Annotated in this window: 113 protein-coding genes and 2 tRNA genes (1 of these 115 running past the window's edge); 63 read left to right on the top strand and 52 right to left on the bottom strand. The window is 65.7% G+C overall.

Translation table 11 applies throughout. From position 1 onward, the window contains the following. The first annotated feature begins 217 nt into the window (after window positions 1–217). Together V6N07_RS07210 and V6N07_RS07205 are read left to right on the top strand one after the other, a co-directional pair. Complete coding sequence (locus V6N07_RS07210) at window positions 218–352, top strand: hypothetical protein (protein WP_371155148.1); 135 nt, start codon at window positions 218–220, stop codon at window positions 350–352. Window positions 353–395: 43 nt separating this feature from the next. Beyond that, entirely contained in the window at window positions 396–2,060 is a 1,665-nt protein-coding gene (locus V6N07_RS07205) for a BCCT family transporter (RefSeq protein WP_371155146.1), read from the top strand. Between the two features lie 211 nt (window positions 2,061–2,271). On the opposite strand, the gene V6N07_RS07200 is transcribed toward V6N07_RS07205, so the two are convergent. Continuing rightward, window positions 2,272–2,348: transfer RNA gene (locus tag V6N07_RS07200), tRNA-Met, on the bottom strand. Window positions 2,349–2,582: 234 nt separating this feature from the next. On the opposite strand from V6N07_RS07200, the gene V6N07_RS07195 reads away from it, so the two are divergent. The 6 genes from V6N07_RS07195 to V6N07_RS07170 all read left to right on the top strand — a co-directional run bounded on the left by V6N07_RS07195 (window position 2,583) and on the right by V6N07_RS07170 (window position 8,351). Beyond that, window positions 2,583–3,581, top strand: coding sequence for an Ldh family oxidoreductase (locus V6N07_RS07195; RefSeq protein WP_371155145.1), 999 nt, complete (start codon window positions 2,583–2,585; stop codon window positions 3,579–3,581). 34 nt (window positions 3,582–3,615) lie between these two features. Then, on the top strand, window positions 3,616–4,608 hold the full coding sequence (locus tag V6N07_RS07190) for a membrane dipeptidase (protein WP_371155143.1): 993 nt from the start codon (window positions 3,616–3,618) through the stop codon (window positions 4,606–4,608). Next, window positions 4,605–6,287 carry a hypothetical protein gene (locus V6N07_RS07185; protein ID WP_371155141.1) on the top strand — a complete coding sequence of 561 codons (1,683 nt, stop codon included), beginning with the start codon at window positions 4,605–4,607 and terminating at the stop codon, window positions 6,285–6,287. Before V6N07_RS07190 ends, V6N07_RS07185 begins: the two co-directional genes overlap by 4 nt. Continuing rightward, a complete protein-coding gene (locus tag V6N07_RS07180) occupies window positions 6,284–6,943 on the top strand; it encodes a DUF3726 domain-containing protein (RefSeq protein WP_371155139.1) in 660 nt (219 codons plus the stop codon). The genes V6N07_RS07185 and V6N07_RS07180 overlap by 4 nt, the downstream gene beginning before the upstream one ends. Window positions 6,944–7,026: 83 nt before the next feature. Continuing rightward, on the top strand, window positions 7,027–7,584 hold the full coding sequence (locus V6N07_RS07175) for a hypothetical protein (protein ID WP_371155138.1): 558 nt from the start codon (window positions 7,027–7,029) through the stop codon (window positions 7,582–7,584). Then, window positions 7,581–8,351, top strand: coding sequence for an SDR family NAD(P)-dependent oxidoreductase (locus V6N07_RS07170; protein WP_371155137.1), 771 nt, complete (start codon window positions 7,581–7,583; stop codon window positions 8,349–8,351). Before V6N07_RS07175 ends, V6N07_RS07170 begins: the two co-directional genes overlap by 4 nt. A 2-nt stretch (window positions 8,352–8,353) precedes the next feature. Here the strand turns inward: V6N07_RS07170 and V6N07_RS07165 are convergent, their stop codons facing one another. Next, a complete protein-coding gene (locus V6N07_RS07165) occupies window positions 8,354–8,779 on the bottom strand; it encodes an NUDIX hydrolase (protein WP_371155136.1) in 426 nt (141 codons plus the stop codon). Window positions 8,780–8,857: 78 nt separating this feature from the next. Between V6N07_RS07165 and ribB the strand changes: the two genes are divergently transcribed. From ribB to nusB, 3 genes are all read left to right on the top strand, one after another. Then, window positions 8,858–9,982, top strand: a complete 1,125-nt coding sequence (gene ribB / locus V6N07_RS07160) for a 3,4-dihydroxy-2-butanone-4-phosphate synthase (RefSeq protein ID WP_371155134.1) — start codon at window positions 8,858–8,860, stop codon at window positions 9,980–9,982. A 3-nt stretch (window positions 9,983–9,985) separates the two neighbouring features. Next, window positions 9,986–10,528: a 6,7-dimethyl-8-ribityllumazine synthase gene (locus V6N07_RS07155; protein ID WP_371155133.1), complete on the top strand. Its 543-nt coding sequence runs from the start codon at window positions 9,986–9,988 to the stop codon at window positions 10,526–10,528. A gap of 126 nt (window positions 10,529–10,654) precedes the next feature. Then, complete coding sequence (nusB, locus tag V6N07_RS07150; RefSeq protein ID WP_371155132.1) at window positions 10,655–11,137, top strand: transcription antitermination factor NusB; 483 nt, start codon at window positions 10,655–10,657, stop codon at window positions 11,135–11,137. A 64-nt stretch (window positions 11,138–11,201) separates the two neighbouring features. Here nusB and V6N07_RS07145 read toward each other — a convergent pair whose 3' ends face one another. From V6N07_RS07145 to V6N07_RS07125, 5 genes are all read right to left on the bottom strand, one after another. Next, window positions 11,202–14,579: an efflux RND transporter permease subunit gene (locus V6N07_RS07145; RefSeq protein ID WP_371155130.1), complete on the bottom strand. Its 3,378-nt coding sequence runs from the start codon at window positions 14,577–14,579 to the stop codon at window positions 11,202–11,204. 4 nt (window positions 14,580–14,583) lie between these two features. After that, window positions 14,584–16,044: an efflux RND transporter periplasmic adaptor subunit gene (locus V6N07_RS07140; protein WP_371155129.1), complete on the bottom strand. Its 1,461-nt coding sequence runs from the start codon at window positions 16,042–16,044 to the stop codon at window positions 14,584–14,586. A gap of 78 nt (window positions 16,045–16,122) precedes the next feature. Then, window positions 16,123–16,653, bottom strand: a complete 531-nt coding sequence (gene moaB, locus V6N07_RS07135) for a molybdenum cofactor biosynthesis protein B (protein ID WP_371155128.1) — start codon at window positions 16,651–16,653, stop codon at window positions 16,123–16,125. A 77-nt stretch (window positions 16,654–16,730) separates the two neighbouring features. After that, window positions 16,731–17,549 carry a glutathione-dependent disulfide-bond oxidoreductase gene (gene yghU / locus V6N07_RS07130; RefSeq protein WP_371155127.1) on the bottom strand — a complete coding sequence of 273 codons (819 nt, stop codon included), beginning with the start codon at window positions 17,547–17,549 and terminating at the stop codon, window positions 16,731–16,733. Window positions 17,550–17,643: 94 nt separating this feature from the next. After that, window positions 17,644–18,468 (bottom strand): uracil-DNA glycosylase family protein, encoded by an 825-nt coding sequence (locus tag V6N07_RS07125; protein ID WP_371155126.1) that lies wholly within the window; start codon window positions 18,466–18,468, stop codon window positions 17,644–17,646. A gap of 145 nt (window positions 18,469–18,613) precedes the next feature. Between V6N07_RS07125 and V6N07_RS07120 the strand changes: the two genes are divergently transcribed. From V6N07_RS07120 to V6N07_RS07095, 6 genes are all read left to right on the top strand, one after another. Then, window positions 18,614–19,543, top strand: a complete 930-nt coding sequence (locus V6N07_RS07120; protein ID WP_371155124.1) for an aspartate carbamoyltransferase catalytic subunit — start codon at window positions 18,614–18,616, stop codon at window positions 19,541–19,543. 200 nt (window positions 19,544–19,743) lie between these two features. Next, entirely contained in the window at window positions 19,744–20,286 is a 543-nt protein-coding gene (locus V6N07_RS07115; RefSeq protein WP_371155123.1) for a hypothetical protein, read from the top strand. Between the two features lie 55 nt (window positions 20,287–20,341). Further along, window positions 20,342–21,613, top strand: a complete 1,272-nt coding sequence (pyrC, locus tag V6N07_RS07110) for a dihydroorotase (protein WP_371155122.1) — start codon at window positions 20,342–20,344, stop codon at window positions 21,611–21,613. Further along, complete coding sequence (gene plsY, locus V6N07_RS07105; protein WP_371155120.1) at window positions 21,606–22,214, top strand: glycerol-3-phosphate 1-O-acyltransferase PlsY; 609 nt, start codon at window positions 21,606–21,608, stop codon at window positions 22,212–22,214. Before pyrC ends, plsY begins: the two co-directional genes overlap by 8 nt. Continuing rightward, on the top strand, window positions 22,211–22,462 hold the full coding sequence (locus tag V6N07_RS07100; protein WP_371155118.1) for a hypothetical protein: 252 nt from the start codon (window positions 22,211–22,213) through the stop codon (window positions 22,460–22,462). Before plsY ends, V6N07_RS07100 begins: the two co-directional genes overlap by 4 nt. Beyond that, entirely contained in the window at window positions 22,459–22,731 is a 273-nt protein-coding gene (locus V6N07_RS07095; RefSeq protein ID WP_371155116.1) for a hypothetical protein, read from the top strand. The genes V6N07_RS07100 and V6N07_RS07095 overlap by 4 nt, the downstream gene beginning before the upstream one ends. Here V6N07_RS07095 and V6N07_RS07090 read toward each other — a convergent pair. From V6N07_RS07090 to V6N07_RS07075, 4 genes are all read right to left on the bottom strand, one after another. Beyond that, complete coding sequence (locus V6N07_RS07090) at window positions 22,715–22,999, bottom strand: hypothetical protein (RefSeq protein WP_371155114.1); 285 nt, start codon at window positions 22,997–22,999, stop codon at window positions 22,715–22,717. The two genes, V6N07_RS07095 and V6N07_RS07090, sit on opposite strands and share 17 nt — an antisense overlap. Before the next feature lie 62 nt (window positions 23,000–23,061). Next, entirely contained in the window at window positions 23,062–24,432 is a 1,371-nt protein-coding gene (locus V6N07_RS07085) for a glutamate--cysteine ligase (protein ID WP_371155113.1), read from the bottom strand. Between the two features lie 50 nt (window positions 24,433–24,482). Then, on the bottom strand, window positions 24,483–24,995 hold the full coding sequence (locus V6N07_RS07080; protein WP_371155111.1) for a hypothetical protein: 513 nt from the start codon (window positions 24,993–24,995) through the stop codon (window positions 24,483–24,485). Further along, complete coding sequence (locus tag V6N07_RS07075) at window positions 24,992–25,720, bottom strand: 16S rRNA (uracil(1498)-N(3))-methyltransferase (protein ID WP_371155109.1); 729 nt, start codon at window positions 25,718–25,720, stop codon at window positions 24,992–24,994. Before V6N07_RS07075 ends, V6N07_RS07080 begins: the two co-directional genes overlap by 4 nt. A gap of 11 nt (window positions 25,721–25,731) precedes the next feature. Here V6N07_RS07075 and ubiA point away from each other — a divergent pair, with 11 nt between their 5' ends. The 3 genes from ubiA to V6N07_RS07060 are packed head-to-tail and all read left to right on the top strand — an operon-like array spanning window position 25,732 to window position 29,033. Next, complete coding sequence (gene ubiA, locus V6N07_RS07070) at window positions 25,732–26,676, top strand: 4-hydroxybenzoate octaprenyltransferase (RefSeq protein WP_371155108.1); 945 nt, start codon at window positions 25,732–25,734, stop codon at window positions 26,674–26,676. A 57-nt stretch (window positions 26,677–26,733) separates the two neighbouring features. Continuing rightward, window positions 26,734–28,713 carry an OmpA family protein gene (locus V6N07_RS07065; protein WP_371155106.1) on the top strand — a complete coding sequence of 660 codons (1,980 nt, stop codon included), beginning with the start codon at window positions 26,734–26,736 and terminating at the stop codon, window positions 28,711–28,713. Then, window positions 28,710–29,033, top strand: a complete 324-nt coding sequence (locus V6N07_RS07060; protein ID WP_371155104.1) for a hypothetical protein — start codon at window positions 28,710–28,712, stop codon at window positions 29,031–29,033. Before V6N07_RS07065 ends, V6N07_RS07060 begins: the two co-directional genes overlap by 4 nt. A 121-nt stretch (window positions 29,034–29,154) precedes the next feature. Here the strand turns inward: V6N07_RS07060 and V6N07_RS07055 are convergent, their stop codons facing one another. After that, window positions 29,155–29,916 carry a DUF1013 domain-containing protein gene (locus tag V6N07_RS07055; RefSeq protein ID WP_371155102.1) on the bottom strand — a complete coding sequence of 254 codons (762 nt, stop codon included), beginning with the start codon at window positions 29,914–29,916 and terminating at the stop codon, window positions 29,155–29,157. A gap of 205 nt (window positions 29,917–30,121) precedes the next feature. Between V6N07_RS07055 and V6N07_RS07050 the strand changes: the two genes are divergently transcribed. Beyond that, on the top strand, window positions 30,122–30,754 hold the full coding sequence (locus V6N07_RS07050) for a ribonuclease T (protein ID WP_371155100.1): 633 nt from the start codon (window positions 30,122–30,124) through the stop codon (window positions 30,752–30,754). On the opposite strand, the gene V6N07_RS07045 is transcribed toward V6N07_RS07050, so the two are convergent. The 5 genes from V6N07_RS07045 to V6N07_RS07025 all read right to left on the bottom strand — a co-directional run bounded on the left by V6N07_RS07045 (window position 30,705) and on the right by V6N07_RS07025 (window position 35,758). Then, entirely contained in the window at window positions 30,705–32,081 is a 1,377-nt protein-coding gene (locus V6N07_RS07045; RefSeq protein ID WP_371155098.1) for a GGDEF domain-containing phosphodiesterase, read from the bottom strand. The two genes, V6N07_RS07050 and V6N07_RS07045, sit on opposite strands and share 50 nt — an antisense overlap. A gap of 134 nt (window positions 32,082–32,215) precedes the next feature. Continuing rightward, window positions 32,216–32,812: a recombination mediator RecR gene (recR, locus tag V6N07_RS07040; protein ID WP_371155096.1), complete on the bottom strand. Its 597-nt coding sequence runs from the start codon at window positions 32,810–32,812 to the stop codon at window positions 32,216–32,218. A gap of 22 nt (window positions 32,813–32,834) precedes the next feature. Then, window positions 32,835–33,179, bottom strand: a complete 345-nt coding sequence (locus V6N07_RS07035; RefSeq protein ID WP_371155094.1) for a YbaB/EbfC family nucleoid-associated protein — start codon at window positions 33,177–33,179, stop codon at window positions 32,835–32,837. A 226-nt stretch (window positions 33,180–33,405) separates the two neighbouring features. Then, window positions 33,406–33,885: a DNA starvation/stationary phase protection protein Dps gene (gene dps, locus V6N07_RS07030; RefSeq protein ID WP_371155092.1), complete on the bottom strand. Its 480-nt coding sequence runs from the start codon at window positions 33,883–33,885 to the stop codon at window positions 33,406–33,408. Window positions 33,886–34,018: 133 nt separating this feature from the next. Beyond that, the gene (locus tag V6N07_RS07025) at window positions 34,019–35,758 is read right to left on the bottom strand and encodes a DNA polymerase III subunit gamma/tau (protein ID WP_371155091.1); all 1,740 of its coding nucleotides are present in this window, start codon (window positions 35,756–35,758) and stop codon (window positions 34,019–34,021) included. A 135-nt stretch (window positions 35,759–35,893) separates the two neighbouring features. Between V6N07_RS07025 and V6N07_RS07020 the strand changes: the two genes are divergently transcribed. Then, window positions 35,894–36,709, top strand: a complete 816-nt coding sequence (locus V6N07_RS07020; protein WP_371155089.1) for a bifunctional allantoicase/(S)-ureidoglycine aminohydrolase — start codon at window positions 35,894–35,896, stop codon at window positions 36,707–36,709. Beyond that, a complete protein-coding gene (locus V6N07_RS07015; protein WP_371155402.1) occupies window positions 36,709–37,872 on the top strand; it encodes a DSD1 family PLP-dependent enzyme in 1,164 nt (387 codons plus the stop codon). Before V6N07_RS07020 ends, V6N07_RS07015 begins: the two co-directional genes overlap by 1 nt. 5 nt (window positions 37,873–37,877) lie before the next feature. On the opposite strand, the gene V6N07_RS07010 is transcribed toward V6N07_RS07015, so the two are convergent. Further along, window positions 37,878–38,366: an ureidoglycolate lyase gene (locus tag V6N07_RS07010; RefSeq protein WP_371155088.1), complete on the bottom strand. Its 489-nt coding sequence runs from the start codon at window positions 38,364–38,366 to the stop codon at window positions 37,878–37,880. Between the two features lie 151 nt (window positions 38,367–38,517). Between V6N07_RS07010 and uraH the strand changes: the two genes are divergently transcribed. Together uraH and V6N07_RS07000 are read left to right on the top strand one after the other, a co-directional pair. Continuing rightward, window positions 38,518–38,868, top strand: a complete 351-nt coding sequence (uraH, locus tag V6N07_RS07005) for a hydroxyisourate hydrolase (RefSeq protein WP_371155086.1) — start codon at window positions 38,518–38,520, stop codon at window positions 38,866–38,868. A 139-nt stretch (window positions 38,869–39,007) separates the two neighbouring features. Next, a complete protein-coding gene (locus tag V6N07_RS07000; protein ID WP_371155084.1) occupies window positions 39,008–40,261 on the top strand; it encodes a urate hydroxylase PuuD in 1,254 nt (417 codons plus the stop codon). Window positions 40,262–40,390: 129 nt separating this feature from the next. Here V6N07_RS07000 and V6N07_RS06995 read toward each other — a convergent pair whose 3' ends face one another. Continuing rightward, complete coding sequence (locus V6N07_RS06995) at window positions 40,391–41,419, bottom strand: LacI family DNA-binding transcriptional regulator (protein WP_371155082.1); 1,029 nt, start codon at window positions 41,417–41,419, stop codon at window positions 40,391–40,393. Between the two features lie 83 nt (window positions 41,420–41,502). On the opposite strand from V6N07_RS06995, the gene hisD reads away from it, so the two are divergent. Genes hisD through comE form a run of 3 tightly spaced genes read left to right on the top strand, consistent with a single transcriptional unit; the run spans window position 41,503 to window position 43,917 of the window. Next, window positions 41,503–42,810 (top strand): histidinol dehydrogenase, encoded by a 1,308-nt coding sequence (gene hisD / locus V6N07_RS06990; protein ID WP_371155400.1) that lies wholly within the window; start codon window positions 41,503–41,505, stop codon window positions 42,808–42,810. Window positions 42,811–42,859: 49 nt separating this feature from the next. Next, window positions 42,860–43,366: a sulfopyruvate decarboxylase subunit alpha gene (locus V6N07_RS06985; RefSeq protein WP_371155080.1), complete on the top strand. Its 507-nt coding sequence runs from the start codon at window positions 42,860–42,862 to the stop codon at window positions 43,364–43,366. After that, the gene (gene comE / locus V6N07_RS06980; protein WP_371155078.1) at window positions 43,363–43,917 is read left to right on the top strand and encodes a sulfopyruvate decarboxylase subunit beta; all 555 of its coding nucleotides are present in this window, start codon (window positions 43,363–43,365) and stop codon (window positions 43,915–43,917) included. The genes V6N07_RS06985 and comE overlap by 4 nt, the downstream gene beginning before the upstream one ends. Window positions 43,918–43,921: 4 nt before the next feature. On the opposite strand, the gene V6N07_RS06975 is transcribed toward comE, so the two are convergent. Both V6N07_RS06975 and V6N07_RS06970 read right to left on the bottom strand, forming a co-directional pair. Next, window positions 43,922–44,521: an AAA family ATPase gene (locus V6N07_RS06975; RefSeq protein ID WP_371155076.1), complete on the bottom strand. Its 600-nt coding sequence runs from the start codon at window positions 44,519–44,521 to the stop codon at window positions 43,922–43,924. Beyond that, on the bottom strand, window positions 44,511–45,380 hold the full coding sequence (locus V6N07_RS06970) for an amidohydrolase (protein ID WP_371155074.1): 870 nt from the start codon (window positions 45,378–45,380) through the stop codon (window positions 44,511–44,513). Before V6N07_RS06970 ends, V6N07_RS06975 begins: the two co-directional genes overlap by 11 nt. A 120-nt stretch (window positions 45,381–45,500) precedes the next feature. Here V6N07_RS06970 and V6N07_RS06965 point away from each other — a divergent pair, with 120 nt between their 5' ends. After that, window positions 45,501–46,259 (top strand): HpcH/HpaI aldolase/citrate lyase family protein, encoded by a 759-nt coding sequence (locus V6N07_RS06965; protein WP_371155072.1) that lies wholly within the window; start codon window positions 45,501–45,503, stop codon window positions 46,257–46,259. 91 nt (window positions 46,260–46,350) lie between these two features. Here the strand turns inward: V6N07_RS06965 and V6N07_RS06960 are convergent, their stop codons facing one another. Further along, the gene (locus V6N07_RS06960) at window positions 46,351–48,021 is read right to left on the bottom strand and encodes a chloride channel protein (RefSeq protein WP_371155070.1); all 1,671 of its coding nucleotides are present in this window, start codon (window positions 48,019–48,021) and stop codon (window positions 46,351–46,353) included. 102 nt (window positions 48,022–48,123) lie between these two features. Between V6N07_RS06960 and V6N07_RS06955 the strand changes: the two genes are divergently transcribed. Next, on the top strand, window positions 48,124–49,497 hold the full coding sequence (locus V6N07_RS06955; RefSeq protein ID WP_371155068.1) for an FAD-binding oxidoreductase: 1,374 nt from the start codon (window positions 48,124–48,126) through the stop codon (window positions 49,495–49,497). Between the two features lie 32 nt (window positions 49,498–49,529). On the opposite strand, the gene V6N07_RS06950 is transcribed toward V6N07_RS06955, so the two are convergent. From V6N07_RS06950 to cobS, 4 genes are all read right to left on the bottom strand, one after another. Then, window positions 49,530–49,871, bottom strand: coding sequence for a DUF427 domain-containing protein (locus V6N07_RS06950; protein WP_371155066.1), 342 nt, complete (start codon window positions 49,869–49,871; stop codon window positions 49,530–49,532). Window positions 49,872–49,937: 66 nt separating this feature from the next. Continuing rightward, complete coding sequence (locus tag V6N07_RS06945) at window positions 49,938–51,716, bottom strand: aminopeptidase P family protein (protein ID WP_371155064.1); 1,779 nt, start codon at window positions 51,714–51,716, stop codon at window positions 49,938–49,940. A 129-nt stretch (window positions 51,717–51,845) separates the two neighbouring features. Continuing rightward, window positions 51,846–53,717 carry a cobaltochelatase subunit CobT gene (gene cobT, locus V6N07_RS06940; protein ID WP_371155062.1) on the bottom strand — a complete coding sequence of 624 codons (1,872 nt, stop codon included), beginning with the start codon at window positions 53,715–53,717 and terminating at the stop codon, window positions 51,846–51,848. Between the two features lie 78 nt (window positions 53,718–53,795). Continuing rightward, on the bottom strand, window positions 53,796–54,782 hold the full coding sequence (cobS, locus tag V6N07_RS06935; RefSeq protein WP_371155060.1) for a cobaltochelatase subunit CobS: 987 nt from the start codon (window positions 54,780–54,782) through the stop codon (window positions 53,796–53,798). Between the two features lie 155 nt (window positions 54,783–54,937). On the opposite strand from cobS, the gene V6N07_RS06930 reads away from it, so the two are divergent. Then, window positions 54,938–56,110 (top strand): DUF2235 domain-containing protein, encoded by a 1,173-nt coding sequence (locus V6N07_RS06930; protein WP_371155058.1) that lies wholly within the window; start codon window positions 54,938–54,940, stop codon window positions 56,108–56,110. Between the two features lie 29 nt (window positions 56,111–56,139). On the opposite strand, the gene V6N07_RS06925 is transcribed toward V6N07_RS06930, so the two are convergent. Then, window positions 56,140–56,751 carry a DnaJ domain-containing protein gene (locus V6N07_RS06925; RefSeq protein ID WP_371155056.1) on the bottom strand — a complete coding sequence of 204 codons (612 nt, stop codon included), beginning with the start codon at window positions 56,749–56,751 and terminating at the stop codon, window positions 56,140–56,142. Between the two features lie 86 nt (window positions 56,752–56,837). Here V6N07_RS06925 and V6N07_RS06920 point away from each other — a divergent pair, with 86 nt between their 5' ends. Beyond that, window positions 56,838–57,092, top strand: coding sequence for a BolA family protein (locus tag V6N07_RS06920; RefSeq protein WP_371155054.1), 255 nt, complete (start codon window positions 56,838–56,840; stop codon window positions 57,090–57,092). A 43-nt stretch (window positions 57,093–57,135) separates the two neighbouring features. Here the strand turns inward: V6N07_RS06920 and V6N07_RS06915 are convergent, their stop codons facing one another. The 3 genes from V6N07_RS06915 to gatB form a co-directional block, all read right to left on the bottom strand. Further along, window positions 57,136–57,558: a hypothetical protein gene (locus V6N07_RS06915; RefSeq protein ID WP_371155052.1), complete on the bottom strand. Its 423-nt coding sequence runs from the start codon at window positions 57,556–57,558 to the stop codon at window positions 57,136–57,138. Window positions 57,559–57,719: 161 nt separating this feature from the next. Continuing rightward, complete coding sequence (locus tag V6N07_RS06910; protein WP_371155050.1) at window positions 57,720–58,007, bottom strand: DUF4177 domain-containing protein; 288 nt, start codon at window positions 58,005–58,007, stop codon at window positions 57,720–57,722. Window positions 58,008–58,240: 233 nt separating this feature from the next. Next, window positions 58,241–59,767, bottom strand: coding sequence for an Asp-tRNA(Asn)/Glu-tRNA(Gln) amidotransferase subunit GatB (gene gatB / locus V6N07_RS06905; RefSeq protein ID WP_371155048.1), 1,527 nt, complete (start codon window positions 59,765–59,767; stop codon window positions 58,241–58,243). A gap of 266 nt (window positions 59,768–60,033) precedes the next feature. On the opposite strand from gatB, the gene V6N07_RS06900 reads away from it, so the two are divergent. After that, a complete protein-coding gene (locus tag V6N07_RS06900; RefSeq protein WP_371155046.1) occupies window positions 60,034–60,948 on the top strand; it encodes a transglycosylase SLT domain-containing protein in 915 nt (304 codons plus the stop codon). Window positions 60,949–60,981: 33 nt separating this feature from the next. On the opposite strand, the gene V6N07_RS06895 is transcribed toward V6N07_RS06900, so the two are convergent. Both V6N07_RS06895 and V6N07_RS06890 read right to left on the bottom strand, forming a co-directional pair. Then, window positions 60,982–61,911: an AEC family transporter gene (locus tag V6N07_RS06895; RefSeq protein ID WP_371155044.1), complete on the bottom strand. Its 930-nt coding sequence runs from the start codon at window positions 61,909–61,911 to the stop codon at window positions 60,982–60,984. A 66-nt stretch (window positions 61,912–61,977) separates the two neighbouring features. Beyond that, window positions 61,978–62,778 carry an MBL fold metallo-hydrolase gene (locus tag V6N07_RS06890; RefSeq protein WP_371155042.1) on the bottom strand — a complete coding sequence of 267 codons (801 nt, stop codon included), beginning with the start codon at window positions 62,776–62,778 and terminating at the stop codon, window positions 61,978–61,980. 104 nt (window positions 62,779–62,882) lie between these two features. Between V6N07_RS06890 and V6N07_RS06885 the strand changes: the two genes are divergently transcribed. Beyond that, window positions 62,883–64,049: a benzoate/H(+) symporter BenE family transporter gene (locus V6N07_RS06885; protein ID WP_371155040.1), complete on the top strand. Its 1,167-nt coding sequence runs from the start codon at window positions 62,883–62,885 to the stop codon at window positions 64,047–64,049. Here V6N07_RS06885 and V6N07_RS06880 read toward each other — a convergent pair. Beyond that, window positions 64,046–65,827, bottom strand: coding sequence for an SLC13 family permease (locus tag V6N07_RS06880; RefSeq protein WP_371155038.1), 1,782 nt, complete (start codon window positions 65,825–65,827; stop codon window positions 64,046–64,048). The genes V6N07_RS06885 and V6N07_RS06880 overlap by 4 nt on opposite strands. A gap of 259 nt (window positions 65,828–66,086) precedes the next feature. On the opposite strand from V6N07_RS06880, the gene V6N07_RS06875 reads away from it, so the two are divergent. The 5 genes from V6N07_RS06875 (at window position 66,087) to V6N07_RS06855 (ending at window position 69,921) form a co-directional block, all read left to right on the top strand. Beyond that, window positions 66,087–66,827: a YebC/PmpR family DNA-binding transcriptional regulator gene (locus tag V6N07_RS06875; RefSeq protein WP_371155036.1), complete on the top strand. Its 741-nt coding sequence runs from the start codon at window positions 66,087–66,089 to the stop codon at window positions 66,825–66,827. Between the two features lie 93 nt (window positions 66,828–66,920). Further along, window positions 66,921–67,601: a DUF998 domain-containing protein gene (locus tag V6N07_RS06870; protein ID WP_371155034.1), complete on the top strand. Its 681-nt coding sequence runs from the start codon at window positions 66,921–66,923 to the stop codon at window positions 67,599–67,601. Between the two features lie 31 nt (window positions 67,602–67,632). Continuing rightward, window positions 67,633–68,226 carry a LysE/ArgO family amino acid transporter gene (locus V6N07_RS06865; RefSeq protein ID WP_371155033.1) on the top strand — a complete coding sequence of 198 codons (594 nt, stop codon included), beginning with the start codon at window positions 67,633–67,635 and terminating at the stop codon, window positions 68,224–68,226. Window positions 68,227–68,285: 59 nt separating this feature from the next. Then, window positions 68,286–69,188 carry a DMT family transporter gene (locus tag V6N07_RS06860; RefSeq protein ID WP_371155032.1) on the top strand — a complete coding sequence of 301 codons (903 nt, stop codon included), beginning with the start codon at window positions 68,286–68,288 and terminating at the stop codon, window positions 69,186–69,188. Window positions 69,189–69,255: 67 nt separating this feature from the next. Continuing rightward, window positions 69,256–69,921, top strand: coding sequence for a thermonuclease family protein (locus V6N07_RS06855; protein WP_371155030.1), 666 nt, complete (start codon window positions 69,256–69,258; stop codon window positions 69,919–69,921). Between the two features lie 6 nt (window positions 69,922–69,927). On the opposite strand, the gene V6N07_RS06850 is transcribed toward V6N07_RS06855, so the two are convergent. Together V6N07_RS06850 and V6N07_RS06845 are read right to left on the bottom strand one after the other, a co-directional pair. Beyond that, window positions 69,928–71,304 carry a short-chain fatty acyl-CoA regulator family protein gene (locus V6N07_RS06850; RefSeq protein WP_371155028.1) on the bottom strand — a complete coding sequence of 459 codons (1,377 nt, stop codon included), beginning with the start codon at window positions 71,302–71,304 and terminating at the stop codon, window positions 69,928–69,930. A gap of 48 nt (window positions 71,305–71,352) precedes the next feature. Continuing rightward, window positions 71,353–72,567: a multidrug effflux MFS transporter gene (locus V6N07_RS06845; protein ID WP_371155027.1), complete on the bottom strand. Its 1,215-nt coding sequence runs from the start codon at window positions 72,565–72,567 to the stop codon at window positions 71,353–71,355. Window positions 72,568–72,763: 196 nt separating this feature from the next. Between V6N07_RS06845 and V6N07_RS06840 the strand changes: the two genes are divergently transcribed. From V6N07_RS06840 to V6N07_RS06800, 9 genes are all read left to right on the top strand, one after another. Then, the gene (locus tag V6N07_RS06840) at window positions 72,764–74,296 is read left to right on the top strand and encodes an acyl-CoA carboxylase subunit beta (protein WP_371155026.1); all 1,533 of its coding nucleotides are present in this window, start codon (window positions 72,764–72,766) and stop codon (window positions 74,294–74,296) included. After that, window positions 74,293–74,679: a hypothetical protein gene (locus V6N07_RS06835; protein WP_371155024.1), complete on the top strand. Its 387-nt coding sequence runs from the start codon at window positions 74,293–74,295 to the stop codon at window positions 74,677–74,679. The genes V6N07_RS06840 and V6N07_RS06835 overlap by 4 nt, the downstream gene beginning before the upstream one ends. A gap of 48 nt (window positions 74,680–74,727) precedes the next feature. Beyond that, window positions 74,728–74,991 (top strand): Rho termination factor N-terminal domain-containing protein, encoded by a 264-nt coding sequence (locus V6N07_RS06830; RefSeq protein WP_371155022.1) that lies wholly within the window; start codon window positions 74,728–74,730, stop codon window positions 74,989–74,991. Window positions 74,992–75,118: 127 nt separating this feature from the next. Next, window positions 75,119–75,502 carry a DUF6497 family protein gene (locus V6N07_RS06825; protein WP_371155020.1) on the top strand — a complete coding sequence of 128 codons (384 nt, stop codon included), beginning with the start codon at window positions 75,119–75,121 and terminating at the stop codon, window positions 75,500–75,502. 118 nt (window positions 75,503–75,620) lie between these two features. Beyond that, window positions 75,621–75,749 carry a hypothetical protein gene (locus tag V6N07_RS06820; RefSeq protein WP_371155019.1) on the top strand — a complete coding sequence of 43 codons (129 nt, stop codon included), beginning with the start codon at window positions 75,621–75,623 and terminating at the stop codon, window positions 75,747–75,749. Window positions 75,750–75,992: 243 nt separating this feature from the next. Next, window positions 75,993–76,139, top strand: coding sequence for a hypothetical protein (locus V6N07_RS06815; protein WP_371155018.1), 147 nt, complete (start codon window positions 75,993–75,995; stop codon window positions 76,137–76,139). A gap of 177 nt (window positions 76,140–76,316) precedes the next feature. Further along, entirely contained in the window at window positions 76,317–76,703 is a 387-nt protein-coding gene (locus V6N07_RS06810; RefSeq protein WP_371155017.1) for a hypothetical protein, read from the top strand. Between the two features lie 394 nt (window positions 76,704–77,097). Next, on the top strand, window positions 77,098–77,292 hold the full coding sequence (locus V6N07_RS06805) for a hypothetical protein (protein ID WP_371155015.1): 195 nt from the start codon (window positions 77,098–77,100) through the stop codon (window positions 77,290–77,292). A gap of 120 nt (window positions 77,293–77,412) precedes the next feature. After that, entirely contained in the window at window positions 77,413–79,431 is a 2,019-nt protein-coding gene (locus tag V6N07_RS06800; RefSeq protein WP_371155013.1) for an acetyl-CoA carboxylase biotin carboxylase subunit, read from the top strand. A 99-nt stretch (window positions 79,432–79,530) separates the two neighbouring features. Here the strand turns inward: V6N07_RS06800 and V6N07_RS06795 are convergent, their stop codons facing one another. Continuing rightward, complete coding sequence (locus V6N07_RS06795; RefSeq protein WP_371155012.1) at window positions 79,531–80,019, bottom strand: DUF4174 domain-containing protein; 489 nt, start codon at window positions 80,017–80,019, stop codon at window positions 79,531–79,533. Window positions 80,020–80,187: 168 nt separating this feature from the next. On the opposite strand from V6N07_RS06795, the gene V6N07_RS06790 reads away from it, so the two are divergent. From V6N07_RS06790 to V6N07_RS06780, 3 genes are all read left to right on the top strand, one after another. Continuing rightward, window positions 80,188–81,135, top strand: a complete 948-nt coding sequence (locus tag V6N07_RS06790) for a hypothetical protein (protein ID WP_371155011.1) — start codon at window positions 80,188–80,190, stop codon at window positions 81,133–81,135. After that, on the top strand, window positions 81,089–83,233 hold the full coding sequence (gene scpA, locus V6N07_RS06785; protein WP_371155010.1) for a methylmalonyl-CoA mutase: 2,145 nt from the start codon (window positions 81,089–81,091) through the stop codon (window positions 83,231–83,233). Before V6N07_RS06790 ends, scpA begins: the two co-directional genes overlap by 47 nt. A gap of 70 nt (window positions 83,234–83,303) precedes the next feature. Then, a tRNA-Gln gene (locus V6N07_RS06780) sits at window positions 83,304–83,378 on the top strand. 160 nt (window positions 83,379–83,538) lie between these two features. Here V6N07_RS06780 and V6N07_RS06775 read toward each other — a convergent pair. From V6N07_RS06775 to V6N07_RS06760, 4 genes are read right to left on the bottom strand one after another with little or no spacing between them, the layout of a single operon-like run. Continuing rightward, window positions 83,539–84,360 (bottom strand): amidohydrolase, encoded by an 822-nt coding sequence (locus tag V6N07_RS06775; RefSeq protein ID WP_371155009.1) that lies wholly within the window; start codon window positions 84,358–84,360, stop codon window positions 83,539–83,541. Beyond that, on the bottom strand, window positions 84,357–84,788 hold the full coding sequence (locus V6N07_RS06770) for an RbsD/FucU family protein (protein ID WP_371155008.1): 432 nt from the start codon (window positions 84,786–84,788) through the stop codon (window positions 84,357–84,359). The genes V6N07_RS06775 and V6N07_RS06770 overlap by 4 nt, the downstream gene beginning before the upstream one ends. Then, complete coding sequence (locus tag V6N07_RS06765) at window positions 84,778–85,827, bottom strand: aldo/keto reductase (RefSeq protein WP_371155007.1); 1,050 nt, start codon at window positions 85,825–85,827, stop codon at window positions 84,778–84,780. The genes V6N07_RS06770 and V6N07_RS06765 overlap by 11 nt, the downstream gene beginning before the upstream one ends. Before the next feature lie 12 nt (window positions 85,828–85,839). Beyond that, window positions 85,840–86,532, bottom strand: a complete 693-nt coding sequence (locus V6N07_RS06760; RefSeq protein WP_371155005.1) for a GntR family transcriptional regulator — start codon at window positions 86,530–86,532, stop codon at window positions 85,840–85,842. Between the two features lie 108 nt (window positions 86,533–86,640). Between V6N07_RS06760 and V6N07_RS06755 the strand changes: the two genes are divergently transcribed. From V6N07_RS06755 to arsB, 8 genes are all read left to right on the top strand, one after another. Beyond that, complete coding sequence (locus V6N07_RS06755; protein ID WP_371155004.1) at window positions 86,641–88,164, top strand: UxaA family hydrolase; 1,524 nt, start codon at window positions 86,641–86,643, stop codon at window positions 88,162–88,164. Between the two features lie 10 nt (window positions 88,165–88,174). Further along, window positions 88,175–88,933 carry an SDR family oxidoreductase gene (locus V6N07_RS06750; RefSeq protein WP_371155003.1) on the top strand — a complete coding sequence of 253 codons (759 nt, stop codon included), beginning with the start codon at window positions 88,175–88,177 and terminating at the stop codon, window positions 88,931–88,933. 31 nt (window positions 88,934–88,964) lie between these two features. Then, on the top strand, window positions 88,965–90,491 hold the full coding sequence (locus V6N07_RS06745; RefSeq protein ID WP_371155001.1) for a sugar ABC transporter ATP-binding protein: 1,527 nt from the start codon (window positions 88,965–88,967) through the stop codon (window positions 90,489–90,491). Then, window positions 90,488–91,495, top strand: coding sequence for an ABC transporter permease (locus tag V6N07_RS06740; protein ID WP_371155000.1), 1,008 nt, complete (start codon window positions 90,488–90,490; stop codon window positions 91,493–91,495). The genes V6N07_RS06745 and V6N07_RS06740 overlap by 4 nt, the downstream gene beginning before the upstream one ends. Before the next feature lie 55 nt (window positions 91,496–91,550). Next, on the top strand, window positions 91,551–92,498 hold the full coding sequence (locus tag V6N07_RS06735; protein WP_371154998.1) for an ABC transporter substrate-binding protein: 948 nt from the start codon (window positions 91,551–91,553) through the stop codon (window positions 92,496–92,498). Window positions 92,499–92,567: 69 nt separating this feature from the next. Further along, window positions 92,568–93,431 carry a fumarylacetoacetate hydrolase family protein gene (locus V6N07_RS06730; RefSeq protein WP_371154996.1) on the top strand — a complete coding sequence of 288 codons (864 nt, stop codon included), beginning with the start codon at window positions 92,568–92,570 and terminating at the stop codon, window positions 93,429–93,431. A 205-nt stretch (window positions 93,432–93,636) separates the two neighbouring features. Then, window positions 93,637–93,969, top strand: coding sequence for an ArsR/SmtB family transcription factor (locus V6N07_RS06725; protein ID WP_371154994.1), 333 nt, complete (start codon window positions 93,637–93,639; stop codon window positions 93,967–93,969). 40 nt (window positions 93,970–94,009) lie between these two features. Next, the gene (gene arsB / locus V6N07_RS06720) at window positions 94,010–95,056 is read left to right on the top strand and encodes an ACR3 family arsenite efflux transporter (protein WP_371154993.1); all 1,047 of its coding nucleotides are present in this window, start codon (window positions 94,010–94,012) and stop codon (window positions 95,054–95,056) included. A gap of 37 nt (window positions 95,057–95,093) precedes the next feature. Here the strand turns inward: arsB and V6N07_RS06715 are convergent, their stop codons facing one another. Continuing rightward, window positions 95,094–95,495, bottom strand: coding sequence for a rhodanese-like domain-containing protein (locus V6N07_RS06715; protein WP_371154991.1), 402 nt, complete (start codon window positions 95,493–95,495; stop codon window positions 95,094–95,096). Between the two features lie 219 nt (window positions 95,496–95,714). Between V6N07_RS06715 and V6N07_RS06710 the strand changes: the two genes are divergently transcribed. Continuing rightward, entirely contained in the window at window positions 95,715–95,891 is a 177-nt protein-coding gene (locus tag V6N07_RS06710; protein WP_371154990.1) for a DUF2892 domain-containing protein, read from the top strand. An 87-nt stretch (window positions 95,892–95,978) separates the two neighbouring features. Here the strand turns inward: V6N07_RS06710 and V6N07_RS06705 are convergent, their stop codons facing one another. The 5 genes from V6N07_RS06705 to V6N07_RS06685 all read right to left on the bottom strand — a co-directional run bounded on the left by V6N07_RS06705 (window position 95,979) and on the right by V6N07_RS06685 (window position 101,263). Then, entirely contained in the window at window positions 95,979–96,407 is a 429-nt protein-coding gene (locus V6N07_RS06705; RefSeq protein ID WP_371154989.1) for a DUF6691 family protein, read from the bottom strand. Beyond that, window positions 96,407–96,847 carry a YeeE/YedE family protein gene (locus tag V6N07_RS06700; protein ID WP_371154988.1) on the bottom strand — a complete coding sequence of 147 codons (441 nt, stop codon included), beginning with the start codon at window positions 96,845–96,847 and terminating at the stop codon, window positions 96,407–96,409. The genes V6N07_RS06705 and V6N07_RS06700 overlap by 1 nt, the downstream gene beginning before the upstream one ends. Before the next feature lie 13 nt (window positions 96,848–96,860). Beyond that, window positions 96,861–98,588, bottom strand: a complete 1,728-nt coding sequence (locus V6N07_RS06695) for a SulP family inorganic anion transporter (protein WP_371154987.1) — start codon at window positions 98,586–98,588, stop codon at window positions 96,861–96,863. 97 nt (window positions 98,589–98,685) lie between these two features. Then, window positions 98,686–100,362 (bottom strand): TIGR01244 family sulfur transferase, encoded by a 1,677-nt coding sequence (locus tag V6N07_RS06690; protein ID WP_371155399.1) that lies wholly within the window; start codon window positions 100,360–100,362, stop codon window positions 98,686–98,688. Between the two features lie 19 nt (window positions 100,363–100,381). Then, the gene (locus V6N07_RS06685; protein WP_371154986.1) at window positions 100,382–101,263 is read right to left on the bottom strand and encodes an MBL fold metallo-hydrolase; all 882 of its coding nucleotides are present in this window, start codon (window positions 101,261–101,263) and stop codon (window positions 100,382–100,384) included. Here V6N07_RS06685 and V6N07_RS06680 point away from each other — a divergent pair. Next, window positions 101,262–101,396, top strand: a complete 135-nt coding sequence (locus tag V6N07_RS06680; RefSeq protein WP_371154985.1) for a hypothetical protein — start codon at window positions 101,262–101,264, stop codon at window positions 101,394–101,396. The two genes, V6N07_RS06685 and V6N07_RS06680, sit on opposite strands and share 2 nt — an antisense overlap. 149 nt (window positions 101,397–101,545) lie before the next feature. Here the strand turns inward: V6N07_RS06680 and V6N07_RS06675 are convergent, their stop codons facing one another. From V6N07_RS06675 to V6N07_RS06660, 4 genes are read right to left on the bottom strand one after another with little or no spacing between them, the layout of a single operon-like run. Then, window positions 101,546–102,355, bottom strand: coding sequence for an SDR family NAD(P)-dependent oxidoreductase (locus tag V6N07_RS06675; protein ID WP_371154983.1), 810 nt, complete (start codon window positions 102,353–102,355; stop codon window positions 101,546–101,548). Next, window positions 102,352–103,347 (bottom strand): LLM class oxidoreductase, encoded by a 996-nt coding sequence (locus V6N07_RS06670; RefSeq protein ID WP_371154982.1) that lies wholly within the window; start codon window positions 103,345–103,347, stop codon window positions 102,352–102,354. Before V6N07_RS06670 ends, V6N07_RS06675 begins: the two co-directional genes overlap by 4 nt. After that, window positions 103,328–103,750, bottom strand: coding sequence for a DUF1330 domain-containing protein (locus tag V6N07_RS06665; protein WP_371154980.1), 423 nt, complete (start codon window positions 103,748–103,750; stop codon window positions 103,328–103,330). Before V6N07_RS06665 ends, V6N07_RS06670 begins: the two co-directional genes overlap by 20 nt. Before the next feature lie 30 nt (window positions 103,751–103,780). Further along, entirely contained in the window at window positions 103,781–104,785 is a 1,005-nt protein-coding gene (locus tag V6N07_RS06660) for a zinc-binding alcohol dehydrogenase family protein (RefSeq protein WP_371154979.1), read from the bottom strand. Between the two features lie 104 nt (window positions 104,786–104,889). Here V6N07_RS06660 and V6N07_RS06655 point away from each other — a divergent pair, with 104 nt between their 5' ends. Then, a complete protein-coding gene (locus tag V6N07_RS06655) occupies window positions 104,890–105,798 on the top strand; it encodes a LysR substrate-binding domain-containing protein (RefSeq protein ID WP_371154977.1) in 909 nt (302 codons plus the stop codon). Window positions 105,799–105,834: 36 nt separating this feature from the next. Here the strand turns inward: V6N07_RS06655 and V6N07_RS06650 are convergent, their stop codons facing one another. Next, on the bottom strand, window positions 105,835–106,764 hold the full coding sequence (locus V6N07_RS06650; protein WP_371154976.1) for an AraC family transcriptional regulator N-terminal domain-containing protein: 930 nt from the start codon (window positions 106,762–106,764) through the stop codon (window positions 105,835–105,837). 132 nt (window positions 106,765–106,896) lie between these two features. Between V6N07_RS06650 and V6N07_RS06645 the strand changes: the two genes are divergently transcribed. Then, window positions 106,897–107,844 (top strand): SDR family oxidoreductase, encoded by a 948-nt coding sequence (locus V6N07_RS06645; protein WP_371154974.1) that lies wholly within the window; start codon window positions 106,897–106,899, stop codon window positions 107,842–107,844. Between the two features lie 280 nt (window positions 107,845–108,124). Here V6N07_RS06645 and V6N07_RS06640 read toward each other — a convergent pair whose 3' ends face one another. Beyond that, window positions 108,125–110,589: the 3' portion of a beta strand repeat-containing protein gene (locus V6N07_RS06640; RefSeq protein ID WP_371154972.1), read on the bottom strand. The gene runs 1,405 nt beyond the window's last position; 2,465 of the gene's 3,870 nt are visible here — the last part of the coding sequence; its start codon lies beyond the right edge, outside the window; its stop codon occupies window positions 108,125–108,127.

Below are 110,589 nucleotides of genomic sequence, written 5' to 3'. Positions count from 1 at the left end.
AGAGTTCGCCGGTCGAACCGAACGCCGTTTTGCGGCCGCCAATGATCTTCGGGCCGGGAGGGGCATTCACGATTTTCCCCGCCTGTTTGCGTTCTGCAGGCGCAAACGCGTAAGAGGGCGCCGATGGCCCGGCCTCTGCTGGCCGCGCGGAAAGCGAAATGTTCGTTGCTGACGGGGTAATGCCTCCGCCCGCTGACGCACACGTGGGAAGGTAGCAATGTTCAAGCGAATCATGGTGCCAGCCGATGGAATGGCGAGCCATGGGCCGAATGTCACGGAGCACATTCGCGCCACTGACGGCGGCAGGCTGGCCGAAGATGCGAAATGGTTGGTCATGCTCCCACGCGCCTGACCCCGCGATCCCATGCAATGACAAAGACAGGAAAAACCGACACATGGCAGATAGACCAGACATAGACGAAACGACGGGGATCCCCGCGCCGGACGGCGCATCCGATATCATCGATACCGATTACGAGATCGGTCAGGACAATATCGAAACGCAGATCGGCCCCTTTGGCCTGGACATTCACAACCCCGTATTCCTGATTTCGGCGCTGAGCGTCGTGGCCTTCGTGCTCTATGCATTGCTTGCGCCGCAGCAGGCGGCCGACTTCTTTGGCTGGCTGCGTCCGACCCTGACATCCACGTTTGACGGGTTCTTCCTGTCGGCGGCCAACATATTCGTCCTGTTCTGTCTCGCGCTTATCGTTCTGCCCATAGGCTCGGTCCGTCTGGGTGGGGCCGATGCGACGCCTGACTATGGCTATGCGGGTTGGTTCTCGATGCTCTTTGCCGCCGGCATGGGGATCGGATTGATGTTCTTCGGTGTTCTGGAGCCGGCCTACTACTTCGCCACGCCGTGGGGGGATGAGCCGTTGGGGGCCGTCCGCCCATTCACCGAAGACGGTGTGCTGATCGCCGAAAACGTCGAAGCCGCAAAGCGCATGGCATTGGCCGCGACGTCCTTCCATTGGGCGCTGCATCCCTGGGCCATCTACGCGGTCGTCGCGCTCGCACTGGCATTGTTCAGCTACAACAAGGGCCTGCCGCTTTCGATCCGGTCTGCGTTCTATCCGATCCTCGGCGAACGTGTCTGGGGCTGGTGGGGCCATGTCATCGACATCATAGCCGTGTTTGCCACGCTCTTCGGCCTTGCGACGTCCTTGGGTCTGGGCGCGCAGCAGGCGAATGCCGGGCTGGAGTTCGTCTATGGCATTCCGAACACCGTCTTCGTTCAGGTCATCCTGATTGCCGGAATCACGGCCGTCGCGCTGATCTCGGTGCTGCGGGGGCTCGATGGCGGGGTCAAGGTCCTGTCCGAGATCAACATGGTCGTGGCGATCGCGCTCCTTCTCTTCGTGCTGTTCACCGCGGGCGCCGTCGGCATCTTTACCGATTTCGGAACGACGCTGATCGCCTACGCGCAGGAAGTCGTGCCCCTGTCCAATCCCTTCGGTCGCGACGACGATGGCTACCGCGAAGGATGGACGGCGTTCTACTGGGCCTGGTGGATTTCCTGGTCACCCTTCGTCGGCATGTTCATCGCCCGCGTATCGCGCGGTCGTACGGTCCGCGAATTCGTCACCTGCGTGCTGATCATCCCGTCGCTGGTCTGCATCTTCTGGATGGCCGTCTTCGGCGGCACGGCGATCAACGACATGATCGCGAACCTTGGTGACAGCGCGGTGAAGGCCACCGTGATCGATGCCTACGTTCCGGAACTTTCGCTGTTCGCGATGCTGCAGGGTCTGCCCCTGACGGCGATCACCTCGACGGTCGCAATTGTTCTGGTCATCGTGTTCTTCGTGACATCGTCCGACTCGGGCTCGCTTGTGATCGACACCATCACCGCCGGCGGCAAGATCGACGCCCCGGTCCCGCAGCGTGTATTCTGGTGCACCTTCGAAGGTCTGGTCGCCGTCGTGCTCCTGATCGGCGGGGGGCTCGGATCGTTGCAGGCGATGGTCATCTCCACCGGATTGCCCTTCACGGTCGTCCTTTTGCTCATGTGCTGGTGTATCTTCAAAGGCCTGATGCAGGAGCATAAGCACCTCTGAGTAACGACATCGGAACGGGCGCTTCGGCGCCCGTTTCTTTCTCGATTGACCATCGACATTCGGGCGATGGCACAGACCATGATCTGCAAACATCCATCAGTGCCAATTTGCAGAAACGCCATTCGCGGATTTCGGGGTGTGGGCACAAGCCCGGAACGAAAAAACCGCCCCGAAGGGCGGCTATTTTCCAGCTGCAATCGCAGCGTTTAGTTGGTTGCGGGAGTAGGATTTGAACCTACGACCTTCAGGTTATGAGCCTGACGAGCTACCGAGCTGCTCCATCCCGCGCCAACTGGGGACTGACTATACTCAGGGCTGGGGGTCCGCAACCCCGTCGGGCGTGATTTTTGACAGTTCGATGACGGTTTTTGAATCTCCTTATATCGCAACGGCTTGTGGTGGGTGAATGCACCATCTGACGCAAGGTTGCGGCGACAGGATGCCGGCTAGGGTATCCTTTGGCACAAGATTTTCTTTGCGTCGCAGGGGCAATGCGGTTTTCAATCGCCGGCAGGGGGACGCATGGCATCACATCTGACGCTGACCGAAGTTGAAACCATCGCACGCGACAGATTGCTGGCCGCCGGTGCGACACCTGCGGTGGCCGCATCGGTCGCGCGGTCCACGCGCCTGGCAGAGCGCGACGGCTTGCGCAGCCACGGCTTGCTCTACGTGCCGATCTACGCCGAACATCTCGAATGCGGAAAGGTCATGGCTAACGCGGTGCCCGAAGTCGTCATGCCCCGCCCGGCGGCGGTGTGCGTCGATGCCTCGAACGGTTTTGCGCATCCCGCGATCGATGCCGGCTGGTCCGCATTCGTCGACGCAACGGGGACCTGTGGGATCGCCGCCATGGGAATTCGCCGTTCCTACAATTGCGGCATCCTTGGCCATCACGCCGAACGCCTCGCCGAGGATGGTCTGGTGGGTCTGTGTTTTACCCATGCCCCCGCTTCCATCGCGCCCACGGGGGGACGGCGGCCGGTGATCGGAACGAACCCTTTCGCGCTGGCCGTCCCGGACGGGCAGGGCGGTGCCCGCCTTGTCATCGACCAGTCCGCAAGTGCTATCGCGAAGTCGGAGATCCTGTTGCGCAGTCGCGAAGGGCGACAGATCGAACCCGGATGGGCGCTTGATGCCGAAGGGGAGCCCACCACGGATGCCGATGCCGCCCTCGCCGGGTCGATGGTGCCTGCGGGCGGGCAGAAGGGCTTTGGCACGGGCCTGATGGTGGAGATTTTCGCGGCGGCCCTGACCGGCGCGAACCTGAGTGTCGAGGCAAGTCCCTTCTCGGGCAAGAAGGGCGGCCCGCCGGGAACGGGGCAGTTCTTTATCGGTGTGGATCCGTCCACATTCGGGGGCGCGACCTTCGGTGGCGCCATCGACCGCCTTGTGGAGGCCATCGAAGGGCAGGAGGGCGCGCGCCTGCCGGGGCAGAGACGCAAGGACAATCGCGCACGGATCGAGGCAGAGGGCGTCGAGGTCGACGATGCCCTGATGGCGCGGATCACCGGCGTATGAGGGGCGTGACCATCATGCGGGTGGGGGCGCTGCGATGACGCCCCGGATCGATGGGCTGCAATATGCCAATTGGTCCGAAGACATCTTCCGCGAGATGCGCGCAGGTGCCGTGGACGCCGTCCATGTGACGATCACCTACCACGAGACGTTTCGCGAAACGGTCCTGAACATCGAGGCATGGAACCGCTGGTTCGAGCGGTTTCCCGACCTGATCTTCCAGGGGTTCACCGCGGACGACATCGATCTGGCGCGCCGCACGGGTCGCACGGCCATCTTCTTCGGCGCGCAGAACCCGTCCTGTATCGAGGACGATATCGGGCTGGTCGAGGTGCTGCATCGCCTTGGCCTGCGGTTCATGCAGCTGACCTACAACAACCAGTCCCTGCTTGCGACAGGGTGTTACGAGGCACATGACACGGGGCTGACGCGGATGGGGCGGGCCGTGGTGGCCGAGATGAACCGGGTCGGCCTTGTCGTCGACATGAGCCATTCGGGCGATCGGTCCACGTTGGCGGCAATCGAACATTCGACCCGCCCCATCGCCATCACCCACGCAAATCCCGCCGTCTGGCATCCGGCCCTGCGCAACAAGTCCGAAGACGTTCTGAGCGCCTTGACGCAATCGGGCGGGATGCTGGGCTTTTCACTCTACCCGCACCACCTTGCCGGGGGCACGGAATGTAGCTTGCAATCGTTCTGCGAGATGATCGCACGCAGTGCCGAGGCCTACGGGATCGATGCGCTGGGCATCGGGTCGGACCTTTGTCAGGGACAGCCCGACAGCGTCGTCGACTGGATGCGCACGGGGCGTTGGACAAAGGGCACGGACTACGGCGAGGGGAGCGCGGCTGCGCCCGGCTTTCCCGAAATGCCGGCGTGGTTTGGCAGCAACGCGGATTTCACCAATATCGCCAGTGGTCTGCGAAAGGTCGGTTTCTCGGACGCGGACGTCGGCGCCTTGATGGGCGGAAACTGGGCCCGATTCTTCGCTGACAGCTTTGGGCCACTGCCGGAGGCCGCGAAATGACACGCGCGCCGGATCTGTTCGCCCCCGATCTGGCGCGTTTCCGGCGCAGTCCGAAAACCGTGATGCGTCTGTCGCGTCTGGGGGCGGCGCATCCCACGCGCCTGTCGTTCCTGCGTATTCTTCTGCGGCGAATGCGCACCGAAGGCTGGCAGGTGGATCGACGGCTGTTCGACATTGACGAACGCGGTGTGGGTCGGGCCGTCTACTGCGTCCGCGGGCCGGTTCGGACCTATTCGCTGGTGGCGTTTGGTCATGACCTGCCGGCCGACGAACGGTCGGACCGCGTGATCGCAACAGCGTGGGATGCGACGTTTGCCTTGTTCGACGGGGTGCCCGATGCGGACGATCTTGCCCGTTTGCAGGCCAACGTGCCCCTGCAGGAAGCGGGCCGGATATCGCAGCGAGAGCTGACGCTCAGCCGCGCCAACAGATCTGTGCGCCTGTTCGACCATGTGGTCGCCACCCTTGCCGAAGGCAGGCAACCGGACGCCAATGTATTGGCCGAGACCGGCTACCTGATGCGCACGACAGCCGTCTATGGCTCCGGCAAGTTCGGCGCGGCCTGTCACGGCGATATCGTTGACCGGCCCGAGATGAGCGCGCCGTTTCAGGCAGAGATGCTGACCGTCTGGCTGATCCGCGCATTTACCGTTGATCTGGTGGATCATCTGGCGCGGTTGCGCGGTGGTCCGAATGCCGCGCGGCTTGATGATGACCTGCGGCGGGGGCTGGGTGTCGGGAACTCCACGGGTCTGGGGATGGCGCCGTTCCTCGTCCGTCATCCCGCCTTGCTGCACAACTGGATCTTCGCGCGGGAGGAGGCGCTGGCCCGCGTCCGTGCCCAGCCCGTGATGGCGCCGGGCACACGGGCCGCATTCGCACGGGCCATTTCGGCGGCGCGGGAGTGTGCAAGGCAATGGCGCAGTGCGCACCCGCTTCAGATGCCACGCCTTGCCGGTTTGCGGTCCGATCTCGACCGGATCGAACGCCATAGCCGCGACATGTTGCAGGCACCGGACCCCCAGCCATGGGACAGGCTGTGGCGGTGGGGCGAGGCAAGCCTGACGCTTGAAGGGCAGGAGGCCCTGCTGGCAGCGATGTTGGAACCGCACGGGCCGCTGATCGACGATCTGGGCGATGCGCTCTGTGCCGATGAGGCGGCCTGCTTCGACATCGACGGCGCCATGAGCGTCGGCACATTGCGCGCGATCATGGCGAACACCTATGATTGGGCCGATGCCGGGGCCTACGGGGCGACAGAAGGCTGCGCCCGGTTCTGGTACGTCTCGGAAGACAAGCTGGAACCCAGACTGGGCGAACGCCACACCGAACCGGGGGCAGAGCGTGAACTGCCCCTCGATATCGGACGGCGGGCCGCCGCCCTGTCGGCAGAGCTTGAAACGGCGGACCCGGAGGAGGCGATCGCCCACCTGTTGCTGCGGATGCCGCAGCATCGCTACATGGTGCGCCGGGTCCAGATTGCCGCCACGCGCCCTTATGCGGAGATACGCGACAATCTCATTTCGGCGGATGTCATGCCGATCGACATGTTGCGCTGCAAGCTGGCATGCTTCGGCGCGCGGCAGTTCGACCCCCGATCCGATAGATGGGTCCGGATCAACCTGTTTCAGGACGCGCCCTTTCCCGGCGATCTGAACGGCCCGGACATTGCGCGATGACAGGGACGCAGGGCGCGACCGGCGAGATCTGCCTGTCGTTGTCCGAAGTCGCGGCGCTGTGCCGGGGAGCTGCACGGGGGGCAGGGTGCCGCTGGGGCCTTGCCGAGGAATATGGCACCGCCGCTGTCTGGCTGGCCCGGCATCAGCTGGACTGGGGTGAGGCGATCCTGGGCAATCTGGCCTCCGGGTCGAACACCGGGTTCCACCCGGCGCCCGGCGTCTGGAGGTCGGAGGGCAATCTTTGCCCGATCCGCGCCGGGACGGCCCTCTGCGATTTCGCGGCCCTACCGGAGGGGCCGATCCGTGGCGTGGATCTGGGGTGCGTCGAACAGCCGATCCTTCTACTGCCGTTCGTGCACCGGGTGTCGCAGAAACTGCGGCTGCCCCTCCGTGTAATCGCCGGCGGCACGGAGCTTGGTGTCCTCGGCCCGGATGGCTGCGATCTGCATAACCCACGTCGGGAACCGATGCCTGTCGGCATTCATCCGGCCCGAAACGTCTCGCCCAAAGCGCAGGGCCTCTGCCGCACGACATCGGTCCCGGCAAGGGTGGTGGCGCGACTGACCGATCTGGTGATGGCCACGGCCGTCCCGTCCAGCGAGGTGTCTGCAAGGCGGGCAGGCGGCGACGTGCCCGAGAGGGATGGGGACATCTGAAACACGCGCGCAGCCCTGTGGTCATTGTCGCCGAAGACGATCAGGATGCCCGCGTCATCAACCCGCACGACGGAGGAAACCGGATGACTGCACCCCATGGGATCGGGCACAATTCGAGGCAGGATTTCGACGGCTATTCCGGCCGTTTGCATCAATGGCGCAAGGCCCGGCGCGATTTGCTGGGTGCGAAACTGCCACTGGAGGTGGTGCGCCTGCGTGTGCGCCGGGCGGCGGCGCTTGGCCTCGACTATGGCACATATGCAAGCGTGCGCGCGGGAACCGGGCGTGACATCGTCGCGCTGCTGTTTTCCTCCAATGCGTTGCGCATGATCCGCACTGCGCAGATGACACGGGATCGTGCGGCGAAACTGGCCGCCGTTGCGGCGGAACGTGGTGTTCTGGTGCACGCCCCCGGTTCACTGGTGGCGAAGCCGCCGCTGGACTGGGCGGATCGTGCGCCCGGCTTTGCCGACAGCTGGCGCCAGACACGCGCGCGCCTTGTGCAGACGCTGCGCGATCACCACCTTCCACCCGATGCGGTGCTCATGATCGGCGATACCGCATTCGAGGCCAGCTGGTGTCCGACGGCACGGGCCGCCGGATACGTCAGCGCCGATCGCTACTTCGGAGACGCCCCGTGACCTCTCTTGCACTCATCACCGGTGCCTCTGGCGGAATTGGCCGTGCAATGGCAGCGTATCATGCGGCCAAGGGCGGCGACCTGATCATCGCCGCGCGTCGACAGCCGGAGCTCGACAGCCTCAAGACCGAGTTGGAGGCGAGGCACGACGTCTCCGTCACGACCGTTGCCTGCGACCTTGGCACATCAGAGGGGGTCACGACCCTGATCGCGGCGGTTGCGGATGCGCCGATCGACATCCTTGTGAACAACGCGGGTTTCGGCGGGCATGGCGCCTTCCTCGATCGCGCGTTGGGCGATGATTTCGCGATGGTCGATCTGAACGTGAAGGCGGTGATGGCCCTGTGCCACGCCGTCGCGCCCGGCATGGTTTCGCGAGGTGGGGGACGTATCCTCAATGTCGGGTCGACGGCCGGCATGATGCCGGGCCCGTTGCAGGCGACGTATTTCGCCACGAAAGCCTTCGTGCAGAGTTTCAGTCAGGCCCTGGACGAGGAGCTGCGCGCAAAGGGGGTGACCGTGACGGTGCTGGCCCCCGGCTATGTCGAGACAGGGTTCTCTGGTCGCGCCGATCTGGACGATACACCGCTGACCAAGTCGGGAAAGACGCCCGAGTCGGTGGCAAAGGTCGGCTATGATGCGATGATGGACGGCAAGCTCGTCGTCGTGAACGAGCCTTTGCTATCCGTGCTGACAGGCTGGGTCGTCCCGCTGTTGCCGCGGCGCAGCGTCCTCAGGCTGGTCCGCGGAATGCAGACCAAGGGTTGATATCAGTCGCGCCCGGCCAGCCAGCCCAGGACCCGGTCGACATTGGGTGACATCGGCAGGTCGCGCATCTGATCGGGGGTCAGCCAGGCGGCGTCGGTGGCATCATCCGCCGGGACGGGGCTGCCCTCCTGCCAGTCGCACAGCACGGCAACCAGAAGGTAGTGATGGGCAATCCGCTCATCGATCCGTTCGATCAGGTCGATGTTGCCAAGGTAACGTCGTGGCGTCGCGATGACACCGGTTTCCTCGCGCAATTCCCGTGCGGCGGCCTCCAGCCCCGTTTCGCCCAGTTCCACGTGTCCGCCGGGAAACCCCCAGAGGCCACGGTTGGGTTCATTCGCGCGCGCGACCATCAGGACCGCATCACCCCGTGTCACAACCGCAAGGGCGCCCAATTTCGGCCGTTCGACCATATGCCTGTGCGTCATGCCATGCCTCCCCGTTCGCTCCTGCACTGGCACACGGTCGCCTCCGGGGCTACATCCCTTTCGAAACGGAGGAGTCCCATGGCCGAACCCATCCCATTCGAAGAACCCGGTCCGGTAGAGCGGGCAAATGCCGACGTCATATCCTCCATCGAGGAGATACTGGAGGATGCGCGCAACGGGCGCATGTTCATCCTTGTGGATCATGAGGACAGGGAGAACGAGGGCGACCTCGTGATCCCCGCGCAGATGGCGACGCCGGATGCGATCAACTTCATGGCGGCCCACGGTCGGGGCCTCATCTGTCTGACGTTGCCGGGCGAGCGGATCGACGCGCTGGGCCTTCCCCTGATGGCGTCGCAGAATTCGTCGCGTCACGAGACGGCGTTTACCGTGTCGATCGAGGCACGCGAGGGCGTCTCCACCGGGATCAGCGCCCATGATCGCGCCCGTACGGTATCGGTTGCCATCGATGCGTCGAAGGGACCGGCGGACATCGCAACGCCGGGTCACGTCTTTCCGCTGCGCGCGCGCGACGGCGGTGTTCTGGTGCGTGCCGGACATACCGAAGCCGCCTGCGACATCTCCCGCCTCGCGGGGCTGAATCCGTCGGGCGTGATCTGCGAGATCATGAATGACGACGGCAGCATGGCGCGCCTTCCCGACCTCGTCGCCTTCGCGCAGCTGCATGGCCTCAAGATCGGCACGATCAGCGATCTGATCAGCTATCGTCGCCGGCACGACAACCTCGTCAATCAGACGGCTTCGCGCCCGGTCACGGCCTCGGTCGGCGGCGAATGGTTGATGCGCATCTTCACCGACGAGACACAGGGCGCGGAACATATCGTGCTGACCAAGGGTGATATCGCCGAGGGCCCCGTCCTCGTGCGCATGCATGCGCTCAACCCGCTCGAAGATGCGCTTGGCATCGGGGACAGCGACCTGCGCGGCGCGATGCAGGTCATCGCGGACGAGGGGCGCGGTGTCGTCGTCCTGTTGCGTGACACGGAAATGAAGCTCGACCCAGGCGGGGTGTCGCCGCAAAAGCTCCGGCAATACGGGCTGGGGGCGCAGATCCTGGCCGCATTGAACATTCACGAGATGGAACTGGTTACCAATTCCGGTACGCCGCGCGTCGTGGGGTTGGAGGCTTATGGCCTGACCATCACCGGAACGCGCGCAATCCCCACACAGGCAGAGGACTGACAGATGGCCGGACATTCCGACAACGTTCTGACATTGCCGACCTTCACGGATTCGACGCGCATCCTGATCGTCATCGCTCCGTACTATGGCGCGATTTCCGCCGCGCAGCTGGCATCCGCGCGTGCCGTCATCGAAGCTTCGGGCGCAACCCATGAGACGATCGAGATGCCCGGATCGCTGGAGATCCCGACGGCCATCGGTATTGCCCACAGGCAGGCCGAATTCGACGGCTATGTCGCGCTTGGTTGCGTCATACGGGGGCGGACGTCGCATTACGACGTCGTCGTCAACGAAAGCGCGCGCGCCATCGCGACGCTGGGGCTTGGGGGCCTGTGCATCGGCAATGGCATCATCACGGTCGAGAACATGGAACAGGCCGAGGAACGCGCCGACGCGGCACGGTTGGACACCGCTGGTGGTGCGGCGGCGGCGGCCCTGCATCTGGTGGCGTTGCAGCGCAGCCTGAAGAAGGCCGATACCGGCGTCGGTTTCAAACCGGGGTCGTTCCAGCATGATGCCGCGACCAAGGGGCCTACGGTCGCCTGAGATTGCAGACCGCCGCGATCGGACCGCCCCGCATTCGTCCCGAGAACGAGTGCGGCCCCGCCGTGCGGGGTGGCCGATGCATGATCCCCGTTGCAGGCGCCCGCGTCCTGTCCTAGGTGCCGCCCTATGGCTGATATGACCTCAGATGAAAAACGGCTGCTCAAGCGGCGCATGAAATCCGCTGCCCGGCTCTATGCCGTGCAGGCGCTGTTCCAGATGGAAGCGATGGGGCAGGGCGTCGACCGCGTGCGCGCGGAGTTCGAGGACCATCGCTTTGGCATGGAAATCGAAGAAGGCACCCTGTCCGAAGGCGACACCGGCACCTTCCGCAAGGTGCTGGACGGTGCCGTGGATCATCAGGCCAAGATCGACCAGATGACGGACCGCGCCCTTGTCGCGCGGTGGCCTCTGGGGCGGATCGACCCGACATTACGCGCCGTCTTCCGCGCCGCCGGTGCGGAACTGGTCGCCGCGGAAACACCCCCCAAGGTGGTGATCACCGAATACGTCGAAGTGGCCCGCGCATTCTTTCCCGAGGGCAAGGAAGCCGGCTTCGTGAACGGTGTCCTCGACCACATGGCACACGAAGCGCGCCCGGACGGTTTCTGAGCCGCAGGCGCGCCGACCCCCTGGCATCAGCAGGATCGCGGTAACACGGCAAGGCCCGGGGGGATCAGACCCCCGGCGCCGCCCGCTTGCGTCGCCCGATCCAGACGGCCGCCGTGATCCATGTGACCAGCAGCAGGGCCGCGGTGCCCGCCGCGAAGATGGCAAAGGCCTGCGCGGCCCCCGAGATGGGGATCATCGCCGCAAGCGGTGGCCACCCTGCACCGGTGATCAGGACGTATCCCAGCGTCGCAAACCCCCACGCCACGATGGCCGATCCAAGGCCGAGCCCGAGAATGCCGATACCGCGCCCGCGCCTTTGCCCCGGCAATCGCAGCATGCGACGAAGCGCATCCGTGGCGCGTCCGATGTCATGGCCCATCGCAAGGATCGCCGGAACAAGGATCAGAACCAGCACCATACCGAAGCCAAGACCATAGCTGAGCGTGATGACCGTCGGACGCAGGAACTGGGCCTGACTGGAGGATTCGTAAAGCAGCGGCGTCAGGCCGAGCACCGTCGTCAGCGTGGTCAGAAGGATGGGGCGCAACCGGTCGCAGACGGCATCGATGATCGCCGGCATCAATGCACGGTCCCGCGAATATTCGTCCACCGTCGTGATCAGGACGATCGAGTCGTTGATGATGATGCCAGTCATGCCGATCAGACCCACGACCGAGAACATCGACAGCGGCACCTCCCACCACCAGTGGCCCCAGATCGCGCCGATCAGGCCGAAGGGAATGACGACCATGATCACGCCCGGCCGTGTCCATGACGAGAAGATCCAGGCCAGCACGAGGTAGATGCCCAGCAGACAGGAGACGAGGCCGACGGTCGCATCCGTCAGAAACTCCCGCTCCTGCTCGGCAAGGCCGCCGAGGGTATAGGCGACCTGATGCACCGCCGCGATTTCCGGCAGGATCCGATCGGCCAATTGCGCGCGGATCTCATTTGCGCGCGCTGCATCGTCCTGCGTGATATCCCCCGATACGGTGACGACCTGCACCCCGTTTTCGCGCCGGATGGTCGCAAAGCCGGATTGCACGCGCACGGTGACGATATCGGACAGGGCGACATCCCCGCCCGTCGGCGCCTTCAGCCGCAGCCCTTCGAGGAAATCGGCACGGATCTCGCCCTGCGGCAGTTCCACACGGATCGATCCGGTGCGCGGTCCGACCGGGAAGGTCGCCGCCTCGATCCCGCCCAGACGGTCGCGAAGGGTAGCGCCCAAGGCATCGATATCGAAGCCGAGCGCCTCACCCTGAGGGGTCAGTTCGAGGATCAGTTCGTCCTTGTCATAAGGCAGGCTGTCCTCGACGCCCGACACTTCCGCAATGCCGGAGACGGCCGTTTTCAGAGCCTCGGCGGCGGCTTTGAGGGTGGCCGAGTCCGCGCCGTAGAATTCGACGGACAGGGCATCGCCACCGGGGCCGGACCGCCAGCCGCGAAAGCTGATCTCCTCGGTCAGGGGCAGTTGGCGCGCGGCCTCCTGTAACTCGCCGACAAACTGGAACGACGAATAGGGGCGCAGGTCCGCATCGATCAATTCGATCGAAATGGCCCCCAGCTGATCGCCGTCCTTGTCGTCCGCCGAGGGCAGGGCGCGTCCCGAATTGCCCCCGATCTCTGCAAGGACATAGGCCAGCGGGTTCTGGCCGTACCGTTCCTCGTAATCTTCGCCCAAGGCATAGGTCGCGCGCTGCAATTCGCGCATCTGTTCCAGCGAATCCTCGCGCGTGGCCCCATCGAGCATGGCGAAATTGCCGGTCACGGAGCCTCGCTCCGGCGCGTTGAAGAACCGCCATTGAACGTCGCCCGTCATGAACAGCGCGGCCTGCGAGGACAACAGCACGATCGCCCCGGCGGCCACGGGATAGCGCGCCCAGATCGCAAGGCGGATCAGGGGCCGGAACAGCGTATCTTTGACCCAGTCGAAGCCCCGGTTGACCGTGCGCGATGGCCAATCCAGCCAGCTGTCGGCGGAGCTGTTCTTCAGCGCCCCCGCCATGTGATGCGGCAGGATCAGGAAACATTCGACCAGCGAGGCGATCAGGACGACGATCACGGTAAAGGGGATGTCCGCGATCAGATCGCCGAACCGTCCCCCGATGGCGACCAACCCGAAAAAGGCGATCACCGTCGTCAGGGTGGCCGAAAACACCGGCAGGAACATGCGGCGGGCGGCATTTTCGGCGGCGTCATAGGGCGTTTCCCCCAGCCGTCGCGCCCGGAAATCGGCGTGTTCCCCAACCACGATCGCGTCGTCCACGACGATGCCCAGCGTGATGATCAGGGCGAACAGCGAGATCATGTTGATGGTCAGCCCCGCCGCCCACATCAATGCGATTGCCGACAGCAGGGCGACGGGAATGCCCGCCGCGACCCAGAAGGCGGTGCGCCAGTTGAGGAACAAAAACAGCAGGCCGATCACCAGCACGAGGCCCATCAGGGCATTGTCGATCAACAGGTTGATCCGCCCGGCGATCGCCTCGGTCCGGGTGCGGATCAATTCGACGGTCACCCCATCGGGCGCGTCCTGCATGACGGCTTCCGCGACCTCCTCCACCTGTCTTTGCAGGGCAATGGCATCCCCCTCGGCCGTGCGGTCCACCCGTACGGACATGGCGGGGTTTTCCTCGACGAAATAGGCGCGGTCGCGGTCGACACCTTCGGAAATCACGCGGCCCACATCCACGACGGTCAGGGCGGAGCCGTCGGCGTTGCGGCGGATCACGATATCCTGGATGTCGGCTACATCGCGGCGGGCCGATCCGGTGCGCACACGGGCGTTCGCGCCCGTCACGTCGCCCGCAGGGTCCGCCTGTGTCTGGCCCGCGATGGCCGAGGCGATCTGCGCCATCGTCACGTCATGGCGCAGCAGGTTCGCCGTCGGGACCTCGACCACGATTTCCGGTGCGGCCACGCCGCGGATGGTCGTGCGGGTGACCCCCGCCGCGAACAATCTGGTGACGAATTCATCGGTGATACGGGCAAGCTGATCGACGCCGACGGGGCCTGTGACGATGACATCCGTGACCCTGTCACGCCACGCGCCCTGACGCACCTCGGGGTCGTCGATGCCGTCGGGCAGGCCCGTCACGGCATCGACGGCGGCCTGAACGTCATCTGCGGCCGAGGCCATGTCGCGCCCGGGTTCGAACTCCAGAGTGATCGAGGCGCTGCCCTCCCGGGCGTTGGCGACGCTGTCCGTGACGCCGTCGACCGCCAGCAGCGCCGGTTCGAGCAACTGAACGATACCGCGGTCCACGTCCTCGGCGCCGGCCCCGTCCCAGGAGACGGAGACCGAAACCTCGTCGACCACCACGTCCGGAAAGAACTGTGCCCGCATGTTCGGAAGGGCCATCGCCCCCGCGGCCAGCATGAGGACCAGCAGAAGGTTCGCAATCGTGTGGTGGCGGGTGAAATAGCCGAGGATGCCCATGGGCTCAGCCCCCCATGCGGGATTCGAGGCGGTCGACCATCTCGGCCGGCACGGCCTCCGATTCCAGCTGTGTCAGCATGCGTTGTTTCACGTCGCCGGGGATGCGTGTGTTCCCCTCGAGGTAGGCGACGATCCGGGCGCGGCGATCGGGGTCCAGAACGACCATCTCCGGCGCGGTGTCCTGCGGGGTATCGGCGCTGACGGGGCGTTGGGGGCGGACCTTGATGCCCGCGCCGAGGACCGGCGTGCGTTCCGCGACGACCTCGCGTCCCGCGATATCCCCACGCACGACGATATCGTCACCTTGCCTGCGCAAAAGGGTGACGTCCATTTCCTCCAGCCGGTCTTCATCCCCGAGGACGAGGACCGTGTTCTGCGCCGACAACGACGTGGCGGGCAGACGGATGGCGCGGTCCATCGGCGGTTCCTGCACGACGACGCGCACGAAGTCTCCGGGGCGGAAACCGCGTGCGCCTTCAAGTCCGGCAAAGACGAGGCGGCCTGTCTGACCTTCGCCCACGGCCGGTGCCTCGCGGGTGATCCGACCGACCGCCTCGACATCGAGGCCGAGCACGTCGAGAACCGCCGTCACCTGTGCCCCCACAAGGTTGCCCGTCCCGTCCAGCAGGCGGGCGTGTTCGCTGGCCGACAAGCGAAAGGCCACTTCCAGAGCGGATGGGTCGATCAGTGTCGCGATCTGTTCGTTGGCACTTACCAATCCGCCCCGCAGGACGGACACATCCGACAATTGACCGTCGAATTCCGCACGCAGGGTCCGGTCGGCGACGTCCCGTTCCGCCTGTGCAAGGGCAATGCGCGCACGGTCGATGGCAAGGGCGGCGCTGTCGACGCGGGTCTCGGCAATGGCGATCGCGCCACGACGGGTCAGGATGGTCTGGTCCGCATTGGCGAGCGACAATTCTGCCGCTTCGAGATTGGCGGCCGTGCCGACGCCCCGGTCGCCAAGATCGATCTGTCGTTGCACGGCACGCGCCTGAAGGTCGCGCTGCGCCTCGGCGCCGGCAAGTTCCGCGCGCGACAACTCCAGATTGCGGGCGGCGTCCCGCGCCTCGGCCTCGGCGCCCGCCAGATCGGCCCGCGCCACGGCAAGGGCGGATTCCGCATTGGCGGGATCGATGCGCAGCAGGACCTGACCTTCGGTGACGGTTCCGCCTTCCTCGAAGCCATCGGCCAGTTCGACGACACGACCGGCGACCGGCGCGCGCAGTTCGAGGACACGGCGCGCCTGCACCTCGCCGAAGGCGGTCAGGACGGGCACGATCCGTTCTGCCCGTGCCACGACCACATTGGCCGCCAAAACCCGTTCGCGTGCCTGCGACCGCCTGCCTTCGTCGGCGTCGCGGGCCTGCATCGCGGAGTAGGTGATCTGCCCGGCCCAGCCCAGAAGGCCGAGCGTCAGGGCGGCAAGAAACAGGGCGACGAGGCTGCGACCGAGAAAGCGCATGGAGACTCCGATCCATGAAACGATGCGTGTAAGATAAGCCGATAACCGACCAGTCCAAAGACTACACGCAGACGTGCGCTACTTCCGTCGCAGATGTTCGTCCAGTCTTGGCATTATTTCCACGAAATTGCAGGGCTTGTGCCTGTAATCCAGCTGATGGACCAGAATTTCATCCCAGGCATCACGACAGGCCGAGGGCGAACCGGGCAGGGCGAACAGATACGTGCCGCCCGCGACACCGGCGCAGGCCCGCGACTGGACGGCGGACGTGCCGATCTTCTGCATGGATACGATCGTGAACATGGTCCCGAAGGCATCGATTTCCTTTTCATAGACGTCCCGGTGCGCCTCGACCGTCACGTCCCGACCGGTCAGACCGGTGCCGCCGGTGGTCAGGATGACGTCGATGGCGTCCTCGCCGATCCAGCGCGTCAGATGCTCTGCGATGCCAACCCGGTCGTCCGGCGTGATCGCGCGGTCGGCAAGGATATGGCCGGCGGCCTGCAATCGGGCGACGAGGGTATCGCCGGAACGGTCGTCGTCCGGGCCGCGCGTGTCGGAGACGGTCAGGACGGCAATGCGGCAGGGCAGGAATTCTCGGTCAGCCATGTTTGCCTTCATGTCCTTTTGGATGTCGTCGTTTTCCGGGGGACGAGCGCCCCCCGGAAACCTGTCGCGGCGCGAACCTACTTGAAATCGTCGGGCGAATGCCGTTCGCGCAGCTTGAGGCTTTCGTCATCGCCGAAGGTGCGGTTGACCATCCGGCCGCGCCGAACGGCCGGGCGGGCATCGATCCGCTTGGCCCATGCCATCACATGCTCATAGCTTGCCACGTCGAGGAAGGTCGCCGCATCGTACAGCCGCCCGAGCACGAGCTGCCCATACCATGACCAGATCGCCATGTCGGCAATCGTGTATTCGTCACCGGCAACGAAGGGGCAATCTTCCAGCCGCTGATCCAGAACGCTCAGCTGTCGCTTCGATTCCATCGCGTAGCGGTTGATCGGGTATTCGTACTTTTCTGGCGCATAGGCGTAGAAATGGCCGAACCCGCCGCCAAGGAAGGGGGCAGAGCCCATCTGCCAGAACAGCCATGACAGCATTTCGGGCCGGTTGTCGCCGAGGAAGGCGTCATACCGTTCGGCAAGATGCAGCATGATCGCGGCGCTTTCGAATACGCGGGCGTTCAGGCCATCGGTGCGGTCGAACAGGGCGGGGATCTTGGAGTTCGGGTTGACGTCGACGAAGCCGGACCCGAATTGATCGCCCTCACCGATGTCGATCAGCCATGCGTCGTATTCGACCGGGTACCCGGCCTCGATCAACTCCTCGAACAGGACCGTGACCTTCACGCCGTTGGGCGTCGCGAGGGAATAGAGCTGATAGGGGTGCTTGCCGACAGGCAGATCCTTGTCATGCGTCGGTCCCGCTTCGGGTCGATTGATCGACGCGAACTTGCCCCCGGATTGGGTGTTCTGCCAGACTTTGGGCGGCTCATATGTCATTGACGGTCGGTCCTTTCAGTCTCGAAGGTCGGCACGGGCACGGTCCGCTGCCGAAGGCTCTGGATGCGACACTTAGACCCATATCCCGGAAGGTCTAGTCCGCAAGCCGGGCGCTCAGCGCCAGCAGGTCCGCCCAGGCGTCCCGCTTGGCCGCGCCCTGTCGCAGAAGATAGGCGGGATGCAGCATCGGCAGGACCGGCAGGCCAAAGCCTTCGGACCATTTGCCGCGCAGCCGCGTGATGCCGCGCCGGTTCAGGACGGCGCCGCAGGCATGGTTGCCCATGCAGACCAGGATCTCCGGATCGACGAGGGCGACATGACGGCGCAGGAACGGCAGCATCATCGCGATTTCCGCAGGCTCCGGGTCCCTGTTCGAGGGGGGGCGCCAGGGCAGGACGTTGGTGATGTAGACGCCCCGCGCGGCCTCATCCGCATCGCGGGCCAATCCGATCGCGGCCAGCATGCGGTCCAGCAATTGTCCCGCCTGTCCGACGAACGGCAGGCCGGCGCGGTCTTCCTCCCGGCCCGGTGCCTCGCCGATGATCATCACCCGCGCATCCGGCCGCCCGTCTGAGAACACGAGGGATTTCGCGCCAAGTCGCAGATCGCACCACGGAAAGGCGTCCAGCGCCGCCTTCAGGTCATCCAAGGTTTCGGCGGCGCCTGCCATCCGCTCGGCCTCCGTGACCGGGTCGGGCCCTGTCGTGCCGGTCGAGCCGGGCACGCCGACGGGGGCCGTCGGGGCGCTGCCCTGTATCGCGGACGCAGGTTCGGACGTGGGGGGGCGTGCCGGTGCCGGCATGCGTTCGGGCAAGGCGTAGCGATCCAGTGGATGAGTGGCGATCGCCTCGTCACAGCCCAACTCCAGCTGCCATTCGAGGGCAGCACGCAAAGCGGCGGGGGAAAGCTCATCCAGCATGGCGGGACGGTAGCGGGCATTGCACCGAAGAGGAAGATGCGCCGATGCGCAAAATCGGATCGCCCGACCTTCGTCGGGGGGCTTGTACGTGGCCGCACCAAAACGGGGCTTGATCGCCCGCCCGTCGCACCGCATCACACGGGCCATGACATTCACACAGCGTCACCTTCTGGGGATCGAACCCCTGCACCCGGTCGAGATCACGACATTGCTGGACCGCGCCGACCATTATGCCGAGGCCACGCGCGCAGGGCGGACACATGGCGATGCATTGGCCGGTCTGACCCAGATCAACATGTTCTTCGAGAATTCCACACGCACACAGGCCAGTTTCGAGATCGCCGGTAAACGGCTCGGGGCCGACGTCATGAACATGGCGATGCAGGCGTCATCCCTAAAAAAGGGCGAAACGCTGATCGACACGGCCCTGACGCTGAACGCGATGCGGCCCGACCTGATCGTCGTGCGCCATCCCCATTCGGGGGCCGTGAATCTGCTGGCCGAAAAGGTGAACTGCGCGGTTCTCAACGCGGGTGACGGGCGGCACGAACATCCGACGCAGGCCTTGCTGGATGCCTTGACCATCCGCCGGGCCAAGGGGCGTCTGCACCGGTTGACCGTGGCGATCTGTGGCGACATCGCGCACAGCCGCGTGGCGCGCTCCAACCTGATCCTGCTGGGCAAGATGGAAAACCGGGTCCGGCTGGTGGGCCCGCCAACCCTGATGCCGTCCGAGGTCGATGCTTTGGGCGTCGAAGTCACCGACAACATGGAAGAGGGTCTGAAGGGGGCGGACGTCGTCATGATGCTGCGCCTCCAGAAGGAGCGTATGGACGGCGGTTTCATCCCGTCCGAGCGTGAATATTACCACCGCTTCGGTCTTGATGCGGCCAAGCTGGCCCATGCCAACCCGGACGCGATCGTGATGCATCCGGGGCCGATGAACCGTGGGGTCGAGATCGACGGCCTTCTGGCGGATGACATCAATCGGTCGGTCATTCAGGAACAGGTCGAAATGGGCGTGGCCGTCCGGATGGCCGCGATGGATCTGCTGGCGCGAAACCTGCGCGGATGACCGGCCCCGGCCGTGCGTCCGGCCCGGCATCCGGCTGTATCGCGTGGCGGTCGGGCGGCATGAGCCATGGCCCGCGCGGGGCGGCGATTGCATCCATGCCGAAGCAGGATTGAGCGCGGGGCCCTCGTCCTGCGCCGCGCGATCGCCTATATGACCGACAGAATTCCTTTGGAGTTTCATCCAGAAAGGAGCTTTTGCTCATGTCCTTCGCCCTCGAACCTCGTGACCGGCGCGTGCATGTCTTTTCGGTCAGCGACGGCGCATTGAACCTTGCACATCAGACCTATCTTTCGCGTCTGAGCGATCCGGTCGCCAATACGGTGCCGCTGGCGCAGGCCTTCGATGCCGCCATCGATCCGACCTACGCCGAGGTGTTTGCCATCGGTGACATCGCCCCCATGCGATTGCGCGACTACCTTGCGCAGGCGCATGACATCCGCGCCGACGTGCTGTCGCGGGATGCGGCCCGGTTGGACGGTCTGTCGGGTGATGTCGTGGTCCTGGCACCTCAGGCCGTGGAAGGGGTGACGATGCTGACGCCACGTCCCGAACTGACCCATATCGGCAGCTATGCGCCGGCGGAGGTCGACAACCGTCCGCGCGACCTGCCCCCGGCGGCCAAGACCTCACAATTGGCCGATGCGCCCGAGGTGCCCGCCGGGCCGGGGCTGAACCGCCGGGTGATCGGTCTGATCGTTGCGGTTGCCATCGTTCTGGCCGCGATCGGCCTGCTTTTGATCTGAGGCGGCGGGGCCATGGCGATTGCCTTGGTCCCTTGGCGGGGCTAGTCCATCTGACATGACTTCTATCCTGTTTACCGATGCCCGCCTGATCGATCCCGTCAGCGGCGCCGAAAGGCGCGGCGACCTGCGGATCGAGAACGGGCGGATCACGCCCGATGGCCCCGCGGCCCACGTCGTCGATTGCCGTGGCAAATGCCTGGCCCCCGGCATCGTCGACGTCGGCGTCAAGGTCGGTGAGCCGGGGGAACGTCACAAGGAAAGTTTCCGGACCGCCGGTCGCGCGGCGGCGGCGGGCGGTGTCACGACGATCGTCTGTCGGCCCGATACCCTGCCTGTCATCGACAGCCCCGAAATGCTGGAACAGGCCCGCGCACGCGCTACGGTCGCCCCCGTGCGGGTCCGGCATATGGCATCCCTGACGCGCGCGCGCGCCGGGGCGGAAATGTCGGAAATCGGGTTCCTGCTCGACGCCGGCGCGGTGGCGTTCACGGATGGGGTCCACGTGACGCAGGATACCAAGATCCTGTCGCGGTGCCTGACCTACGCGCGCAGCCTCGGGGCCCTCGTGATCGGACACCCGCAGGATCCCGGCCTGTCCGCCGGGGCCTGCATCACCTCTGGCAAGTTCGCGTCGCTGCGCGGGTTGCCCGGTGTCTCACCACTGGCCGAGCGCATGGGGCTGGAACGGGATCTGGCACTGGTCGAGGCGACGGGCGTTCGCTACCACGCGGATCAGATCACCACGGCTGCTGCCCTGCTGGCGCTTGCCCGTGCGCGGGCAGCCGGGTTGGACGTCACGGCCGGCACGTCGATCCATCACCTGACGTTGAACGTGCTGGACGTTGCCGACTATCGCACCTTCTTCAAGCTGACGCCGCCGCTGCGCACCGAAGAGGATCGGCTTGCCATCGTCGAGGCGCTGGCCGCCGGTGAGATCGACATCATCAGCTCCATGCACACCCCGCAGGACGAGGAATCCAAGCGCCTGCCATTCGAGGAGGCCGCGCCGGGCGCGGTGGGCCTTCAGACCCTTCTGCCCGCGGCCATGCGGCTGGTACATGCGGGCCATATCGACCTGCCGACCCTGTGGCGCGCCCTGTCGATGAACCCCGCGCGCAGGCTGGGGCTGGAGGGCGGCACGCTGGAGGTCGGCGCACCGGCGGACCTCGTGCTGTTCGATCCGGATGCGCCCTTCGTGCTGGATCGCTTCAAGCTCCACTCGAAATCCAAGAACACGCCCTTCGACGGTGCCCGGATGGAGGGGCGCGTGATCGGAACATGGGTGGGCGGGATACAGGTATTCGACCGGGAGGGGGCGGATGCCTGACTTCGTGACGGCACCGCTGATCCTGCTCATCGTGGGGGGGCTTGCCTACCTTCTCGGATCCGTCCCGTTCGGCATCGTCATGGCGCGGCTGTTCGGTCTGGGTGATCTGCGCGCGATCGGGTCGGGCAACATCGGGGCGACGAACGTCCTGCGCACCGGGTCGAAACCGGCGGCGTTCCTGACGCTGATCGGGGATGCGGGCAAGGGGGCGGCGGCAGTGCTGCTTGCAAGATGGCTGGTGGGACCGGACGCGGCACAGGTCGCCGGGTTCGCGGCATTCCTCGGGCACTGCTTTCCCATCTACCTTGCCTTCAAGGGCGGCAAGGGGGTCGCGACATTCCTCGGGACGCTGCTGGCACTGTCGTTTCCGCTGGGCCTCGCGGCCTGCGCGACCTGGGCGGTGACAGCGGCGGTCGGGCGCATCTCATCGCTCGCCGCCCTTGTCGCAGCGGCCCTGGCCCCTGTCTGGGCGATCTGGATCAGTCCGAGCGCGGTCGCCGTGTCCGCCATTCTCGCTGTTCTGATTTTCATCCGCCACGGCGCGAATATCCGCCGCATCGTCGCGGGTGAGGAGCCGAGGATCGGAGAATCCAAGTCGTGACGACCGATGCCGCCGTCGCGTCACGTTTGCGCGGTCATGCCTGGTTCGCCCTGCGTGCCGGGCGGACGGAACACTGGTGGTTTCGGTATCTTTCGCAGCTGATGGTCCGGCCCGGCAAGGCGAACGCCAATCGCTTCGGCCCTTCGGCCAAGGACATGCGCGCGCCTTTCGTTCCCTTCGACGAGACGGGCGGCGGTTTCTCCGAACCTCGCGTTCCAGGCGTGATACCGCGTCGCGATGTTCCGTGACCCGAGCGGAAACCGTTGCCGAGACGCTGCTGACGCTGCCGCTCGGCTCGTTTCGCGGGCACAGTCTTGGCGGCGACTGGCTGGTCGTCCGGTCGCTGTTCGCGGGCGGGGCGTCGGAAAAGCTGGTCGCGCGGCGGCTTGATGGCACCGACTACGTCAGCCTGAACCTCTACCGGCTGACCTCCGGTCCGCGCCTGAAACCGTGTGAAATGCCCGCAGCCAAGGTCGCGGCCTTCGTTGCTGACCTGACGGTCATCGACGCAGGGTGATCAGCAATTCCAGCGCATCCGCCGTGCGCTGCGTGTTGTGATAGATGCCGAGGCCCAGATACAGCGCGCCCCCGATCACCAGGACCGCAAGCCAGCCGCCCAGCAGGATCGCCGCCGCGGCGTATGGCCCCTGCAACGGCGCGACCTCCGCGCCTAGCGAGATAGGCCCGATCATCGCCCCGATCGCCGCCACCGCGACCCCCACGGCAGCCGCCACGATCACGAGGGTCAGGACGATTTCGTAGCCCCGAATGAAAAAATCGCGCATCTTGCCCTCCGCCGGGATTGCCCCGGCCCAAGCAAATCGGCGCGGGCCGGTGGCCGCAAGGGTCAGTAGCTGTATTCGCCGTAGATGCGCGTCAGATCGCCGTTCCAGTCGCCATGGTACTTGGCCAGCAGTTCATCCGCGGGGGCCTGACCGGTTTCGACGCTTTCGCGCAAAGCGTTCAGGAAATGCGTCTCGTCGGGGATCATGCCGCCCGCACCGGGCATCGCCCGCGATTTCAATCCCGCATGGGCGATATCGACCAGTTCGCGTGCCAGATCATGCATCCGGATGTCCCCGACCCGCGCCTGAAGACCATCGACGGAGGCCGCGACCCGCAATTCCTCGCGCGTTTCCTGATCCCATCCGCGGGCCAGATCCCAGGCCGCGTCCAGCGCGGTGTCGTCATACAGCAACCCGACCCAGAAGGCGGGCAGGGCGCACAAGCGCCGCCATGGTCCACCGTCTGCGCCGCGCATCTCCATGTATTTCTTGATGCGGGCTTCGGGGAAAAGGGTCGTCAGGTGATCGGCCCAATCCGACAGCGTCGGCACTTCGCCCGGAAGGGCCGGCAGTTCGCCACGCATGAAATCGCGGAACGACTGGCCGAGGGCATCGACGTATTTGCCGTCGCGGTAGACGAAGTACATCGGCACATCGAGGGCGTAATCCGCCCATTGCTGGAATCCGAACCCTTCGTCGAACACGAAGGCGGGGATGCCCGTGCGCGCATCGTCCAGATGCCGCCATGTCCGCGCGCGCCAGGATTTGTGGTCGTTCGGCTTGCCCTCGAAGAAGGGCGAATTGGCGAACAGGGCCGTCGCCACCGATTGCAGGGCCAGCGCCACGCGCAGCTTCTTGACCATGTCCGCCTCGGACGCGAAATCGAGGTTGACCTGCACCGTGCAGGTGCGCCGCATCATCGTCTTGCCGGCGGTGCCGACGGTATCCATGTAGGCATCCATCAGCTTGTATCGCCCCTTGGGCATCAGCGGCATCTGGTCGTGCGTCCAGATCGGCGCGGCACCAAGGCCGATGAACCGCACGCCGAGGTGGTCGGAGACGGACTTCACCTCGCGCAGGTGTTCGTTCACCTCGTCGCAGGTCTGATGGATCGACTCGACGGCGGCGCCGGACAGTTCCAGCGCGCCGCCCGGTTCCAGCGAGACGTTGGCACCGTTCTTCTCCAACCCGATCAGCTTGCCGCCTTCTTCGACCGGGGCCCAGTCATAGGTGTCGCGCAATCCTGAAAGCACCGCGTGGATCGACCGTTCGCCGTCATAGGGCAGGGGGGCGAGGCTGTCGGTACAGAAGCCGAACTTCTCGTGCTCCGTCCCGATGCGCCAATCGGCGCGCGGCTTGCAGCCCGATTCCATGTATTCGGACAATTGCTTGGGGTCGGTGATCGGGCCGCCGCCGGACTGGGGAATGGACATGGGGGCGCACCTCGCTGGCTTGGAAGGTCACGGTTGAAACGGGCGGTGCGTCAAGTCAAGGCCGCGCGGCCCTGTCGGCTCCATACGATGATCGTGGTCGGTGTGCGCGTCTGCACGGCCCGCACCATTGCCCCCCCGTCAAAGCCGGGCAGGGGTGCCAATGCATCCAGCAGGATCTCGGATCCATGTGCCCCCTCGGGAATGTAGAGCGGCTGGCCGCTATCCTGCGACAGGCGCCAGAAGGCCTCGCCGGTCGAGGATCGCCGGAACACCACCTGTGTCAGGTCGTCCAGCGCGGCGGAGCCCCCCATCACGGGGCCGAGATAGGTGATGCGGCCCTCGTCCACCTCTACCACGCCGGGGGCCTCCGTCTCGGCGCGAAAACGGGCGTGACGCACCCCGCTGAACCCGAGGAACCCACCAAGAAGCACGAGGGCAAGACCGAACAGATACCCCAATCCGCCAGAGGTCAGCAAAAGCCATGCGCCGCCGAGTGCCAGTGCCAGCCCGATGATCGCCTCGCGCCAACGCATCAGGACAGCGGCGGCCTCGGGCCGGATCACGACCAATCCCCACGGGCGGATTGCCAGAGGGACAGGGCTGCGACCGCCGCGGTGTCGGCGCGCAGGATGCGCGGTCCGAGGGCGATGGGATGCGCGAACGGCAGGGCGCGCAACCGCGCGCGTTCCTCGGGGGAAAACCCGCCCTCCGGCCCGATCAGGATCGCCGCCGGTGCGGGGGGCCATGCGCCGCCTTCTGTCCACGTCGGATCGTCGGACAGGGTTTCGTCGCAGAAGATCAACGCGCGGCCCTCGGGCCAATCGTGCAGCATGCGGTCGAGGCTTACCAGATCGGCAACCTCGGGGACGTAGGTGCCGCCGCATTGCTCGGACGCCTCGACCGCATGCGCCTGCAGCCTGTCGCGGCGGATCCGTTCGGAATTGGTGAAACGCGTGGTGACGGGCTGAATGCGGGCGACGCCCAGTTCGGTCGCCTTTTCCACGATGAAGTCGGTGCGGGCCTTCTTGATCGGGGCGAAGCACAGCCAGATGTCCGGCGGGTTCCTCTGCGGCGCGACCTGATCCTCGCAGATCAGAGCCCCGCCGCGTTTCGACGCCGATGCGATCCGGGCGCGCCATGCGCCGTTTGCGCCGTCGAACACCGTCAGGGTATCCCCCGGCGACAGCCGCATTACCCCCGACAGGTAGTGGGCCTGTTCGCGCGACACCTCGACGGATTGCCCCTCGTGGGTCGCTTGCGCTACGTGGAGCCTGACTTTGCTGTCCATGGAACCTTCCAATGAGCGATACCTCCTCTGATCAAGGACAGGTGGCCGACGCCGTCAAGGGCAACTGGGTCGATACATTGGCCCCGGCGGCGACGCGTCCCTATCTGCGTCTGTCACGCGCGGATCGACCGATCGGAACGTGGCTATTGCTGCTGCCGTGCTGGTGGGGGCTGGCTCTGGCGGTTGCCTCCGTCGGCTTTTCGCCGGTGGCGATCTGGATCGCGATCGGCTGCGGCATTGGGGCCTTCCTGATGCGGGGGGCGGGCTGCACGTGGAACGACCTAGCCGACCGCGATATCGACGCTGCCGTGGCGCGCACGCGGTCGCGCCCGATCCCGTCGGGGCAGGTATCGCCGCGCGCAGCACTCATCTGGATGGGGGCGCAGGCGATGGTGTCACTTGCGATCCTGCTGACGTTCCACCCGCTGGCCATCGCCCTCGGGGTGCTGTCGCTGCTGCCGGTGGCGGTCTATCCCTTTGCCAAGCGGTTCACCTGGTGGCCGCAGGTGTTCCTCGGGCTTGCCTTCAACTGGGGTGCCTTGCTGGCATGGGCGGCGCAGACCGGATCGCTGAGCCTTGCGCCGGTGCTTCTCTATCTGGGGGGCATCGCCTGGACGCTGTTCTACGACACGATCTATGCCTATCAGGACGTGGAGGACGACGCCCTGATCGGGGTGAAATCGACGGCGCGCCGGTTCGGCGATATGCCCCGGCCATGGATGCGCGGGTTTCTGGCGGCCACCGTGATCCTGATATCCGCTGCCGTTCTGGTAGCGCTCGACCCCGTGCCGGCCCTTGTTGGCCTTGTAGGGGTCTGGGCGATGGGCTGGCACCTTGCATGGCAGATGACGCGCCTCGACATCGCCGATCCGCAACGCTGCCTGCATTTGTTTCGCGCCAATCGCACGACCGGCATGATCCCGCTGCCGTTCTTTCTTCTTGCTGCCGCACTCTGATTGCCCCCCGCGTGCGGGGGCGATAAGCATCACGGGCAACAACCGACTTGGGTGTTCATGAGCCGCAAAAGAAAAGTCGCGACCGCATTGGCCTTTGCCAGCGCGCTGGCAGGGGGGACCGGGATCGCCTGGTTCGCTGCACAATACGTGGAAACCTCATCGCGCGCGCAGGTCGCGGACGCGATGCAGGCTGTGGGCTTCGATTGGGTCGAGGTGCAGACCGATGGCCTGCAACTGATCCTGACCGGGTTCGCCCCTGACGAACGCGCCCGCTTTCGGGCCGTCACGGAGGCAGGCCGCATCGTCGATCCCGGACGTGTCGTCGACGGCATGGATGTGATCGCACGGCAGGCCCAGACCGCGCCGAACTTCTCTCTCGAAATCCTGCGGAACGTCGACGAGGTGTCCCTGATCGGACTGGTGCCGCCACGCGCCGAGGATGGGCCATTGGCCGGTCTGGTGGCCCGGTCCGGCATGTCGGTCACCGATATGGTGGACCAGGCCGACTACGAGACACCGGACGGCTGGATCCCGGCGGTGCGTTTCGCGATCACTGGCCTCGACATGTTGCCGCGCGCAAAGATCTCGGTGCAACCGGGACATGTGCAGATCACGGCCGTCGCAGACAGTGAGACGGCAAAACGGCGCTTGGAAAGCGATCTGACGCGCGCCAAGCCCGAGGGCGTGCGCCTGTCGATGAATATCGCGGCCCCACGTCCGGTCATCACACCCTTTACCCTGCGGTTCGTGATGCCCGAGGGCGGCACCCCCCGGTTCGAGGCCTGCGCCGTCGACACCGAAGCGGCGCGCGCGCGGATCCTGCGGGCCGCCTCCGCCGCCGGGTTCGAGGGCAAGGCGGATTGCGTCATCGGGCTTGGCGTGCCTTCCGGCACATGGGGCGAGGCTGCCGAGGTCTCGATCGCGGCCCTTGCGGCGCTGGGTGGCGGGTCGGTCACCCTGTCGGATGCGGATGTGACGCTGGTCGCCGCAGAGGGCACCGCGCAGCCGGCCTTCGACCGCAGCGTCGCCGAGCTGGAGACCGCCCTGCCGGATATCTTCGGCCTCTCTGCTGTCCTGCCGGAGGTCGAGGATGCCGACGGCGCCGGGGCAAATGCAACCACGCCGGAGTTCGTCGCCACCCGGTCGCCCGAGGGACAGGTGCAATTGCGCGGTCGTCTCTTCGACGAGGCGCAGGAGGCGGCCGTGCTCAGCTATGGGCGCGCGCTGTTCGGGGTGCAGAACACCTATATCGCCACCAACGAGGATCAGTCCCTGCCGGAGGGTTGGCCCGCCCGGGTCCTTGCATCGCTGGATGCGCTCGGGCTTCTGGAAAACGGATCGATCGTCGTGAAACCCGACCTCGTGTCCGTGCGCGGGGTCACCGGGGACCCGCGCGCGGAGGCGAATGTCTCGCGCATCCTGTCCTCGAAGCTGGGCGCAGAGGCCGATTTCCGTATCGAGATCGAGTATCTGGAGGAGCTTGATCCGCTTCTCAACATCCCCACGCCCGAGGAATGCGAAGTCGAGTTGAACGAAATCCTCGTGGAGCAGAAGCTGACGTTCGCGCCGGGCGCAGCCGTGATCGAGGCGGCGGGCGATGGCACGTTGGGCCGCCTAACGGCCAAGCTGGAAGACTGCGATCGGTCGGTATTCGAAATCGGTGGCCACACGGACAGCCAGGGTCGCGAGGAGATGAACCTGTCGTTGTCGCAATCGCGCGCCGACGCCGTGCGCGCCGCCTTGATCGAGCGTGGCACGTCCCCGTCGCAGCTGCTGTCCCGCGGCTATGGCGAAGCGGAACCCGTTGCCGATAACGGAACCGAGGACGGCCGCGAGGCGAACCGCCGCATCACCTTCACCCTCGTTGGCCGCAACGGGGCAGAGGACGAGGCGCCGGACGAGGACGTGCCGGCCCCCGAAGAGGCACCCGCTTCGGACAGCGCGCCCGAGGAAGGCGACGCCGCCATATCGGACGCGACGCCTGACGATGCGGCCGCGACGGATGACAGTACCGATACCCAAGAGGACGCGGAATGAACCGGATCGAATTTGTCGTGGCGATTGCCGTCATTCTCTTCCTTGCCTTCGCGCTGGGGTGGTTCGCATCCTGGCTGGTCAATCGGTTCAGCCGCGTGACCCATTCCGATATGGCCGAGCTGGAGGACATGGCGAAATCCCTCCACGACGCGGAGGAGCAGCGGGACGAGGCGATCACCTATCTGCAATACCGCGAGCAGGAGCTGTCCACGCAGTTGCAGCAGACGGACGCCGAATTGCAGGCCGCGATGGATGGCCTGCGCGAAGCACGCCAGGAAGCCGCGGAATTGCGCGGCTACATCGAATCCCTGAACGCCTGAGAGCCTGACCGGCGGACGGCGCGCTGCGCAGCCGGATCGGTCGATCGTTCTACAAGAAAAGGGCCGTCACGCATGACGGCCCTTCTTGCTGTTCAAATGGAATGCGCGCTGGCGGCTGCACTCACCTGTCGTCGTCGTCCTCGTCATCCGTATCGGGCAGGTTGAAGAAGCTGTCGGCATCGCGCACGTCGCGGGTATCCGGCTTTTCGTCTTCGTCCTCGGTGTTGCCCGACAGGCTGAAGGTCTCCAACCCCGAAATGGAGGTCGGGATGGGCGGCTCGGACGTATCGGCATTCAGGCTCTGTTCGGTCGAGACGAGCTTGCGGCGCTCCTCATCGGTCATGACCACACCTTCGGCGGCCTTCTTCGCGGCGGCCTTCTGAACGGCGGCGTCCAGTTCCGACTGCTTGCAAAGCCCCAGGGCGACGGGATCGATCGGCTGAATGTTCTGGATGTTCCAGTGCGTCCGCTCCCGGATGTTCTGGATCGTCGGTTTGGTCGTGCCGATCAGCTTCGCGATCTGCGCGTCCGTCAGCTCCGGGTGGAACTTGACCAGCCACAGGATCGAAGCGGGGCGATCCTGACGCTTGGACAGGGGGGTATAGCGCGGGCCACGGCGCTTTTCCTCGCCTTCGGCGGCGGCGTTGAACTTCAGCTTCAGCTTGCGAACCGGGTTCTTCTCGCAGGCCTCGATTTCCTCGGCGGTCAGCTGGTTGTTGGTGATCGGATCGAACCCTTTGACACCGGCGGCGACATCGCCGTCTGCGATGCCCTGAACCTCGAGTTCATGCAATTCGCAGAAGTCGCCAATCTGCTTGAAGGACAGGGTCGTGTTGTCCACCAGCCAGACGGCAGTGGCTTTGGCCATGATCGGTTTGTTCATCTCAAATCTCCTTGGCAGACATGGCTGTGGCGTCGCCCGGATCAGGGGCTGCGGCCGGAGCCGTCTGGTTCACGCTGTTTGGGAACTTGGACAGGTCTATAGTCATCCTGACACCTCAGGGGAAGTCAAAAACGGCGGGCGGTGCGGGGTGGACCGGTGGAACAGACCGGATATACCCGAAACGGTCTGCTACCGGAGCCTGTCGATGAAACGCCTGTTCGCTGCCCTTCTTCTGCTTGCCACGCCTTGTTTTGCGGATGGCGAGGCCGCGGGCGAATTCGACTATTATGTCCTGTCCCTGAGTTGGTCACCGACATGGTGCGCGTTGGAAGGCGATGACCGGCAATCGCCGCAATGCGACGAGGGCAGGGAACTCGGCTTCGTTCTGCACGGGCTCTGGCCGCAGTATGAACGTGGTTGGCCAAGCTATTGTCAGTCGTCCCGCCGCGAGGCGACGCGCGGGGAAACCCGTGCCATGGCCGATATCATGGGGACATCCGGGTCCGCATGGCATCAGTGGAAGAAGCATGGCCGATGCTCGGGGCTTGCTGCGGATGACTACTTCGATCTGGCGCGTCTGGCCTATGATCAGGTCACCCGACCGGCGGTGCTGCGGGATCTGGGGCGCGAGGTCACGTTGCCGGCCGCCGTGGTCGAGGAGGCGTTCCTTGAAGTGAACGAGGGGCTGGACGCCGACGGGATCACCGTGACCTGCCGGGCCGGGCGCGTCCAGGAGGTGCGGATCTGCCTGACACGGGCGTTGGAGCCGCGCCGCTGCGGCGCCGACGTCATCCGCGACTGCACCCTGGGCGATGCGCTTCTGTCCCCTGTCCGCTAAGGCCCGGAAGCGGTCGGTGTAACGCGTCTTGTAAGCGGGGTGACCACTCGTCGACCGGACCCGGGCGTCCGTAGAAGAACCCCTGCGCATAGCGCACGCCAAGATCGGAAATCGCCTGGGCCTGTTCGGCCGTCTCCACGCCTTCGCTGATGATCTCCATGCCGAGGTCGGCAGCCAGACGCGCGATGTTGCGAAGGATCGTATCCTCTCGGGAGCCGTGGCTCAGCCCCTGGATGAAGGCGCGGTCGACCTTCAGGAAGTCGACCGGCATCTGACGCAACCGGTCGAGGTTCGACAGGCCGGTGCCAAAATCATCAAGGGCAACCCGAACCCCTTTCGCCCGCAAACGTGCGACCAGATCTGCCGCACGCTCCGGTTGCGCGATGATCGCCGTTTCGACGATTTCGGTCACGATGCGTTCGGGGGGCAGGCGCCGCAGGACTTCCCATAGCCAGGCGCAATCGGAATGCCCCGCCCCGTCAAGGACGGTGGCCGTGATGTTGATCGTGAAGAACATGTCCTCGGACAATGCGAGGATGGGGGTGGCCGCGGCTTCCACCAGATCGGCCAGAACCCGTCCGTCCAGATCCGTCATGCGTTCCAGCCGGTCGATGAAGGACGCCGGTCCCACCACCTTTCCGTCCGGCAGGTTCCACCGCAACAAAGCCTCGACCCCGGCCGTTTTGCCGGTCGTCAGATCGATGATGGGTTGGACGTAGAAGGACAGGGCGCCCGTGAGGATCGCCTCCCTGACTTCGGCCGCCGACGGTCCTGCGGGCGCCGAGATCGACCCACGCACCAATTCCAGCCGGTTGCCGCCATTGGCCTTGGCCCGCGCTGCCGCCGCGTCGGCATGCAGAACCGCCCGCCCGCGCGCTTGTTCCACATCCGTGGTCACCAGCCCTGCCGATAGTGTGCGGCAGGCGATTCCGGAATTTCCGGTGACATAGGCGGTCGAGGCGGTCGCCCGCAGGCGTTCGACCGTCTCTGCCGCCTTGTCGAGATTGGCCTCCGGCAACCAGACGACGAACCGCCCGTTTTCCAGCCGTTCCAGATCCAGTGTCCCGGGCAGGGCGCGCCGCAGGGCATCTTCGATCCGGTCGAGCAGGCGGTCGCCGGTGTCGAACCCATCGGCGGAGTTCAGTCCCGCAAGGTCATCGATGTTCAGAACGGCAACCGAACCGGGTTTCGACTCATCGAGGGGGGGCAGGTCGGCAACGCGCGACACAGGGGTGACCTGACGATCCGATTTCAGGAACAGCCTCGTCAGGAATGCACCCGCCACCCCCGAGCCGATCATCAAGCCGATCACGACCACAGTTTGCATTCCGGTGTCTCCTTGCACCGGTTCCCCCGATTCTGGGTCCGGTATCTTTGTGCAACCTTGCACCTATCTCAAAAATGCAAACGTTTTAATATATAAAATATGACTATACGTGCCGTTTCGTGACCCGGCACAGATCAATACGGTTTTCGCGATGCGAGAGCCGCACGCAAAGTCCCGTCGTCCATGTAATCCAATTCGCCGCCGACGGGCATGCCTTGTGCCAGTCCGCTGATTTCGACGCCCAGCGGTTCCAACTCCTGCGCCACATAATGCGCTGTGGTCTGCCCGTCCACCGTCGCGTTCAAGGCAAGGATGACCTCGCTTATGCCTTCGACCGATATGCGATCGCGCAGCTTCGGAATGCGCAGGTCATCGGGGCCGATGTCGTCCAGCGGCGACAATGTGCCGCCCAGCACGTGATACCGGCCGCCAAAGACCTGCGCCCGTTCCATCGCCCAGAGATCGGCCACGTCTTCGACGACGCAGATCTGCCCGTTTGCGCGTTTTTCCGATGCGCAGATCTGGCAGATGTCGTCGGTGGTCAGGTTTCCGCAGTTCAGGCAGGGCTGCACCGATCGGGCGACCCTGTCCATCAATTGCGCAAGTGGGAGCAGGTGGCTGTCACGCCGCTTGATCAATTGCAGCACGGCACGCCGGGCCGATCGCGGCCCAAGCCCCGGCAACCGCGCCATCAGCGCGATCAGGTCCTCGATGTCGCGCTGACCGTCCATGCCTGCCCCCAAGCCCCGCCGTTCAGAACGGCAGTTTCATACCGGCCGGCAGGCCCATGCTTTCGGCCATCCTGGTCATTTCTTCGCGCGACCGTTCGCTGGCGCGGGTTTGCGCGTCCTTGATCGCGGCGAGGATCAGATCCTCGACCATCTCCTTCTCGTCCGGCTGGAAGATCGATGGATCGATGTCCAGTGCAACGAGGTCACCCTTGGCGGTTGCGGTTGCCTTCACGAGGCCCGCGCCGGATTCCCCGGTCACTTGGATGTTGGCAAGACCATCCTGCATCTCGCCCATCTTGGCCTGCATCTCCTGGGCCTTCTTCATCATGCCGGCCATATCGCCGAGCCCACCCAAACCCTTAAGCATCTGCTTGATCCTTTCATGCCGCTTTGCATCAACGACCTAAGGCCGTGTCGGGTCGCAGACAAGGCGCGGCGGGGTCGCGCCGCAGGCAAGTTCGACCCGGGCCCCATCCGAAGTGGGGGCAACGTCGGACCTTTGCGGGTGTCATCCCGGTGCGCGGCCGGGATGCTGGATATGAAAAAGGACGCCCCATCGGGGCGCCCTTTCATCCTGCGGATGCGTTCGTGGCTCAGATGGCTGCGTTTGCGCCGATGAACCACGTGTCCTTCTCGACGGCCCGGCTGACTTCGGTCAGCAGGTCGGCGGTATCCTCGTCGCCGGCCTCATCGGCTGCGTCCATGCCTTCGCGGATGGATTTGCCGAACGCCTCGAAGCGGGACACCAGTTCGGAGATATGCTCCTCGATGTCGGTCAGTTCGACGGGATATGCGGGCAGCGGCGACTTGTCGGCTACGACCTGTGTCGTCCCGCGGGCGAAGCCGCCCATCATGGCCACACGTTCCGCCATCATGTCCACACCATCGCCGAGACGGGCGGATACATCGTCAAGCAGTTCGTGCACGCCGATGAACCCACGGCCGCGCAGGTTCCAATGTGCCTGCTTCACGGCAAGCCGCAGGTCGATACCCATTGCGAGGTTGGCATTCAGCACCTCGCACATCTGTTCCTGCGTCTGTTGGTCGAGTCCGGTTACAAAGCTCTTGGGCATGGATGCCTCCATCGGTTGTGCGTTTCGCATTTCCAACGGTCCGAGCGCGGATTCGGTTTCATTGACGGCACAAATTTTCGGCAGGGCGGGGTCATGCCCCCTGCTTCGCATTCGCGAAACTGCGAGGATCGCGTCAATCCTCGTCGAAGGGATCCCACTCGTCCTCGACCTCCTCCAACGCGCTTTCTGCCGCCTCGGCGGCGATATCGGCCCGGGTCCGGACCTCCAGCAGTTGCGCGCCGGGAAAGGCCTGCAGCACGGCCTGTGTCATCGGGTGGGCAAGGGCGTCGGCCTGGGCCTTCTTGGCCTCCGCATCCTGAACCTCGCTGATCGTGGGCGCGCCGCCTTCGGCGATGGACACGACCCACCGGACACCCGTCCAGCCTTGCAGCCGTCCGGCAAGCCGGGGCGCCAGATCCGTCGCGGCACCATCGGCTGGTTCGAACTCGATCCGGCCGGGCGCATAGCGGACGAGGCGTAGGCCGGTCTCGACCTCCACCAACAGCTTCACGTCGCGATTGGCACGGATCAGGTCGACGACCTGCGGGAATGTCTGAAACCGCGCCAGCGCGGGATCGGTTTCCGTGGCAAGCGCCGTCGCGGCACCCGAGCGGGAAATGGCGCCGCGGCCGCCCCCACCGCCACCGGCGGGCGGCGCGGGGCGCGGGGCAGGGGCCTGTCCCGTCGGGGCGGGGCTGTCGCGCAGCTTGCGCACCAGTTCCTCGGGCGAGGGCAGGTCGGCGACATGCGTCAGCCGGATGATCGCCATCTCGGCGGCCATCATGGCGTTGGGGGCCATCGCGACCTCTTCCAGTGCCTTCAGAAGCATCTGCCACATCCGCGTCAGGCTGCGCATGGGCAGACCGGCGGCAAAGGCCTGACCGCGCGCACGCTCGTCCGGGCTGACCGTCGGGTCCTCGGCGGCGTCGGGGGTGATCTGGATCACGCTGATCCAATGCGTCACCTCGGCAAGATCACGCAGCACGGCCATCGGATCGGCCCCGTCGGAATACTGTGCGCCCAGCTCCATCAGGGCGGCGGCCGCCTCGCCCTTCATGATCATGTCGAACAGGTCCATCACGCGGCCCCGGTCGGCAAGGCCCAGCATGGCGCGCACCTGATCGGCGGTGGTCTCACCGGCGCCATGGCTGATCGCCTGGTCCAGCAGGGACATCGCATCGCGGACCGACCCTTCTGCGGCGCGGGCAATCAGGCCCAGCGCGTCGGTCGTGATCTCCGCGCCTTCCTGCGTGGCGACGCCGGCGAGGTGTTCGACCATGACCTCCGGTTCGATCCTGCGCAGGTCGAAACGCTGACACCGCGACAGAACCGTAACCGGCACCTTGCGTATCTCGGTGGTGGCGAAGATGAACTTCACATGGGCCGGGGGCTCTTCCAACGTCTTGAGAAGGGCGTTGAAGGCCGACGTCGACAGCATGTGAACTTCGTCGATGATATAGATCTTATAGCGGGCCGACGCGGCGCGATAATGCACCGAATCGATGATCTCCCGCATGTCGCCCACCCCGGTGTTGGAGGCGGCGTCCATCTCGAGCACATCGACGTGGCGTCCGGCGGCGATGGCCCGGCAGGGTTCGCATTGGCCGCAGGGGTCGGTGGTCGGGCCGCCGGTGCCATCCGGCCCGATGCAGTTCAGGCCTTTGGCCACGATCCGCGCCGTCGTTGTCTTTCCCGTGCCCCGAATGCCGGTCAGGATGAAGGCCTGGGCAATGCGATCGGCGGCAAAGGCGTTGCGCAGGGTGCGCACCATTGCATCCTGTCCGATCAGGTCGGCAAAGGTCGCGGGGCGGTACTTGCGGGCCAGAACCTGATAGGCGGTGCCCTCGGGGGTGGGGTGGTCGGTGTCCTGCATGGGTCTCCCTCTCGGCCCTGACGGGTGTAGGCCCGCCAAGGCCAAGCGTCCAGCACAACGGCCCTCGCACCGCGCGAAGGCTTGGGGCAATATCGGGCGAAGCGGCCAGTCCCTTGGCCACACTCCGGAGAGACGATGACACATCCCTATCACGCCCCGACAGGGGGGCATCCGCCACAGACGCAGCTTCTGACCGACCGCGCGGTCTTCAAAACCGCCTACGCCGTGATCCCCAAGGGGGTGATGCGCGATATCGTGACCAGTTTCCTGCCCCATTGGTCCGAGACCCGGCTCTGGGTTCTGGCGCGTCCCCTCAGCGGCTTTGCCGAGACCTTCAGCCAATACATCATGGAAGTCGGGCCTGGCGGCGGGTCGGACCGGCCCGAAAGCGATCCGGGCGCGCAGGCCGCCCTGTTCGTGGTCGAGGGGACCATTTCGGTGACGCTGGATGGTGTGGTCCATGACCTGACCGCCGGCGGCTATGCGTGGTTGCCGCCCGGTGCGGATTGGTCCCTGCGCAACGGCGGCGATGCCGTCGCGCGGTTCCACTGGATCCGCAAACGGTATCAGCCGGTCGATGGCGTGCCCGTGCCGGATGCGATCTTCACCTCGGACGCCGACGTCGCGCCCAGCGTGATGCCGGACACGAACGGGGCCTGGGCGACGACCCGGTTCCACGACCCCGCCGACATGGGGCATGACATGCATGTCACCGTCGTCACCTTTCAGCCCGGCGGCGTCATTCCGTTTCTGGAAACGCATGTCATGGAGCACGGCCTCTACGTGTTGGAGGGAAAGGCCGTCTATCGCCTGAACGATGATTGGGTCGAGGTGGAGGCAGGCGATTTCATGTGGCTGCGGGCGTTCTGCCCCCAGGCGTGCTATGCCGGGGGGCCGGGGCCGTTCCGATACCTGCTCTACAAGGACGTCAATCGGCACGCGGTCCTGTGATGGGGGCAGGTGACGATCTGGCGGGGCTGGAGGTCGGATATGACATTCCGGCCCTGCCGGGGATGACCTTCGACCAGGTGCAGACGCCATGCCTGATCCTCGATCTGGATGCGTTGGAGCGGAATGTGCGCCGCATGGGCGACATCCTGCACGCCCACGGTGTCCGTCACCGAAGCCACGGCAAGATGCACAAATCCGTCGATGTTCAACGCTTGCAGCAGGATCTTGGCGGGGCCTGCGGCGTCTGCTGTCAAAAGGTGTCGGAGGCCGAAGCTTTTGCCCGTGGTGGCATCACCGACATCCTTGTCAGCAATCAGGTGACGCAGCCCGCCAAGATCGCGCGGCTGGCCGCGCTGCCGCATCTTGGGGCGCGCATCATCTGTTGCGTGGACGATGCGGGGAATATCGCGGCCTTGTCGGCGGCGGCCGTCGCGGCGGGCACGACCATCGAATGCCTTGTGGAGGTCGAATGCGGCGCGCGGCGTTGTGGTGTCGTATCCCCGGCGCAGGCCGTCGACCTTGCCCGCCTGATCGCCGAGGCGGCAGGTCTGCGGTTTGCGGGGGTGCAGGTCTATCAGGGGGCGATGCAGCATCTGCCAACCCACGAGGCCCGGCGTGAAGCCGCCGCAGCCACCGCGGGGATTGCCCGCCGGACCGTCACCGCGCTGACGCAAGCGGGCCTGTCCTGCGACATCATCGGCGGCGGCGGCACCGGCAGCTTTCCGTTCGACGTGGCCTCCGGCGTCTTCAACGAAGTGCAATGCGGTAGCTATGCCTTCATGGACGCCGATTATGGCCGCCTGACCGACAGCGCGGGCGAACGGCTGGATGCGGACAGCTGGCACAACGCGTTGTTCGTTCTGACGTCGGTGATGTCGGTCGCCCAACCGGGGCTGGCGATCGTGGATGCGGGGCACAAGGCCCATGCCGTCGACTCGGGGCTGCCTACGGTTTTCGGGCGTCCGGACCTGATCTATGCCGATTGCTCGGATGAGCATGGCAACATACGGGATCCGGACGGCACGCTGTCCCTGAACGACCTGCTGCGGCTTGTCCCCGGACATTGCGATCCGACCTGCAACCTGCACGACTGGTACGTCGGTATGCGCGGCGACCGTGTCGAGGTGCTGTGGCCCGTGACCGCGCGCGGCAAGGGGTTCTGACCGGTCTAGCCGCGGTCCACGACGTAGGGGGGATCGATCGGCACCTCCTCCAGATTTGCGCCCTCACCGATACGGTCGATCACGGCGAACAGGCCGGGCGCATGCAGGGGTGTCAGAACCCCGTGCCAGGTGCCGCGATGCAGGTTCACGGCCTGCCCCGGCGCGACGATGAACGAGACCGGCGTGCCCGGTCGCCCGCCGTCATCGGGCGCGACGGTGATCAGCCATTCGTTCTGATGCATCGGCACGAAACACTGGCTGCCCTCCGGGTGCCGTTCCAGCAGGTCCAGAACATAGGGCAGGGTGCGGGGCGTCGCGTCGAACAGGCTGATGCCCGCGCGCCCGTCCGACATGTCCAGTCGCGCGCGGTCGTGATGACGGCCACACATGCCTGCGTTGATCATCTTGTCGGGCGGGTCAGCCACGTCCAGCACGTCGCCAAAGGGGGCGAAGGCCTGTTTCGTCAGCGGCTGCGCGTGAATGGTGCGGGTCATGTCGCGGTCCCCTCCGAAGGGTCATTGCAGGGCCTTCCTGCTGCCATGGCAGCAACGGCCTGTCATCCCCAATGCCGGTCCGATGCAGGATTGCCCCTGTCCCCCGCGCGCGGCTGCGGTAGGCTGCGGCAAAACTGATCGGAGCGTTCCAATGGCCGGATACCTGACAACCCATGTCCTCGATACCGCGCGGGGCTGTCCCGCGGACGGGATTGCCATCTCTCTCTACCGGGTGTCGGGCAATTCGCACCGCAAGATCGCGGAGGCCGTGACCAATTCCGACGGTCGCACCGATGCACCCATCCTGCCCGAGGCGGAGTTCGGCACCGGGACCTATGAGCTGATCTTCCATGCGGGCGATTATCTGCGGCGACAGGGGGCCGGGGGCGATGTCCTGTTCCTCGACGAGGTGCCGATCCGGTTCGGCATGACAGAGGACGCGCATTACCACGTGCCCCTTTTGCTGTCGCCCTTCGGCTATTCGACCTATCGCGGGTCATGACGCCGGGCGGCGCGGCATCCGCGCCACGGGGAAGCCCGACGCCGGTTTTCATTCCCGACGGATCTGCCTAACCTGATCCGGTGCCCCGTCGGTCCTGTCCCGGCGGCGGCGCGGTTTCCGACTGACCGAAGGTGCCTCAATGTACGACCTCGCTATCCTGTGGGACTGGATCGCTTTTGCCGTTCGGTGGCTGCACGTCATCACCGGTATCGCATGGATCGGGGCCAGCTTCTATTTCATCGCGCTGGATCTCGGCCTGCGCAAGGCACCCGACATGCCCGCCGGTGCCTACGGCGAGGAGTGGGAAGTCCACGGCGGTGGTTTCTATCACACGACCAAGTACCTCGTGGCACCCGATCGCCTGCCCGAACATCTGACCTGGCACAAGTGGCAGGCCTATTCGACGTGGCTGTCCGGGGCGGCCCTGTTGGCGATCGTCTACTGGGCGGGGGCCGAATTGTTCCTGATCGATCCGGCAAAGGCGGATCTGGCCACATGGCAGGCCATCGCCCTGTCCGCCGCGTTCATCGGTGTTGGCTGGGTCGGCTATGATGCCTTGTGCAAATCCCCCCTGAAGTCGCAGCCGACGGCGGTGATGCTGGTCCTGTTCGCGGGAATCTGTCTGGCCAGCTGGGCCTTGAATCAGGTGTTCACGGGACGGGCCGCATTGCTGCATCTGGGGGCGATGACGGCGACGATCATGTCCGCGAACGTGTTCTTCATCATCATGCCGAACCAGCGCATCGTGATCGCCGACCTGAAAGCAGGGCGCAGGCCGGATGCCAAGTATGGACAGATCGCCAAGCTGCGCTCGACGCACAACAACTACCTGACCCTACCCGTGCTGTTCCTGATGCTGTCGAACCACTATCCGCTGGCTTTCGGGACGCAGTATGCGTGGATCATCGCGTGCCTCGTGTTCCTGACGGGGGTGACGATCCGGCATTATTTCAACACGCTGCATGCAACCGGCGAGGGGCCGGTCTGGACCTGGGGCGCGACGGCCGTCCTGTTCGTTCTGATGGCCTGGCTCTCGACGGTGTCGTCTTGGGATGGGGATTACGACGCCATCGAAGGCGCAGCCCTGCCGCCGGCAGCGCAGCGTTTTGCCGATGCCGATGGCTTCGATGCCGCGGCGGATGTCGTGCTTGGCCGCTGCTCCATGTGTCATGCGCGCGAACCGGTGTGGGACGGAATGCATTGGGCCCCCAAGGGCGTGCACCTTGAGACGGAGGGCGATGTTGCCTTGCACGCGCGCCAGATTTACCTTCAGGCGGGTGTCAGCCACGCCATGCCGCCTGCGAACATCACCGACATGACGGCGGACGAACGTGCCTTGATCCGTGACTGGGTGCGCGGTGTGGGCGGTACGTCGCTGGCGGCGCTGCGCTAGCTTTCCGCCGGATTGCACCCGCAGGGGCGATATCGACCCCGTTTCACGATCAGCGCATGGTTCGGACCAGCCGCGGGCGTAACCGCGCCGTTCCGCCTCAAGGCATCGGTTGTCTGAGGGGAATAGAGCTTAGCCCGGAACGGGGCCCAGCGAGGCGCGCAGGCACAAGTCACACGGCAGGGCCACGCTTTCGGGCCGCGCGCCGCCACGCACCATCTGCGTCAGCATGCCAGCCGCCTGCGTCCCCATTTCGGCGTGGGGAATGCGCACCGTGGCCAAGGGCGGATCCGCAATCGATGACAGTTCCATATCGTCGAAGCCCGTGACCGAGACGTCGCCCGGCACCGACAGGCCAAGGCGGCGAGCCTGTCGCATGGCGCCCAATGCGAGGAGGTCGTTGCCGCAGATCACGGCGGTCGGGGGCTGTTCGTTGCCCATCACCTGCGAAAAGGCGCGGGCACCGGTTTCGATGCCGTAGTGCGTCTCGACCACCTGCAAGGTCCCCGGGTTGAGGCCCCGATCGACCATTGCGTCGCGTATGCCCGCAACACGGTCGCGCGTCCTGTCATTGGCCTGCGTATATCCCGAAATCGTCGCCAACCGTCGGTGCCCCCGGTCGATCACGGCATGGGCCATCGCGGTCATCGCGGCGCGATTGTCGAACCCGACCGAGGCACGTGGCTGTTCCGGGGCATGCACCCAGGACACGAGGACCGGCACGCCCTGACGTTCCAGAAAGTCATAGAGCGCCGGATCGCGTTCATGACCGATCAGCATCAGCCCATCCGCCCCGCGTGCGACAAGGGTACGGATCTGCGCCGCTTCCAGATCCGGACGGAAGGAGGATGAGGCCAGCAGCAGCGTCATGCCATGATCCACCAGCGCGGATTGAAACGCCTGTAGTCCGCGCGCAAAGATCGAATTGTCCAGCGTCGGGATGATCGCACCGATCGTGTCGGTGCGTTTGGCGGCCAGCGCCCGCGCGCCGAAGTTCGGGGAATAGCCAAGCGCGGTCACGGCCTCGGTGATCTTCTGGCGGGTCGCCTTCTGCACGCGTGCGGGATCGTTGAGGCATCGGGACACGGTCGCCGTCGACACGCCCGCGCGCGCGGCAACATCCGCAAGTGTGGGCAGGCGATCGGGGGCAGGGGTATCCATGGTGGAAATGTAAGCGCTTGCATTGCGCAATGCAAGCGCTTACACGCGTATCGAACGCTTCCGACTCGATGAAAGGGACAGCAATGGCGCGCAGCTATCTCAAGAAGGCGGCCCTGACCGCACGTTCTGACGCCGCCGACGTTTCGCAGACGGTAAGAAGGATCCTCGACGATATCGAGGCAGGGGGCGACGAGGCGGCGCTGGCTTATGCGGCCAAGTTCGATGGCTACGACGGCGCCGTCGTGATGAGTGAGGCAGAGATCGAGGCCGCCTGTGCACAGGTGCCCGAAAGGCTGAAGGCCGATATCCGCTTCGCCCATGACAACGTGCGCCGCTTTGCCGAGATGCAGAAGACCACGATGCAGGACGTGGAAGTCGAGATCGTGCCCGGCCTGATCGCGGGGCAGAAGGTCATCCCCGTCGAGGCGGCGGGGTGCTACGTGCCCGGCGGACGCTACAGCCATATCGCCTCGGCGATCATGACGGTCACGACGGCATCTGTCGCGGGATGCGCGCATATCACGGCCTGTTCCCCGCCGCGCCCCGGCGTCGGCGTCGCACCCGCGATCGTCTACGCAGCCAGGATCTGCGGTGCGCACAGGATCCTCGCGATGGGCGGGGTGCAGGGGATCGCGGCGATGACCTTCGGGTTGTTTGGCCTGCCGAAGGCCAACATTCTGGTGGGCCCGGGCAACCAATTCGTGGCCGAGGCCAAGCGCATCCTGTTCGGTCGCGTGGGCATCGACATGGTCGCGGGGCCGACGGATTCCCTGATCCTTGCCGACAGCAGTGCCGACAGGGAAATCGTGGCCGCCGACCTCGTGGGACAGGCGGAGCATGGGTACAACTCGCCTGTCTGGCTGGTTACCGACAGCCGCGATCTGGCGGAAACCGTGATGGCCCGCGTGCCGGAGTTGATTGCGCAATTGCCCGATCTGAACCGCCAGAGCGCCGAGGCCGCGTGGCGCGATTACGCCGAGGTCATCCTGTGCGACGACCATGAGGACATGGCCGCCACGTCCGATGAATACGCGCCCGAACATCTGCATGTGCAGGCCGGGGATCTGGATTGGTGGCTGGACCGGCTGACCTGCTACGGGTCGCTGTTCCTGGGCGAAGAGACGACGGTGGCCTTCGGGGACAAGGCCTCGGGGACGAACCACGTCCTGCCGACCAGCCGGGCGGCGACCTATACGGGCGGGTTGTCGGTGCACAAATACATGAAGATCGTGACATGGCAGCGGGCCACCCGCGAAGGGTCGCGCGACGTGGCGCTGGCCACCGCCCGGATTTCGCGGCTGGAGGGGATGGAAGGCCACGCCCGCACCGCCGACATCCGTCTGGCCAAGTATTTCCCCGGCGAGACCTTCGACCTGAGCGCGGCCGAATGACGTCGCCCGACACCACAGTGAACCCGTCAGCCCAAGAAGGACCGAACCCTTGAACATCGACAAGAAGATATGTGACGACCTCGTCGCGAACGACATCTCGTTCGTCACGACGGTGCCGTGCAAGCAACTCGCCGGCGTGATCGAGGAGGTGGAGAGCCGCGAGGAGATCTTCCACATCCCGTCCAACAAGGAAGACGAGGGCATGGGCCTGTGCGCGGGCGCGTGGATGGGCGGCAAGCGGCCCATGATCATCATGCAGAACACCGCGTTGGGCGTGACGCTGAACACGCTGGCCACGCTGACGCAGTTCTACCGGATGCCGCTGCCGATGCTGATCTCCTACCGTGGAGAGCTGCGCGAGCCGGTCGCCTGCCAGGTCGAGATGGCGGTGCATACCAAGGCCCTGCTGGCGCAGTTCCACATCCCCACCTACCACTTCCACTGGCAGAAGGATGTCGAGGAGCTCGACAACATCCTGAAGTACACCTTCATGTGCAACAAGCCGGTCGCCATCCTGACCGACGCCAACTTCTGGGGAGGCTACGGCGACCAATGATCCGTTCCGAAATCCTGCGCGACATCGCGCCCATCCTTCGCGATCAACTGGTCGTCTGCAACATCGGCATCCCGAGCCAGGAATTGCACGCCATCGACGATCAGCCGACCAACTTCTACATGCTGGGCACCATGGGTCTGGCCTCCTCCATCGGTCTGGGTCTCGCCCTGTCGCAGCCCAAGACGGTGATCGTGATCGACGGCGACGGCTCCATCCTGACGAACATGGGAACCCTGCCGACCATCGCGAACAATGTGGCCGACAACTACATCCTGATGATCATCGACAACGGCTCCTACGGGTCCACCGGCGATCAGCCGACCTATACCGGCAAGAAGACCTCGCTGGCGGGCGTGGCCAAGGCCTGTGGCTGCGAGAACGTGATAGAATGTCAGGACGTGGACACCGGCGAGGTGCTGCAAAAGGCCATCGACAGCAAGCAGATGCACGTGATCGTCGTGAAATGCGACAGCGGCAACGCCAAGATGCCGGTCATCACGATGGACCCGGTCGTCATCCGCCATCGCTTCATGGAGGCGGTCAAGGCCTGACGCCTCACGCCCCGCCGATCACCATGTCGGCGGGGCATGATCCCTGCGCCACCAGCCGCGCATTCGGCAGGTCGTTGCCATCGATCTTGGCGGCGCGCACCTCGGGCGTCATCCCGGCCCAGCGTTCCTCCAGCCGCGCGCGCAACTCCGCCTCCGGCACTTCCAGCCGGATGGTCAGGTCCCAGGGGCCGACGTCGCGCCAGCCGGGCGCATCCAGCAGCAGCCAGTTCCCCTCGACGATGACCACGCGCGTCTCGGCCGGGATGACGCCCGCGCCCGCGATCGCGATCTCCCGGCTGCGGTCGAAGACGGGGTGAATGACTTCTGCGCCGTCGCGCAGGGCGGCGATGACACGTGCGAAGCCGCCTATATCGAACGTTTCCGGCGCGCCCTTGCGGGGCCGCAGGCCGCGCGGCGTCAGCACCCGATCATCAAGGTGAAACCCGTCCATCGGCAGGACCGCGCCGCCCGTGCGCGCGGCCAGGGTTTCCGCCAAGGTGGATTTGCCCGACGCGGGTGGCCCGGCAAGGGCGACCACGACGCGCGCACCGGGCAGGGCGTCGATCCGGGCGACGGCCTCGGTGACCTGCGCGTCAAAATCCATAGAGCCGCTCCGGCACATCGGTCAGGATCGTCTTGCGATCCGCCTCCGACGTCACGACGTCGAGAAAGGCGTTCAGCATCACGCCCGTATCGGGGTTCTGCGCCGTGCCCAGCATGATGTGCGGCCAATCGGACGCCCAGACGCAGGCCTGCGGATTTGCCCGCGCCAATGCCTCCACATGCCCCGCGACCGCGTCGAAGGGTGCGTCGCAGACCCGGTTGAGCCCGGACAGCTTCACATGCGCCGCCCCGTCGGCGACCAGCTGGCGCAGCACCTCGAAGCCCGGCTCCGCCACGCCCGCCGCCACATCGGGCCAGCCGTTGTGATCGAACACGATGGGCAGGGGCAGGGCGCGCACGTCGGGCGCCAGATCGACCATGTGCAGATGCGTGTTCATCAGCATCTGGATGTGCATCCCCCGTTCGGCCAGACGCGGGGCCATCGCCTTGGCCCCCTCCCACGTCAGGATGCCGCCGTGGATGAAGTTCAGCCGCACGCCCCGCACCCCGGCGGCATGAAGCGCGTCCAGCTGCGCATCGCTGACGTCGTCGCGGACGAGGGCGATGCCCCGCGCCCGGTCGCCCATCCGCTTGATGGCGGCAAGGGTGACGGCATTGTCCGCACCATAAAGGATGGTGTGCACGATGACGACACGGTCGAGGCCGTGCACCTCCAGATGCCGTTCCAGCCGCTGCGCCCACTCCTCCAGCGTGCCCTCGGCGGGTTCCTCGGCCCGGGTGGGCGACAGGGCGAACTCGCTGCCCAGCATGTGCACATGGGTGTCGCAGGCGCCGGGTGGCAGGATCGCCTTGGGTGGCGTGGGCGTGGCGGTCGGCGCGGCGGCTTGTGGCAGGGACATCGGGGCTCCTCCGGTGGGTTGGGCGGAACACTATCCGCGACGTGCCCACATGCAACCGCCCTTGACCGCACCGCGCCGCCGGGGTCTCGTGCGCGGGACAGTCACGGGGAGGGACAGGGGATGGCCGACGCGAGCCTCAAGACACGCATGCTGGGCGGAGAGATCCTTGCCGGGACATTCTTCAAGACCCCGGCGCATGAACTGGTGGAGGTGCTGCACAAGTCCGGCCTCGATTTCCTGTGCCTCGACGCCGAACACGCGCCTTTCGATCACGGGCGGATGGACGTCTGCCTCGCGCTCACCCGCGCGCTGCGCTGGCCCGCCCTCGTGCGGGTGCCGACGGGATCGCCGATGGAGATTCTCAAGGCGCTGGACGGGGGCGCCAATGGCGTCGTCGTTCCGCACGTGGACAGTGTCGAAAAAGCCCGCGCCGTGGCGAAGGCCGCCCATTTCGGACAGGGCGGGCGCGGTTACGCGGGCTCCACCCGTTGGGCCGGCTTCGCCACGCGCCCCATGCCCGACGTGCTGGCGCAGGACGCCGAAACCATCGTGATCGCCCAGATCGAGGAGCCGGAGGGCGTGGAGGCCGCCGAGGAGATCGCCGGCACCCCCGGTATCGACGGCCTGTTCGTCGGCCCCGCCGATCTGGCCGTCTGCTACGGCGTCACCGATCAGACGGTCGGCCCGGTCCGCGACGCGATGGAACATGTGGGCAAGGCCTGTGCCAAACATGGCAAGGCCTTCATGACCTTCGCGCCTGATGCCGCCTCGGGCCCGCGCCTGCGCGCGCTTGGGGTCACGATGTTCTTTGTCGCCTCCGAACAGGCCTTCATGCTGCAAGTCGCGCGTCAGACCGCGAAAGACCTCCACGATATGTAAGCACGCGCCCTTCCTCTGGCCATAAATACCTCGGGGGTCCGGGGGCGGAGCCCCCGGCGGATCGGCCCGCGTCAGTGGGTCGAAGCAAATCTCAGGAATGCTCCTCCGCCGCGGTCGCCGCCAGCGCGCGATTGTAGACGCGCAACGCATCGACATGCAGCAGCACGCCCAGGATCTCGGGCGGAGCGGCCGCATCCGACAGGCGGACGACGGCCAGAAAATCGCTGTTCGACCGTTCGAACAGGGGCATGGCAGCTTCCAGCGTGTCGGACGGGGCCACGAAAAGGGCTTCGTTCACGGCACGGCGGACGCGGTCCTCTGACGGGGCGCGCGGATGATCGGGCGATTTCATCACCGAGGATACCTTGAACATCGCCAGCAGATAGGCCTGCGGTCCGGCCGCAAGATGGATCCCACGGCGTTCCAGTTGCGTCAGAAAGAAGCTGCGGTCGACAAGCCGCGATGACAGGGCCGTCGACATGCTGACCGCAACCAGCACGGCAAGCCCCGTCTGCCAGTCACCGGTCAGTTCGAACACGATCAGCGTTGTGGAAATGGGTGCGCCCAGGACCGCCGCCGCGACCGCGCCCATCCCCGCCAGGGCATAAAGCGTCTCGGACCCGGATACGTCGGGCAGGATGGCGGTCGCCACGATCCCGAAGGCCAGGCCCGTCAGCGCGCCCACCATCAGCGCGGGGGAAAAGACGCCGCCGCCCATGCGCCCGCCCATGGTGATGGACACCGCGGCAACCTTTAGCATCGCGAAGACCACGGCTTCGTGAAACACGAGCGTTCCCGAAAGCGCGCGGGACGTCGTCTCGTAGCCGACACCGATGATATGCGGAAACCATATCGCAAGCGCCCCCAGCATCAGGCCCGCGACCCCCGGCCGCAGGATCGCGGGCAGACGCAGCCGACCCTGCAGCGCCGTGCCCAGATCCTCGGCCCAGAAGATCGAGCGCATGAGGACGAAGGCGACCAGCCCGCAGGTCAGCCCGAGGATCAGGAACGCGGGCAATTCGACATAGAAGGCCAATGCGCCCGCCTGTGGAAGGGCGAATTCGGTGACGTCGCCGAAATGCACCCTGCTGATGACCGACCCGGATACGGCGGCGATCGTGATGGGGGCGAAGGCGTGGACGGCAAAGTGGCGCAGCACCACCTCCAACGCGAACAGCGCCCCGGCAATCGGCGCATTGAAAGATGCCGCCACCCCGGCGGCCACCGCGCAGCCCAGCAGGTCGCGCCCCGTGATGCCGTCGGCGTTGATGCGGTTCGACACCCAGCCCGCGATCATGCCCACCATGTGCACGACCGGCCCCTCGCGCCCCGATGAGCCACCGGACGACAGGGTGATGAACGACGCCGCGACCGAGGCGAGGCCCGCACGCCGTTCGACCCGGCCCTCCTTCATCGCGGCGCCTTGAATGACCTCGGCCACACCGCGCACGCGGGCGTCCGCCGTGAACCGCGTCAGCAGGAACCCGACGACCAGTCCCCCGACCGCGGGCAGGATCAGCACCCACCACCACGGCAGGGTCGCGGCAAAGCTGTGCAGGTGGAACCTGTCATCCGTGCCATAGAGGAACCCCTGCAAGGCGCGGATACCCGTCATGAAGCCGACGGCCGCATAGCCGGAGGCAATGCCGACAACCAGGGCAATGAACCAGAATTGCACCTGCGACGGGCCGCGCGTGCGCACGATTCCCCAGGCATGGCGCAACCGTGCGCTGGGTCGTCTGGCCTGGGCGCTGTCGCTCACGTCGCGTCGTCTCCCCGCTGCTGGTCGCGCCCCGTCCGGACCTGCTTGTCCTATCCGCGCGGTCACGGCAGATACGCCGGTGATCAGGGGAGGGGACTGGCAATGATCCCGAACGACGCGCTACATGACCTGCGGACTTTTCTAGGCGAACGGCTGAGCACGGGGAAGAGCGATCTGTCCCTGCACGGGCGATCCGAAACCTGGCACGCCGAGATGCCGCCCGACGCCGTGGCCTACCCGAAGGACACCGCGGAAGTGGCGCGCATCGTTCAGATCTGTGCGGCACATGGTGTTCCGGTGATCGGATGGGGTGTCGGCTCCTCTCTCGAAGGACATGCCTCGGCACCGCGCGGCGGTGTCACGGTCGATTTCCGGCACATGGACGCGGTGCTGGAGGTACGGCCCGAGGATATGCTGGTCCGGGTGCAACCCGGCCTGACACGCGAGGGCCTGAATACCGCGCTGCGGGCCACGGGCCTGATGTTTCCGGTCGATCCGGGCGCCAACGCCACGCTTGGCGGCATGGCGGCGACACGGGCGTCCGGCACGACGGCGGTGCGATACGGAACGATGCGCGATCAGGTGCGCGGGCTGGAGGTGGTGCTGCCCGACGGCCGCATCATCCGCACCGGATCGCTGGCCGCGAAGTCGAGCGCGGGCTACGATCTGACAGGCCTGTTCGTCGGTTCCGAAGGGACGCTGGGCTTGATCACGGAGCTGACCCTGCGCCTTCATGGTCAGCCGGAGGCGGTGTCGGCCGCGATCTGTGCCTTTCCCGACACCGCCGCCGCCATCGACACTGTGATCCTGGCGACGCAGATGGGCCTGCGCCCCGCGCGGATCGAGTTCGTCGATGCCGCAACGGCCGCCATCCTGAACGCCCACGACGGCGGCGACTTCACCGAGGCGCCGCATCTGCTAATGGAATTCCACGGCTCCGACACGGGCGTGGCCGAAGAGGCGGCGCGCTTCGGCGAGGTCGCGGCGGAGGCGGGGGGCAGCGGCTATGCCTGGGCCACCCGGCCAGAGGACCGCAATCGCCTGTGGTCGATGCGGCACCGCGCCTATCATACCATACTGGCGTCACGCCCCGGATCGACCGCCGTGGTCACGGATGTCTGCGTGCCGATCAGCCGCATGGGAGAGGCCATCGACCACGCCGCCGCCGATATCGCGGACAGCGGCCTGCCGGGGCCGATCCTTGGTCACGTGGGCGATGGCAACTACCACGCCATCCTTCTTGTCGACCGGGCGTCGCCCGAGGAACTGTCCGCGGCCAAGGGCCTGTCCGACCGCATGGTCGCCCATGCCCTCGACCTTGGTGGCACGGCCACGGGGGAGCACGGCGTGGGCCTTGGCAAGCTGCATTTCATGGAGCGGGAGCATGGCGCGGGTTGGGACGTGATGGGCGCCATCAAGCGCGCCATCGACCCGGACGGGATCATGAACCCCGGCAAACTGATCCGTCAGAACTGACCCCGGCGAGGGGCCGTGCCCTTCGCCGGAAATCAGATCTGTTCGACCGTCAACTGCGAGCTGTTGAACGCAAGGTGGCCTTCGATGGCCTTGGCGTCGTCGTTGATGACATGCTCATAGGTCCAGGCGACATCGGGGATCGATGCGGATTGGCCGACGTAGGAGTAGTAGTTCGCCGTGCCCTTGTGCGGACAGCGCGTCGTGCTTTCTGACCGTTCCAGCAACGCCATGGCGACGTCCGCCCGCGGGAAATAGATCACGGGCGCCATGTCGCCTTCGGCGAGGGCCAGGGCATCGCGCGATTCGACCAGAACGCCGTCGTTGCTGCGAACGGTCCAGACGCCTTTGGCAGGCGTGACTTTGATATGGGCCATGGGCACTCCTGCGGGATTGGCTGGTTTCGCGCGGAGCCTAGCCGTCCCGGCGCGCGGTGGAAAGTGTCAGAGCGGTGCGGTCATTCGCATCAGCCAGTCGCGGTCCGCACCATCCAGACGCGGGGCCAGACGTTCGGCCACGCCGGCATGATAGGCATCGATCCACCGCCGCTCATCCGGCGACAGAAGATCGCCGCGGATCAGGCGGCGGTCGATGGGCACCCACGTCAGCGTCTCGAAGGCCAGCATGTCACGATCGTCGCCGCCCTCGGGTCGCTGCGCCTCGACCACGACGATCAGGTTTTCGATCCGGATGCCAAAGCCGCCTTCGCGGTAATAGCCCGGTTCGTTGGACAGGATCATGCCCGGACGCAACGCGACATTGCTGGCCCGGCTCAGCCGTTGGGGCCCTTCGTGCACCCCCAGATAGACACCGACCCCGTGACCGGTGCCATGGTCGTAGTCGCGATGCTCGGCCCACAAAGGCGCGCGTGCAAGGGCATCCAGATGCGCGCCCGTCACGCCGCGCGGGAACATCGTGCGCGACACGGCGATCATCCCCTGCAACACGCGCGTGAAGGCGTGCGAAACCTCCTCTGGCGGGTCCATCAAAGGGATGGTCCGGGTGATGTCGGTCGTCCCGTCGATGTATTGCCCCCCCGAATCCACCAGGATCACCGGATCACCCGCCAGCGGACGGTCCGTATCCTCGTTCACGCGGTAGTGGACGATCGCACCGTTCGGACCCGATCCCGCGATCGTCTCGAAGCTGATATCCTGCAGATGGTTGGTGTCCCGCCGAAAACCCTCCAGCGCACGGGCAACGCCGATCTCGGTCAGATCATCGGGCCGGTCCTCGTCCAGCCAGCGCAGGAACCGCACCATCGCCGCGCCGTCGCGCAGGTGCGCCTCGGTCGTGGCGGCGATCTCGGCATCGGACTTGACGGCTTTCGGAAGGGCGGTGGGGTCCGCACCATGAATGACGGTGGCCTGCGACAAGGCATCGGCCACGGCAATCGGGGCGGTCTTGGGGTCCAGAAGGACGGGGCAGGTCAATGCCTCGATGGCCGGAACGAAATCGTCCCAATGCCGCAGGGTGATGGCCGGGTCGGGCCCGAGGTCCGCGAACTTCTCGGGGTCCGAGAACAGGTCGAGGCGTCCGTCCGCGTGCAGGACTGCGAAGGCAAGGACCAGAGGGCTGCGCGCCAGATCGCTGCCCCTGATGTTGAGCAGCCAGCAGATCGCCTCCGGCTGCGTCAATACCGCAGCCTCCGCTCCGGCGGCGGTGATATCGGCGGCAATCTCGGCGCGCTTCGTCTCGTCTCCCTTGCCGGCCAACGCTTTGGGCCATGCCGTGACGCGACCCTGCGGGCGGGGTGGGCGGTCGTCCCAGATGGCGTCGACACCATTGTCGCACGGAACCATCGTGATCCCCGGCAACCCGGACAGTTTCTGCATCTCGTCCGGCGTGTGAAGCCACGGGTCGAAACCGATGCGCCCGCCGTTCGGAACCGCTTCGGGCAACCAGTTGGCCAGACCCGTCGCTGGCCAATCGACCGTCTCGAACGTATCGCGGTCGGTCTGCACGCGGACCTGCACCTTGTATCGGCCATCGGCGAACACCGCCGCGCGGTCCGCCAGAATGACCGCGAAACCGGCGGACCCGGTAAAACCGCTGATCCATGCAAGGCGCGCGTCACAGGGGGCCACGTATTCCCCCTGGAAGGCATCGGCACGGGGCACGATGAATCCGTCCAGACCGGTCTTTGCCATCCATGCGCGCAGGCGGGCGACACGTGGCACCGCATCCTGCGGGCGTGCAGTCACGTCGAAGGTCTGGAACATCGTCGATCCCTTTCTTTCGGCCAGGCCTCAAGCGCCTTGCAGCCAAAGATGTTGTGATGGCGCGGGCATGTCCCATGCCACCGGGTTCCGGTCGCCCCGTCAGACGCGGATCGGACCGCGTCCCGTGGGTCAACCGGCCTTGCGCATCCCCATCGCGCGGGCCCGCTTGCGGGGGTCGGCGTCGAACAGGGCGGCCAATTGCTCGGTCATGGCACCGGCCAACTGCTCCACGTCCGTGATCGTCACGGCGCGGTCGTAATAACGTGTCACGTCGTGGCCGATGCCGATGGCCAGCAATTCGACCGCACGGCGTTTTTCGACCATGGCGATGACGTCGCGCAGATGTTTCTCGAGGTAATTGGCCGGGTTCACGGACAGGGTGCTGTCGTCGACCGGCGCACCATCCGAAATGACCATCAGGATCTTGCGTGCCTCTGTCCGGGCCAGCATCCGGCGGTGCGCCCATTCCAGCGCCTCGCCGTCGATGTTTTCCTTGAGCAGGCCTTCCTTCATCATCAACCCCAGATTGGGCCGCACCCGGCGCCATGGCGCATCGGCGGATTTGTAGATGATGTGGCGCAGATCGTTCAGGCGCCCCGGGGCCTGCGGTCGACCATCCTTGAGCCAGGTTTCGCGCGACATCCCGCCCTTCCACGCACGCGTGGTAAATCCGAGGATCTCGACCTTGACGCCGCACCGCTCCAGCGTGCGGGCCAAGACATCGGCACAGATCGCGGCGATGGAGATCGGCCGCCCCCGCATGGAGCCGGAGTTGTCGAGCAGCAGCGTCACGCAGGTGTCGCGGAATTCGGTGTCATGCTCCATCTTGAACGACAGCGGCGTCGTGGGGTTGGCGACGACGCGCGCAAGGCGACCGGCGTCCAGCATGCCTTCCTCGAGGTCGAATTCCCACGACCGGTTCTGCTGCGCCTGCAGGCGGCGCTGCAACTTGTTGGCAAGCCGCGAGACGGCACCCTTCAGCGGTTCCAGCTGCTGATCGAGATAGGCGCGCAGGCGTTCCAACTCCTGCGGTTCGGCCAACTCCTCGGCGCCGACGACTTCATCATGGTCGGTGACGTAGACGGTATAATTGGGATCGGCGTCCGAGATCGGCTGCGGGGGCGGCGGCTCCATCGTGTCGTCGGCCTCGGGCATCTCTGCCTCTTCGCCGGCTTCCTGATCGGCCATGTCGTCCATCGACACCTGCGCCTGAGAGGGATCGTCCTGCTGTTCCTGGCTCTGCTCCGGCGAGGCTTCGGCGTCTTCCTCGTCCTCATCGTCGGAGCCGGTGGATTCGGGTTCCTCCTCCTCTTCCTCGGTCTGGCCCTCGTCGTCCTGATCGTCGTCCATGTCCGGGTCATCGCCCAGTTGGTCGCCGTATCCGAGGTCGTCGATCAATTGCCGCGCAAGGCGTGCGAAAGCTGCCTGATCGGCCAGCACGTCGTTGACGTTGTCCAACCGGTCGCCGGTCGCGCCTTCGATGAAATCCCGCCACAGGTTCAGGACGTTGTCGGCCCCTTTCGGCAGGGGCCGCCCGGTCGCCATTTCGCGGATGTAGTACCCGGCGGCGGCGGCCAGCGGGGCCTGCGCCTTGTCGGTAATCTCGCCGTAGCCCTTGCGCGCGGTCTCGGTCGCGATCTTGGCGTCGATGTTGCCTGCCGTGCCCGGCATGTCGCGCGCGCCCACCGCTTCGCAGCGCGCGGTTTCCATCGCCTCGTACAACTCCCGCGCCATGTTGCCCTGCGGCAGATAGCGGGCGTTGGTGGCGGCGTCGTGGTGACGGTGGCGCAGGGCGAAGGCGTCGGCCGTCCCACGGGCCAGCAGCACCTCGTCGCGGGTCATACGGCGGCTGACCTGTGGCAGGCGGACGGCGTCGTTCGTCTTGCCCGGTGGATCGACGGAATAGGTGACCGCCAGTTCGGGATCGTCGGCCATCGTCTTGGTGGCTTCGGCCAGCGCCTTCTTGAACGGATCGGCGGGGTTGTCGGTGGGTTTGTTCATGTCCCGCCCTTTCCGGCGCTGTTCTCGTGACGTCTCCATCAGGTGCACCGGCGCGGAAGGCCGATGCACGTTCGCAGCTTAGCCGAGCGACATGCTCGCCGCACTCTCCGGCAGTTCCTCGTCGAAGCAGCGCTGGTAGAACTCGGCGACCGTCTGCCGCTCCAGCTCGTCGCACTTGTTGAGGAACGACAGGCGGAAAGCGTAGCCGACGTCGCGGAAGATCTCGGCGTTCTGGGCCCAGGCGATGACCGTCCGCGGCGACATGACGGTCGACAGGTCGCCGTTCATGAAGGCCGTGCGGGTCAGGTCGGCCACGGTCACCATGCGCGAGATCGTCTTGCGCCCCTCGGCGGTGTTGTAATGCGGCTGCTTGGAGATGACGATCGCCGTCTCCGCATCGTGGGACAGGTAGTTCAACGTCGCCACGAGGGACCAGCGGTCCATCTGCGCCTGGTTGATCTGCTGCGTGCCGTGATACAGGCCCGTGGTGTCGCCCAGGCCCACCGTGTTGGCGGTGGCGAACAGGCGGAACGACGGGTGCGGCGTGATGATCTTGTTCTGATCCATCAGCGTCAGCTTGCCATCATGCTCCAGCACGCGCTGGATCACGAACATCACGTCGGCGCGGCCCGCGTCGTATTCGTCGAACACGATGGCAACGGGGTTCCGCAGGGCCCAGGGCAGGATGCCTTCGTGGAACTCCGTGACCTGAACGCCGTCGCGCAGCTTGATCGCGTCCTTGCCGATCAGGTCGATGCGGCTGATGTGACTGTCGAGGTTGACGCGCACGGCGGGCCAGTTGAGTCGCGCGGCGACCTGTTCGATATGCGTCGACTTGCCGGTGCCGTGATAGCCCTGAACCATCACGCGGCGGTTCCAGCCAAATCCCGCAAGGATGGCCAGCGTGGTGTCGGGGTCGAATTTGTAGGTCGGGTCGATCTCGGGCACGCGCTCGGACGGTTCCGAAAAGCCCTTGATCGTCATGTTGCTGTCGATGCCGAACACGTCGCGTACGGACAGGTCGGTGTCTGGTTTTGCCTGTGGTTCCATGGTGCCGTCCGCCATCGGTGTTCTCCTTCGTGTCCGCCTGTCCGTTTGGTACATATCCCGGGGCGTCGCAAGGGGAAGGGGGGCATCCGCGCGCAGGCGCCATGCCCCGCGACGGCGGGTAAGGAAAGCCGGACTGCGATGTCCCGCGAAACCCTGATAGGGTCGGCCCCATGAAACGGATCGTGATCCTTTGCGACGGGACGTGGAACAGGGTCGACGCGCCCCATCCCACCAATGTCGTCCGTCTGGGGCAGGCGTTGTCGCCGGTGGGCGCCGACGGGCGGGTGCAGGTGCCGCTCTATATCGAAGGGGTGGGCACCGGGCGGCGCGGTGTGACGCGGACCACCCGCGCGCTGGACCGCGCGCTGGGCGGGGCGATGGGGCTGGGCCTGATGGACAACGTGGTCGAGGCCTATCGGCACCTCGTGTTCCTCTATGAACCGGGTGACGAGGTTCAGGTCTTCGGCTTTTCGCGCGGGGCCTTCACGGCGCGCTCGCTGGTCGGGTTCATCCGTTTCACCGGCCTGCTGGCGCGCGCCGATCTGCATCACCTGCCCGAAGCGGTCGCCCGGTATTCGGAGCGGCGGCTGGAATCGTCCGAACGGCGGCAGGCCCGCAATGCCGAATGGCGGGCGCTGCATTCGCCCTGGATCATGACCGACCCGCAGGATGCGCCGATCTACGCCGAATTCGGCGCGACGCAGGCGGTGCCCTTCGAAGTCTCCTACCTCGGTGTCTGGGATACGGTGGGCGCATTGGGCGTGCCCGGTATCGTGTCAGCGGCCCCGTTTCTGAACCGCAAGCATGCCTTTCACGACACGGACCTGACCGGCATGGTGCTGTCCGCCCGCCATGCGGTCGCGATCGATGAACGCCGCCGCGCCTTTCGGCCAACCCTGTGGACAAACCTCGACCGTCTGAATGCCGCCGCGCCGGGCCGGTATCGTCAGGCGTATTTCGCCGGCGATCACGGGTCCGTTGGTGGCGGCGGCGACATCACGGGGCTCAGCGCGCTTGCCCTTCTGTGGATGATGGAGGGGGCAGAGGAGGCAGGCGTGACCTTCGATCCGCTCGTGTCCGCGGCTATTCTGGCCGAGGGGGATCCGATGGCGCCGCTGGCCAACAACACCGTGCCGAAGGGTGGGCTGTTCACGGCGCTGATGCGGCGGTTCGGCGCCCCGCGCGATGCGCTGTCTGATTTGTCCGAGGTCAGCGGCCCTGCGCGTCTGCGTTGGGGGTACGAGGGCAAGGGCGACGCCTTCCGCCCCTATCGCCCCGAACCGTTGGCCCCCCTGCATACGGCCTTGCGTGACTGGCATGACCGCGGCGGCACCGATGACTGATCCTGTCGCGTCCCGGTGCCGCCACGCGGTCACTTGAAGTTGCGGCTGTCCTTCAACTGATCCCATGCCCAGACCACCTCCGAGAGCTGCTCCTCCTGAGAGCGGTCGCCGCCGTTGATGTCCGGGTGCAGGACCTTGATCAGCGACTTGTAGGCCTTGCGGATCATCGCCTTGTCCCAATCATCCTTGCCTTCGAGGATCTCGAGGGCCTTGCGCTCCGTCGGCGGAAGCTTGCGCCCGACAACGCCGCGTCCCGGGTTGCGGGTGGCGTTTCCGCCCAGCACGGAATGCGGGTCCTCGATGCCCAGACGGGCCCATGCCCGTTCCTCCACCGTCTTGCGAAACGGCTTCGTCTTGTGGTCCTTGGCGTCCTGCGCGGCGATTTCCGCCTCGGTCGCGCCGTCGAAGAAGGACCACTTGGCGTTGTATTCGCGCACGTGCTCCTTGCAGAACCAGTAGTAGTCATCGGTCGTATCGCGGCTTTTCGGCGCGCGGTACTGGCCCGCCTCGGTGCAGCCTTCGTGGTCGCATTCCCGCGTCGATGTTTCCACCGCGCCCGACATGCCCCGCCGCCCACGCGGGTTGCGCTTTTTCGCGCTGGAGACCCGCATGTCGAAATTGAATGGATCGCTCTTCGTCATGGCTTTAGCCCCCTTCCGGTCAGAGGTTTGGCAGTCTAGTGATTGTGGCGTCAGAGGGAAGAGGCAGGGACAGGTTTTTGATGACAATGGAAGCGACAATTCGCGCACGCCTCGATGCGGCCCTCAAGCCGAGCCATCTGGAGGTGCACAACGAAAGCGCGCAGCACGCGGGCCATTCGGGCGACGACGGCAGTGGGGAAAGTCATTGGCACGTCGTCATCTGGGCAAAGGCCTTTGACGGCAAGTCACGCATCGAACGTCATCGTATGGTTCACGCGGCCTTGGGCGACGCCATGGACCGCATTCACGCGCTATCGATGGACCTGTCCAACAGCGCCTGACGCGACGGCGGCGTATGGCCGGTTGCGGGGGCGACGCCCCGGGTCATTCCGCGGCGACGGGACGGGCGCGGGCAGACAGAAGGTTGATCACCTCGGCCTCCTGCACTTCCTGCTCCTCGAAGCCTTCCCACTCGGACAGCGGGGCCGTCAGGAGGAGAGCAGGCCGCGCGGCTTCGATCACGGGTTGTGGCGCCGGTGGCGTCATCTGCACAGGCTGGGTCGAGCGGCGAAAGACCAGAAGGGCGTGATAGCGCACTTCGGACCCGGTCAGGCCGACGCGTTCCTCGGCCGGAAGGGTATCGGCGCGCACGTATTCCCACCCCATCTCGCCCATGCGGTTGAACAGCCGCGACATGGCAAGCGCAAAGCGGGCCTCGCCGGACCGGACGCCCTTGGCCTTTTCACCACGCCGGGGTGCCGGGACGACCCGATATTCGAACGTCTGGTATGGTGCGTCATCTGACATGTTAAGCGCAGGTTAACCTCTGGGTCAGGCAGAGTCGCCGGGTATGGTGCGAACAGGGTGTTTCTTTAATGGGAACGACGGTTTGGGGGTCCGACGGCCCGTCGGCCGATCGGGGATCGCGACGGCAAACGCCCGGTCCGTGCGCGCCAGTCCGCCCATGATCAGGCGGGCCTGCGCGGGGCGGGCAGGGGCAGGTCGGTTTCAAGAACCGTCAGGACGCGACGAAAGACAAGCAGTGTCATGGTCGGCGGGGCCGTTCCGGACAGGTCACCGGACATGTCATTCGGCAAGGTATCGGCGCGGACATAATCCCATCCGTCCAGGGCCATGTCGTTGAGCAACTCCGTCAGCGTATTCGCCATGCGGGCGGCATCCGTGCGCAACCCCTCGACCCGTTCGCCCTTGCGCGGCGCGGGGACGACCTGAAATTCGTAGATTGGTTCCATCATCCGGGGGTCGTGTCGCATCCCCCCGCGCTAGGGGGGCATTGCGGCGACGCAAAGGCGGACGGACGACCCGCGCAGGGCAATCCGCCTGTCGTTGCGTCAATGTCGCCGTATCCGGAACAACCGGACAATTTGATGAAAACCGCATTTTTGCTGCGCCGGGGGCACCCTCCGCGGCATTTATTCCTGATCACGCGGGGCCGCGCCATGCGGCCCCTATGCCTTGGCGGTCCGGGTCAAAGCCCCAGTTTCGTCGCCACGATCTGGTTCACGGCCTTGGGGTTCGCCTTGCCGCCCATCGCCTTCATCGTCTGGCCCACGAACCAGCCCGCAAGCTTGGGGTTGGCCTGTGCCTTTTCGACCTGCGCGGGGTTCGCGGCGATGATCTCGTCCACCGCGACCTCGATGGCACCGGTGTCGGTGACCTGCTTCATGCCGCGGTCTTCGACGATCTGCGCGGGGTCTCCGCCCTCGGTATAGACGATCTCGAACAGATCCTTGGCGATCTTGCCCGAGATGGCGTCGGACCGGATCAGCTGAATGATGCCGCCCAGTTGCGCGGGGCTGATGGGCGAGGTGGCGATGTCCTTCTCGTCGATCTTGAGCCGCCCGAAGAGGTCGTTGATGACCCAGTTCGCGGCCAGCTTGCCACCCTTGTCATCGGCGCCGGACGCGGCCGCGACCGCCTCGAAGAAGGCCGCGTCGCCGGTATCGGCGGTCAGCACGCTGGCGTCGTAGTCGGACAGGCCGAAATCGGCGATGAAGCGCGCCTTCTTGGCGTCGGGCAGTTCGGGCAGGCTGGCGGCGATGTCGTCGACCCAGGCCTGTTCGATCTCCAACGGCAACAGGTCGGGGTCGGGGAAATAGCGGTAGTCATGCGCCTCTTCCTTCGACCGCATCGACCGCGTCTCGTTCTTGTCGGGATCGTAGAGGCGGGTCTCCTGCGTCACCTCGCCGCCGGCCTCGATGATTGCGATCTGGCGCTTGGCCTCCACGTCGATGGCAGCCTGGATGAAGCGCATGGAGTTCATGTTCTTGATCTCGCAGCGGGTGCCGAGATGGCCGAAATCCTGCGTTTCCTGGTATTTCTCATACTGGCCGGGGCGGCAGACGGAGACGTTGACGTCTGCGCGCAGGTTGCCGTTCTGCATGTTGCCGTCGCAGGTGCCCAGATAGCGCAGGATCTGACGCAGCTTGACGACATAGGCCGCCGCCTCCTCGGGGCCGCGGATGTCGGGGCGCGACACGATCTCCATCAGGGCGACGCCGGTGCGGTTGAGGTCGACGAAAGACATGGTCGGATCCATGTCGTGGATCGACTTGCCCGCGTCCTGTTCGAGGTGGATGCGCTCGATGCGCACGACGCGCGCGGTGCCGTCGCCCAGTTCGACCAGCACCTCGCCCTCGCCCACGATGGGGTGATACAGCTGGCTGATCTGATAGCCCTGCGGCAGGTCGGGGTAGAAGTAGTTCTTGCGGTCGAAGGCGGATTTCAGGTGGATTTCCGCGTTCAGGCCAAGGCCCGTGCGCACCGCCTGTTCGACGCAGAATTCGTTGATGACGGGCAGCATGCCGGGCATGCCCGCGTCGACGAAGGCCACGTTGGAGTTCGGCTCCGCACCGAATTTCGTCGAGGCACCGGAAAACAGCTTGGCGTTCGAGGACACCTGCGCGTGCACCTCCATCCCGATGACGAGTTCCCAGTCGTGCTTTTCGCCCGCGATGACGCGGGGTTTCGGGGTGGGTGCGGTCACGTCGAGCATGGTGTGGTCTCCGGGAGGGGCGTGGGGCAGCCTGTTGGTGGCATCTCCGGCAGCGGTTTAAGACGCTCTCTGGCGGGGGGCAAGCGGTGGTGCGGACGCCGGAGTCTGCGGGCTTTGCCGAATCTCCTCCTTGGTGTTAAGGAAGCGCCGGCCGTGAGCCGGGCACGTTACCCGGCCTGATTCCTGCGGCCTGCCGATGTGGTCAGTCAGGGGAGGCGACCCCACATGAGGCGGGCGTCGTCGGGTGACACGACTTTGGGGGGTGCATGACTGCATCAAATCGATCTGCGGGATTGGTCCGCGCGGCGGCCGTCGCGCTGGCGACATTGACGGGCGGGGTGCCCGCGTTTGCCGACCAACGCCCGGTGTCCCGTGCCGACGTGCTGACCACCACCGGCAGTTCCATGTCCCTGAGCCCGAGGGTCGCATCCCGCGTTGCCGCGTCGCCGGCCATCAGCCCGCTGGCCCCCATTGCGTCGGACCGTCCGAAACTGCGCCCCCGCACCCTGGTCGAGGAAATGCCGGACCTGCGCTGGGACCATATCCGGGGATCGTCCCGCTGGACACGCGCCGCGATGCGCGCGCTCGACAGTCACGGGCAGCGGCTGGTCGACACCGTGCCACGCGACATCGAACAATGGTGTCCCGCCTATGCCGACGGCGGCGAGTGGGAGCGCAAGGCCTTCTGGGCGGGTCTTCTGTCGACCCTGTCCAAGCACGAAAGCACCTATCGGCCCACGGCGGTCGGTGGCGGGGGGCTGTGGTACGGCCTCGTGCAGATCCTGCCCGCGACGGCGCGCGGCTACGGCTGTCAGGCGCGGACGGGGGATGCCTTGAAGGATGGCGCGCTGAACATGTCCTGTGCCGTGCGCATCCTGAACGTGACCGTGCCGCGCGACGGTGTGGTGTCGCGCGGGTATCGCGGGGTTGCCGCCGACTGGGGGCCGTTCCATTCGTCGCGCAAGCGCGAGGACATGCGCCGCTGGCTGGTGCGGCAGCCGTTCTGCAACGGGCTGCATACCTCGATGCGCCCCGTTGCGCGGCCGGACTGGCTGGGCACGCCGCCGAGCGAGGCCGAGATCGTCCCCCTGTTCGTCAGCTGGGAACTGGACAAGCAATTCGCCACCCGCACGCCGACATGGCCATTCGAGGTGGCCGCGAACGACAACGGCGCCGATTGACACGGGGTCGGCCTGCGCCGACCTGACCTGCGCCTAGCCCAACAGCAACAGCCACCCGGACACGGTGAACACGGACACGGCCGTCCCGATCAGGACGGATGACGCGCTGATGCGCACTGCGCGTCCGTGCATCGCGGCAAACAGGTAGGAATTGACGCCGGGCGCCATCGCCGCGGTCAGGACGGCCGCGCGAAACGGCCCTTCGTCCAACCCGAGGATGCGCCCCATGCCCCATGTCCAGGCCGGGTGCAGCAACAGGGCGATTCCACAGCACAGGAAAATGCCGCGCGCGTCGCCTTCGGGCTTGTATTGCACGAGAACCCCGCCCAGTCCGAACAGGGCGGCCGGCAGGGCCGCGCGGGCGATCAGGGTCACGGCCTCCTCGATTGGAGAGGGGACGGTCACACCCGTCAGGTTCACCACCAATCCGGCGGCGACGCCCATCATCAGGGGATTGTGCGACATCGAATAGGCCACGGTGCGCAGGCCGCCGGCAAAGCCGCTGCCCCCGGCGCGCACGGCCTCCATCGTCGCGATCCCGGTGAAGTAGCAGAACGCCGCGTGCACGGCGATGATCGCATAGTTCGGTGTCAGGCTTTCGAGGCCGAAGGCCCGTTCGGCAATCGGCAGGCCCAGAAGGACGGTATTGGCGAACATCGCGGCAAAGCCGACCGCCACGGCGTCCTCGGCCCCGCGCTTCAGCCAGAACAGCGTGCCGAGGATCCCGGCCGCGAAACACGCCAATGACCCCGAGTAATAGGACACCAGCAGGCGCCAGTCGAACCCGGCCGCAAGGTCCAGCGTCGAGACGGCGAGGAACAGCAGGCAGGGGATGGCGAAGCGTTGGGTGAACACCATCAGGCCGTCGACCTGGCCTTGGGTGAACAACCCGCGCCAGACGGACAGGTATCCCGCACCGATGATCAGGAAGACGGGGATGGTTACGGCCAGCACATTCAACATGCCGTGGCTCCTTTGTCGCGGCTTTCGTGGTCCGGGCGACCGCAGGCGGGGCTCCGGTCCGAGGGATCAGGCATCCGGCAGCTCGATCACCATGCCATCCCATGCGGGTGTGACATGATCCGGGGTTTCGGCCTCGACCGTCGCCCAGTCCAGATCCACGTGCAGGTTCGTCAGGACCCCACGCGCAGGCGCCATCCGGTCGATCCACGCCAAAGCTTCGGACAGGGACAGGTGCGAGGGGTGTGGACTGCGGCGCAGCGCGTCCAGTACCCAGACCTGCAACCCGGACAACAGCCATTCCGCGCCCTCGGGGATGGTGTTGACGTCCGGCATGTAGACAAGATCCCCGATGCGGAACCCGAGCGCGTCGATATCCCCGTGACCGACAAGGATCGGGGACAGGGTGACCGGGCCGCCCGCGCCGTCGATCGTGGTCGATCCATCAAGGCGGTGTCGCGTCAGGATCGGCGGATAGGAGGAGCCGGGCGGCGTATGGAACGCATAACCGAAGCGCTGTTCCAACGCCGCGTAGGTGACGTCGTCGGCCCAGACGTTCAGCATGCGGCGCTGGTTGAAGACGATCATGCGCAGATCGTCGATACCGTGCGTGTGGTCGGCATGCGCATGGGTCCAGACGACCCCGTCCAGCGCACCGATATCGGCATCCAGAAGCTGTGCGCGCATGTCGGGCGATGTGTCGATCAGGACGCGCGTGATGCCCGCCTCGGTGATCCGTTCGACCAGCATCGAACAGCGGCGGCGGCGATTGCGCGGGTCATTCGGATCGCAATCACCCCAGTGTCCGCCCAACCGGGGCACCCCGCCGGAGGATCCGCAACCGAGAATTGTAAAGCGCAGCATGGCCATGCCCGGTTCATGCGCCGCGCGCGCGGCGGGGGCAAGGCATCTGGTGGACTTATCGGGCGCCCGGTGAAAGATCGGGCAGACCGTTCTCTGCCGGATGATGCCTGATGCTGCGTGATTTGACCCTGCCTGCCATCACCATGGGCCTGCTGGCCGCATTCGTCGGTTATGCCGCCTCGTTCGCAATCGTCCTGGCGGGCCTTGGCGCGATGGGGGCAAGCCCGGGGCAGGCGGCAACCGGGTTGTTTTTCGCCACGCTCGGCATGGGGATGGGCAGTATGCTCCTGCCCGCGATGACGCGGATCCCGGCAGCGGTGGCATGGTCGACCCCGGGTGCGGCCATGCTGGCGGCCAGTGCAGCGCCGGACGGAGGTTTTGCGGTGGCTGTCGGGGCGATGCTGATCTGTGCCGCAATGATCGTGATCACGGGCTTCGTTCCCGCCCTCGGGCGGCTTGTCGCCGCGATCCCCAAACCTGTCGCCAATGCCCTGCTGGCGGGGGTGTTGCTCAAGCTGTGTTTCGCGCCTGCGGTGGCGCTGGGGTCGGTGCCGCTGTTGGTGCTGCCGGTCCTGATGGCGTGGCTGGCGGGGCTCTGCTGGCATCGTCTGGCGGCGATGCCCTGCGCGGTTGCGGCGTTTGCCGCCGTCATGGCCTTCGGCGTCGATCTGGGGGGCGGCGCGATGACCTGGCAGTTGCCGGCCCTCGTGTCGGTCATGCCGGTTTTCGATCCGGCGGCGATGGTGTCGCTGGCCCTGCCGCTGTTCCTCGTGACGATGGCGGGACAGAACGTTCCCGGTTTCGCGGTGCTGGACCTGAACGGCTATACCGTCCCGCGCGCGGCGCTTCTGCGCGGAACCGGTGGGCTGAGCCTGCTGATCGCACCCTTCGGGGCGGTGCCGGTCAACATGTCCGCGATCACGGCGGCCATAATGGCCGGCGAGGATGCGGGCCGTGACCCGTCCCGCCGATATTGGGCGGCAATCGTTTCGGGGCTGGCCTACGTGGCCCTTGCCCTCGCGGCCGGATCGGTTGCGGCCATCGCGGCGCGCGCGCCCGCCGACCTGATCACCGCCGTTGCGGGGCTTGCCCTGATCCCGGCGCTGGTTGGATCGCTGTCGGGGGCCTTTGCCGACCGTGCGCAACCCGAGGCGCCCGCCCTGACCTTTCTGATCGCGGCCAGCGGCATGGGCCTCTGGGGCGTCAGCGGTGCCTTCTGGGCCGTGGTCGCGGGCGTCACCGTCTGGGTCGCGCGGGCGGCGGTTCGGCGCGGCTAGAGCGGCCAGAAGAACAGGATCGACGGCACCGACACGGCGATCACCAGCAGTTCCAGCGGCAGGCCCATGCGCCAGTAGTCGCCGAACTTGTAGCCGCCGGGGCCGAGGATCAGGGTGTTGTTCTTGTGCCCGATGGGCGTCAGGAACGCGCAGGAGGCGGCGACGGCGACGGCCATCAGGAACGGATCGGGGCTGACGTCCAGCGTGCGGGCCATCTGGATGCCCACCGGTGCCGCCACGATGGCCGTCGCGGTGTTGTTGAGGACATCCGACAGCGTCATCGTCACCACCATCAGAACCAGCAGCGCGACCCAAGCCGGCTGGCCCGCCGTCAGGGTGGTCAGCCATCCCGCGATCAGCTGCGTGCCGCCCGAGGTTTCCAGCGCGGCCCCCAGCGGGATCATCGAGCCGAGCAGGACGACCACCGGCCATTCGATATGGTCATACAGTTCCTGCAAGGGCACGATGCGCGACAGGACGTAGGCCACGACCACCACGCCAAGTGCTACGGTCAGATCGATCAGGCCGAAGCTTGCGAACAGGACCGCGCCCGCGAAGATGCCCACGGCGGGCCAGATCTTTCGGTTCTCGGTCACGGCCAGCCCGCGATCGGCCAGCGGCAGGGCGCCCAGCCAGGCGACCACGTCCTCCGTCGTCTCGGACGGGGCGAGCAGCAGAAGGATATCGCCCGGTCGCACTTGCGTACGGCGCAGCTTGTCGCTGATCCGCTTGCCCTTGCGCGAAATCCCCATCAGGACGGTCCTCTGACGCCAGGCAAGCCCGATGGATTGCGCCGACTTTCCGTTGATGCGGCTGGTCTCGGTCACCACCACCTCGATCAGGGACAGGCCCTGACCCTCTGCCTCAAGCAGGGTCATGCGCCTGTCGTCGGCGGGGGTCAGATCCTCGCCCGCGCGGAATTCGTCCAATGCGTCCGGCTCGGCCTCCAGCACGATGGCATCGCCCGGTTTCAGAACGACATCGCGGGACGATCCGAACATGCGTCGCCCGTCGCGGACAAGGCCGATGATCTGCACGCCCGCCTCGTCCGCCACGTCGGTCAGGGTGCGCAGGGGGTGGCCCGCGTGCTTGTTGCCATCGGGCACCGTCAGTTCGGCAACGTAGCGCGCGGTATCCTTGCCGGTCACGCCACCCTGCGCGCCGTCCGCCACGCCGGGGATCAGGCGCCAGCCGATCAGGGCCACGAACACCAGACCCGCCAGCGCGGTCACCAAGCCCACGGGCGCAAAGTCGAACATGCCGAAGCTTTCGCCAAGTTGGTCGCGACGGATGCCCGCGATGATGATGTTGGGCGGCGTTCCGATCAGGGTGATCATCCCGCCAAGGATGGTGCAGAACGACAGGGGCATCAGTGTCGCGGCCGGCGGGCGGCCCGATTTGCGCGCTGTCGCCATGTCGACGGGCATCAGCAGGGCAAGGGCCGCGACGTTGTTCATGAAGGCCGACAGGACGGCGCCGACCCCGCCCATGATCGCGATATGCGCGCCTGCCTTGCGGGAGCTGTCGATCAGGGTCCGGGTGATCAGCAGCACGGCACCCGACCGCACGAGGCCCGCGGACACCACCAGCACCAGCGCCACCACCAGCGTGGCGGGGTGGCCGAAGCCGCTGAACGCATCCTCCTTTGGCACGACGCCAAGGATGACGCCCAGCAACAGCGCCGAAAACGCGACGATGTCATATCGGAACCGCCCCCAGAGCAGCATGGCAAAGACGCCTCCGAACAGGGCGAAGAGGATGATCTGATCGGTGGTCATGTCTGATGTGTCCCGCTGGGGCCGTGTCGCGCCCGTCTAGCGGGATCGCGTGCCAACGCGCAACGAAAGGCTTGGGTTGCCTGACCCGTGCGTTTTCGGCGGGCGGGCGGCATTGGCGCGCGTGGCCGACGACGGACCGCGCGGGGGGGCGGCCCCGGTCGAATGGCGCTGACCTGCCCCGATCCGTGCGGGATTGCGGATGGCCCGCCGGGGCGGGTATAGACCGCGCCAACGTCAGACATCATACCGGAGCGGACCCATGGCAGGACACTCGAAGTGGGCGAACATTCAGCACCGCAAGGGGCGGCAGGACAAGCTGCGCGCCAAGCTGTTCTCGAAGATGGCCAAGGAAATCACCGTGGCCGCCAAGATGGGCGACCCCGATCCCGACAAGAACCCGCGCCTGCGTCTGGCCGTGAAGGAGGCCAAGTCGGCCTCCGTCCCCAAGGACGTGATCCAGCGCGCCATCGCCAAGGCATCGGGCGGCGAAGGCGAGAACTACGACGAGATCCGTTATGAGGGCTACGGCCCCGGTGGCGTCGCCGTCATCGTCGAGGCGATGACCGACAACCGCAACCGCACGGCGTCCTCGGTCCGGTCCACCTTCTCGAAGAACGGTGGCAATCTGGGCGAGACGGGGTCCGTCGGCTTCATGTTCGATCGCAAGGGTCAGGTGGTCTATCCCGCCTCTGCCGGGTCTGCAGACGACCTGATGATGGCGGCCATCGAGGCGGGCGCCGAGGATGTCGAAAGCGACGAGGAAAGCCACGTCGTCTGGTGTGCCGATACCGACCTGAGCGCCGTGTCGACCGCGCTGGAGGAGCAACTGGGCGAGAGCGACAGCACCAAGCTGGTCTGGCGCCCGACCACCACGACCGAGCTGGACCTGGAAGGGATGCAGTCGCTGATGAAGCTGCTGGATGCGCTTGAAGATGACGACGACGTTCAGACAGTGACCGCCAACTTCGAGGCCAGCGACGAGGTCATGTCGCAGCTGTAATCGGCTGCCACGTGACGGCGGTTCGGGACCGCCCTGCACGACACCGACGGACGATGGCGGGGAACCAATCCCGTCATCGTCCGTTTTTCCTTCATGCAACAGCCCGATCTTCCCGCCACGCCCGATGCCCCTCTGGCGGAACACCCCCACCTGCTTTGGGGGCTGGCGATGATCGGCTTTGCGGGCCCCGTCATCTTTTCCCTGTCGATCCTGATTGCCGATTTCGTCGTGCCGCATCACGATTGGATCGCGGACACGATCAGCGACCTTGGCGCGGGCAAGTACGAATTCATCGTGGATATCGGTATCTACGCCTACTCCGCGTCGCTGATCGCCCTGGCGGTCGGCGCGGCCCATGCGCATCTGGGGGGACGCGGCTGGACCACGGGCATCTATGGCCTGATCCTGACCGGGCTGATCGTGTTTCTGGTGGGCGCGCGCAACGAATACGGGGATTCCGATCAGGATGGCGTGGTGATCCACGTCTACCTCGTCTGGGCCCTTGGTGCCGCGTTTGCGATCATCCCATGGGCCATGTCGGCGGGGGCGGGGGCCATCGCGCCGATCCTTGGCAGGATATGCAAGGGCGTCACCATCCTCTGGGTTCCGTTGGCACCGGTGTTCTTCTTCATGCCCGACGGCATCGACGGCATATACGAGCGGTTTCTCGGCCTGCTGACCTTCGCCTTCGTCGTTGCGATCGCCTACGCCCTGCGCGGCCGATCAAGGGCGCTTGCCGCTCGACTGCGGGCAGAAAGCGCCGATCCATCTTGACGCCTCGCAGGGGGGCGGGCATCGCCGGACCATGATTTCCGTCCTCTCCGGCTTCACCCTCGGCCTTTCCCTGATCCTCGCCATCGGGGCGCAGAATGCCTTCGTGCTGCGACAGGGTCTGCGGGGACAGTTCGTCCTACCCGTGGTGCTGACCTGCGCATTGTCCGATGCCGTGCTGATCGTTGCCGGTGTCGCCGGGTTCGGGGCCCTTGTTGAACAGGCGCCCTGGATCGTATCCCTCTTCCGCTGGGGCGGGGCGGCGTTCCTTCTGGTCTATGGCGCGCGGGCCTTCCTGTCGGCGTGGCGCGGTGGTGGGGCCTTGCAAGCGGGGCAGGAGGCCGGGGGCATGCGGCGCGCTGTCCTGACCTGCCTTGCGCTGACGTGGCTCAACCCGCACGTCTACCTCGATACGCTGGTCCTGCTCGGGTCCATTTCGACCCAGGCAGCGTCACCCGTGATGTTCGGCACCGGGGCGGTCATCGCCTCCTTCACGTTCTTCTTCTCGCTCGGATATGGCGCGGCGCTGCTGCGTCCCGTCTTTGCAAGGCCGCAGGCGTGGCGCGTGCTGGATGTCGGCATCGGCGTGGTGATGTGGACCATCGCGATCAGCCTGATCCTCGGCTGATCTGCAATGACCGCGACAGGCCCCTTGCGGCGGCGGCCTTCGGGGCGCAAGACGGCGCCATGACACCCTTCGGTCGCCCCCTCCAAGGCATCCTGTGGATGATCGCGACGGGGCTGTGCTTCATCGCGGTCACGGCGGTCGTCAAACACGCGGGTCAGGACCTGCCTGCCGCGCAGGCCGCGTTCCTGCGCTATCTTCTCGGCCTTGTCTTCCTGATCCCGGTGGCGCGCGTGCTGCTTGCGACGCGGATTGCCCCGCGGGACCTTGCGCTGTTCGGGGCGCGCGGCTTCGTGCATTCGCTTGGCGTGATCCTGTGGTTCTACGCCATGACGCAGATTCCCATCGCGGAGGTGACCGCGATGAACTACCTCAACCCGATCTATGTCACCCTCGGCGCGGCGCTGTTCCTTGGCGAACGTCTGGCCATGCGCCGCATCCTTGCGGTCATCGCCGCATTGCTGGGCGTGGTGATCATCCTGCGACCCGGCTTTCGGGAGGTCGAGACAGGCCATCTTGCCATGCTGTTCACGGCCATCCTGTTCGGCGCGTCCTATCTTTGCGCCAAACCGCTGTCGGGCCGATATTCTGCATCGATGGTGGTTGCGATGCTGTCGATCACCGTGACCGTGGGCCTGGCCCCTTTCGCGCTGGCCGTCTGGGTCACGCCGACGCTGGCCGATCTGGGGTGGATGTTCGTCGTCGCCATCTTTGCGACCGCCGGGCATTATTCCATGACGCGGGCATTCGCGGCGGCCCCCGTGTCCGTGACGCAGCCCGTGACGTTCCTGCAGATGGTCTGGGCCGTCCTGCTGGGCTGGACCGTTTTCGACGAGCCGCCGGATGCCTGGGTCATCCTCGGGGCAGGCGTGATCATCGCCGCCGTCAGCTTCATCGCCTGGCGGGAATCGCGCCTTGCCCAGACCGAGGCCAGGGTCGCGGCACGGGGCGTGTTGCGGCAATGATCCACGCGTTAACCAATTCTTAACATTTCCCGTTGCTTCTGCCGATTCCCTGCCGCAGGACGGGGACATGTTCAGACTTTGTTCGCTCCTGCTCCTGTCACTCCTTGCCCTGCCGGTCGCGGCGCAGACGCTCTCCGGTCCGGTGCGGATCATCGATGCCGATACGATCGATATCGGGGCCGATGCCAACGTCCGCCTGTTGGGCATCGACGCCGCCGAGGGGGCGCAGACCTGTCGTGCGCGGAACGGATCGGTCGTGCCCTGCGGACGCATGGCCACCGACGCCGCCCGTGATCTGTATCAGGACAGGATGGCGACCTGCCTCGTGTCCTCGCGGGACCGCTACGGCCGCTATCTGGCGACCTGTTCCGTGGCCGGTCGCAACCTGAACGCCGACCTCGTCGACAGGGGACTGGCCCGCACCTATCGCGACGATCCGACCTATGCCGAACAGCAGAAGGCCGCGATCCTGTTCGAACGGGGGCTTTGGGCCTATGACATGCAGGACCCGGCGGCATGGCGCGCCGAACGGCGTGCCGAGCGCGCGTCGGACCGACCCGTCGCCCCCGGCGCGTGCCGGATCAAGGGCAACATCTCGGCATCCGGGCGGATCTATCACCTGCCGGGCAGTCGCCACTACGACGATACCAGCATCAATTCGGCGCGGGGCGAACGCTGGTTCTGCTCCGAAGGCGAGGCCCGCGCCGCCGGGTGGCGCGCGCCACGGGGCTGACTGCGGCTACAGGTCGTAAGGCAGGACGCCACGGTCGTCGGGGTCGATGCGCAAGGCGCGCTCCAGCGGGGGGACGGCGCGTTGGTGGCATTGCAGACGTTCGCAGATCCGGCACGATACGCCGATCGGATCGAACCCGCCACCCATGTCCAGCCCGTCGGCATAGACGATACGCTCCGCATGCCGGACCTCGCACCCGAGGGCGATCGCGTGGCGACGCGCCGGGGCCCGCCATGCCCCGCCCGAGCGCGAGACATCGCGTGCCAGACAGAAATAGCGCACACCGTCCGGCGTTTCGGCCAGTTGGCGCAGAAAGCGGCCCGGCGTCTCGAAGGCGGCGTGCACGTTCCACAGGGGACAGGCCCCGCCAAACCGCGCGAACTGCAGGCGTGTGGCCGAATGGCGCTTGGTGATCTGTCCCGCCGGATCGACCCGCACGAAAAAGAACGGCACGCCCTTTGCGCCCGGTCGCTGCAACGTAGACAGGCGATGTCCCACCTGCTCCAAGGATGCGCCGAAGCGGCGGGACAGGGCCTCCAGATCGTGGCGCGTAGCCTCGGCCGCGGCGCGGAAGGCGTCATAGGGCATCAGCGCCGCGCCCGCGAAGTAGTTCGCAAGACCCGTGCGCGCGATGGCGCGGGCGTCCGGGCTGGCAAAGCGGGCCAGATCCAGCGTCGCATCCAGCAGGTCGCCCCGCGACACCAGGGCGACCTGATGCAGCTGCTGAAAGCGGCGCGTCTCCGGGTCCGCACGTGATGACAGGGTCAGGGTGCCGGCCCGCCCGTCGAACCGGCGCAGACGGTCCGTATCCTCGAGGATGACGCGCACGTTCCGGCGGTCCCAGAACTGTGCAAGGCCGGTATCGAGGTCGGGCCACTTGGCCGCCACGCCTTCGGCGGCACGGTCCACGGCGTCGATGTAATTGTCGCAGTAGTGGAAGAAATCGCGCACTTCCTCCCACGGGCTGGGGGCGGCCATGCCGGACGATCCAAGCGCCGCATCCAGCGAGGCCAGCCGTTCGTGCCCGTCGCGGTAGGCGCGGTGCAACGTCAGGAAGGCGCGGGCCAGCGCGGGCGCATTGCCCGCCGCCAGCCGCAGATCGGCAAGGGGCACCGCGTCACCGAACACCGGATCGGCCAGCGCCTCGCGCATGTCCGACGTCAGGCGTGCCTCGTCCCCGCCGCCCAGTTCGGTCACGTCGAAGCCGAATTCCCGCGCCAGCGCCAGAACGACCGTCGTGCTGACCGGCCTGTTGTTGTTCTCCATCTGGTTCAGATAGGGCAGGGATACGCCCAGACGGGCCGCGAATTCCGTCTGCGTCAGGCCGATACGGGTGCGCACTTCGCGCAGCTTGGCCCCGGCATAGAGTTTCTGCGTCGCCATGCTGCCCTCCCTTTGCAAACCCGTTTAGCAGGGTTCGCACGGGTTTGGTCAGGCGGCAAGCATCCGGTTGCGCCGGATCGTCAGGGCGATGGCCACGACGCTTGCGATGCCCGTGGTGACCATCAGCAACTCCAACGGCAGGGCCGATGTCGCGCCGACCAGAACCCAGCCGGCAACGGCGGACAGGGCCGCGCCACCGCCGATCATCATCGCGCCGCCCAGACCGCTGGCCGTGCCGGCAAGTTCGGGGCGGACGGACAGCATGCCGGCGGTGGCGTTCGGAATGACCATGCCGTTGCCAAGGCCCACGAAGGTCATGAACCCGAAGAACACGTAGTGCGAGGTCATGCCCAGCGACGTCAGAACGACGAGCAGGGCCAGGCCGGACACCTGGCCCACGGCGCCGAACAGGATCATGCGGTCGACGCCGAGGCGTTGCGAAAAGCGGCCCGACAGAAAGTTGCCGATGAAATAGCCAAGCGCAGGCGCCCCGAAGAACAGGCCCAGCGTCGTGGGCGCCATCCCGAAGATCTGCGTCCCGACATAGGGCGCCCCTCCGAGGTACGCGAAGAAGGTGCCCGACGCGAAGGCCGAGGCGGCGCAGTATCCCCAGAACCTGCGGGAGGTCAGCAGCTTGGGGTAATCGCGCACTTGGTCCCGAAAGCTGCCGCCGGTCCGCGGGGCCGTCTCGCCAAGGTCGACCCATGTCAGGACGAACAGGAAAACGCCCGCCCCCAGCATCAGCCAGAAGTTCGCGTGCCAGCCATACATGGTTTCCAGCCATCCGCCGATGGCGGGGCCGATCATCGGAACCACGGACATGCCCATCGTGACGTAGCCCAGCATCGAGGCGGCCTTGTCCTGCGGGTAAAGGTCGCGGACGATGGCACGCGACAGGACCATGGCCACCACGACGGCGGCCTGCGCCATGCGGAAGGCCAGAAAGACCTCGACCGTCGTGGCGAAGATGCAGCCGATCGTGGCCAGCATGTAGAGGACAAGACCCGTCAGGATGACCGGCCGCCGTCCATAGCGGTCGGAGATGGGCCCGACGAACAGTTGCAGGACCGCGTTGACCAGCAGATAAAGCCCGACCGACAGCTGGATAAGGCCGTAATCGGCCGAGAAGAACTCGGCCATCGCGGGCAGGGAGGGCAGGAACACGTTCATCGACAGGGTCGATACGCCGACAAGTGCCACCAGGGTCAGGATATGCGGCGGCGCGCGACGGGACGGTGGCGGGGTGTCGGTGAGGGTGCTCATCCGCACCCGGTATATCGCTGCGGGTGATCTGTCCATTTGGTGGCGTGCACAGGCGCCTGTGCGTCAGTCGGCATGCTTAGCAGATTTGCTGATAGCCGTGTCGGAATATTCCAGGATTTGCAAATATTCCAAACAATCCTTTCCCCCTGACCCATCGCGGCGTAACCCGAGAGTGAGGACATAACCGGAGGCCGCCATGACCGATATCCTTGCCGAACTCGAAGAGCGGCGCGCCCTTGCGCGGGCCGGTGGCGGAGAACGCAGGGTCAAGGCGCAGCATGCCAAGGGCAAGCTGACCGCGCGGGAGCGGATCGACCTGTTGCTCGACGAAGGGTCGTTCGAGGAATTCGACATGTTCGTCGCGCATCGCTGCACCGATTTCGGGATGGAGCAGGATCGCCCGGCGGGCGACGGTGTGGTCACCGGCTGGGGCACCGTCAACGGGCGCCTCGTATACGTTTTCAGCCAGGATTTCACGGTGTTCGGCGGCTCCCTGTCGGAAACCCACGCGCAGAAGATCTGCAAGATTCAGGACATGGCGTTGCAGAACGGCGCGCCCGTGATCGGCCTCAACGATTCCGGCGGCGCGCGCATTCAGGAAGGCGTCGCCTCCCTCGCGGGCTATGCCGAAGTGTTCCAGCGCAATATCGACGCCAGCGGCGTGATCCCGCAGATCAGCGTCATCATGGGTCCCTGCGCGGGCGGTGCCGTCTATTCGCCGGCCATGACGGACTTCATCTTCATGGTGCGTGACAGCAGCTACATGTTCGTCACCGGCCCCGACGTGGTCAAGACGGTCACGAACGAGGTGGTGACGGCCGAGGAGTTGGGCGGGGCATCGACGCACACGAAGAAATCCGGCGTGGCCGATCTGGCCTTCGAGAACGACGTGGAGGCCTTGGCCGAGACGCGCCGCCTGATCGACTTCCTGCCGCTGTCCAACCGCGAAGTGCCACCGGTGCGCCCGTTCTTCGATGCCTCCGACCGGTTGGAGCCGAGCCTCGACACCCTGATCCCGGACAATGCCAACGCGCCCTACGACATGAAGGAACTGATCGGGAAACTGGCCGATGAGGGCGATTTCTTCGAGCTTCAGGAAGATTACGCCAAGAACATCCTGACCGGTTTCATCCGGCTGGAGGGGCGCACCGTCGGGGTGGTGGCGAACCAGCCGATGGTTCTGGCCGGGTGCCTCGATATCGACAGCAGCCGCAAGGCGGCCCGGTTCGTGCGGTTCTGCGATGCCTTCTCCATCCCGATCCTGACGTTGGTGGACGTGCCAGGTTTTCTTCCGGGGACCAGCCAGGAATACGGCGGCGTCATCAAGCATGGCGCGAAGCTGCTGTTCGCCTATGGCGAGGCGACGGTGCCCAAGGTGACCGTGATCACGCGCAAGGCCTATGGCGGCGCCTATGATGTGATGGCCTCCAAGCACCTGAAGGGCGATTTCAACTATGCCTGGCCCACCGCCGAGATCGCGGTGATGGGGGCCAAGGGGGCGACCGAGATCCTGTATCGGTCCGAACTGGGCGATCCCGACAAGATCGCCGCGCGGACGAAGGATTACGAAGACCGCTTTGCCAACCCGTTCGTCGCAGCCGAAAAGGGGTTCATCGACGAGGTGATCCAGCCCCGCTCGACCCGCAAACGGGTCGCACGGGCCTTTGCGTCGCTGCGCACCAAGCAGCAGCAGCGTCCCTGGCGCAAGCATGACACGATCCCGTTGTGAGCGAGTCCGACGGCACGGACTGGCTGCCGGATGGCCGCGGATGGTTCGTGCGCCACGCGGGCGACAGCTATGCCATCAGCCGTCGGCGTCCGGTCCGCTGGGACGTCGTTGCGCGGGCCGCGATGCCCGATGTCGGGCGGCGGCGTCTGGCGCATGCCATCCGGCAGGACATGTGGCGGATGCTGCGCGACCTGCGTGGGTTCGCCCCGGTGGTCGAGGTGACGCGCACGGAAACGGGGTGCGATGTGCGTGCGGGTGGCCGCGTCGACGGGCCGGTGCCGGCAGGCGTGTCCGGGCGAATTGCCGGGATGCTGTCGGATCCGTCCTATCGTGCGGCGTGGATGCGGTCGGCCGGCCATCGGGCCGGGCAGGGGGGCGCATGACGGGAACCCTGCGCACGACCCGTTGGTTTGCCCCGAAAGGAGCACGACATGACCAAGGACCACGGACCCAGCATCAAGGACGACGAGACCTACGAGGCGCTGCGCGAGGATGGAGCATCCAGGCAGAAGGCCGCGCGGATCGCCAATGCGCAGGCGTCGGACGCGCAGTCCCCGTCGAAGAAGGGCGGCAAGGCATCGTCCTACGAGGATTGGACCAAGGACGATCTGTATTCCCGCGCGCAGGAGCTGGACGTCGAAGGACGATCGGACATGACCAAGGACGAGCTGATCGAGGCATTGCGCAACACTTGACGGCGCGTCCGACCTGTGCGCTGCAACCGGCAGGGGCAGGGCACCGCAAGGTGCGGCATCGGTGCGACCCGACGGCGTCGGGTTGTATGGCGCCCGAGGTTTTTGGCGCGCAACCAAAGGTGTCCCCATGATGCGGGCGCTGTTTGCTGCCATCTGCCTTGCCTGTCCGGCGCAGGCCGAGGGCCTGCCATCGGGCCAGGCGGCCGTGCTGTGGCAGGTTCTGTGGGAACGGGTGGACGGCGCGGACACGCAGGCGATCCTGCGGTTCATCGCGCCCGCCGTTGCCCGCGAGGGCGGCACGATAGGCTATGACGCGGCGCGGGCGGACATGGACTGGCTGTGCACGACGCATGGCCTGCCGGTGGCGGCCCTGCCCTATGCGCGGTCCGATTCGATCGTCATCACGCTGATGGATCGCGGCGTGCCGCGCGGGGTGACCGACCCCGCAGCAAGCCAGTTTTTTGCGCTTTACCGCGTCGTGGACGGCGCCTGCGTGGCGGAAGATTTCTAATGGCCGGGTCTGACCGCATTGATCGGTTGCAGCGACCGCTCGGTCCTGCGCAGGCTGGAACCGCCGAAGCGGCGGCAGCGTTCTGTTGTTCGCAAGCGGTCAATTTCAGGAGAAAGACATGCGCAATTCGTTCAAAATGGTCGCCGTTCTCGGTGTCACCCTCGTGCTGTCGGCCTGCGGGTCGTCCGAAGAAGAGGTCGTCTTCGTGCCGACCGTCGCGCCCGAGCCGGTATCGACCAAGTACTGATGCGAGACAGCAAGCGGCGTTGCCTGTTTTGGTGGCGCCGTTTGCGAAACAATCCGCCGATTTCGTTGATTTTGATGCGACGCGGACACAAGCGGTCAAGGCAAGTGGGGCATTTGTGGGGCGCCCGTATCGCGGTCGTTCCGGTTGCGCTAAGACGGACTCAGGTCGCTGCTGTGCGATCCACATCACGGGCGGCGTGAGGGATGAACCCCTCGCGCCGCCCGTCAACGTCAGGAGACTGAAATGTCGAACGCTATCAAAGCCGTCGTCGCCCTCGCCGCTCTGTCGGTCCTGGGTGGCTGCTTCCTCTCGAATCCTCAACCGGAAGAGATCGTCATCGTCGAGCCCGCACCCGTCGTGGTCGAGCCCGTCAGCGGCAAGTACCGCTGAGTTCGGTTCAGGGCGGGGGGACACCTCCGCCCTGTCCAACCGGCATCCGCAGGTTGTTCGGCTTTTGCACCGGCATCCGCAGGATGTCCGGCCATACGACCGGCACCCGCGTGGTGGCGGCCTGAACACCCGGTCCGCACAGGGCCATTTCGCGAATTCCGACATGGGGAGGGGCCCATGCTGAAGCATCGCGGCTTTCCGGGCAGATTGCCCAGCACAGATTTTCAATTCACCATCCGGCGGGCGAACCCCAAGGGGGCCACGCCGATCACCCGGCGCGAGCGTTACCGTGACCGGCGCACGCCCGACCGGGAAGCCGACGCAGGCTTTCTGAAAGCCTTGTGGGAGCATTTCGAGGATCAGCCTTTCGAGCGCGGGAACCTCGATGCCGGTCGGCTGTCGTGGCTGTTCGGGCGCGAAGTCGTTGCCGTCGACGATCCTTTCGATCCCACGAGCTACGATGCCTTGCTGCGGGTCGACGAGGCTCAGGCCCGTGCCAACTTCCCCGAGGTCTTCGCGGAGCCCGATACCTTCGCGGACGAAGACGATTGGGACGAGGACTAGGCATGATCCCGCCGCAGCATCCCACGGATAGGCCAACTGTCGCCGATCGCCTATCGGGCGGTCGGTCGGACTTTGCGGCATGGCGTCGCGCGGGCAGGCTGAAGGTGCGCAGGGCTACGGCCCGGCGCGCATGGAACCGTACCCCTTCCCTTGCCGGGCGGCCAAGCGTCCCGTTGGATTGCGTGCTGCCCGGCGCTTTTTCAGCCGCGGACACCGGGTATGCGCCGGGCGCCATCATGCCTGCCGCCGGGTCACTCATGGCGTTGACCATAGGCGGAAAAGCACCCAAGCGGGGGGCCATGCGGATTGCCGTTGTCCCGGTGGAATCGGATCGGGCACCTCCTGCGCAGGGGTCGACAGATCGTCGGCTCCCCCCCCATACCGGAGACAATATATGTATCGCACTCTTGCACTGCCCGCGCTGGCCCTCGTCACCCTGTTGGCGGGTTGCGTCACCAATGATGACCTCGTGCGCGGCGGTGTCGGCGCTGGCCTCGGCTGCCTTGCCGGCGAAATCATCGAAGACGGCGCATGCGTCGAAGGCGCTGTCGTCGGCGGCGGTGCAGCTGTCATCGGCGGACGTCTCTGACCACAGGTCAGCGGCCACGACCGTGATTTCAGGGGCTGCCCGGTCAAGCGACCGGGCAGCCCCTTTTTCTTGCCATGAAAGACAACAGGGCCGGCACAGCACCGGATCCGAGGGGGACCCATGTTCGACAAGATCCTGATCGCCAACCGGGGTGAGATCGCCTGCCGCGTCATCAAGAGCGCGCGGAAGATGGGTATCAAGACGGTCGCCGTCTATTCGGATGCCGACCGCAATGCCCTGCACGTCAAGATGGCCGACGAGGCGGTGCACATCGGCCCGCCACAGGCCAACCAGTCCTATATCGTGATCGACAAGATCATGGACGCGATCCGGCAGACGGGCGCGCAGGCGGTGCACCCGGGCTATGGCTTCCTGTCGGAGAACCCCAAGTTTGCCGAGGCCCTGGAGGCGGCGGGCGTCGCCTTCATCGGGCCGCCCAAGGGCGCGATCGAGGCAATGGGCGACAAGATCACCTCCAAGAAGATCGCGCAGGAGGCCGGGGTCTCCACCGTGCCGGGACACATGGGCCTGATCGCCGACGCGGAGGAGGCAATCAGGATCTCGGGCGAGATCGGCTATCCGGTGATGCTCAAGGCCTCGGCTGGCGGCGGCGGCAAGGGGATGCGCATCGCTTGGAGCGAGGAGGAGGTGGCCGAAGGCTTCCAGGCCTCCAAGAACGAGGCGGCGGCCAGCTTCGGCGATGACCGGATGTTCATTGAGAAGTTCGTGACCCAGCCCCGGCACATCGAGATTCAGGTGCTGTGCGATCAGCATGGCAACGGTGTCTATCTGGGCGAACGCGAATGTTCGATCCAGCGGCGCAACCAGAAGGTCGTGGAGGAGGCGCCGTCGCCCTTCCTCGATGAGGAGACGCGCCGCGCGATGGGGGAGCAGTCGCTGGCCCTGGCCCATGCGGTCGGCTACGCCAGCGCGGGCACCGTGGAGTTCATCGTCGACGGGGACCGGAACTTCTATTTCCTCGAAATGAACACGCGGTTGCAGGTCGAGCATCCGGTGACCGAGCTGATCACCGGCGTCGACCTCGTGGAGCAGATGATCCGCGTGGCCTATGGCGAGACGTTGTCGATCAAGCAGGACGACGTAAAACTGAACGGCTGGGCGATGGAGAGCCGGCTATACGCCGAGGATCCCTATCGCGGGTTCCTGCCATCGATCGGGCGTCTGACCCGCTATCGCCCGCCGGCCGAGACCGAGGGCTATCAGCCCGGCGTCGTGCCGGATGCGCCCGTCGTGCGCAACGATACCGGCGTCTTCGAGGGCGGCGAGATCAGCATGTATTACGACCCGATGATCGCCAAGCTGTGCACCTGGGGGCCGGACCGGGCGTCGGCCATCCAAGGCATGCGCGACGCGCTCGACGGGTTCGAGGTGGAGGGGATCGGCCACAACCTGCCGTTCCTGTCGGCGGTGATGGACCATCCGAAGTTCGTGTCCGGCGACATGACCACGGCCTTCATCGCCGAGGAATTCCCCGATGGGTTCGAGGGCGTGGCCCTGCCCGAGAATGACCTGAAGCGCATCGCCGCCGCCTGCGCCGCGATGCACCGCGTGGCCGAGATCCGGCGCACGCGCGTGTCTGGCCGGATGGACAACCACGAACGCAAGGTGGGCACCGATTGGGTCGTCACCTTGGGTGGTGCGCGGTTCGAAGCCTCGATCGATGCGGACCGCGACGGCGCCGACGTGACAATCGCCGGAGAGACCCTGCGCGTGACGGGCGACTGGACCCCCGGCGATCAGCTTGCCCGCATGGGCGTCGGCGGCGAGGGCCTGGTCCTGAAGGTCGGAAAGGTAAGCGGTGGCTTCCGCATCCGGTCGCGTGGGGCGGACATGAAGGTGCATGTGCGCACGCCCCGACAGGCCGAACTGGCCAGTCTGATGCCCGAGAAACTGCCGCCCGATACCTCGAAACTGCTGCTCTGTCCGATGCCGGGTCTGATCGTTCGGGTCGACGTGGCCGTGGGCGACGAGGTGCAGGAAGGACAGGCCCTTGCCGTCGTCGAGGCGATGAAGATGGAGAACATCCTGCGCGCCGAGAAGAAGGGCATCGTGTCCAAGGTCAATGCGGCCGCGGGCGACAGCCTTGCGGTCGATGACGTGATCCTGGAATTCGAGTGACGGGGTGACGCGGGCGTTGGTCATACCGGGAATGCGCGTGTCGCACCGGGGGCGTGGGTCAGGGGCCCGCGTCCACGACACCGCTGACCGCGCCGCGGATCACTCTTCGCGCAATTCCCGCCGACGCATCGGCATCTTGTCGATGGAACGGCTCAGCTCTCGAACGGTCCAGGGCAGGGGCTTGCGCAGCTTGACCTCCCCATCCTTGCCGATCAGCACGAGCATGAAGCTGCGCGGGCGCAGCCTTGTGCGTAAGTCCGACCCCGAGTCGCGATCGGTGTCGACCACGACGATGACATCCCGTTCGACGAGGCGGTCCATTTCCTTCACGATCTCCTCCATTTGTTCGATGAAGGCGGGATCACGGGGCGAGTTTGCGAACACGACGACGGGGCGCGCGACCCATTCCAGCGCGTCGATGTCGACCTCCTCCGCCGTGAAGATGCGCGCAGGATCGGCGGCCCAGGCCTCCAACGTCGATTCGACCTCGGCGGCGGACGCGGGAAAGGTCATCAGGGCACAGCCGAGAACCATGGCCGATGCTTTGGAAACTGCGGTCGTCAGGACGTGGGCGGGACGCTGGTGCATGGAATACCGTTCTTGTTGTCTGACACTGGATATAGGGGGCAGGGGGCCAAGGGCGAAGGGTTCTGCGCGCGAATCAGGGCAATTCGCACCAAATGTCGCGCTTAACCCCATCCGAACCTGTCATGGGCGAGGGACGGTTGTCCCCGATCGCACCCGAAAGGCGGTTCCATGCCCCTGACCCATGCCCCCCCGATCACATTGCACCTTGGCGCGCATCGCACCGGAACGACAAGCCTCCAAAGCCTGTTGGAGGCCCATGCCGTCCCGTTGCAGCAGGCTGGCGTTGCTGTCTGGACGCCTGATGTCACGAGGTCAGGCATGATGACCGGGCTGTTGGGCGACCCCGGCCGACGGCCCCGTGCCCGCGACACGGTTGCCAACAGGGCCGCCGCGAAGGTGTCGATGCGCCGCGGCCTCATGGCGCAAGGCGGGGTTTCCCGCCTCGTCATCTCGGATCAGGCTGTCCTTGGGGGATTGCGGGAAAACCTGCTGCTGGGGCGGCTGTATCCGTCGGCAGGCGCGCGCCTTTCGCGGTTTGCCCAAGCGGTGCCGGGGATCGATCAGATCTGTCTCGCCATTCGCAGTCCTGATGCATGGTGGGCCAGCGCGGTGTCGCAGTTGATCATGCGCGGGTTTGCGCCACTCGACACCGGAACGCGGCTTGCGATCCTTCGGTCCCGACGGGGGTGGCGCAACGTGATCGAAGATCTGGCCAAGGCTGCGCCGCATGCCCGGATCGTCGTCTGGACCCACGAGGAATTGGCCGCGCGACCTGCCGATGCCTTTGCCCTGCTGACCGGAGAGGACGCGGAGCGCGCCGCAGGTCCGGCGACGAACGTGGCCCCCGGTCTGGCCGCCCTGCGCGCAAGGCTGGCCGACGAGGATTGCGCGGTGGAATTGCCGGGGGTGGGGGATACCTATGCCCCGTTCACCCCTGATGAGAGGGCCGCGCTGCGCGCCGCCCACGCACGGGATCTGACCTGGCTGCGCGAAGGTGCGGACGGGTTGGCGACATTCGCGACGAGACGGCCAGCAGACGCCGCCGCGCGTGACAGGAAAGGAACAGGATATGTCCGACACCGACACACCCAAAGCGCGCTGGACACAGCTGGCTGAAGCAGAGCTTCGGGGGCGGTCGCCCGACGATCTGACCTGGAACACCCTCGAAGGGATCGCGGTGCAGCCGCTCTATACGGCCGAGGATCTGGAAGGTGTCGGACACCTCGGCACCATCCCGGGTGAGGCGCCGTTTACCCGCGGTGTAAAGGCGACGATGTACGCGGGCCGCCCCTGGACCATCCGGCAGTATGCGGGCTTTTCCACAGCCGAGGAATCGAATGCCTTCTACCGCAAGGCCCTTGCCGCCGGGCAGCAGGGCGTGTCGGTCGCGTTCGACCTGGCCACCCACCGCGGCTACGACAGCGATCACCCGCGCGTGGTGGGCGATGTCGGCAAGGCGGGCGTGGCGATCGACAGCGTCGAGGACATGAAGATCCTGTTCGACGGCATCCCCCTCGACAAGGTATCGGTCAGCATGACGATGAACGGCGCGGTGATTCCGATCCTCGCCAATTTCATCGTTGCGGGCGAAGAACAGGGCGTCGACCGCGGGGCCCTGTCGGGCACGATCCAGAATGACATCCTCAAGGAGTTCATGGTCCGCAACACCTATATCTATCCGCCCGAACCTTCGATGCGGATCATCTCCAACATCATCGAATACACGGCGGCCGAGATGCCGAAGTTCAACTCCATCTCGATCTCCGGCTACCATATGCAGGAGGCGGGCGCCGACCTTGTGCAGGAGCTGGCCTTCACCCTGGCCGACGGGCGCGAATACGTGCGCGCGGCCATCGCGGCGGGCATGGACGTGGACCGCTTCGCCCCGCGCCTGTCGTTCTTCTTCGCCATCGGCATGAACATGTTCATGGAGGCGGCCAAGCTGCGCGCCGCACGCCTGCTGTGGCACCGCATCATGGCGGAGTTTGAGCCGAAGAACCCCAAGTCGTCCATGCTGCGCACCCATTGCCAGACGAGCGGCGTCAGCCTTCAGGAACAGGATCCCTACAACAACGTCGTGCGCACCGCCTATGAGGCGCTGGCCGCCGTTCTGGGGGGGACGCAGTCGTTGCACACCAATTCCTTCGACGAGGCCATCGCCCTGCCGACCGAGAACAGCGCCCGCATCGCGCGCAACACGCAGCTGATCCTGCAGGAGGAGACGGGCGTGACCAACGTGGTCGATCCATTGGCGGGGTCGTATTACGTCGAGAAGCTGACCCATGACATGGCCGAGGCCGCATGGAAGCTGATCGAGGAGGTCGAGGAGATGGGCGGCATGACCAAGGCCGTCGCCTCGGGCATGCCCAAGCTGCGGATCGAGGAATCGGCGGCGACCCGGCAGGCCAAGATCGACCGGGGGCAGGATGTCATCGTCGGCGTCAACAAGTACCGCCGCGAGACGGAGGACGCGATCGATATCCTCGACATCGACAACGACGCCGTGCGTGAAAGCCAGGTCGCGCGCCTGGCCCGCATTCGCGATGGTCGGGACGAGGCGGCCTGCACCGCAGCCCTGACCGAACTGACCCGCCGCGCGCGGGAGGGGGGCAACCTGCTGGAAGGGGCCGTCGCCGCGGCCCGTGCCCGCGCCACGGTGGGAGAGATCAGCCAAGCGATGGAAGACGTCTTCGGACGCCACCGCGCCGAGGTGAAGACCCTCGCCGGGGTCTACGGCGCCGCCTACGAGGGCGACGAGGGCTTTGCCGCGATCCAGGCGGACGTGGAAACCTTTGCCGAGGAGGAAGGCCGGCGTCCCCGGATGCTGGTCGTCAAGATGGGGCAGGACGGGCACGACCGGGGCGCCAAGGTCATCGCCACCGCCTTTGCCGACATCGGCTTCGACGTCGACGTCGGCCCCCTGTTCCAGACGCCGGAGGAAGCCGCGCAGGACGCCATCGACAACGACGTCCACGTCGTCGGCATCAGCAGCCAGGCGGCGGGGCACAAGACCCTCGCGCCCAAGCTGATCGAGGCGCTGCGCGCGGCGGACGCGGGCGAGATCATCGTGATCTGCGGCGGGGTGATTCCCGCGCAGGATTACGACACCCTCAAGGCGGCGGGGGTGGCTGCGATCTTCGGTCCGGGCACGAATATCCCCGCCGCGGCCAAGGACATCCTGTCCCTGATCCGGACCGCACGTAAGGACAGTTGATCGGAGTGGGTCGCGAGGCATTTTTTCACTTGCGACCCTTTCCTGCCTCTACTATCTCCGGCGGCACGGTTGGGATGTGGCGCAGTGGTAGCGCAACGGTTTTTGGTACCGCAGGTCGTAGGTTCGAATCCTACCATCCCAGCCAATCTTTCCCCCGAGGACATATCGAACGCACCTGCCGGGGCCGTCGGGCACGCAAGCCTGCTTCCGGTCGTGCAGACGAGTGCAGTGCATCGCACGATTGCCATCTGGTCCGACGGGGCCGAAATCTTCGCGACTCCCGACGGGACGGCGGTCAGCGTCTGTCAGGCGAATCGATAGAAGGTCTGTGCATTGCCACCGAAGACCGCGTCCCTTTCACCGGCATCCGGGAAGAACGCGCGGGCCATGTCCGACCATGTCTCGTAGTCCGCGGCCAGTGTCAGAACCGGCCAATCGCTGCCCCAGATCAGCCTGCGCGCACCGAAATTCCGGGTCAGATGGGTGACATAGGGGGCGAGATCACCGGCCGCGCAGCTGTCCCCCGCCTCGGTCAGAAGGCCGGACAGCTTGCAGTAGGCGTCGGTGTCCTGGGCGATTCGGGCGATATCCCTTGCCCAGCCGTCAAAGGCCGCATGCGCGATGTCAGGCTTGGCAGCATGATCGACGACGGTGCGCAGGTTCGGGTGCCGCCCCAGCAGGTCGTGCAGGCGTCCAAGGTGGCGCGGCAGGACAAGGGCGTCGAACGTCAGGTCGGCATCGATCATCGCCTCGAAGACGGCGGTCAGGTCGGGCTGCAGCATCCAGTCGTCGTCGGCGATATCCTGAATCATCGGGCGCAGGCCGACCAGCTTGGGGTGTTGGGACAGACGTTCGATGTCGTCCATGACATCGGCCGAGGTGAAATCCACCCAGCCGACGACGCCCCGAACGAAGGGCGTAGCGTCGGCAATTTTAAGCACGAAGTCCGTTTCCGCCACCGTCGGCGCCGCCTGCACAAGGATCGTCGCATCAATTCCGCATGTCGCGAGGTGCGGGGCAAGGTCGTCCGGCATGAAATCCCTGTACAGCGGCTTCAGGTCAGGGCCGAGCCAACCGTAATCGCCGCGCGCGATCTGCCAGAAATGCTGATGCGCATCGACGATCATGTGCCGATGACCCCCTTCTTCAGGATGATGTTGCCGTACAGCCGGGTTTCCCCGGTCTGGATGACCGCAAAGGCCGATTTCGCCCTTTCGTAGAACGCGAACCGTTCAAGGCCCCGAAGGGTCACCGGATTGTCCGCGGTGGCGGTCGTGATCGCCTGAAAATGGGTGACCACGGGCGGCACCGCGTCCGGGTCTCCGACGACCTCCATCACCGTGGCAGGATCGGGAACGAAGGCGTCCAGCGGCAGAATGGTCAGCACGGCCTCCAGAACATTGGTCGCGGACAGCCCGTCGAGGCGGTAGCACCGCTGCCCAAGCGCGGTTGCCGGAAAGTTGGCATCCGCGATCACGAGATCATCGCCATGCCCCATCGCGCGCAGGGCCCACAGGATATCGGGGGACAGGATCGGGGGAATGTTACGCAGCATCGGGCGCCTCTTGCGGGGTGGGGGCATCGGGGCGGATCAACCCCCCTGATTTCAGGTCAGACCACAGGCCGTCCGGCACCGGGGTTTCAAATATCCTGACATTCTGGCGAACCTCGTCCGGGTTCGACGCGCCAGGGATCACGGTTTTGACCGACGGGTGGCCCAGAGGGAATTGCAGGGCCGCCGCAATCAGGGGGGTGTCATGCGCGCGGCAGATCTCCTCCAGCTGGCGCACACGGGTCAGCACGTCGTCCGGTGCCGGGGCATAATCGTAGCGCGCGCCGGCGACGGGCCCCGTGGCAAGGATGCCGGAATTGTAGGGACCGCCGAGTATGATGCCCACATCGCGCCTTTCGCACAAAGGCAGGAACGTCTCCAACGGGTCCTGCTCCAGCAGGGTATAGCGCCCCGCAAGGAGGAAGCCGTCGAAATCCGCCTCGCCCAGCAGACGCTCGCAAATCTGCCAGGTGTTCACGCCTGCACCGATTGCCGCGATCCGGCCGCCCTCTCGCAGGTCCGACAGGGCGCGGTAGCCCCCTTCGGAGAACAGCTGTCGCATGTTGTTGTCTTCGAACGCCTGCCCGGCGGTGCCCGCGTCGAGGTCATGCAGGAACAGCATGTCGATCCTGTCCGACCCCAGCCGTTCGATGCTGTCGCCAAAACTGCGCATGATGCCGTCGTAGGTGAAATCGAACACGATGCGTTTCTGCGGAACGTCCACGAAGGCTTCGGGCGTGACATCCTCGGGGGCGCAATCCTCCAGCACGCGCCCGACCTTCGTGGACAGGACGAGGCTGTCACCATCAAAGCGGTCGAGCGCCTTGGCGAAACGCATCTCCGACAGGCCGAGGCCATATTGCGGGGCCGTGTCGAAATAGCGGACGCCCGCGTCCCATGCGGCGTCGAGGGTTGCCTGCGCCGCTTCCTCTTCGATCTTGCGATACAGGTTTCCAAGCGGCGCGCCGCCAAACCCCAACTGCGACAGCATCACGGGGGTTTGCGTGCGCTGGTTCAGCGCGGTCCTTGTCGCAAGTCTCATCGCGTCTCTTTCTTAGGTTGAACGGAAGAATTCCGGGTGTTGGCGCTCCAACGGTTTGATCCGCCGGATCAACTGTCGCAGGTGCGTGACCATCGCGCGGCGGGCGGCTTCGACATCCTGATCTGCGAGTGCCTTGTGAATGGCCTTGTGTTCCTCGACGGTCTGCGCGGGCCGGTCCGGTTCCGGCAGCATCAGCTTGCGCGCACGCAGCAGTTGCAGCGTCATCTCCTCCGTAACCTGCGTCACTTTCGGAAAGCCCGTTGCGCCCAGAATGATCTGGTGAAACTCCAGATCCGCTTCGAAGAAGCCGGCCATGTCCTCATCCTCGACCAGCAGACCCTGAAGGCGCAGGTTCCGGGTCAGCCGCGTCATCTGATCATCGGTACGGTTGCGCGCGACCATTTCGATTGCCGCGACCTCGACCGCCTCGCGCAGGAAACTCTCCTCCAGCAGCTCCACCATGGAAAGCTGCGACACCCGCGTCGCGGATTGGGGGATGATGTCGACAAGGCCGTCGGACGACAGCCGTCCCAACGCCTCGGCCACGGGCGAGCGCGAAACGCCAAGCTGATCGCAAAGCGCACCCTTGCGCAGGATTTCACCCGGCTTCAGCGACATGTCCAGAATGGCCCGGCGCAGCGTCGTATAGACGCGCTGTCCCAGCGGGCCATCAAGTTCGCCGATCTCGATACTCGGTTCAGGCATGCAGGTTCTTCGCTCCCTCAACTGACATGTTAGTTGACACATGCGTCATGTCAAGCTAGCCATCATCGTAGCCAGAACACGGCGTGACGACCACAGGATTGACCTCAGATGCCCGACGCAGCCCGCCTGATCACCCTTCATCCGCAGGACAATATCGCCATCGCCCTTGCCGACATTGCCGCGGGTGAGGCGATCGATGGCGGTCTGGCGGCGACGCGGGAACCGATCAAGCGCGGCCACAAGGTTGCCACCAGGGCAATTGCGGCGGGCGAGAACGTCATCCGCTATGGTCAGATCATCGGGCAGGCGACGCATGACATCGCGCTGGGCGATCACATCCACGGCCACAACCTTGGCATGGGGGCGCATGCACAGGACTATGCCCATGCCAGCGAGGCGCACGCCCTGCCGCCCAGCGCCGCCGAGCGCACCTTCGATGGGTATCACCGGGCCGACGGGCGTGTGGGCACGCGCAACTACCTGGGCATTCTGACGTCGGTCAATTGTTCGGGGTCGGTCGCGAAATTCATCGCGGAGGCCGCGGAGAAGTCCGGCCTTCTGGACGGTTTTCCGAACATCGATGGCATCGTGCCGATCACGCACGGCACCGGCTGTGGCATGGCGAGTGACAACGAAGGCTATGCGACCCTGTTCCGCACCCTGTCCGGCTACGCGCAGCACCCCAATTTTGGCGGGATCCTTCTGATCGGCCTCGGCTGCGAGGTCATGCAGATCGCGGACCTTGTCGGCGGGCGGGAAATCCGGGCGGATGGCGCGCTGCGCTACATGACGATCCAGCAGACGGGCGGCACGCGTCGCACAATCGAAAAGGGCCTTGCCGAATTGCGCAGCATGGCGGCGCTGGCCAACACGGCCACCCGCAAGCCGGCCCCCGTGTCCGAACTGATGCTGGGGATGCAGTGCGGCGGTTCGGACGGGTATTCCGGCATCACGGCCAACCCGGCGCTGGGCGTGGCATCCGACATGCTGGTGCAGCACGGGGCGACGACGATCCTGTCCGAGACGTCCGAGATCTATGGCGCCGAGCACCTGCTGACCCGTCGCGCCGTTTCGGTCGAGGTCGGTGAAAAGCTGATCGAGCGCGTCCGCTGGTGGGAGGATTACACCGCCCGCAACAAGGGCGAGATGGACAACAACCCGAGCCCCGGAAACAAGCGCGGCGGCCTGACCACGATCCTCGAGAAATCCCTCGGGGCGGTCGCCAAGAGCGGCAGCGCACCGCTGACGGATGTCTATCTGTTCGGCGAAAGAATCGACAAGTCGGGCTTGGTCTTCATGGACAGCCCGGGCTTCGACCCCTGTTCCGTCACGGGCCAGATCGCTTCGGGTGCGAACCTGATCGTGTTCACGACGGGCAGGGGGTCCGTGTCGGGATACATGCCGACCCCTTGCGTCAAGATCGCGACGAACTCCGAAATGTATGCCCGCATGTCCGAGGATATGGATATCAACTGCGGTGACATCGTCACCGACGGCGTCACCCTTCAGCAGAAGGGGGCCGAGATCTTCGAGATGTTCATCCGCATTGCCTCCGGCGAGCAGACCAAGAGTGAGCAACTGGGCTTTGGCGGCGTGGAATTCGTGCCATGGCAAATCGGCGCCGTGATGTGAGCACGGAAGAATGGAACAGACGATGACCCTCAAGAACAAGACGATCCTGATCACCGCAGCCGGGCAGGGTATCGGCGCGGCCAGCGCGCGGGCCTGCGCCGCGGCGGGGGCACGGGTCATCGCGACGGACCTGAATGGCGTTCTGCTGGCGGGCCTGAATGACGTCGACGGGATCGAAACCCATGTGCTGGATGTCACCGATGGCGCGGCGATCACCGATCTGGCCGCCGCGCTTCCGGATCTGGACGGGTTGTTCAACTGTGCGGGCGTCGTTCATCACGGATCCATCCTCGATCTGGATGACGCGGCGTGGGATTTCTCGGTCGACCTCAACATCACGTCGATGGTGCGGATGTGCCGCGCCTTCGTGCCCGGCTTGCTGCGCCGCGCGGAAAGCGAAGGCAGTGCGTCGATCCTGAACATGGCGTCGATGGCCTCCTCGGAGAAAGGGTTCGTCAACCGGACGGCCTATGGCGCGACCAAGGCTGCCGTGATCGGATTGACCAAGGCCATCGCCGCCGACTTCGTGGCCCGGAACCTGCGGTGCAATGCGCTGTGCCCCGGAACGGTGGATACCCCCGCCCTGCGGGGCCGCATCGCGGCCGCACCGGACCCGGTGCAGGCCGAGAGGGATTTCATCGCACGCCAACCGATGGGACGGTTGGCCGTTGTCGACGACATGACACCGACCGTCGTTCACCTGCTGTCGGACGGCAGTCAATTCATGACCGGTCAAGCGGTCCTCGTCGACGGTGGTTGCACGATCTAGCTTCGGCGACCGGCTTGGGAGGGCCGCGAACATGACAAATCTGGTGGAGATGAGGGGGATCGAAAAGCGCTTTCCGGGTGTCCATGCCCTGAAGGCGGTGCAGTTCGACCTGCGGCCCGGTGAAGTGCATGCCCTGATGGGCGAGAACGGTGCGGGCAAGTCCACCCTGATGAAGATCATGTCCGGCATCTACCCGCGCGACGGGGGCGAGATGCTGGTGGACGGACGCCCCGTGACGCCTGACGGTCCGCGTGCGGCGCAGGAACTCGGCATCGGCATCATTCATCAGGAACTCAGCCTGATGAACGACCTGACCGCGGCGCAGAACGTCCTGATCGGGCGCGAGCCGCGGCGCAGTTTCGGTCGCCTCGACGAGGCGGCGCTGAACGCCAAGACGGCCGAGATCTTTGCCTCGCTCAACCTCAAGATGGATCCGCGCACGCAGGTGAGCACACAGACCATTGCACGCCAGCAACTGATCGAGATCGCCAAGGCGCTGTCCTACAAGCCGCGCGTCCTGATCATGGACGAGCCGACCGCCGCGCTGAACGACGCCGAGATAAACGAGCTGTTCAAGGTCATCGAGATGCTGAAGGCGGACGGTGTCGGCATCGTCTACATCAGTCACCGCATGGACGAGATCAAGCGCATCGCCGACCGCGTCACCATCCTGCGCGATGGGGCATACATCGATACCGTGCAGGCCGCCGACACGCCGCTGTCGAAGATCATCCAGCTGATGGTGGGCCGCGAGGTCACGCAGAGCGCCCCCGTTATCCCGGACAGCACGGCAAGTCCCGTCGCGCTGGAGGTGCGCAACCTGTCCCGCGGCCACGAGGTTCGCGACGTCAGCTTCGACCTGCGCAAGGGCGAGATCCTCGGTTTTGCGGGCCTGATGGGTGCCGGCCGCACGGAGGTGGCGCGCATCATCTTCGGGGCCGATCCCCGCGACGACGGCGAGATCCTGATCGATGGCCAACCTGTCGACATCCGCAGCCCCAACGCGGCGGTGCAGGCGGGCATCGGATACCTGTCCGAAGATCGCAAGCATTTCGGCCTGGCCGTGGACATGACCGTCCGCGCCAATATCGCCATGGCCGACCTTGGTCGGTTCACCGGCCCGATGGGCGTGCTGAACGAAGCCGCCATGGAAGACACCGCCAAGGATTACATCCAGCGGCTGGGCATTCGGACACCGTCCGACATGCAGGACGTGCGCCTTTTGTCGGGGGGCAATCAGCAGAAGGTCGTGATCGCCAAATGGCTGCTGCGGGATTGCGACATCCTGATCTTCGACGAACCCACGCGCGGCATCGATATCGGCGCGAAGTCGGAAATCTATGCCCTGCTCGAGGATCTGGCTGCACAAGGGCGGGCGATCATCGTGATCTCGTCCGAACTGCCGGAGGTCATGCGCCTGAGCCACCGCATCGCGGTCATGTGCGAGGGGCGGCTGACCGGCATCCTGCCCGGCGGGGCGGCGACCACACAGGAACACATCATGGAATTGGCCACACGGCGCGGCAGCGCCCTGGTCGATGCGGAGGGACAGCAATGACAACCACAACCCAAGACGCGCCCGCCTCGCCGCTTGCACGGATCATAGCGGCCGGCACACATCAGCGCGTTCTGGCCTTCGCCAGCCTTATCGTCCTGCTTATCGGGTTCTCGATCGCTTCGCCGAACTTCATGCAGACGTCCAACATGATCGCGATCCTGCAGGCGACATCGGTGAACGGTGTCCTCGCCATTGCCGTGACACTGGTCATCATCACCGGCGGCATCGACCTGTCCGTCGGCACGATGATGACCTTCTGCGCGGTCATCACGGGCGTGGTCCTGACCTACATGGGAATGCCCCTGATGCTGGGCGTCGTGGCGGCCGTCCTGACGGGTGCGTTCTGCGGGGCCTGTTCCGGCACCTTCGTCGCAAAGATGGCCATCCCGCCGTTCATCGCGACCCTTGGCATGATGCTGATTCTCAAGGGGCTCAGCCTCGTCATCTCCGGCACGCGCCCGATCTACTTCAACGATACGCCGGGGTTCAGCGAAATCTCGCGCGGATCGCTGATCGGAGAGGTGCTGCCGTCATTGCCGATCCCGAACGGCGTGCTGATCCTGTTCATCGTCGCGGCCGTCGCCGCCTATATCCTGAACCGCACGGTGCTTGGCCGCTACTGCTTCGCGCTCGGTTCGAACGAGGAATCGGTGCGCCTGTCCGGCGTGAACACCGACCGCTGGAAGATCGTCATCTACGCGTTGTCGGGGGCGATCGTGGGAATTGCGGGCCTGTTGATCGCATCGCGCCTGAATTCTGCGCAACCGGCGCTGGGCCTCGGATACGAGCTGGAGGCGATCGCGGCGGTCGTCATCGGCGGAACGTCCCTGTCCGGTGGCCGTGGATCGATCCTCGGATCGCTGATCGGGGCCCTCATCATGGCTGTTCTCACCAACGGGCTGCGCGTGCTGTCCGTGGCGCAGGAATGGCAGACCGTCGTCACTGGCGCGATCATCATCCTGGCGGTCTACGCCGACATGATGCGCCGCAACAAGACCAGCTGACCAACACATCCCGGAGGGAGAGCCGGGTTTCACAGACAACTCAGGAGGAACCAACATGTTGTCACGTCGTACCCTCATTGGCGCGCTCAGCGTTTCAGTCGCGATGGCCACCGCACCGATGGCCCTTGCACAGGACGAAATCTACATCCCGCTGGTGTCCAAGGGATTCCAGCACCAGTTCTGGCAGGCCGTGAAGGCCGGTGCCGATCAGGCCGCGGAGGAGTTCGACGTGCGGATCACCTTCGAAGGTCCCGACAACGAAACCATGGTCGATCGCCAGATCGACATGCTGGCCGCCGCGCTGGCCAACAACCCGGCCGCCATCGGCTTTGCCGCCCTCGACAGCCAGGCCGCGATCCCGCTGCTGCGGCAGGCATCCGAGGCGGGCATTCCCGTCATCGCCTTCGACAGCGGTGTGGACAGCGACATTCCCGCGGCGACCGCGACCACCGACAACGTCGCCGCCGCGGCATTGGCGGCCGACAAGATGGCCGAATTCCTCGGCGGGTCGGGCAAGGTCGCCGTCGTGGCACATGACCAGACCAGCCGCACGGGTATCGACCGCCGCGACGGGTTCCTCAACCAGATGGAAAGCGCCTATCCCGATATCGAGATCGTTTCCGTCCAATACGGTGCCGGTGATCAGCTTCAGTCCACCGAGGTCGCCAAGGCGATCCTGACGGCCAACCCCGATCTGGGCGGCATGTTCGGCACCAACGAAGGATCGGCCATCGGTATCTTGAACGCCGTGCGTGAGATGGGCGCCGAAGGCGTGACGATCATCGGCTACGATTCCGGCAAGGCCCAGACGGACGCGATCCGCGATGGCCTGATGGCGGGTGCGATCACGCAGAACCCCGTCGGTATCGGCTATGAGACGGTCAAGGCCGCCGTGGCGGCGATGAACGGCGAAGAATTGCCGGCGGTCATCGATACCGGTTTCTACTACTACGATCAGTCCAACATCGACGACGCCGAGATCCAGGCCGTCCTCTACGATTGATCACGCCATGCGTCGCAGCCTGCGTCTGCCGTGGGCTGCGGCGTTCCGAATACGAAGCCAGAGGACTGCATGAAACTATTGCGTTACGGCCCCGCGGGGCAGGAAAAACCGGGATGTCTGGATGCGGATGGCCGCGTCCGGGACTTGTCTGGCCATGTCGACGATATCGCGGGGGCCGCGCTTCTGCCCGACACCATTGCCCGCCTGACGGCGCTCGATCCCGCGACACTGCCGCTGGTGGATGGCACGCCGCAGGACGGGCTGCGCCTGGGCCCCTGCGTCGGGCAGACCGGCAAGTTCGTCTGCATCGGCCTGAACTACGCCGACCATGCCGCGGAAAGCGGGCTGGAGGTTCCGCCGGAGCCCGTGATCTTCAACAAATGGACATCGGCCATCATCGGCCCGGATGACGACGTGGTCATCCCGCGCGGCAGCAGGAAGACCGACTGGGAGGTCGAACTGGGCGTCGTGATCGGGAAGGGCGGGGCCTATATCGACGAAGAGAACGCGCTCGACCACGTAGCCGGTTTCTGTGTCATCAACGACGTGTCCGAGCGCGAGTTCCAGATCGAGCGTGCCGGCACTTGGGACAAGGGCAAGGGCTGTGACACCTTCGGTCCGACGGGGCCGTGGCTGGTGACCCCGGACGAGGTCGGTGATTTCGACAACCTCGCGATGTGGCTCAAAGTGGATGGCAAACGGTATCAGGACGGGTCGACGTCGACGATGGTCTACAAGGTGCCGCACCTGATCTCCTATTGCTCCCGGTTCATGAGCCTTCAGCCCGGTGACATCATCTCGACCGGCACGCCGCCGGGCGTGGGCATGGGGCTCAAGCCGCCGACCTATCTGTCGGGCGGAGAGACGATGCGCCTCGGGATCGAAAAGCTTGGCGTTCAGACGCAGGCCGTCCGGTCCAGCGACCAAGGCTAGGGTCAGCACCGATTCCCTTTCAGGGCAAGGTTGGCGCGCGGATATCCGCGCGCCATCGACACGCGGAAACAAGCGGTTCTTCCTTTCCGCGATGCGCGTCGATCATGGTGCGGGGCAGGGGGCATGGCCTCGCCACCACGACAAATCCCGACACATGCGCAAGGGTGCCTTGACCTCGCTCAAACATTTCGACATTTCACGATATATGGAAATGTCTCGCGCCCTTGCGGCCTTTGCCGCGCTCAGTCAGCCGACCCGCCTCGACGTCTTCCGTCTGCTCATTCGGGCCGGACCGGAGGGGATGGTGGCCGGAGATATCGCGGCCCAGTTGGGCGTTCGTCAGAACACCCTGTCGGCAAACCTTTCGATCCTCGTGGGCGCGGGCCTGCTGAGCAATACGAGGGAAGGCCGTTCGATACGCTACCGCGCCGACATGGACGGGCTGCGCGGGTTGTTGGCGTTTCTTTTGCAGGACTGCTGCGGCGGCGACCCCGGCCTGTGCCAGCCCCTGATCGACGAACTTGCCTGCGCCTGCTGATGCGCGCGCCCGAAAACCCGAACAGACCGGAGCCCTTCTGATGACTGACATACCCGCCCCCGCAATCAATGGCATGAGCGTTTTCGAACGCTGGCTGACCCTGTGGGTCGCGTTGGCCATTCTGGCCGGTCTGGCCCTTGGCTGGGCGGCCCCCGGCCTTGTCGAGGGGATCGCGGCGGCCGAAATCGCGTCCATCAACCTTGTCGTGGCGGTCCTCATCTGGGCGATGGTCTATCCGATGATGGTCGGTGTCGACTTTGCCGCCGCAGCGGGTGTCGCGCGACAGCCCAAGGGCCTTTTGATCACGTTGGCGGTCAACTGGCTGATCAAGCCGTTTTCCATGGCGCTGCTGGCCGTGCTGTTCTTCGATCATGTCTTTGCCCCTTTCATCGCACCCGAGGATGCGGCGCAGTATATCGCGGGTCTGATCCTGCTGGGGGCCGCGCCCTGCACCGCGATGGTCTTTGTCTGGTCGCAGCTGACGCGCGGGGATGCGACCTATACCCTCGTGCAGGTGTCGGTGAATGACCTGATCATGGTCGTGGCCTTCGCGCCGATCGTGGCGTTCCTGCTGGGGGTGACGGACATTGCGGTTCCATGGCAGACGCTGGTTCTGGCCACGGTCCTGTACGTTGTTCTGCCCCTCGCCGCCGGTGTGGCGACACGGCGTATCCTTGGAACGCCGGACCGGATCGCGGCCTTTACCGCACGTGTCAAACCATGGTCGATCGTCGGCCTGATCGCGACCGTGGTCATCCTGTTTGGCTTGCAAGGGGCCGTCATTCTCGACCGCCCGTTGATCATCGCCCTGATCGCCGTGCCGATCCTGATCCAGAGCTACGGCATCTTTGCGCTGGCCTATGGTGCAGCCTATGCCATGAAGGTCCCGCACCGGATCGCAGCCCCCTGCGCGATGATCGGCACGTCCAATTTCTTCGAACTGGCGGTCGCCGTCGCGATCAGCCTGTTTGGTCTCAATTCCGGCGCGGCCCTGGCCACGGTCGTCGGCGTGCTGGTCGAGGTGCCGGTCATGCTGTCGCTGGTTGCCTTCGCAAACCGGACGCGGACCCGTTTCGCCGAAAGCTGAGCCTTTGCGCGCATCGGTCGGGCCAGGCGGCCCGTCCTCAGGTCCTGTCGGAATGTTCGACGGGACCGCCCTGTTCCGCCCAGGTCGAGAAACCTTCCTTCAGGTGAGCAGCCTCGAACCCCATGTCCTGCAAGGTCGCCGTGGCAAGGGCGGATCGCCACCCGGACGCGCAGTGCAGCACGAAGCGGCGCCCGTCCTGACGGAACACCTCCTTGAAATAGGGGCTTTCGGGGTCGACCCAGAATTCCAGCATCCCGCGCGGGGCATGGATGCTGCCGGGGATGAAACCGCTGCGCTGTCGTTCGCGCACATCCCGGATGTCGACGACCACGAGGTCGGGATCCTTCAGCGCGGCGATCAGGTCCGGTGTCTCGACTTCTTCGATCCGGGCGCGGGCATTTGCGACCATCCGGGCCGAGGAAACCTTGAGCTTGTCCATGGGAATGCCTTTCGTTTGCTGGGCCACGGCCTCTGATCGGACCGTGACCTGCGGAAGGGGTCGGCGCAACCGCGGACAGTATCGTGAAGGGAGGGCAGATCGTGACCGACATGGGGGGCGGTCTTGGTGTGCGAGGGTGACAATGTCACCGACGTATCCGGAACAGGGTGGTCTACTGACGCCATCAGGAAAGGACATCCCATGACAGTTTCCCGCAATATGGGTCTTATCGATCGTGGCCTTCGCTTCGTTCTGGGCGCGGCCCTCATCATCGCCACCCTGATGGGGGCGATCGGCATCTGGGGGTGGGTCGGCCTCATCCCCCTTGCCACGGCATTCATCGGCTTTTGCCCGTTGTACCGCATCATCGGGGTAAAGACCTGCTCCGACTGCTGAGTGGAGGCGCGCGCGACAATGCAAGGCCCGGCGCCCTGAAGGGGGACCGGGCCGTTTTCCTGTCGGTGGCTGACCGCGGTGAACGGGTCAGGCGCTGCGCAGCAGGGGCGTGGTCTTCATCTGTCGGCCAAGCCAGATCCCGATCAGCATCGCGGGCACGAAGATCAACGTGCCCGGGGCCAGCATCGGCAGGGCCGTCCATGCCGGGCCGGGGCAGAACCCGCCGATGCCCCAACCGATGCCGAACAGGGCCGCGCCTGTCACGAGGGGGCGGTCGATATCGCTGGCTTGCGGCAAGTCGAACGATGGCATCAGGATCGGGGACCGGCGCCGCCACGACAGCCGGAACCCGATGAACGACACGACCACCGCGCCGCCCATCACGAAGGCGAGGCTGGGGTCCCAGGCCCCGGCAACGTCGAGAAAGTTCAGAACCTTTGCCGGGTTGGCCATGCCCGACAGGACGAGGCCGAGGCCGAAGACGAGGCCCGAAAGGAAACCGAGGACCGGCCGCATCAGACGCCCCCCCCGATGACGTGGCGCAGGACGAACACCGTCAGCCCCGCGAACAGCATGAAGGTTACGACCGAAACCATCGACCGCCCCGACAGGCGTGCAAGGCCGCAGACCCCGTGCCCCGATGTGCACCCCGACCCGATCGCGGTTCCCGCTCCGACGAGCAGGCCCGCCACGGCCATTGCGGGAAGGTTGGCCGAAACGCTCTGCTCCGGAAAGCCGCCGGATACGGCCAGCCACAGCAGCGGCGCCGCAAGCAGGCCCGCGATGAACGACAAGCGCCAGCCGCGATCACCGCCCGTGGCGGACCCGATCGTGATCCCCACGATCCCGGCAATGCGCCCGAAACCGGCCATCACCATCACGGCGGACAGTCCGATCAGGACACCCCCCGCAAGGGATGCCCAAGGGGTGAAGTCGGTTGGGATGATTGGCAGCATGGCGGTCTCCTGATCAGGCGGCTGTGGGCAGCGGTGGCACATCGAGGGCACGCACCGCGGAATGGTGGGAAAGGTGGACATCGCCCCGCAGCGTTTCCAAAAGATGGGACCGCTTCAACCTGTCCATCACGGGGCCCTTCACCTCCGACAGATGCAGGGCGACGTTCATGTCCCCGAGGCGTTCGTTGAGACTTTCGAGAGATTCAAGCGCGCTGAGGTCGACTTCGTTGACCGCCGAGCACAGCAGGATGACATGCCGGATCGCACGATCCCGCGTCACCCGGTCGAGGATCAGATCCTCCAACACGCGGGCATTCGCGAAATACAGGCTCTCGTCCGGTCGCAGGGCCAGAACATGGGGCTGTGTCTCTACCTCGTGGCGCAGGATATTGCGGAAATGCTCCGTCCCCGGAACGCGCCCGACTTCTGCGATATGCGGGCGGGAGGTTCGGTTCAGATGCAGCAGCAGCGAAACCGCGACGCCCGCGGTCACGCCCGTTTCGACGCCGACCAGCAACGTCAGAAGGATGGTCGCCGCGACGGCGGCGAAATCGGCCTTTGCATAGGCCCATGCGGTGCGCAGGATGGACAGGTCCACAAGGCTGAGCACGGCCACGATGATCGTCGCCGCAAGCGTCGCCTTGGGAAGGAAATGGATCAGCGGCGTCAAGGCGATGGCCGCGAATGCAAGCCCCCCCGCCGTCAGGATGCCGGCCGCTGGCGTGCGGGCGCCGGCGTCGAAGTTCACGACAGACCGCGAAAAGCCGCCCGTCACCGGAAAGCCCCCGGTGAATGCCGCCCCGATGTTGGCCGCGCCAAGGCCCAGCAGTTCCTGATTGGGATCGATCCGGTCGCGCGTCTTTGCGGCGAGGGTCTGCGCGACCGAAATGGACTCCACGAACCCGATGATCGAGATCAGGATGGCGGGCAGGGTCAGTTGGCGCACCAGTTCCAGCGGTACAGGCGGCAGGGTAAAGGGAGGCAGGGCCTGTGGCACGGCCCCGACGATGGCGACGCCACGATCCTGCAGCCCGAATTGCCAGACGGCCCATGTGCTGGTCGCGACGGCGAAGACGGGGCCGGCCTTGACCATGATGTCGACGGCGGTCCTGCCAAGACCCAGTCGATGCAGCATCGGGCCGAACCCCCTGCGCACCCAGAACAGAAAGATCAACGCGGCCGCCCCGATGATCACGGTCGGTCCGTTCGTGTCACCGATGTTGTTCAGCATGGCGCGGGCAATATGGATCAGGTCGTGGCCGCCCCCGTCGATCCCGAGGATATGGCGCAGCTGGCTGGCGGCGATCAGGATGCCCGACGCGGTGATGAACCCCGCAACCACAGGATGCGACAGGAAACTGGCGAGACGCCCGAGGCGCAGAAGACCCATCGCCAGAAGCAGCAGGCCGGACATGCCCGCAAGCGTCAGGGCGGCGGCGGCATAGCCGGTCGTTCCCTGCTGCGCGACGTCGCCCAGGGCGGAAGCCGTCATCAGGGACACGACGGCGACCGGGCCGACGGCAAGGGCGCGGCTGGTCCCGAAAAGCGCATAAAGGATGATCGGAACGATCGAGGCATAGAGCCCCGCCTCGGGCGGCAGACCGGCCAGCAAGGCATAGGCCAGCGATTGCGGGATCAGCATGATCGTCACGATCAGCGCGGCCAGAAGGTCGGCGCCAAAGGCCCCTCGATCATAGGACCGACCCCATGTGAGGATCGGGAAATGGTCTTTCAGGGTCATTGCATGTGTTCCGGGGCGGGCGCGGTTGCGCCCTCAATTGTCTGATCGTGTCACATTGACCGGGCGCAGGACACCGCACCCGGGTGATCGGGCGGGGTCAGGCGTCTTCCTTGGCCGGGGCCGGCTTGGCCATCCATTCGCGCCCCTTCAGCATGCCCTTCCAATAGACCGGGGGCAGCATGCGTTCCTTCAGCAACCATGCGGCGCGCGTCGGTCGGGTGCCGTCGATGACCGCCTTGGGAAAGCTGGGCAGCAACCGGCCGCCATAGCCGAACTCCGCAAGGACGATCTTGCCCCTCTCGACCGTCAAAGGGCAGGAGCCGTAGCCGTTGTAATGCGCCACCGGAGAGCGCCCGCGCATGTCGGCAAGCACGTTTTCGGCCACCACGGGCGCCTGCATCCGCGCCGCCGCGGCGGTCTTGGCATTGGGCGCATTCATCACGTCACCAAGCGACCAGATGTTGTCATGAGTCTTGTGGCGCAGGGTGGCCTGATCGACATCGACCCACCCGGCCGCGTCGGCCAGGGGCGAGACGCGGATGAAATCGGGCGCCGTCTGCGGAGGGCACACGTGGATCATGTCGAAATCCATCGTGACGTCGCGCGCCGTCTCGTCCGGTCTGGCGACCTTGAACGCGGCCTTGCGGGCAGGGCCGTCTATCGCCGTCAGGGTGTGAAAGAAGGACAGGTCGGCGTCGTAGCGTTCGACGTATTCCATCAGGGCGGGGACGTATTCCTTGACGCCGAACAGAACGCCACCGGCGTTGGCGAAGGTTACATCGATGTCACGCAGGACATTGCGTTTTTCCCACGCGTTGCAGGACAGATACATGGCCTTTTGCGGTGCGCCGGCGCATTTGATCGGCATTGGCGGCTGTGTGAAGACCGCGCGCCCCCGGCGCAGACCCTTGACCAGTTCCCACGTATAGGGGGCGAGGTCGTAGCGGTAGTTCGAGGTCACGCCATTGCGGCCCAGCGTCTCGGTCAGGCCCTCGACCGCGCCCCAGTCCAGCTTGATACCGGGACAGACGATCAACCGTTCGTAGCCGACGACACGGCAGCCATCGAGGATAAGGGCGTTGCGCGCGGGTTCGAACGCTGCAACTGCGGCCTTGATCCATGTCACGCCGCGCGGAATCAGGGACGCGGTCGTGCGTGCCGTCTGTTCGGGCGAGAAGATGCCGCCGCCGACCATGGTCCAGCCGGGTTGGTAGTAATGCACATCGGCGGGGTCGATCACGGCCACGTCCACCGACGGACGCCGCGATTTCAGGCTGGCGGCGACGGCGATGCCCGCCGCCCCGGCCCCGACGATCACGATGTCATGGGTGACATCGGGTTTGTCCGTCGGTGTGCGCCCCCCGTTTGCGATGCGGCGGGCAACCCCGCTCATGTCATAGCCGGCGGCCTTTGCTGCCCCGAGGATCTCGGGCATCGGACGGTGCGGGGCTTCGGCCAGCGCCCATAGTGTCGTGGACCGCGTGCCGGTGCGGCAGAAGGCAAGCGTCGGCCCCGGCAGTTCATGCAAAGCGGTCTGAAATGCGGTGACATCAGGCGCGCCGATCCTGCCGGAGGTGACGGGGATGTGCCGGGCCTCCAGCCCTGCGGCCCCGGCCGCTGCGGCCACCTCGTCGAACGAGGGCTGATCGCCGTCTTCACCATCGGGACGGTTGCTGATGATCGAGCGGAAACCCGCGGATTTCAGCGCGGCGAGATCGTCTGTGGTGATCTGGGGCGACACCGAGAGGCGTGCACTGATCTTGCGAATGTCCATCGTCATCTGTCCCTTCCGGTCACAGGCCGTTTACCGGCACCTTGAGGACGGGATTGCCGTTCTCGTCACGCGGCACCTCGCCGGCGCGCATGTTCACCTGCAACGACGGAATGATCAGGTTGGGCACCTTCAACGTGGCATCCCGCTCTGTCCGCATGGCGACGAAATCCTCGCGCGAGGTGCCGCCGCCGACGTGGATGTTGTGGGCCTTTTCCTCTCCGACCGTGGTTTCCCAGCGGATGTCGCGGCCGTTCGGGCCGTAGTCGTGACACATGAACAGGCGCATGGCATCGGGCAGGGTCAGAACCTTCTGAATGCTGTCATACAGCTCGCCCGCGTCACCGCCGGGAAAATCCGCGCGCGCGGACCCGCCGTCAGGCATGAACAGGGTGTCACCGACAAAGGCCGCATTGCCGACCACGTGCACCATGCAGGCCGGGGTGTGACCCGGTGTTGCCATGGCGAAGGCGGTCATGTCGCCGATCCGATAGGTGTCGCCATCTTCGAACAGGCGGTCGAACTGCGACCCGTCGCGCTGAAACTCGGTCCCCTCGTTGAAGACCTTTCCAAAAGTCTCCTGAACGACCATGATTTTGGACCCGATGCCGATCTTTCCGCCCAACGCGTCCTGAATGTAGGGCGCGGCGGACAGGTGATCGGCGTGGACATGCGTCTCGATGATCCAGTCGAGGGTCAGGCCGCGTGTTCTGACCTCGTCGATCATCGCGTCCGCATGATCATGGGTGATGCGCCCTGCGGCGTAGTCGATATCCATGACGGAATCCACGATGGCGCAATGTTGTGTCGCCGGGTCGACGACGATGTAGCTGATGGTGTTGGTGGCTTCGTCGAAATGGGCCGAAACGTCCGGGGTCACGTCCATCTGTACGGGATAGGTCATGGCAGGTCTCCTCCGTGTGCCCGTCGCTGCCCCGGTTGCGGGGCTGACGAGATTGCTGGTCTACGAACGGAAGATCGCCATTGAACGCTGTCGGATCGCGGCGCTGTTGTCCGTCGTGTCCCGACCTGAGTAGCGCGTGTTCAGATGGCTGTCGGTGACTTTGTCACCGAGGCGCGATGTTGCGCGTGTTGCGGCGCATGCGCCTGTCGCTGCGGCCGCCGGCGGGGTCGCCCCATCACGGCGGATGGGACGCCTGCGCGGCAGGATTAGGGCCATGGCCGATCAGGTCAGGTATCCGGCGATGCGGTCCTCGATGGCCTTGACGACGGCCGCGACGGTCTGCGGCTTTGCCGCATCCGGATGCGGAGGGGCAAAGCGGCCTGCGTCGTTGTCGAAATACTGCCCCGATGCCGTCGCGAATTCCCCGGACAGGGCAGCCCGCATCAGGATATCCGCGCCGATGCCGATATCATTGCCGGAGACGCCGAAACCCTTGCGCACCATGTCGGTCGCCAACAGGGAGCCGGGGTTCACGGCGACGGTAACCGGCCCTTCCGCGGCCAGTTCCTCGGCGAGGGACTGGCTCCACATCGTCAGGGCCAGCTTGCTTTGGGCGTAGGCGTCCATCGCCCGTAGGCGGCGTGTGCCCGCCATGGCCGCAAGATCGACAGGGGCCTGCGCGGCAGAGGACAGGTGCACGATGCGGCCCGATTGCGGAATCACGGGCAACAGCATCCGCGTCAGCAGGGCCGGGGCCAGCGTGTTGACCACGAACCGAAGATCCTGACCGTCAGCCGTCAACGGATGGTCCAGCTTGAGAACGCCCGCATTGTTGATGACCGCGTCGAGCCTGCGCTGGCTGTCCCGCAGATCCCGCCCGAGGCGGGCAACCTCGGCCAGATCCGACAGGTCGGCCAGGTAGGTCTCGACCTTGCCGGCCGTGGGGGCGGAGCGGAGGTCGTGGGCGGTTGCGGCCAACTTGTCCGCGTTCCGGCCGTGAACAAGCAGGTGATGGCCGTCGCGGGCCAGGCGGCGCGCCGTTTCCAGCCCGAGGCCGTCCGTTGCGCCGGTGATGAGGATGGTCTTGGTCATGAGGTGGCCTTCCGGTTCGAGAAATCGGGCAGGATGTCGTCCGCCAGCCGCTTCATCGTCGTTTCGATACCGGCGCTGTTGAACCGCAGGTTGATGGCAACGTGATTGATGCCGAGGGCCCGCAGGTCGGTCAGGTATCGACGAAGGAAGCCGCTGCCCGACTGAAACCCGAGGTGGATCGGGCGGGCGGGTGCATCGGGGTCGTCCAGCAGGTTGACATACAGCGATTGCATCACGGGCTTGTCCGGCAATCCTGCCTCGGCGATCCGGCCGCGATAGTCGCTGACGACGCGGCCCTGGCTGGCGGTATCGCGGGGATAGGTCATCCACCCGTCGCCGTTCCGGGCGACCCAATCGGGCGATTGCTGGCTGCCCCCGGTTATCAGAAGCGGCAGGCGGTCGCCCGTTGGTTTCGGCAGCATGTCGATCGTGCCCGCAACTGCCCCGTGCCGGTTGTCGAACGTAGGGTAGGGGGCGCCCATGGCGCGGATGTAATCGACGCTGTCGCGGAACCGCTCACCCCGGTCGGGAAAGGTCATGTTCAGCGCCGGATACTCTTCGGGTCGGTCGCCCGACGCGACCCCGAGGAGCAGACGTCCGTCCGAGAGGACATCCGCCGACGCCGCCGCCTTGGCGACATGCGCCGGATGCCGCAGGGGCAGGACGACGCTGGCCACGCCCAACGCGATGTCGCTTGTCGCCATGGACAGCGCACCCAGATAGACGAACGGGTCGAACCCCTGTCCGGCATCCCCGAACGAGGGGACATTGAACGGCACATCGCGCAGCCACAGGGCCGAAAACCCCATCGTATCGGCCAATTGCGCACGTTCGACATGGCGCGACATGTCCGCGACCGGATCCCGGCCATGGGCGTCGAGGGGGACGACCAACCCGATGGACAGCCGATCAGGTTGGAACACCGCGTTGTAGGCGCGGTTCAGGGGCGCAAAACGCGGAGGTTCGGAAATGTCAGACGATGTGGCGTCCATTGCCTTGATCCTTGCGGTTGACCGGGGCGGTGCGGGACCTGCGCCGCATCCCCCAGGAAATGTTGGCCCGCGCCGCCGGGCACGGGCCAACATGATCATTCAGGCAAGGTCGTCCTTGCCCTCGATGAGAAAGTGGTGACTTACCGAACCGCCCGTGCGCGCCCGCAGATGCGGGCCATAGGCATCGTCCGCCATGAAGGCTTCGGCCTTTTCCCCTCGCGGGCCATTCGATGATGATCCGCAGGCCGGCAGCCAGCGCCGCGCCTTCCAGTTGTTCATGGCTGGCCGTCCGGGCGATGTACCTGCCGCCATGCGCCGCGACGCGCGCGTTCGCAGCCGGCAGGTAGTCCGGTATCCAGTCTGCGCTGGTCGGCGTGACGTCGAGCACGGAATAGCAGGGCATGATGCTCTCTCCTTCGCGGGGCAGGGGCGGTCAGATCCCGCCGAGGACCTGTTTGCCGATGACGCGACCGCTTTCCTGCCGGGCATGGGCGGCCAGCATCGATTCCACCGTCATCGCGCCAAGGCGTTCGGTTACGGTCGATTGCAGCACGCCCTCGTCCAGCATCTGCGACACCCGGTTCAGCAGATCGCGCTGAACCTCGATATCATCGGTGCCGAACATCGACCGGGTGAACATGAATTCCCAGCTGATCGTCAGGGCCTTCGGCTTTGCCGGCGCGATGTCCAGGCCCTGCGGATCGTCGATCAGGGCAATATGGCCGCGAGGCGCGATCAGATCGATGATCGCGGGGTAATGCTGATCCGTTGCGGTCAGGGCGGCCACGTATTCGGGGGCAAGGCCCAGATCCTTGATCTGCCCGGCCACGTCGCCACGGTGATCGATGACGTGATCGGCACCCATCTTGCGTACCCAGTCCCGTGTTTCGGGGCGGGATGCCGTGGCGATCACGGTCAGCTTGGTCAGGGTCTTGGCCAGCTGGATCAGGATGGATCCGACGCCGCCCGCGCCGCCGATCACCAGCAGGGATTTGCCTTCGCCGCCGCCTTCGACAAGGCGAAATGCGTCGAACAGCATTTCCCATGCCGTGATCGCCGTCAGCGGCATGCCCGCCGCCTCGGCAAAGTCGAGCGTCTCGGGCTTGCGACCAACGATGCGTTCATCGACCGCCTGCAGGGCCGCGTTGGATCCGGCGCGGGTCACGTCGCCCGCATAGAAGACCTCATCGCCCACCTTGTAGCCTGTCACCTCGGCGCCCGTCTCCACCACGATGCCCGCGGCGTCGAAGCCGAGGATGTCGGGGCCATTCTCGGGCGCACGCGCGGCGCGCAGCTTGACGTCCACGGGGTTGAGGGACACGCCCCTGACCTCGACCAGCAGGTCGCGTGGCCCGACGACCGGCTTTGGTGCGTCGAACATCTGGAGGGCATTCGGCGCGTCTATGGGGCCGGTTTGTTCGTATCCGATCGCTTTCATCATCAGTCTCCGTTCAAAGATGTGCTGCCTCGGAAATACCCTTTGCCGTGGCGAACAAAACGCCGCATTCAGGACTTCAGTTTCTTGATTCAGGAGATAATAGCGTGGACACGGCAAGCCTGCGCCTGTTCGTCATGGCGGCCGAACGGTTGAACATCAGCGCCGCCGGTCGCGCACTTGGACTTGCACCGGCGGTTGCCAGTGCACGCCTCGCGAAGTTGGAGCATGAATTGGGCGCGGAGCTTTTGCATCGCACCACGCGCAAGGTATCGCTTTCGCTGGAAGGATCGGAATTCCTGCCCTACGCGCGAGAGATCCTTGCCCAGGCCGACGCCGCGCGCACCGCGCTTGGGGACAGCGGCACCAGCAACCCCAAGGGCACGCTGCGCTTTGCAGCGCCCAGCAGTTTCGCGCAACTGCACGTCATGCCGCTATTGCCGCGATTCCACGCGGCCTATCCCGACCTGACGCTCGATCTGCGGCTGTCGGACACGCGGTTCGATACGATCGAAGGCAGTTTCGACCTTGCCCTGCGCAGCGCCCCGTTGGCGGACAGCAGCCTCAAGGGACGCAAGCTGGCCGATGACACGCGCATCCTCTGTGCTTCGCCCGGTTACCTGAAGGTGCATGGAACACCCCAAGCGCCAGAGGACCTGCGCGGTCACGGCTATATCGCATGGGCCAACGCGGCGCCGCGTGAGTTGATCAATGCCGCGGGGGACACGGCGCTCTTGCGCCCCGAGGAGATGATTTGCCGGACGATCGTCGATGACGGTGATGCGCAGCGCGAGGCGTCCCTCGCCGGGGCAGGTCTGTCGGTCAATTCGCTGTGGAGCGTGAGCCACGAGCTTGCCTCTGGCCGCCTTGTCCATGTCCTGCCGGACTGGCGGCTGAACGATCGATCGGTCCTCTGGCTGGTCTATCCGCGGTCCAACGTCCTGACGCCAAAGACACGTGTCGTCATCGATTTCCTGATCGAACATCTTGGCGATCGCTGGTCCGGCGCGTCCTGACACCTTGGCCGGCGGCGGGCCGGATCACGGGCGCCGTCACGCAAGGCCCGCGGGCAGGTCGATGGACTGGCTCCATTGTCTTGGGGACTGGCTGTAAAGGCGTTTGAATTCCCGGCTGAACTGCGACGCGCTGACATATCCCACTTCGGAGGCAGCTTCACTGACGGTCATGCCGCCCGCGATCTTCATGGCAGCGTTGTTGAGGCGCATTGATTTCATGAACTGAAGGGGCGACATCGTCGTCGCCTGCTTGAACTTGCGGTGAAGGACGGCCCGGCTCATGCCGACCTGAGACGCCACGTCGTCGATGGTGACCGTCTCGTTCAGGTGGCAGGACAGGTATTCGATCGCGCGCGCGATCTCGTTGCCGACGCCGAACGCCCGACGGGCGGCGAACCCGGCCTCTCCGCGCAGGACGGCGTAATAGAGTTCCCGCAGCCGCCCATGGCCCAGAACGGCGGCATCCGCCGCGGTGTCGGCCAGCAGAAGCAACCGCAAGAGGGCATCGCCGAAGGCGGCGTCCCAAGGCGCCAGAACGAGACCCTGAGGAACGGAATCGCCTTTCGGAGGTCGGATGGCGCCCGCCGCCTGTTCCAGTTCGATCGCAAGTTCCCGCATGAGCCGGGTGTCGAGGGTGATCATGACGCCCAGAAGCGGCGTCTGTTCCGAGGCCTGGGGCGTTCCGGCTTCGACGGGCATGGACATGGGACAGCACATGTACCGTTGGCTGTCGTAGACGAACCTGTGGCCATCCAGAACCGCCTCCTTCGCACCGCTGACAATCGCGACGATCGTCGGGTCATAGACCGCCGGGGCGCAGGCGATCGGCGTTGTCGTCCGGAACAGTTTCACTCCGGGCAGACCGATGCCTTGCAGGCCATCCTCCGTCATCCGGGTCTGTATGAAATGCTCGATCCGTTCTTTCGACATGCCGCCCTTGTAGCCGCGGTTCCTGTCCTCGGACAAGCATGTTGATACGATCAGGCAAGTATTCGCGACGATGGCGTATGTTTTCCGAGTTCCGTGAGAGTTATATGCACTTCAACAATGAAGTAGCAGCATAAGGCCGGTTTGGTTTCCGCGGATAGGAGAATGACAATGAAAGACACGCAATTCGGACCCGACGGCTGGAGGCCGGAGCGTATTGGTTCGCTTATAGGCAAGACCTTCGTCATTACCGGTGCAAATGCCGGGGCAGGGTTTCAGGCCGCGCGGATCCTTCTATCCAAGGGCGCCAAGGTGGTGATGCTCAATCGCAGTTCCGAAAAATCGACCGCAGCGGTCAGGGATCTGAAATCCGAATTCGGTGCGGCGGCCGACGTCAGCTTCGTGCGCATGGACCTCGCCGATCTGGCAAGCGTTCGCGGCGCGGGGCAGGAGGTGTTGGCCACGGTCCCGCGCATCGATGCGCTGATCTGCAATGCGGCCATCGCGCAGGTGCCTTCCCGCAAGCTGACGGTCGATGGGTTCGAAAGTCAGCTTGGCACGAACCATTACGGTCATTTCGTCCTCTGCGGCATGCTCTTCGATCGCATCGACGCCTCGCGGGGCCGGATCGTCGTGGTTGCCAGCCTCGGCTACAGGATGGGCCTGCGCACGATCAAGTTCGACGACATGAACTGGGACAGGAACTACAGCCCGAACGCCGCCTACAGCCAAAGCAAGCTGGCGCAGATGATGTTTGCCTACGAGTTGCAGGATCGCGTGGTGGCGTCGGGCAGGAACGTCGACGTCTATGTCTGCCACCCTGGTGCCTCGGCGACATCCCTGATCAGCACGAGTGGCGGGTTGATCACGCGGATCACGTTCGGTCTCATGTCCATGTCGCCTCTGGTCCAGAGTGCAGAGAAAGGCGCCTACCCGGAAGTGATGTGTGCAACCGAGGCCGAACTGGAACACCGGGCGCTCTATGGCCCGACCGGGCGGCTGCAATTCGTCGGTCCTGTCGGGAAGGGATCGTTGGAGCCCTATGCCCATGACAAGGCCACCATGCAGAGGCTGTGGGAGCGGTCGGAAAAGGAAACCGGCTTCGCATGGTCAGTCTGACCTGGCGGTCCGGCGACGTGGTCGGCGTGGGTCGCATCGCCCCCTCGGGCCTAAAGCTGTGCCGGCATCGGTCACGGCAGGGCCGGCTTTCAGTCTCGTGAAAGGTTTGGGGACGTTTGTAGGGCCATGCAGACAGTCGCCCGGACCGGCGAGAGGGCTGCGCCTTTTTCGTCCGGGCGCAGCCGCCGGGCCGTGGCATGATCGACCCTTCGACCAAGTTCGCGGGTCGGTCCGGGCCGCTGGCGGCCCGGACAGGCGATACGAAGACCCCTCGGCCTGTCTAGATGATCGTGATGTCATCCTCGAGGCTGAAGGGCGAAGGCACGTTGCGCAACAGGACGATGTCCCCGTCTCCGAAGTCGAACTGCACGTCGGAGCCCACGTCTGTCGCAAAGGTTGCCACCACCTGCGCCTCGGTCAGGGTGCCATGCGTGGACAGCCAGAGGGCATCGTCCAACTCCAGCTGGTCGAACCCGCGGTCATAGTTCGTGACCGTGTCCGACCCGGTGCCGACACGGAACACGAAGGTGTCACGCCCGAAGCCGCCCGTCAGTTCGTCGTCCCCGGCCCCGCCGTCGAGGCGATCGGCATCCCGGCCGCCGTCCAGCGTGTCATCCGCGGCCCCGCCGATCAGCGTGTCCTCGCCGTCGTCACCCGACAGCAGATCCCCGTTGCCTTGACTCGTGGCATTTACGGCGCCCTGACCGGACATGAGCAGGTCGTCACCCGACCCACCGCTGAGCGTGTCCACGTCGGCTGTTCCAAAATCGTCGCCACCGGTGATCGTATCGTCGCCCGACCCGCCGGACAGGCTCTGGGCGCCATTGCCGCCGATCAGGCTGTCGTTGCCGGACCCGCCGGACAGGGTGTCGGCGCCAAAACTGTTGTCGCTCGACGAGCCGGCATAGAGGGTGTCATCGCCGCCGCCGCCCGACAGGCTGTCGTCGTCTGCGTCACCTTCCAGCAGGTCGTTGGCACTGCCCCCGATCAGCGTGTCGTTGCCCGATCCGCCGGACAGCAGGTCGCCATTGCCCTCCAGCCCGGCATCGACGGCCCCTTGACCCGACACGAGGCTGTCGTCGCCGGATCCACCGCTGAGCGTGTCGACGTCGGCCGTGCCGAAATCATTGCCGCCGCGCAGGGTGTCATTGCCGGATCCGCCAAACAGCTGCTGGGCGCCGTTGTCACCAAGAAGGCTGTCGTTGCCCGAACCACCGGACAAGGTGTCGGCACCGAAATTGACCGCTCCGGCCGCGCCGGCATAGAGGGTATCGTTTCCGGCCCCACCCGACAGGCTGTCATCGTCGGCGTCGCCTTCGAGTAGATCGTTGGCACCGCCTCCGATCAGCGTGTCGTTGCCCGATCCGCCGGACAGCAGGTCGCCATCGCCCTCGTCGCCGATGTCGACTGCGCCCTGGCCGGAGACGAGGCTGTCGTCGCCCGACCCGCCACGCAGCGTATCCACATCGGCGGAGCCGAAGTCGTCGCCGCCGCGCAGGGTATCGTTGCCCGATCCGCCGAACAGGTCCTGGGCACCATTGCCGCCGAGCAGACTGTCGTTGCCGGATCCACCCGACAGGGTGTCGGAGCCGAAACTGTTGTCGTCTGCCGATCCGGCATAGAGCGTGTCATCGCCCGAACCGCCCGACAGGCTGTCGTCGTCGGCGTCGCCTTCCAGCAGGTCGTTGGCGTTGCCCCCGATCAGCGTGTCGTTGCCCGATCCGCCCGACATCAGGTCGCCGTTGCTTTCCTGGCCCATGTCGACCGCGCCCTGACCGGATACGAGGCTGTCGTCCCCCGATCCACCGCTCAGCGTATCGACGTCAGCGGTGCCGAGATCATCGCCGCCGATGATCGTATCGTTGCCGGATTGTCCCGACAGGCTCTGCGCGCCGTTGGCACCCACGAGCAGGTCATTTCCCGATCCGCCGAACAGGGTGTCCTCGCCATAGCTGTTGGTGGTTTCCGTAGCCGCATAGAGGGTGTCGTTGTCTGCGCCGCCAAGAATGCGGTCGCTGCCGGATCCGCCCGAAACGGTGTCGTTGCCCGCGTCGCCATCGACCCTGTCGTCGCCGCCGTCGCCCATGATCGCATCGTTGCCGTCACGACCGTTGATCGTATCGTTGCCGCCTTCGCCCTGCAGGGTATCATCATAGATACTGCCGCGCAGGATATTGGCCGCGGCGTTGCCGATCACCGTGCTCGCGACCTTGTCGAACGTGAACAGGTTCTCGACCCCGGACCAGTCACCCCTGAATCCCTGTCCCGCGGTGTTCCGACCTTCGTCGAGGTCGATGATCAAACGGTTCGCCGTGATGTCGAAAGGACCTTCGAACTGCAGGGTGTCATCACCCGAGCCGCCGACGATCGTCGTCGTTCCGGTCAGCGGTGTCAGGATGATCAGGTCGTCATCCGCGCCGCCATCGAGCACGACGTCCCCATTCGTCGATGTCAGGGTGTCGTCGCCGTCTCCACCGGTCAGGCTGGCCGAAGCGGTGACGGCAACGATGCTGTCATTGCCCAATCCGCCTTCCAGCGTGTCGCCGAAGTCGAAAGACCCCCTGATCGTGTCGTTGCCCGCCGTGCCGATCACCCGTTCGATGGAGGTCACCGTCGTATCAGGCCCCGAACCTTCGATGGTGCCGTCAAGCAGATTGACTTCGATCCCGGTGGTGCGTGCCGAAGCATCGAGCGTGTCGGTATCGTCGCCACCGTCGATGTCGTCGAGATCGTTGTCGTCGAGCA

The sequence above is a fragment of the Jannaschia sp. 2305UL9-9 genome, from assembly GCF_041403465.1.
Lineage (GTDB): Bacteria > Pseudomonadota > Alphaproteobacteria > Rhodobacterales > Rhodobacteraceae > Jannaschia.
Note: the sequence above shows the minus strand (reverse complement) of the source record. Positions and strands in the feature narration are given on the sequence as shown.

Excerpts from the sequence above, each read along its gene's own strand:
- V6N07_RS07210 (WP_371155148.1), top strand. The coding sequence starts at position 218 with ATGTTCAAGCGAATCATGGTGCCAGCCGATGGAATGGCGAGCCATGGG.
- V6N07_RS07205 (WP_371155146.1), top strand. The coding sequence starts at position 396 with ATGGCAGATAGACCAGACATAGACGAAACGACGGGGATCCCCGCGCCG.
- V6N07_RS07195 (WP_371155145.1), top strand. The coding sequence starts at position 2,583 with ATGGCATCACATCTGACGCTGACCGAAGTTGAAACCATCGCACGCGAC.
- V6N07_RS07190 (WP_371155143.1), top strand. The coding sequence starts at position 3,616 with ATGACGCCCCGGATCGATGGGCTGCAATATGCCAATTGGTCCGAAGAC.
- V6N07_RS07185 (WP_371155141.1), top strand. The coding sequence starts at position 4,605 with ATGACACGCGCGCCGGATCTGTTCGCCCCCGATCTGGCGCGTTTCCGG.
- V6N07_RS07180 (WP_371155139.1), top strand. The coding sequence starts at position 6,284 with ATGACAGGGACGCAGGGCGCGACCGGCGAGATCTGCCTGTCGTTGTCC.
- V6N07_RS07175 (WP_371155138.1), top strand. The coding sequence starts at position 7,027 with ATGACTGCACCCCATGGGATCGGGCACAATTCGAGGCAGGATTTCGAC.
- V6N07_RS07165 (WP_371155136.1), bottom strand. The coding sequence starts at position 8,779 with ATGACGCACAGGCATATGGTCGAACGGCCGAAATTGGGCGCCCTTGCG.
- ribB (WP_371155134.1), top strand. The coding sequence starts at position 8,858 with ATGGCCGAACCCATCCCATTCGAAGAACCCGGTCCGGTAGAGCGGGCA.
- V6N07_RS07155 (WP_371155133.1), top strand. The coding sequence starts at position 9,986 with ATGGCCGGACATTCCGACAACGTTCTGACATTGCCGACCTTCACGGAT.
- nusB (WP_371155132.1), top strand. The coding sequence starts at position 10,655 with ATGGCTGATATGACCTCAGATGAAAAACGGCTGCTCAAGCGGCGCATG.
- V6N07_RS07145 (WP_371155130.1), bottom strand. The coding sequence starts at position 14,579 with ATGGGCATCCTCGGCTATTTCACCCGCCACCACACGATTGCGAACCTT.
- V6N07_RS07140 (WP_371155129.1), bottom strand. The coding sequence starts at position 16,044 with ATGCGCTTTCTCGGTCGCAGCCTCGTCGCCCTGTTTCTTGCCGCCCTG.
- moaB (WP_371155128.1), bottom strand. The coding sequence starts at position 16,653 with ATGGCTGACCGAGAATTCCTGCCCTGCCGCATTGCCGTCCTGACCGTC.
- yghU (WP_371155127.1), bottom strand. The coding sequence starts at position 17,549 with ATGACATATGAGCCGCCCAAAGTCTGGCAGAACACCCAATCCGGGGGC.
- V6N07_RS07125 (WP_371155126.1), bottom strand. The coding sequence starts at position 18,468 with ATGCTGGATGAGCTTTCCCCCGCCGCTTTGCGTGCTGCCCTCGAATGG.
- V6N07_RS07120 (WP_371155124.1), top strand. The coding sequence starts at position 18,614 with ATGACATTCACACAGCGTCACCTTCTGGGGATCGAACCCCTGCACCCG.
- V6N07_RS07115 (WP_371155123.1), top strand. The coding sequence starts at position 19,744 with ATGTCCTTCGCCCTCGAACCTCGTGACCGGCGCGTGCATGTCTTTTCG.
- pyrC (WP_371155122.1), top strand. The coding sequence starts at position 20,342 with ATGACTTCTATCCTGTTTACCGATGCCCGCCTGATCGATCCCGTCAGC.
- plsY (WP_371155120.1), top strand. The coding sequence starts at position 21,606 with ATGCCTGACTTCGTGACGGCACCGCTGATCCTGCTCATCGTGGGGGGG.
- V6N07_RS07090 (WP_371155114.1), bottom strand. The coding sequence starts at position 22,999 with ATGCGCGATTTTTTCATTCGGGGCTACGAAATCGTCCTGACCCTCGTG.
- V6N07_RS07085 (WP_371155113.1), bottom strand. The coding sequence starts at position 24,432 with ATGTCCATTCCCCAGTCCGGCGGCGGCCCGATCACCGACCCCAAGCAA.
- V6N07_RS07075 (WP_371155109.1), bottom strand. The coding sequence starts at position 25,720 with ATGGACAGCAAAGTCAGGCTCCACGTAGCGCAAGCGACCCACGAGGGG.
- ubiA (WP_371155108.1), top strand. The coding sequence starts at position 25,732 with ATGAGCGATACCTCCTCTGATCAAGGACAGGTGGCCGACGCCGTCAAG.
- V6N07_RS07065 (WP_371155106.1), top strand. The coding sequence starts at position 26,734 with ATGAGCCGCAAAAGAAAAGTCGCGACCGCATTGGCCTTTGCCAGCGCG.
- V6N07_RS07060 (WP_371155104.1), top strand. The coding sequence starts at position 28,710 with ATGAACCGGATCGAATTTGTCGTGGCGATTGCCGTCATTCTCTTCCTT.
- V6N07_RS07055 (WP_371155102.1), bottom strand. The coding sequence starts at position 29,916 with ATGAACAAACCGATCATGGCCAAAGCCACTGCCGTCTGGCTGGTGGAC.
- V6N07_RS07050 (WP_371155100.1), top strand. The coding sequence starts at position 30,122 with ATGAAACGCCTGTTCGCTGCCCTTCTTCTGCTTGCCACGCCTTGTTTT.
- V6N07_RS07045 (WP_371155098.1), bottom strand. The coding sequence starts at position 32,081 with ATGCAAACTGTGGTCGTGATCGGCTTGATGATCGGCTCGGGGGTGGCG.
- recR (WP_371155096.1), bottom strand. The coding sequence starts at position 32,812 with ATGGACGGTCAGCGCGACATCGAGGACCTGATCGCGCTGATGGCGCGG.
- V6N07_RS07035 (WP_371155094.1), bottom strand. The coding sequence starts at position 33,179 with ATGCTTAAGGGTTTGGGTGGGCTCGGCGATATGGCCGGCATGATGAAG.
- dps (WP_371155092.1), bottom strand. The coding sequence starts at position 33,885 with ATGCCCAAGAGCTTTGTAACCGGACTCGACCAACAGACGCAGGAACAG.
- V6N07_RS07025 (WP_371155091.1), bottom strand. The coding sequence starts at position 35,758 with ATGCAGGACACCGACCACCCCACCCCCGAGGGCACCGCCTATCAGGTT.
- V6N07_RS07020 (WP_371155089.1), top strand. The coding sequence starts at position 35,894 with ATGACACATCCCTATCACGCCCCGACAGGGGGGCATCCGCCACAGACG.
- V6N07_RS07015 (WP_371155402.1), top strand. The coding sequence starts at position 36,709 with ATGGGGGCAGGTGACGATCTGGCGGGGCTGGAGGTCGGATATGACATT.
- V6N07_RS07010 (WP_371155088.1), bottom strand. The coding sequence starts at position 38,366 with ATGACCCGCACCATTCACGCGCAGCCGCTGACGAAACAGGCCTTCGCC.
- uraH (WP_371155086.1), top strand. The coding sequence starts at position 38,518 with ATGGCCGGATACCTGACAACCCATGTCCTCGATACCGCGCGGGGCTGT.
- V6N07_RS07000 (WP_371155084.1), top strand. The coding sequence starts at position 39,008 with ATGTACGACCTCGCTATCCTGTGGGACTGGATCGCTTTTGCCGTTCGG.
- V6N07_RS06995 (WP_371155082.1), bottom strand. The coding sequence starts at position 41,419 with ATGGATACCCCTGCCCCCGATCGCCTGCCCACACTTGCGGATGTTGCC.
- hisD (WP_371155400.1), top strand. The coding sequence starts at position 41,503 with ATGGCGCGCAGCTATCTCAAGAAGGCGGCCCTGACCGCACGTTCTGAC.
- comE (WP_371155078.1), top strand. The coding sequence starts at position 43,363 with ATGATCCGTTCCGAAATCCTGCGCGACATCGCGCCCATCCTTCGCGAT.
- V6N07_RS06975 (WP_371155076.1), bottom strand. The coding sequence starts at position 44,521 with ATGGATTTTGACGCGCAGGTCACCGAGGCCGTCGCCCGGATCGACGCC.
- V6N07_RS06970 (WP_371155074.1), bottom strand. The coding sequence starts at position 45,380 with ATGTCCCTGCCACAAGCCGCCGCGCCGACCGCCACGCCCACGCCACCC.
- V6N07_RS06965 (WP_371155072.1), top strand. The coding sequence starts at position 45,501 with ATGGCCGACGCGAGCCTCAAGACACGCATGCTGGGCGGAGAGATCCTT.
- V6N07_RS06955 (WP_371155068.1), top strand. The coding sequence starts at position 48,124 with ATGATCCCGAACGACGCGCTACATGACCTGCGGACTTTTCTAGGCGAA.
- V6N07_RS06950 (WP_371155066.1), bottom strand. The coding sequence starts at position 49,871 with ATGGCCCATATCAAAGTCACGCCTGCCAAAGGCGTCTGGACCGTTCGC.
- V6N07_RS06945 (WP_371155064.1), bottom strand. The coding sequence starts at position 51,716 with ATGTTCCAGACCTTCGACGTGACTGCACGCCCGCAGGATGCGGTGCCA.
- cobT (WP_371155062.1), bottom strand. The coding sequence starts at position 53,717 with ATGAACAAACCCACCGACAACCCCGCCGATCCGTTCAAGAAGGCGCTG.
- cobS (WP_371155060.1), bottom strand. The coding sequence starts at position 54,782 with ATGGCGGACGGCACCATGGAACCACAGGCAAAACCAGACACCGACCTG.
- V6N07_RS06930 (WP_371155058.1), top strand. The coding sequence starts at position 54,938 with ATGAAACGGATCGTGATCCTTTGCGACGGGACGTGGAACAGGGTCGAC.
- V6N07_RS06925 (WP_371155056.1), bottom strand. The coding sequence starts at position 56,751 with ATGACGAAGAGCGATCCATTCAATTTCGACATGCGGGTCTCCAGCGCG.
- V6N07_RS06920 (WP_371155054.1), top strand. The coding sequence starts at position 56,838 with ATGGAAGCGACAATTCGCGCACGCCTCGATGCGGCCCTCAAGCCGAGC.
- V6N07_RS06915 (WP_371155052.1), bottom strand. The coding sequence starts at position 57,558 with ATGTCAGATGACGCACCATACCAGACGTTCGAATATCGGGTCGTCCCG.
- V6N07_RS06910 (WP_371155050.1), bottom strand. The coding sequence starts at position 58,007 with ATGATGGAACCAATCTACGAATTTCAGGTCGTCCCCGCGCCGCGCAAG.
- gatB (WP_371155048.1), bottom strand. The coding sequence starts at position 59,767 with ATGCTCGACGTGACCGCACCCACCCCGAAACCCCGCGTCATCGCGGGC.
- V6N07_RS06900 (WP_371155046.1), top strand. The coding sequence starts at position 60,034 with ATGACTGCATCAAATCGATCTGCGGGATTGGTCCGCGCGGCGGCCGTC.
- V6N07_RS06895 (WP_371155044.1), bottom strand. The coding sequence starts at position 61,911 with ATGTTGAATGTGCTGGCCGTAACCATCCCCGTCTTCCTGATCATCGGT.
- V6N07_RS06890 (WP_371155042.1), bottom strand. The coding sequence starts at position 62,778 with ATGGCCATGCTGCGCTTTACAATTCTCGGTTGCGGATCCTCCGGCGGG.
- V6N07_RS06885 (WP_371155040.1), top strand. The coding sequence starts at position 62,883 with ATGCTGCGTGATTTGACCCTGCCTGCCATCACCATGGGCCTGCTGGCC.
- V6N07_RS06880 (WP_371155038.1), bottom strand. The coding sequence starts at position 65,827 with ATGACCACCGATCAGATCATCCTCTTCGCCCTGTTCGGAGGCGTCTTT.
- V6N07_RS06875 (WP_371155036.1), top strand. The coding sequence starts at position 66,087 with ATGGCAGGACACTCGAAGTGGGCGAACATTCAGCACCGCAAGGGGCGG.
- V6N07_RS06870 (WP_371155034.1), top strand. The coding sequence starts at position 66,921 with ATGCAACAGCCCGATCTTCCCGCCACGCCCGATGCCCCTCTGGCGGAA.
- V6N07_RS06865 (WP_371155033.1), top strand. The coding sequence starts at position 67,633 with ATGATTTCCGTCCTCTCCGGCTTCACCCTCGGCCTTTCCCTGATCCTC.
- V6N07_RS06860 (WP_371155032.1), top strand. The coding sequence starts at position 68,286 with ATGACACCCTTCGGTCGCCCCCTCCAAGGCATCCTGTGGATGATCGCG.
- V6N07_RS06855 (WP_371155030.1), top strand. The coding sequence starts at position 69,256 with ATGTTCAGACTTTGTTCGCTCCTGCTCCTGTCACTCCTTGCCCTGCCG.
- V6N07_RS06850 (WP_371155028.1), bottom strand. The coding sequence starts at position 71,304 with ATGGCGACGCAGAAACTCTATGCCGGGGCCAAGCTGCGCGAAGTGCGC.
- V6N07_RS06845 (WP_371155027.1), bottom strand. The coding sequence starts at position 72,567 with ATGAGCACCCTCACCGACACCCCGCCACCGTCCCGTCGCGCGCCGCCG.
- V6N07_RS06840 (WP_371155026.1), top strand. The coding sequence starts at position 72,764 with ATGACCGATATCCTTGCCGAACTCGAAGAGCGGCGCGCCCTTGCGCGG.
- V6N07_RS06830 (WP_371155022.1), top strand. The coding sequence starts at position 74,728 with ATGACCAAGGACCACGGACCCAGCATCAAGGACGACGAGACCTACGAG.
- V6N07_RS06825 (WP_371155020.1), top strand. The coding sequence starts at position 75,119 with ATGATGCGGGCGCTGTTTGCTGCCATCTGCCTTGCCTGTCCGGCGCAG.
- V6N07_RS06820 (WP_371155019.1), top strand. The coding sequence starts at position 75,621 with ATGCGCAATTCGTTCAAAATGGTCGCCGTTCTCGGTGTCACCCTCGTG.
- V6N07_RS06815 (WP_371155018.1), top strand. The coding sequence starts at position 75,993 with ATGTCGAACGCTATCAAAGCCGTCGTCGCCCTCGCCGCTCTGTCGGTC.
- V6N07_RS06810 (WP_371155017.1), top strand. The coding sequence starts at position 76,317 with ATGCTGAAGCATCGCGGCTTTCCGGGCAGATTGCCCAGCACAGATTTT.
- V6N07_RS06805 (WP_371155015.1), top strand. The coding sequence starts at position 77,098 with ATGTATCGCACTCTTGCACTGCCCGCGCTGGCCCTCGTCACCCTGTTG.
- V6N07_RS06800 (WP_371155013.1), top strand. The coding sequence starts at position 77,413 with ATGTTCGACAAGATCCTGATCGCCAACCGGGGTGAGATCGCCTGCCGC.
- V6N07_RS06795 (WP_371155012.1), bottom strand. The coding sequence starts at position 80,019 with ATGCACCAGCGTCCCGCCCACGTCCTGACGACCGCAGTTTCCAAAGCA.
- V6N07_RS06790 (WP_371155011.1), top strand. The coding sequence starts at position 80,188 with ATGCCCCTGACCCATGCCCCCCCGATCACATTGCACCTTGGCGCGCAT.
- scpA (WP_371155010.1), top strand. The coding sequence starts at position 81,089 with ATGTCCGACACCGACACACCCAAAGCGCGCTGGACACAGCTGGCTGAA.
- V6N07_RS06775 (WP_371155009.1), bottom strand. The coding sequence starts at position 84,360 with ATGATCGTCGATGCGCATCAGCATTTCTGGCAGATCGCGCGCGGCGAT.
- V6N07_RS06770 (WP_371155008.1), bottom strand. The coding sequence starts at position 84,788 with ATGCTGCGTAACATTCCCCCGATCCTGTCCCCCGATATCCTGTGGGCC.
- V6N07_RS06765 (WP_371155007.1), bottom strand. The coding sequence starts at position 85,827 with ATGAGACTTGCGACAAGGACCGCGCTGAACCAGCGCACGCAAACCCCC.
- V6N07_RS06760 (WP_371155005.1), bottom strand. The coding sequence starts at position 86,532 with ATGCCTGAACCGAGTATCGAGATCGGCGAACTTGATGGCCCGCTGGGA.
- V6N07_RS06755 (WP_371155004.1), top strand. The coding sequence starts at position 86,641 with ATGCCCGACGCAGCCCGCCTGATCACCCTTCATCCGCAGGACAATATC.
- V6N07_RS06750 (WP_371155003.1), top strand. The coding sequence starts at position 88,175 with ATGGAACAGACGATGACCCTCAAGAACAAGACGATCCTGATCACCGCA.
- V6N07_RS06745 (WP_371155001.1), top strand. The coding sequence starts at position 88,965 with ATGACAAATCTGGTGGAGATGAGGGGGATCGAAAAGCGCTTTCCGGGT.
- V6N07_RS06740 (WP_371155000.1), top strand. The coding sequence starts at position 90,488 with ATGACAACCACAACCCAAGACGCGCCCGCCTCGCCGCTTGCACGGATC.
- V6N07_RS06735 (WP_371154998.1), top strand. The coding sequence starts at position 91,551 with ATGTTGTCACGTCGTACCCTCATTGGCGCGCTCAGCGTTTCAGTCGCG.
- V6N07_RS06730 (WP_371154996.1), top strand. The coding sequence starts at position 92,568 with ATGAAACTATTGCGTTACGGCCCCGCGGGGCAGGAAAAACCGGGATGT.
- V6N07_RS06725 (WP_371154994.1), top strand. The coding sequence starts at position 93,637 with ATGGAAATGTCTCGCGCCCTTGCGGCCTTTGCCGCGCTCAGTCAGCCG.
- arsB (WP_371154993.1), top strand. The coding sequence starts at position 94,010 with ATGACTGACATACCCGCCCCCGCAATCAATGGCATGAGCGTTTTCGAA.
- V6N07_RS06715 (WP_371154991.1), bottom strand. The coding sequence starts at position 95,495 with ATGGACAAGCTCAAGGTTTCCTCGGCCCGGATGGTCGCAAATGCCCGC.
- V6N07_RS06710 (WP_371154990.1), top strand. The coding sequence starts at position 95,715 with ATGGGTCTTATCGATCGTGGCCTTCGCTTCGTTCTGGGCGCGGCCCTC.
- V6N07_RS06705 (WP_371154989.1), bottom strand. The coding sequence starts at position 96,407 with ATGCGGCCGGTCCTCGGTTTCCTTTCGGGCCTCGTCTTCGGCCTCGGC.
- V6N07_RS06700 (WP_371154988.1), bottom strand. The coding sequence starts at position 96,847 with ATGCTGCCAATCATCCCAACCGACTTCACCCCTTGGGCATCCCTTGCG.
- V6N07_RS06695 (WP_371154987.1), bottom strand. The coding sequence starts at position 98,588 with ATGACCCTGAAAGACCATTTCCCGATCCTCACATGGGGTCGGTCCTAT.
- V6N07_RS06690 (WP_371155399.1), bottom strand. The coding sequence starts at position 100,362 with ATGGACATTCGCAAGATCAGTGCACGCCTCTCGGTGTCGCCCCAGATC.
- V6N07_RS06680 (WP_371154985.1), top strand. The coding sequence starts at position 101,262 with ATGGCAGGTCTCCTCCGTGTGCCCGTCGCTGCCCCGGTTGCGGGGCTG.
- V6N07_RS06685 (WP_371154986.1), bottom strand. The coding sequence starts at position 101,263 with ATGACCTATCCCGTACAGATGGACGTGACCCCGGACGTTTCGGCCCAT.
- V6N07_RS06675 (WP_371154983.1), bottom strand. The coding sequence starts at position 102,355 with ATGACCAAGACCATCCTCATCACCGGCGCAACGGACGGCCTCGGGCTG.
- V6N07_RS06670 (WP_371154982.1), bottom strand. The coding sequence starts at position 103,347 with ATGGACGCCACATCGTCTGACATTTCCGAACCTCCGCGTTTTGCGCCC.
- V6N07_RS06665 (WP_371154980.1), bottom strand. The coding sequence starts at position 103,750 with ATGCCCTGCTATTCCGTGCTCGACGTCACGCCGACCAGCGCAGACTGG.
- V6N07_RS06660 (WP_371154979.1), bottom strand. The coding sequence starts at position 104,785 with ATGAAAGCGATCGGATACGAACAAACCGGCCCCATAGACGCGCCGAAT.
- V6N07_RS06645 (WP_371154974.1), top strand. The coding sequence starts at position 106,897 with ATGAAAGACACGCAATTCGGACCCGACGGCTGGAGGCCGGAGCGTATT.